Source organism: Streptomyces sp. Mut1 (assembly GCF_030719295.1).
Lineage (GTDB): Bacteria > Actinomycetota > Actinomycetes > Streptomycetales > Streptomycetaceae > Streptomyces > Streptomyces castrisilvae.
Genome location: NZ_CP120997.1, coordinates 402,991 through 518,333, shown reverse-complemented (window position 1 = coordinate 518,333; position 115,343 = coordinate 402,991). Strand labels below are relative to the sequence as shown.

Sequence of the window (115,343 nt, the reverse complement as noted above, 5' to 3'; positions counted from 1 at the left end):
CGACGGCGAAGTCCGTCCACCGTCCCGTGCCGTGGTGGAGCACCACGCGGTCCCCCGGCCGCACGCCGGCGGAGCGCAGCGCGGAGGCGTACGCCCCCGAACGGGCCTGCCAGGACGCGAAGTCGAGCCGGTCACGGCCGGTGACCAGGGCCGTGCGCTCCCCGTGCGCCGCGGCACGGTGGGCGAGGAGGGCGGGCAGCGTGGCGACCGCTGTCGGTGTCATGTCCGGATCTCCTTCGCGCGGCGGGCGGCGGCGATACGGGCACGCTCGCGCAGGCCGACCAGATCGTCCGGCTCCGCCTCGGGCACGTCCCGGTCGAAGCGCGCCAGTACCGGAAGGCGCAGGCCGAGCGCGACCAGGCCGAGCATGGCGCAGCCGAACAGCACGTACATCAGGGCGATGCCGCGCCCCGGCCCGGTGCCGATCAGGGGGCCGAAGACGGGGGCGAGCGCCCCGCCCGGCTCCATCAGGGGCCCCAGCACCGAGGAGCCCAGCGGGGCGATGACGCCGTGGCCCAACGGCAGGGTGGACCAGGCGACCAGGGTGTTCAGTGCGAAGACGCGGCCGTGGAAGCGCTGCGGCACCTTGACCTGGACGATCGTGGAGTAGACGCCGTTGACGAGGGAGAGCGCGAACGACATGCCGAACGCCCCGGCGGCGATCACCCAGAGACCCGCGTGCAGCCCGGTGACGGCTCCGGCCAGCGCGAGGAGCGCCGCGAGGCCGAGCATGCCCCGCAGCCGGTGGCGCCGGGGGCCGCCCCAGAACCCCATGACGATGCCGCCCAGGATCGCCCCCGCGCCGCCTGCCACCGCGACCCGCGCCGCGCCCTGGAGGTCGTCGAAGGCGAGGACCATCGGGGTGATGAGCAGGAAGAGCGGGGAGAGGAAGATGTTCAGCCCCGCGAACCACAGCAGCATCGCCCGGAAGCCCCGGTTGCGCCAGGAATGGGCGAAGCCGTGCCGGATCTCGGAGACCAGCGACTCGCGCCGGGTCCACGGCAGCGTCCGGGGGAACTTCACCGCCAGCAGGACACCGATGGCCAGGACGTAGCTGGCCACGTCGATGACGAGGATGCCGCGCAGACCGATCGCCGCCATCAGCGCGACGGCCACCAGAGGGACGACGAACTGGGCGGTGCCGAAGGCGAGCTGGACGATTCCGTTGGCGTGGCCGAGGTACTGCTTGGGTACGAGCTGCGGGACCGCGGAGGCGTAGGCGAGCCGTTGGAAGGTCAGGGCGAGGGAGAGCACGCCGAGCAGGACGTACACCTCCCAGGAGTGCAGGTTCCCGGTGAGGAGCAGGGCCAGGAGCCCGGCCTGCGTGGTGCAGGCGGTGATGTCCCCGGCCAGGAGCACGGTGCGCCGGTCCATCCGGTCGACGAGGGCCCCCGCGAGCGGGCCGACGAGGATGCCGGGGACCATGGCGACGACCGCGTAGAGCGCGTACCGGGTGAGGGAACCGGTGTTCAGCAGGATCCAGAGGGGCAGTGCGAACTCGGTCAGCGCCGAACCGGTGATGGAGACCAGCTGGCCGCTCGCGACCACGAGGAACCGGCGCATGCTGGGCTCGGGTCCGGCGTCGGATTCCGTGCCCCCCGAGGGCGTTTCGGCACCGGCCCCGTCGTCCGCGGCCGCGACCGGCCCGGTGTCCCCGTGGAACCACCACGAGTGCAGCGGATCGCGGGCGGGCAGCTCGCCGGTCGCCCCGTCGCGCACCGCGAGGTGCACGGAGGTGACCGCGTCGGCGACCTCGGTGGCCCGGTACTTGAGGAAGAAGTGTCCGCCCTGGTCGAGCACGGCCACGGCGGAGCGCTCGGCCAGCAGCAGCCACTCGCGGTAGCGCTCCTGGTAGAAGTCGGCCGCCGGGTCCTGGTCACCGATCAGGCAGATGAGCGGGGCGCGCAACCGAGGCGCGCCGGCCGCGACTTCGGCGATGGCCCGGGTGAAGTAGTCCTCGGCGGCCTGCGTGTCGCGGCGCATGTTGCCGATGATGAAGGCGGCCTGCTCCTTGTCGAGGTCGGAGGTGTTCACGCCGAGCCCGATCAGCCAGTTCGCGTAGACCCGGTCCCCGAGCAGCGGTTCGAGGGAGGCGACGCGGCTCAGCGCGTTGAGCACCCGGCTGCGCGGCCGGGCGAAGGGGAACTGGGCGCCGGCGTAGACGGCCTCCAGGGGGTGCCCGGCCGCTTCCAGCAGCCGGGAGACGGCGATCGCCAGGGCCGTACCGACCGCGCAGTGGCCGTAGACCACGACGGGACCCCCGGTCCGCTCCCGCACCTCGGCCGCGATGCGCCGGGCCAGTTCGTCGAACGGCACGGACTCCTCGGTGACGCCGACGTCGTGGCCCGGCACGGCGACCGCCCACAGCTCGACGTCCGAGGGCAGCGCGTCGGCGACGGGCTGGTAGACGACGGGGCTGCCGCCGCCGTAGGGCACGCAGACGAAGGTGCGGGCGCGGTGGGCGGCGGACACGGGCGGGGTGAGCCGGTGCAGCAGCGGCCTCGGGGCGTCGTCCCGCTCGTCCCGGGCGGCGACGGCCGCCAGGTCGCGGACGGTGCGGTGGGTGAAGAGGTCCATGACGCTGACGGGCCGCGCCCCCGCCTCGGTCAGCCGGGTACGGGCCCTGGCGACGACCTGGGTGGCGAGGAGCGAGTGGCCGCCGATGTCGAAGAAGTCCTCGTCCGCGCCGACCTCCGTCAGGCCGAGCACCTCGCCCCAGACGCCGGCCAGCAGGCGCTCGACCTCGGTGGCGGGGCGGGCGGCGCCGGAGGGGCGCCGCAGCTGGGGAGCGGGCAGGGCGCGGCGGTCGAGCTTCCCGTTGGGGGTGAGCGGCAGGGCGGGGACGACGGCCACCACCGAAGGCACCTGGTGATCGGGCAGCAGCCGCTTCAGGGCCGTACGCAGCCGGGCCGGCTCGGGATCGTCCGATCCGGCGGCGGCCACGACGTACCCGACGAGGCGCTTGTCGCCCGGCCGGTCCTCGCGCAGGACGACGGCCGCGTCGGCGACCCCGGGCTGGGCGCGCAGCGCGGCCTCGGTCTCGCCGGGTTCGATCCGCAGCCCGCGCAGCTTGATCTGCTGGTCGACGCGGCCCAGGTGCTGGAGGGTGCCGTCCGGGAGGCGGCGGGCCAGGTCCCCGGTGCGGTACAGCCGGGAGCCGGGCGGGCCGTACGGGTCGGGCACGAACCGGGCCGCGGTCAGCCCCGGCCTGCGGTGGTAGCCGAGGGCCACCGCGGTGCCCCCGATGTGCAGTTCGCCGGGGGCGCCGGGCGGCACCGGGCGCAGGGCGGCGTCCAGCACGTACAGCCGGGTGTTGTCGATGGGCCGCCCGATCGGCACCGTCTCCAGGGGGCCGGCGCACTCCCAGGAGGAGACGTCGACGGCGGCCTCCGTCGGCCCGTACAGGTTGGCGAGGGCGCAGTGCGGCAGCCGGCCGGTCAGCTCGCGGGCCGTGTCGGGCGGCAGGGCCTCCCCGCTGCTGATCACGCGGCGCAGTGCCGTGCACCGCTCGACGCCCTCCTCGGCGAGGAAGACCGTCAGCATGGCGGGGACGAAGTGCGCGACGGTGACACCGGCCGTGGCGATGAGGTCGAGCAGATAGCCGGCGTCCCTCTGGCCGCCGGGCCTGGCGAGGACGATGCGCGCTCCGGTCGCCAGGGGCCAGAAGAACTCCCAGACCGACACGTCGAAGCCGACGGGGGTCTTCTGCAGGACGGCGTCCTCCGGGCCCAGACGGTAGGCGTCCTGCATCCACTGGATGCGGTTGGCGATGGCCCGGTGGGTGTTGGGCACACCCTTCGGGCGGCCGGTGGAGCCCGAGGTGTAGATGAGGTAGGCGGGATCGTCGGGGCAGGGGCCGGCCGGCCGGCGGCGCGAACGGGGCGGCTCCACGGGATCGTCCAGCAGCATGATCTGCGCGGTGCAGCCGTGCGGCGTGGGCAGTCCGCGCTGTGTCAGCAGGACGGGTGCGTCGCTGTCGGCGAGGAGGAAGGCCAGGCGTTCGGCGGGGTAGCCCGGTTCCAGCGGGGCGTAGGCGGCGCCGGTGCGCAGGATGCCGAGGAGGCCGGCCACGAGGTCGGGGGAGCGTTCGGAGCAGATGGCGACGAGGCCGCCCGGCCCGATGCCCTCGGCGGCCAGCCGGGCGGCGATCCGGTCGGCCCGCTCGTCGAGCTGCCGGTAGGTGAGGGCGGGCCGGCCGTCGAAGGCCACGGCGACCGCGTCGGGCGTACGGGCGATCTGCTCGGCCACCAGGGCGGTGAGGGTGGTGGCGGGGCGGTCCACGGCGGTGTCGTTGAACCGGCGCGTCTCGCTGTCGCGTTCGTCCGGGGTGGGCCCGGCCAGGCCCGACAGCGGCGTCCCGGGGGCATCCGCCACGGAGCGCAGGAGTCTGCCGAGGTGGTCGGCGAGACGCGCGATGTCGGACGCGTCGAAGAGGTCGGTGTTGAAGTTGAACGAGCCGTGCAGCCCGTCGGGCCACTCCTGGAGGAAGAGTTCGAGATCGAAGCGGGTCCCGCTGGCCCGCACCCCGAACGGCTCGGCCGTCAGCGGGCCGTCCGATCCCGCGTCGCGCTGGGTGGCGTAGTTCTGTACGGCCAGGACGGCCTGGAAGACGGGCGGGCGCGACACGTCCCGCGCCACCTTCAGCTCGCTGACCAGCTGTGCGAACGGCAGCTCCTGGTGCGCGTAGGCGTCCAGGCAGGTTTCGCGGGTACGGCGCAGAAGCTCGGTGAACGACGGGTCGCCCTCCAGCCGGGCCGGCAGCGCGATCACGTTCACGAACATGCCGACCAGGGCTTCGAGTTCCGGTTCGGAGCGCCCTGCGACGGGGGAGCCGACCGCGAAGTCGCGCCGGCCGCTGAAGCGGGCGAGAAGGATCTGGACGGCGGCCAGGAGCACCATGTGGACGGTCGCGTCGTGGAGCCGGCCGAGCGCCGCCAGCCGGTCCAGGAGTGCGCGGTCGACGAAGAACGCGTGCCCGGCGCCGTCGAAGGTCTGACGGGGCGGCCTGGGACGGGAGAAGGCGAGCTCCAGCGGTTCGACCCCGGCCAGTTCACGGGACCAGTGGGCGACCTCGGCGGCCAGCCGCTCACCGCTCAGCTGCTCACGCTGCCACAGCGCGAAGTCCCCGTACCGCACGGCGAGTTCCGGCAGCGGGTCGGGTTCGCCCGCGACCCGGGCGGCGTAGCCGCGCAGCACCTCGCCGAGCAGGACCTCGCTGGACCAGCCGTCGCTGACGCTGTGATGGACCACCAGGAGCAGGACGTGGTCGTCGGGGGCGAGCCGGATCAGCAGGGCCCGCAGCAGCGGGCCCCGCTCCAGGTCGAAGGGCACCGCCGACGCCTCGTCCACCAGGCGTTCGGCCTCGTCGGGGGAGCCGGCCGCGGCCTCGGTGAGGGCGGCCGGGCCGGGCGGGTCGATGACCAGCAGCGGGCGCCCGTCGTCGGTGGCCGGGTAGCGCGAGCGCAGCGTCTCGTGCCGGGCGACGGCCGTGTCCAGAGCGGCGCGGAGCACGCCGGCGTCCAGCGGGCCGCGCAGCCGCCGGACCACCGGGATGTTGTACGCGGCGGTCCCCGGGGCGAACTGCTCCATGAACCACAGGCGTTCCTGCGCGAACGACAGCGGGACGGGCGTGCCCGGGTCCCGGCGGGGGATGGTGGCGCGGGCGGCGGGGCGCGCGGCCAGGCGGCGGCGCAGCAGTTCCTTCTTGGCGGCCGAGAGCCGGGCGGCGGCGGGATCTGCCGGGCGGGCGGCGGCGGGTTCTGCCGGGCGGGCGGTGTCGGCGCTCATGAGCGGGGCCGGCTTCCTTCCAGTGCGTCCTGCGCGGCCAGCAGTTCTTCGGCGGCCGTGTCCGACAGGGCGTCGATCTCGGCGGTCAGAGCGGCCTCCACGGCCTCGGCGAAGGCGGCACAGGTGCGGTGGGTGAACAGGGTGCGCAGGGGGACGGCGAGGTCGACGGAGGCACGGAGACGGGCGATGACCCGCGTCGCGAGGAGCGAGTGGCCGCCCAGGTCGAAGAAGTCGTCGTCCGCGCCGACCGGTCCCGTGCCGAGCACCTGGCGCCAGATGTCCGCCACCAGTTCCTCCGCCTCGGTCCCGGGCGGCACGAAGGCGGCCCGGCCGGGCGACGCGGCCCCGGGGTCCGGCAGGGCCGCCCGGTCCACCTTGCCGTTGGGGGTGAGCGGCAGACGGTCGAGCACGGCCCAGGCACTGGGCACCAGGTGCGGCGGCAGCGCGGCGGCCAGTTCGGCGCGCAGCCGGGCCGGGTCCGGCGGGGCCGTGTCCGGGGCCGGCACGACGTGGGCGACGAGCCGGTCCTCGCGGGCGGACACCACGGCCTCGGCCACCGAGGGCAGGGCGGTGAGCGCGGCCTCGACCTCGCCCGGCTCGACCCGGAAGCCGCGCACCTTCACCTGGCCGTCGAGCCGGCCCAGGAACTCCAGCTGCCCGTCGGCCCGGCGCCGGACCCGGTCGCCGGTCCGGTAGCGGCGGGCCCCCGGCGGCCCGTCCGGGTCGGGCACGAAGGCGCGGGCGGTGACCCCGGGGCGGCCCAGGTACCCGTCGCCGACCCCGGCCCCGCCGATGACCAGCTCGCCGGGTGTGCCGGGCGGCACCGGCGTGCCGTTGCGGTCCAGCACGGCCAGGGTGGTCGCGCCGATGGGGCGGCCGATGGGCGGCCTGCGCAGCCCGTCCGCCGCGCCCAGCTCCGCCGTGGTGGCGATGACCGCGGTCTCCGTCGGGCCGTAGGAGTTCACCAGCCGTACGGTGTCGCCGAACCGGGCCCGCCAGGCGGCGACCGCCTCGGCGCGCACCTGGTCGGCGCCCAGGACGACCAGGCGCAGGGTGTCCGGCCACGGGGTCTCACCGAGGTCGGCGACGAGATGGTGCCAGTACGGGGTCGGCAGGTCCAGGACGGTGATCCCGGCCGCGTACGGCTCGGCCAGCTGGTCGCCGAGAGCGGCCCCGGGCCGGGCGGTGACGAGGACCGCGCCCGATGCCAGGGCCGGGAAGATCTCCTCGGCGCTGGTGTCGAAGGAGAGCGAGGCGCTGTGCAGGACCCGGTCGCTCTCGCCGAGACCGTACCCCTGGCGCATCCAGGCGACCCTGGCGGCGAGCGCGCGGTGCGGCACGAGGACGCCCTTGGGCGTGCCGGTGGAGCCCGAGGTGTAGATGACGTACGCGGGATCGTCCGGGCCCGCCTCGGTGCCGGGACCGGGGAGCGGCCCGGCCGGAGTCCCGGGCCCGGGGGCGGCGGACAGGACGGGGACATCGGAGGTGAGGCCCGTGACGGGCTCGCCGTCGGCGGTCAGCAGGACCGCCGCCCCGCTGTCCCGCAGCATGAAGTCGAGCCGGGCGGCCGGGTATTCCTGGTCCAGCGCGAGGAAGCCCGCGCCGACGCGCCAGGCGGCGAGCATGGCCACGACCGGCCGCGGGCCGCGCGGCAGGCAGAACGCGACGAGGCCGCCGCGGCGGACACCGTGTGCCAGGAGCCGGGCGGCCAGCGCGCGGGAGGCGTCCGCGAGCTCCCCGCGGGTGAGGCTTTCCCCGGGCCCGACGAGGGCCGGGGCGCCGGCGGTCAGGGCCGCCCGGTCGATCGCGGCGAGGACCGTCGGCGGGTACGGCGCGAGAGCGGGTCCCGCCGCCTCGTCCCGCCGCAGCGCCGACTCCCGCTCGTCGAGCAGGGGCAGCAGGTGCACGGGCGTACCGGGCGCCTCCAGGGCGGCGCGCAGCAGGACCTCGAAGCGGGCGGCGAACCGGGCGGTCTGCTCCGCGTCCAGGAGATCGGTGCGGTAGCCGAAGACGGCGTGCAGATCGTCACCGTCCGGGCGGACGTCCAGGCTCAGTTCGGACTTGGCGGCGGTGTGGCCGCCGTCCCCCTCGGCGCAGACGAGATCCGCGAAGCGGTGCTCCCCGAGGGCGCCGCCGCTCTGGGTGTGCACGGTCAGCAGGGTCTGGAAGACGGGCGTGCGGCCGGTGTCCCGGTCCTGCCGCAGCTCCTCGGTGAGCCGTTCGAACGGGACGCGGCCGTGGGCCAGGGCGCGGAGCCAGTCGCCCCGGATCTGCCGCAGGACGGTGTCGAACGACCGGGTGCCGGAGAAGTCGGCGCGCAGGACGAGGGTGGAGGAGAAGTAGCCCACGGTCCGCTCGCTGTCGACCGTCGTCCGCGCGGCGGTGGGGACGCCCACACAGAAGTCGTCCTGGCCGGTGCAGCGGTGCAGAAGGGTCTGATAGGCGGCGGCGATCACCATGAAGGGGGTGAGCCGCCGCGCGCGGGCGAAGGCTTCGACCGCGCCGCCCAGGCCGCGCAGTACCCGGGTGTGGTAGGCGCCCCGGCTGCTCGGTACTTCGGGGCGAGGGCGTTCGAGGGGGAGCGCCAGGGGCTCGGCGCCGTCGATCAGTTGGCGCCAGTGGCCGAGTGCGGCGGTGGCCCCGGCGCCGTCCAGCCAGGCGCGTTCCGCGGCCGCGTGCGCCAGGTAGGACGGTGGCTCGCTCAGCTCCGCTCCGCCGCCCGAGCGGTACGCCGAGTAGAGCGCGGCGAGTTCGGAGCGCAGCAGGCCGAGCGACCAGCCGTCGGCGACGATGTGGTGCACGACGAGACAGAACGTGTACGCGCTCTCCCCGGTGCGCAGCAGCGCGGCGCGCAGCAACGGCCCCTGCGCCAGGTCGAACGCCCGGTTGGTGAACTCGCCGGTCAGCGCGGCGGCGTCGGCGTCCGTACACCCCCGCAGATCACGGCTGTCGAACGGCACCGGGGCCGGCGGGCCGACCACGACGTACGGGCGTCCGTCGGTGGCGGGGAACCGGCTGCGGAGCGCGTCGTGCCGGCCGGCCACCGCGTCCAGCGCCGCCCGGAGGGCCTCCGGTGAGAGGGGGCCGGTGAGCCGGAGCACGAGCGGAATGTTGTACGCCGGGTCCCCCGGCTCGAACTGGTCCAGGAACCAGAGGCGTTCCTGCCCGACGGAGAGAACAGCCGCCGCGTGGGTCCCGGCCGGCGGCCCGGACACTCCGGGCGCCGACGGGTGGGGCTGCTGGTCCGATGCGGGCATGACGCTCCTGGGGGCCGGGTCGTGGACGGTCCGGCCGAACTGGCTGAATCCGTATGCGTGCACGGCCTGAGGGTGACGCGTGAGGGGAGGGGGACAGCTGCCCCGGGAGGGTGCCGTGATGCCGCAGATGCTAGAGAGCGAGCGAACGGCGGGTCAATGGTCTGGACCAGAATATCGAGGGTCCCGCTCAAACGTTCCGCTGCCCCGGATCAGGGGAAAACGGCTGAAACCCGCTCCCGGACGCCCGCACTCCTCGGGGATCCGATCCTCCCCTCAGGCCGGACGGTCCGCGGGTTCCACGGCCTGAGGCGCCCCTTGCGGGCCGGTGGCCCCGGCGCGGGGCTGCGGCACTCCGGCCGGTGGCCGCGGCTGCCTGCCGTACGCCAGAGCGAGGAAGCCGCCCGCGATCAGACCGAACCCCTGGACCGTCAGCAGCGGGATGATGCCGAGCCGTTCGCCGCCGGTCGCGCCGATCGCGATGCCGGCGAGCATCGAAGCGGCCTCGGCCGCGCCCAGCACTCCGAAGACGCGACCCCGCGCGGCGTCGTCCGTCGCGTCCTGGATGACGGTCATCAGACCGGTGAACATCAGCGCGGCGGGCAGCCCGACCACGACCACGCAGACGATCGCGGGCCCCACGCCCGCGTCCCGCAGCGCCAGCGGGTAGCAGAAGATGACCAGGTCGATCAGTCCCGTGAGCAGCGCGCCGACGGTCCACAGCCGGGCCGGACGGAAGCGGTCGCCGATCACGGCCGTGGCCAGGCCGCCCGCGATGCCCCCCACCGCCTGGGCGGAGACGACCGTGCCGTAGGCGGCGCCGCTGCCGTGGAGCACATCGACGACGAAGGGGGCGAACAGCGTGCTCATGATCCCCTGCCCCACTCCCGTGAGCACGATGAAGCCGAGGACGACGCGCAGCGGCCGGTGCTGCCACGTCGGGCCGAGGGCGGCGGAGCACACCGACAGCAGACGGCGCACGGGGCCCGTGGCGGCACGCCGTTGAACGGGCCGCTCCCCGCGCGGGCGGCTCCGTTTCCCGCTCCGCTTCCCGTCCCGCGCGGCCACCCGGGTCAGCAGGAGCGCCGAGAGCGCGAAGGTGGACACATTGAGCAGGGTGAGCGCGCCGATCCCGCCCCGGGCCGCCGTCACGCCGCCGAGCGCCCCGCCGATCAGCCGGGCGATGTCCGCGTTCTGGGCGTTGAGGGCGTTGGCCGTGATCAGCTGACGGGGTTCCACCAGCAGGGGAACCAGGGCCTTCTCGGCGGGCTCGAAGAAGATCTGGACGGTGCCCTCCCAGAACATCACCGCGTACACGATCCAGATGCGGTCGGGGCCGTCCACGAGCAGCAGCGGCAGCAGACCGGCCGCCAGCAGCACGTTCGCCGTGATCATCGTGCGCAGCCGGTCCCACCGGTCGACCAGCGCGCCGGCCGTCGACCCGAGCAGGACCTGCGGCAGGAACGACGCCAGCAGCATGCCGCCGGAGGCGAGCGTGGAGCCGGTGATGTGGAAGATCTGGTACGCCAGCCCGGTGCGCAGGACCCAGTCCCCGGTGAGGGAGATCAGCCCGGCGGACAGGACCAGGCGGTAGTCGCGCTGCTGGAGCAGGAGTTGCCGTAAGGCACCCATGTCATCCCTCCGGAGGTTCGTCGGGGTCCGCCGCGCGGGCTTCCACGGAGACCAGGTACGTCAGGTCCACGAGCGCGCTGCCCTCCGGGTGCGTGGCCGGGTCGTCCATCGGGCGCGACTCCACGTACGGCTTGATCAGCGCGTCGATCGCCTCGACCAGGCCGCGCAGTTCGTCGCCGGTCAGATGCACGCTGTTGAAGCCGACCCCGGCGGTGTCGCGCCAGCCGGGCTCCGAGGCCCCGCGCTCCCCCTGCCAGGCCAGATAGCGGTTGACGGCCGCTTCGATGAAGACCTGTTCCAGCAGGTCGGCCGCCGCCGCGCCCTCCTCGGTCGAGCCGGCACCGCGCCAGCTCATCGAGTTCGACACGGCCCGCCAGGGGTGCTCGCGGTTGTCACGGCCGGGGGCGCGGGTGAGGAAGCCGTGGCGGGCCAGCTGCCGGATGTGGTGGGAGGCGAGCGCCTGGCTGACGCCGAGCCTGCGTCCGGCCTCGGCGGAGGTGAGCGGCCCCTCCCTGCCGATGAGCGCGTACAGGTCCACCCGCAAGGGGTGGGCCAGGGCGCGGATGGTCCGGGGATCGCTCAGGACATGCGTCCTCGGATCGGGCGGCGGCTTTTCAAAGGACATGCTTTGAAAGTGAGGGGTGGGGGTGCGAATGTCAAGCGATTGCTTTGAGTTCGCGGACACGGCCAACAGCCCCTGTCCCGGGGTCGATAGAGGCGGGAAGCCCGGCCGATAGCCGCCCGGAGCACGGTGACGCCACATCAACCGCGTACCGAGGGAGGTCCTGGTGGACGTGGGCCGTGAGACGACGGACGGGCCTCGAAGGCTTCGCACCGCACCCGGCGGACCGGGCGGCGTCGGTGCCCTGTTCGAGGCATGGGCGCGACGGACTCCGGACGCGGTGGCGCTCGTCCGGCGGCACCGGCCGCTCACCTACCGCGAACTCAACGCGCGGGCCAACCGGCTGGCGCACCTCCTCATCGACCGGGGCATCCGGGCCGGGGACCGGATCGGGCTCGCCGTGCCCAGGTCCGTGGAGTTCGTCGTGGCGATGCTCGCGGCGGCCAAGACCGGCGCGGGCTACGTACCGCTGGACCCGGGGCAGCCGGCGGACCGGCTGCGGATGATGGCCGCCGAGAACCGCGTCGCCCTCGTCCTCACCGGGCCGGCCGCCGACGGCGCCCTCGGCCCCGGGCTCTTCGGCGCTCCCGTACTCGACCCGGCCGCCGCCGGTCCGGGCACCTGGCCGGAGACGGACCCGGGCGTCGCCGTCGGCCCCGAGGACGTCCTGTACGTGCCCTACACCTCCGGGTCCACCGGCACGCCCAAGGGCACCGAGGTCCCGCACCGGGCGGTGACCGGCTTCTTCGACGGTGAGGACTACGCCTACTGGGGGCCGGGAGCCGTCGCGGTGCACCACTCGGCGCTCTCCTGGGACGGCCACATCCTGGACCTCTACCCCGCCCTGCTCAGCGGCGGCACGGTCGTCGTGTGCGAAGCGGACGCAGGGGACCCGAGGGCCGTCGCCCGGGAGGCCGCGGCCCACTCCGCCACCGTCCTGTGGCTGACGGCCGCCGCTTTCAACACGCTCGTGGACATCGACGCCGGCCTGCTCGGAGGGCTGAAGTACCTGCTGACCGGCGGCGAGGCGCTGTCGCCCGAACACGTCGCCCGCGCGCTGCGGGCCCTGCCCGGCACCCGGATCGTCAACGGCTACGGGCCCTCGGAGTGCACGGTCTTCAGCACGGTGCACACCATCGGGCCGGCCGACACCGCACGGCCGGCCGGCATCCCCGTCGGCCGCCCGGCCGGCGACCGCACGGTCCATCTGCTGGACGAGGAGGGCGCCCCCGTCCCGGACGGCACCCCCGGCGAGCTGTATGTCGGCGGACCCGGTGTGGGCCACGGCTACCTCGCCCGGCCCGCGCTCACCGCCGAGAAGTTCCTGCCGGACCCCTTCGGCACGGTGCCCGGTGCCCGCCTGTACCGGACCGGAGACCTGGTGACCAGGGGACCGGACGGCCTGCTCGGCTTCGTCGGACGCATCGACGACCAGGTCAAGATCCGCGGATTCCGCGTCGAACCCGGGGAGGTGGCGCAGCGGTTGCGCCGCCACCCCCGGGTGTCCGACGCGGTCGTCGTGCCGCGCGGCGACGAGCGGGCCCGGTGCGCCGGACTCACCGCGTACGCCGTGCCGGCCGGCCCCGACGAGCCCCCGGCACCGGCCGAACTGCGCGCGTTCCTGCGGCGCGGCCTGCCGCCCGCCATGGTCCCGGACACCGTCGTCCTGCTGGCGGCCCTGCCCCTGACGCCGAACGGCAAGGTGGACAGGAAGGCGCTGCCCACCCCCGAGAGCCCCGGCCGGTCCGAGGACCGCGCGTACACGCCGCCGGCCACCGCGACCGAGCGCCATCTCGCCTCCGTCTGGGAGGAACTCCTGAAGTCCGACGGCGTGGGCCGGGACCACGGCTTCTTCGACCTGGGCGGGCAGTCCCTCCTCGCCACCCGGATGACCGCCCGCATCCGGAGCGAGTGGAGCGTCGAACTGCCGCTGGCCTTCCTCTACCGGCGGACGTCCACACTGGCCGGCGTCGCCGCCGAGGTCGACCGGCTGCGGACCGAGGAGCCCGCGGCGGCGCCCGTGCGGGCCATCACCCGGGTCAGCCGCGTCGCCCGCACCACGCGCCGCACCGCTCCCGCCACGGCCCCCGACGGCGAGCCGGCCGCCGACGCCACCGTCCTCGGCCGCATCCGCGCGTACTACACGCACGTCGACGCCGGCGATGTCGAGGGCCTGCTCGCCCTGTTCGCGCCGGACGCCCGCTACCACCGCCCCGGCTACGAACCGCTGGTCGGCCACGACGACCTGCGGCGCTTCTACCGGGGCGAACGCATCATCGCCGAAGGCACCCACACCCTGACCGGGACCGTGGCCGAAGGGAACCGGGTCGCGGTGCACGGCGAATTCCACGGACTGCTGCGCAGCGGGGAGCGGGTGGGACTGCGGTTCGCCGACTTCTTCACCCTGACGCCCGAACTCACCTTCGCCACCCGGGACACCTACTTCTTCGCCCCGCTCGTGTAGCCCCCGCGGCCCAGCCGCCGAACCGAGGAGCCGCCATGACCGAGTCCGCCGTCGAGCCCGAGGCGGGCCACGCCCCGCCGCAGCCCGCCGCCCCCACCCGTTTCGCCTTCGGCGAGACCTTCACCGGCCACATGGTCACGGCGGCCTGGACCGTCGACGGGGGATGGGAACCGGACACACTCCGGCCGCGCGCCCCGCTGGCCATGGACCCCGCGATGGTGGGACTGCACTACGGGCAGGTGGTCTTCGAAGGGCTGAAGGCCCACCGCCAGGCCGACGGCACGCTGGGCGTCTTCCGCCCCGAGGACCACGCCCGGCGGTTCCAGCGCTCGGCCCGGCGCCTGGCCATGCCCGAACTGCCCGTCGGGACGTTTCTGCGCGCGGCGGACGACCTCGTGCGCGCCGACGCCGGCCTGCTGCCCGACGACCCCGCGCTCAGCCTGTACCTGAGGCCCGTGCTCTACGCGTCGGAACCCGTGCTGGCCCTGCGGCCGGCCCGGGAGTACCGGTTCCTCATGATCGCCTTCCTGACCGGGGGCTTCTTCGCCGACCGGCCCGACCCGGTCTCCGTCTGGGTCGCCCGGGACCAGAGCAGGGCCGCCCCGGGCGGAACCGGCGACATCAAATGCGCCGGCAACTACGCCCCCGGCTACCCGGCCCAGCAGCGCGCCGCGCTCGCGGGCTGCCACCAGGTCATCTGGCTCGACGCGGCGGAGCGGCACTGGGTGGAGGAGATGGGCGGCATGAACGTCTTCTTCGTACGGGGCACGGGCGCGCGAAGACGCCTCGTCACGCCGCCGCGCACCGGAACGATCCTGCCCGGCATCACCCGCGACAGCGTCTTCGCCCTCGGCCGGCGCCTGGGCCTGGACACCGCCGAGGAACGCCTGTCGGCCGACGAGTGGCGCCGGGCGTGCCGCAGCGGTGACCTCACCGAAGCCTTCGCCTGCGGCACGGGCGCGGGGGTCACCCCCATCGGCACGGTGCACGACGGAGACGACCGCTGGGACGTCGCGGACGGCGGACCCGGGCGGGTGACGCTGGCCGTGCGCGAGGCCCTCGCCGCCGCGCAGCAGGGCAGGACACCGCACCTCGCCCACTGGATACGGCGCGTGCCCGGTACGGCCCGGACCCACTGACCACCCACGCCCGACAGGAGACCCCTCACATGACCACCGCCAACGTCGCCGGGCCGGCACCCGCACCCGCACCGGACGGCGAGCAGGAGTTCGTCGCCGCGGCATCCTTCGCCCAGCAGCGCCTGTGGGTCATGGAGCAGATGGAGGACAGCGCCGCGACGTACAACATCCAGATGGGGCTGCGGCTGCACGGCTCCCTGGACACCGGGGTGCTGCGGCGCGTCCTCGGCGAGATCCTGCGGCGCCACGAGGTCCTGCGCACCCGGCTGGTCCTGGAGGACGGCGAACTCGTCCAGCTCATCTCGGCCGCGGCGGTGCTGCCGCTGCGCGAGGCGGACCTGACCCGCAGCGCCGACCCGGAGAGCGCCTGGCGGGTCGAGGGCGAACGCGAACTGCACGCCCCCTTCGACGTGTCCGCGCAACTGCCGCTGCGCGCCGTCCTCTTCAGGACGTCCGCCGACCGGCACGTGCTGCTCCTCACCCTCGACCACCTGGCCTGCGACGCCCGGTCGCTCCAGATCCTGCACACCGAACTGGTCGCGCTGTACCCGGCCCTCGCCTCCGGGGCCGCCTCGCCCCTGCCCGAACCGCCGGTCCAGTACGCGGACTACGCCGACTGGCAGCGCGAATGGCTCGCGGGCGAGGAACAGCGCGGGCAGCTCGCGTACTGGCGGGACCGGCTCGGGGGAGAGACACCACGCCTCACCTTCCACCGGCGCCAGGACACCCAGGGCGCCCCCACGAGCCTGTCCCGGTCGCACGGCCTCCCCGACGCCCTGGTCGGCGAGCTGGAGGCGCTGGCCGTCCGCGAGGGCGCGTCGCTGTTCTCCGTGCTCCTGTCGGCGTTCGGCGTACTGATCAGCCGGTACGGACGCCAGCACGACGTCGTGGTCGGCTCACTCCTGTCGGGGCGCACCCGGCCGGAGCTGGAGGACCTGATCGGATTCTTCGTCAACACCGTGGGGCTGCGCCTCGACCTCAGCGGCGGCCCGTCGTTCGGGGAGCTGCTCGCCCGGGTCCACGCGGTGACGCTGGGGGCGTACGCGCACCAGGACGTGCCGTTCGAGCAGGTCGTCCAGGCGCTCGCCCCGGACGACGAACAGGGGCGCGGCCGGCCGCTCTTCGACGTGATGTTCCAGCTCGCCGACCTGAACCGGCCCGGCGCGGCGACCGACGGCCTGTCGTTCGAGCCCCTGGTCATGGCCAGCGCGCCCGCGCCCGTCGGCCTCGTGGTCGCGGTGCTGCGCGAGGAGGACACGTACAACTGCGTCTGGGACTTCCGCACCGACCTCTTCGGCCCCGCCGGGATCGAGCGCATGCAGCGCCAGTACGTGGAACTGCTCCGTGCCGTCGTGGCCGACCCCGACCGGGCCGTGGCGGAACTCGCCAGGACGGTGCCGCGGGAACCCGATGGCGTGGGCGAGGCCGCCGGCGACGCCCGGTGGACCTTCGCCGGGCACTTCGACTCCGTGGCCCGCAGCCGTCCGGACGCCACGGCGCTGGTGGCCGGCGGCCGGCGGCTGACGTACCGCGAACTCGCCGGACGGGCCGACCGCCTGGCCCACGTCCTCGCCGCCCACGGGGTGGGGCCGCGCACCCTCGTCGGCATCCACCTCGAACGCGGCCTCGACCAGGTCGTCACCGTCCTCGCCACCCTCAAGACGGGCGCCGCCTACCTGCCCCTCGATCCGTCCTACCCGGCCGAACGCATCGGCTACATGACCGACGACGCCGCCCCCGGCCTCGTCATCACCGCCGGCCACCTCCCCGGCCCGGCCCGGCCGGCGACGACCGCGCTGATCGAGGACCTGACCGCCGAGGCGGCCAACGCCCCGGACACCCCGCCCGCCGCCCCGGACACAGGGGCCGACGACCTCGCCTACGTCATCTACACCTCCGGCTCGACCGGCCGCCCCAAGGGCACGGGGGTGCCGCACCGGGGCCTGCGCCTGGTGACCGACGCGATGGGCTCGGTGCTCGGACTCACCGGGGACGACCGGGTGCTGCACTTCGCGTCCGCGAGCTTCGACGCGTCCGTCTTCGAGATGCTGATGGCCTTCGGCGCCGGAGCGGCCCTGCACCTGGCCCCCATGGACCGGGGCGTGCCCGTCGATCTGACCGCGTTCCTCCGGGAACAGGAGATCACCGCCCTGGTACTGCCGCCGTCCGCGCTGGCCGCGCTCGTCGCGGAGGGCGGCCTCCCGGCGCTGCGGACGGTCGCGGTCGCCGGCGAGGCGTGCCCGCCCGCACTGGCCGCCCGCTGGGCCGGGGGCCGGCGCTTCTTCAACCTCTACGGGCCGACCGAGGCGACCATCTGGTCCACCTGGCACCGGGTCACCGCCGACGGGACGGCGGGCGTGCCCATCGGCCGCCCGGTGCCCGGCGCCGCGGTGCACGTCCTCGACGAGGAAATGCGCCCGGTCCCCGAAGGCGCGCCCGGCGAGCTGTGCGTCGCGGGGCCCACGGTCGCCCGCGGCTACCTGGGGCGGCCCGCCCTGACCGCCGAGCGCTTCGTGCCCGACCCCTTCGCCCGCGTACCGGGCCGGCGGCTCTACCGGACGGGCGACCTGGTCCGCCGTGACGAAGCGGGCGCACTCGAATTCCTCGGGCGCCTGGACGACCAGGTGAAAATACGCGGGTTCCGGATCGAACTCGGCGAGATCGAGCGGACGGTCGCCGCCCACCCGGGGATCCGGGAAGCGGCGGTCGTGGTCCGCGAGGACACCCCCGGCACGCGGACGGTCGTCGCCTACGCGGTCGCCGAGGCCGGCGCCGCGCCCGTCCCGGACGAACTGCGCGAGCTGTGCGGGCGGAGCCTGCCGCACTACATGGTGCCGTCCCACGTGGTGCTGCTCGACCGGCTGCCGGTGACCGGCGCGGGCAAGGTCGACCGCACGGCGCTCCCGGCGCCGGAGCGGGCGCACGGCGCCGACGCCGTGGCCGAGGCCCCGGACGGGCCGCTGGAGGAGGCGGTCGCGGAGATCTGGGCCGAGGTGCTCGGCACCGAATCCATCGCCAGGACCGACGACTTCTTCGCGCTCGGCGGCAACTCCCTGAGCGCGACCCAGGTCATCGTCCGGCTCCGGCAGGACTTCGACCTCGCGCTGCCCGTGCGCACCCTCTTCGACAGCACCCGCCTCGGCGACTTCACGGAGGCGGTACGCGTCGCGGCCACGGCAGAGGACTGAGCCCCGGGCCGCGGCGGACCTGCCCCCGCGGCCCGGCTCCGTCGGCTGCGGGGGCCGGGCGGAGCCTCTTAGCTACGCGCGTCGCATTTTTCCCCTGCGGATGGGTAAGTTGTCGCTGGTTCACCCTGATCTCAGGGGGAACCGGGCAATCACGTGCCGGGCTGAGATCCAGACCGGCCCGGACTTCTGCCGCCGGCCCATCGGCCGGGCAGGAGAGTGAGTCATGGTTCGGGGGGAATTGTGCCGGCCTTGGTCAACGAGGGTGACGCCGCTGAACCGTCGGTCCGGTTCCGGGTCCTGGGGCCCGTCGAGATCCTGATCCGGGACAAGCCGGTCCCTCTGCGGGCGGGACGTCAGCAGACCGTCCTGTCGATGCTGCTGCTGGAGGCCAACCACGTCGTCGGCACCGATCGCCTGATCGACGCGGTCTGGGGCGACGACCCTCCGACGACGGCCGGCAGCCAGATACAGATATGCGTCTCGGCGTTACGCCGCATCCTGGCCGAGGCCGGCGGCATCATCGAGACCCGCGCGCCGGGCTACCTGATCCGGCTCAGCCCGGACCAGCTCGACATGCAGGTGTTCCAGGACACGGTGACCGAGGCCGGCCGGGTGTCACGCGCCGGGGAGGTGGCCGAGGCCGCCGCCCTGCTGCGCGACGCACTCGCACTGTGGTCGGGCAACGCGCTGGCCAGCGTCACCAGCCGGCTCGTCCGTGCCAAGGCCGCCCGGCTCGACCAGACCAGGCTGAGCGTCTACGAGGAGTGCCTCGACCGGGAACTCCAGCTGGGCAGGCACCGCGAGCTGGTCACCGAACTGATGACCCTCGTCTCGCAGAACCCGCTGCGTGAACGTTTGTGCGGCCAGCTCATGCTGTCCCTCTACCGCTCCGGCAGACAGGCCGAGGCGCTGGAGGTCTACCGCACCGCCCGCACCGAACTCGTCGACCAGCTGGGCATCGAACCCGGTGAGGAACTGCGACGGCTCGAAAGAGCCATCCTGGCCCAGGAAGCCGCCCTCGACTGGACCGGGACCGCCGAACCCGCCGCGCACACCGCCGGGCCGCGTCAGCTCACCGCCGCCACCGCCGACTTCACCGGGCGGATGGAGCAGGTGGACGCACTGGAGCGCGCGCTGACGCAGTCCGGCACGGCGGCGAACCCCTGCGGGGTGGTTCCCCTGGTCGTCATCGCCGGCAAGACCGGTGTCGGCAAGACCGCCCTCGCCATCCACGTCGCACACCGGCTCGCGGCCACCCACTTCCCCGACACACAGCTCTACGCGGACCTGCGGGGGACCCGGTCCGACCCGCTCTCCAGCGAGGAACTGCTCATGTCCTTCCTGCGGGCCCTGAGCCCGCCCGGCACCAAATTCCCCGACACCCCGGAGGAACGCGCCCAGCTCTACCGCAGCCGCCTCGCGGCGCGGAAGGCGCTGATCGTGCTGGACGACGTCGCCGACGAGGCCCAGGTACGGATGCTGCTGCCCGGTAGCGCCGGCTGCGCGGTCATCATCACGAGCCGGGTGCGGCTGACCGGCTTCCCCGGCAGCCGCCTCATCAACCTCGGACAGTTCGACCACGGCGAGGCCATCGAACTGCTCGGCCGGGTCGTCGGCGAGGACCGGGTGAACGCCGAACCGGCCGCCGCCCGCACCCTCTCCGAACTGGTCGGCGGCCTGCCCCTGGCACTGCGCGTCGCGGGCGCCCGTCTCGCCGCCCGCCCGCACTGGACGCTGGAGACCATGGTGCGGCGGCTCGCCGACGAGCACCGCAGGCTCGACGAACTCGTCCACGGCGACCTCGCCGTACGGGCCAGCATCTCGCTGACCTACGGCGGCCTGCCGCCCCAGGTGCGGCTGCTCTTCAGGGAGCTGAGCGACCTGCCGTGGGACACCTTTCCGAGCTGGGTGGCCGCGGCGGTGCTCGACATCGGGGTACGCGAGGCGGAGGACCTGCTGGACGAACTGGTCGACGCCCATCTGCTCGACTACGTCGCCGCCGACAGCCGCGGCAGCATCTCCTACCGCTTCCACGTCCTGATCCGCATCTTCGCCCGGGAGCAGACCGGCGAGGAGCCCCGGCGCGAGGACGAGGGCCGCCGACGGCTTCTGGAACGGGTGTGCGGCGGCTGGCTCTTCCTCGCCGAGCACGCCCACGGCCTGCTCTACGGGGGCCAGTTCACCCTGCTGCACGGCTCGGCACCACGCTGGGAGCCGCGCGGCGGGTTCCACGAGACCCCGCTGGCCGACCCCCTGGCCTGGCTGGAGAGCGAGCGCCTGAACCTGACAGCCGCGGTACGGCACAGCGCGGGAGCCGGCCTGGACGAACTGTGCTGGGACCTCGCCAGCACCCTGGTCACCCTCTTCGAGGCGCGAGGCTACTTCGACGACTGGACGGACACGCACAAGTTCGCCCTGGACGCGGTCCGCGAGGCGGGCAACCGGCGGGGCACCGCCGCGATCCTGTCCTCCCTCGGCTCCCTGCACGTCACCCGCCGCCAGACCGCCACCGCACCCGAGCTGCTCGACGGGGCCATGGAGATATTCGAGGAGCTGGACGACCACCACGGCCGGGCCCTGGTCCTGCGCAGCCAGGCGTCGCTGGACTACCACATGGGCGAGACCCGCCTCTCGCTCGCACGGTACGACGCGGCCCTGCGGGAACTGCGGGAGGCCGGCGACCTGATCGGGGTCGCGCACGTCCTCGTCAACATCGCCCAGCACCAACTGGACGCGGGCGCCCCGGACGAGGCGGTCAAGCAACTGGACGAGGCCCTGGGCATCTGCCGTTCCGTGGGCAGCCGGCGCACCGAGGCGCAGGTCCTGTACCGGCTGGGCCTGGCCCACCTGGAGCAGGACAGGGTCGACGCGGCCGGCGAGGCACTCGGCAGCGTGCTGCTGCTGGTGCGCCGGAACGACGACCCGGTGGGGGAGAGCTACGCACGGCTCGGGATGAGCGCGGTGCACCGGAGACTGGGCAACCTCAAGACGGCCGAGGCCATGCTGCTGAGGACCCTGGAGATCAGCGAGGACCTGGCCGACACCGTCGCGCAGGGCAGAGCCCTGTTCGAGCTGGGCACCCTCCTCGCCGAGGGGGCCGACCCGGCTCGGGCCCGCGTGCATCTGGAGCGGGCCCGAGCCATCTTCCGGGACCAGCGTCTGCGGCTGTGGGAGAACCGGACGCTGGACGCGCTCGACGCCCTGGACGGGCCGGCGGGCTGAGCCGGACGGGCCGCCCTCACGTCCAGGGGGTGTCCCCGCCCTGGTGGCCGGTCGGCGGCGGGGTCGCGTCGCCCGGCGCCTCGGCCACCTGGTGCACGGCGGCGGTGTGCGAGACCACCGCCGCCACCGCGGGAACACCCGCCGTCAAGACGGTCGCGGCCAGCAGTACGGACAGAATGCGCGGGACGGCAGGCATCGTTCGATCCCCTCCAGGTCAGTCGTACGCGTCGATCGGACGGCGCCGACGCTAGGGGGCCGCCGTATCGCCGCCGTATTCATCACCTGTCGCCCGCCCATCGGCTCGCCCCTGCCCGGGGCGATCGGCCACCGATAGGGGAGCGATAGCCGCCCGCGAAGAATTCGGAGAGCCAATCACTGGGATTCACGACAGGGGACACCGTGGACACAGCTCTTCCGGATCATCCGACGCTCCCCGTGCGGACCGGGACCGAGGCGTTTCGCGCCCTGCGGACGGACGGCGCCCGGCTGCTGCGCCGGATCGACGAACTCGGCCGGATCGGCGCCGACCCGCTGGGCGGCGTCACCCGGCCGGCCTTCGGCGCCGACGACCGCCGCGCCCAGCGGTACCTGCGGGCCGAGGCCGCCGCCGCCGGACTGCGCACCGAGGTCGACCCCGCCGGCAACGTGGTCATCAGACAGGCACACGCCCAGGTCCCCGGCCCCGTGGTCCTCATGGGCTCGCACCTGGACACCGTCATCAACGGCGGGCGGCTGGACGGGGCATACGGGGTCCTGGCCGCGCTGGAGGTCATGCAGACGGTCGCCGACGCGGGCGTCGAACTCGCCCACACCCCCGTCGCGGTCGCCTTCGCCAACGAGGAGGGCGCCCTGTTCCCGCAGCCCTTCTGGGGGTCCATGGCACTGACCGGCCAGACCCGCCGGCTCCCCGACGACCCCCGCGACCGGCACGGCAATCCGCTGGCCGGCCCGCTGCGCCAGGCCGGCGGCGACCTCACACAGCTGTCCCGGGCCGCCTGGCCGCCCCACTCGGTGCGGGCCTACCTGGAACTCCACATCGAACAGGGCCCGGTCCTGGAGGAACTGAACCTGCCGATCGGCGTGGTCACGGACATCGTCGGCCGGGTGGTCCACGACATCCGGGTGCTCGGCCGGGCGGGCCACGCCGGAACCACGCCGATGGGCAGCCGCCGCGACGCCGCCGTCGCGATGAGCCACATCGTCATCGCGGCGGAACGGACCGCCGCCGCGGGCCGGTGCCGCGTCGCGACCGCCGGCTGCGTGACGGTGTCGCCCGGCGCCACCAACGTGATCCCCAACGAGGCGGTGCTCTCCGTGGAGTTCCGCGACGAATCCCCGGCCCGGCTCGCCGACGCGGCCGCCTCGTTCCTCGCCGACCTGCGGACGGTCTCCGAACTCACCGGCTGCGAGATCCTGGCCGAGGAGACCCTGCGCACCGTCCCGGTCCCCACCGACCCGGGTCTCCAGGACCTCATCGCCTCCTGCGCGGACGGCCTCGGGCACGGCCACACCCGGCTGCCGAGCGGCGCGGGCCACGACGCGCAGATCGTCGCGGCCGTCGCCCCCACCGGGATGATCTTCGTGCCGAGCCTGAAGGGGCTGAGCCACACCCCCGAGGAGGACACCGCCCCCGCCGACCTCGTGGCCGGCGCCGACGTCCTGCTGCGGGCCGCCCTGGCCCTCGGGTCGGGGCACCCGTGAGAGACGCCGCGACCCCCGCCGCCCTGTTCCACGTTCCCCGGCCGCTGCCGGACGCCCCCCTGCGCCTCGTCTGCGTCCCGTACGCCGGAGGCGGGGCGGGCGTCTTCAGGGGATGGCACACCGGGCTCCCCGGCATCGAAGTGGCCGCGGTCCGGCTGCCGGGCCGCGAATCCCGCTACACGGACCCGCCGTACCGGACCATGGGGCCGCTCGTGGCCGACCTCGCGGACGCCATCACCGCGACCGCCGACCGGCCGTACGCCCTGTTCGGGCACAGCATGGGCGCCCGCGTCGCCTTCGAGACCGCACGGCGGCTGCGCCGCGTCGGCGGCCCGCAGCCCCGCTGCCTCTTCGTCTCCGGCTGCCGGGCACCCCACCTGCCGCTGCGGCCGCCGACCGGACACCTGACCGACGCGCGGTTCGTACAGGAACTGCGCGCCCTGGGCGGCGCACCGCCGCAGTTCTTCGCCGACCCGGAGCTCGTCGCCCTGCTGCTGCCCATGCTGCGCGCCGACTTCGGCGTCCTGGAGTCCTACGAGCACGCCCCGGCCGCGCCCCTCGGCCTGCCGGTCCGGGCGTTCTGCGGCGACGCCGACCCGCATGTCTCGCCCGCCCAGGCCGCCGCCTGGCGCGCCCACACGACCTCCCGGTTCGGCCTGACCCGGGTGGCGGGCGGCCACTTCTACCTCGCCGAGCGGCGCGACACCCTCCTGCGCACGATCCGTGAAGAGCTCGCACGCTCCGATAGCCCGCCGAAGGAGGGGCGATAGACACCCCCGAGACGCTCCCGGCACATACAGGCCCCCGCCCCATCGCTGACTGGAGGGACATGCCCAGCTCCGCGGAAACCGCCGAAGAACGGCGAAGGTCCCTGGACGCGCGGCTGCTGCGCCGCAGGGCCGAACGGGTCTCCGGCGCCCGGACCGGCACGATCCCCCGCGCCCCGCGCACCGGCCCGCCGCCCCCGTCCTCCGGGCAGCGCCGCTTCCTGCTCCTCAACGACCTCGACACGGCCGGTGACTCCGCCGCCGGCACCGGGAACTTCGCCTTCTGGCTCCGGCTGCGCGGCGACCTGGACCGGGACGCGCTGGGCCGCGCCCTCGACGAGCTGTGCCGCCGGCACGAGGTGCTGCGCACGGTCTACGGCACCGAGGCCGGCGTCCCGGCGCAGATCGTCCGGGACCACACGCCCGCGCCCCTGCCCGTGCACGACCTCAGCGACGCGGCCGACCCGGCCGGCCGGGCGAGGTCCCTCGCCACCGCGCGGGCCCGGGAGGCGTTCCGGCTCGGCAGCGACACCCCCTTCCGCCGGGACCTGATGCGGCTCGGCGACCGGGACCACGTACTGCTGCTGAGAATCCACCACATCGCCGCCGACGGCTGGTCCGAGGGGATCCTGAACCGCGAACTGGCCGCGCTCTACGGGGCGTTCCGCCGGGGTGAGCCCTCCCCGCTGCCGCCGCTGCCCATCCAGTACGCCGACTTCGCGGCCTGGCAGCAGGAACAGCTGGCCCGCGGGGCGCTCGACGCGGAGACCGAGCACTGGGCCGCTCTGCTGGACGGCCCGCCCGCCGCCACCGAGCTGCCCTTCGACCGGCCGCCGACCGCCACCAGCGGCGCGGCCGGCACGGTGCTGCGCCTGCCCGTGGACCGCTCGGCGCACGACCGGATCACCGCACTGTGCACCGAGCACGGCGTCTCGCTCTTCCACGCGCTGCTCGGCGGCTACGCGGCCCTGCTCACCCGCCGCTCGGGCCAGACCGACCTGGTGATCGGCGCCCCCGTCGCGAACCGCCCGCACGCCGAGACGGCCGGTCTGATCGGCTTCTTCGTCAACACGGTCGCCCTGCGCGTCGACACCTCCGGCAACCCGACGTTCGGGGAACTGCTGCGCCGCGTCAAGGACGTCGCCCTGGACGCCGCCGACCACCAGACGGCCCCCTTCGAACAGGTCGTCCGCCGCGTCGCCCCGCCCCGCGAACCGGGCCGTCAGCCGCTGGTGCAGACGATGCTCCAAGTGCACAACACCCCGCAGGACCCGCTCGTGCTCGACGGCCTGGACGTCGAGCACGAGCAGCTGTTCACCGACAGCACCTCCGCGGACCTGTCCGTGAGCTTCGTCGAGACGGACGGGGAACTGGAAGCGCTGTGGGAGTACCGGACGGAGCTGTTCGATCCCGCGACCGTACGCCGGCTCCACCAGGACCTCGTCGCGCTGACCGGCTCCGCCGCCGCCGAACCCGGCGTGGGCATCGCCGAGCTGGACATCCTCCCGGCGGCCGAGCGGGAGTGGCTGCGGCACCGGTCGAGAGGGCCGCGCAGGCCCCCGCCGGACGGCGTGCCCGCCCTGTTCGCGGCGCAGGTGCGGCGCACCCCGAAGGCCCCGGCCGTGGTGTGCGGGGCCGACACCCTCACGTACACCGAACTGGCGGACCGGGCCGACACCCTCGCGCGGCACCTGGCCGGCCTCGGCGTCGGCGCCGGCGACCTCGTCGGGATCTGCCTGGAACGCGGCGCCGACCTGGTGGTCTCGGTCCTGGCCGTGCTCGGGGCCGGTGCCGCCTACCTGCCGCTCGACCCCGGATACCCGGCCGGCCGGCTGCGGTTCATGGTGCGCGACGCGAAGCCGGCCCTGGTCCTCACCCATGCCGCGACCGCCGGCGTGCCGGACGGTGTCCGCACCGAGCGGGTGGACCTCGTCCGGGAGCGGCCCGAGGGCCGGCCCGGCCGCGTCCCGCTGGAGTTCCCCGGCGCGCAGGACCTCGCCTACGTCATCTACACCTCCGGCTCGACCGGCACCCCCAAGGGTGTCGCGGTCCCGCACGGCGGCCTGGCCAACTACCTCGCCTGGGCCGGCGACCGCTACCGCACCACCCCGGGCGGGGGCTCCGTCCTGCACTCCTCGCTGAGCTTCGACCTCACGGTGACGTCCCTCTTCCTGCCGCTGCTGTCCGGGGAACCCGTCATCGCGGTCCCCGACGAACAGCCGCTGCCCCGACTCGCCGCACTCCTGACCGACGCTCGCCGGGAGCCGGCCATGGTCAAGCTGACGCCGTCCCACCTGCGTGCCCTGCGCGGCGAGGCCGCGGCGAGCGGCCCCGCCGACGCCGTCGCCGCCTTCGTCATCGGCGGCGAGGTGCTGCCCGCCGACCTGGTCGCCGTCTGGCGCCTCCTCGCCCCACGGGCCAGGTTCTTCAACGAGTACGGGCCGACGGAGGCCGTGGTCGGGTGCTGCGTGCACGAGGCGGCCGGCGGTCCCGGCGGGGGCGCGGCGGTACCCATCGGCACACCCGTCGACAACACCGAGCTGTATGTGCTGGACCGGGCCGGCAACCAGGTCCGGCCCGGCGCCATCGGCGAGCTGTACATCGGCGGCTCACAGGTGGTGCGCGGCTACCTCAACCGCCCCGCGCTCACCGCCGAGCGCTTCGTGCCCGACCCATTCGGAGGCGAGCCCGGCAGCCGCCTCTACCGCACCGGCGACCTGGTCAGATACCTGCCGGACGGGGCGCTGGAACTCATCGGGCGCACCGACGACCAGGTCAAGGTCCGGGGGCAGCGGGTGGAGACCGGCGAGGTCGAGTTCGCGCTGCGGCGCTGCCCCGGGGTGGCCGACGCGGTCGTGGTCGCCGGCGGCCCGCCCGGTGCCGCCGCCCTCGTCGGCTACTACGTCGCCGACGCCGGGGCGGCCCCGGCCCCGGACGGACTGCGCGACGCCCTCGCCCTGACCCTGCCCCGGCACATGGTCCCGGCGGTCCTGATGCCGCTCGGAGCCATGCCGCTGACGGAGAACGGAAAGGTGGACCGGGCCGCGCTGCCCGACCCCGCGGACGTCGCCCGGCGCTCTCCACGTACCGGAGGCGCCGCACCGGCCGACGCGGTGGAGGAACGGCTCGCGGGGATCTGGGCCCGGACCCTGGGCTGTGAACGCGTCGGCGTCCTGGACGACTTCTTCGAACTGGGCGGGCACTCCCTGCTCGCCGCCGAGGTGATCGAACACATCGGCCGGGCCTGGCCCGCGATCCCCGTCCGGGGGATGCTGCGGGAGATCTTCCTCCACCCGACCGTCCGCGCCCTCGCCGCGGCCGTCCGGACCGCACTCGCCACCGCCGGTCCGGGCCCGGCGGACACCGCCGCGGTACACGCGCGCCCGGCCCGGCCCGGTCCGCTGCCCCTCTCACCGGGCCAGGAGAGCCTGCTGGTCCAGGTCGAGCTGTCCGGCAGCCCGCACGAGTACCTGGTCCCGCAGGCGCTGCGCCTGGACGGCCCGCTCGACGTCACCGCGCTGCGGCGGGCCCTGACCGCGATCAGCGACCGGCACGAGGTGCTGCGGTCCCGGTTCCCCCGTGACGCCGGGGACCACTGCTACGCGCTGCCTTTGGGCCGGGAGCCCGCGTTCGCCGAGCACGACCTGCGCCATCTGCCGGCCGCCGAACGCCCCGACGCGGTCGCCGCGCTGCTGCGTGCCGAGGTGACCACACCCCTGGACCTCACCGCCGGCCCCCTGCTGCGGGCGCTGCTGATCCGCGACCGCGACGACAGCCGCCTGCTGTGCCTGACCACCCACCACCTGGTGTTCGACGGCCGGTCCCAGCAGATCCTGTTCTCCTCGCTCATCGACGGCTACACCCGTGCGCTGAGCGCAGGGACGCCCCCGCCGCCCGGCTCTTCGCCGCAGTACGCGGACCTCGTCGGCGCCCTGCGCGAGCAGGCCGAGAACCCGGCCGACGAGGACGTGGCGTACTGGCGCGAGGCCCTGGCCGGCACGCCGGTCCTCGCCCTGCCCACCGACCGTCCGCGCGACGCGGCACGCGCCGGCACCGGCCGGGCCGTCGTGTTCCGGGTCGGGCCCCGCACCGTGGCCGCGCTGCGCCGGCTGGCGAAGGACCGCTCGGCCACCCTCTTCATGACCCTGCTCGCCGGCCTCCAGTGCGTGCTGTCCCGGCACACCGGACAGGAGGACTTCGCGGTCGGCACCTCGGTCGCCGGGCGGGGCGTGCCCGGGAGCGGTGATCTGATCGGCCTGTTCATCAACCAGGTGGCCCTGCGCGCCGACCTCTCCGGCGACCCCGCCTTCGGCGACGTCGTGGGGCGCGTCCGGCAGCGCTGCGCGGATGCCTTCGCCCGCTCGGACGTCCCGTTCGACCGGGTCGTCCGCGAGGTGCGCCCCGAGCGCGTGGCCGGCGCCAACCCGCTGTTCCAGGTCGCCTTCGAACTGGCCGGGGCGCCGTGGAGCGGCGAGACGGAGACGGGGCTGCGGCTGCGGGAGCACCCCGTACCGGTGACCGTCTCCAAGTTCGACCTGACGGTGGCGTTCCGCCCCGACGGAGACCATCTCCTTGGCGAAGTGGAGTACGACATGGCGCTCTTCGACGAACAGCGGGTGCGCGGCCTGGCCGACGACCTGGTCCAGGTGCTGGACGCGGCGGCGGCCGACCCGGCGAAACCGGTCGGCGCGCTCCTGCCCGAAGCCGCGCCCACGCCGACCCCGTACGGCGGTGACGACCCGGCCGGCGAGCCGGCCCACGCCGAACCGCTGGTGGCCGACGCCTATCGCGCCGTGCTGCCGGAGACGGCGTTCGGACCGGACGACGACTTCTTCGCGCTCGGCGGCCACTCCGTGCTCGCCCTGCGCGTCGTCTCACGGCTCCGCAAGGCCCTCGACCTCGACATCCCGCTCGACCTGATCTTCCAGTACCCCACCGTACGGACGCTGGCCGGGCAGCTGGAGGCACTGCTGCTCGCCGAGATCGAGGCCCTGCCCGAGCACGAGGCGGCCGAGGCCCTGGCGGACGACGCCCCCTGAAGCCCGGCCGCACCCCCCCCGACCACTCAAGGAGAAGACCATGTCCGAGACCGGCCCTGTCGAGCACTACAAGGTGGTCGTCAACCACGAGGAGCAGTACTCGATCTGGTCCGCGAGCCGGCCCAACCCGGCGGGCTGGACCGACGAGGGCACCAGCGGGACCCGTCAGGCCTGCCTGGACCGGATCGAGGAGGTCTGGGTCGACATGCGCCCGCTGAGCATCCGCGACCGCGGCGGGCGATGAGATGACGACCCTGCGGGACACCGAGACCGTACGGGACCTGTCCGACCCGGAGCTGTACCGCAGCGGCGACCCCGAAGCCGTATGGGCGCTGCTGCGCGGCCGTACACCGGTCCGCTGGACCGAGCGGGAGCACGCACCCGGCTACTGGTCGGTGACCAGCCACGCGCTCGTGTCACAGGTCCTGAGGAACGCCGGCGCGTACAGCTCGGAGAAGGGCATGCGGCTCGACGCCGACCCGGCGGCCACGGCGGCCAGCGCGGGCAAGATGCTCATCGTCACCGACCCGCCCCGGCACGGGGCGATCCGGCGGATCATCAACTCCAGCTTCACCCCCGCCATGGTGCGGCGGCTGACCGACACCATGCGGGCCACCGCACGCGCCGTCGTCGCCGAGGCCGTCGAGGCGGGGGAGTGCGATCTCGTCGACGTGGCGTCCCGGCTGCCGCTGTCCGTCATCTGCGACATGCTCGGCGTGCCGAAGGCGGACTGGAACCACATGCTCACGCTGACCCGCACCGCCTTCGGCACCAGCGAGGCCGAGAGCGACCCCCTGCGGCGCAGCGAGGCCCACACCGAGATCCTGGTGTACTACTCCGAGCTGATCGGGCGGCGCCGCAGGGACCCGGGCGAGGACATCGTCTCCGCCCTGGTCAACGGCAGCATCGACGGCAGGCCGCTGACCGACAGCGAGGTCTACCTCAACTGCGACGGCCTCATCTCCGGCGGCAACGAGACCACCCGGCACGCCACGGTCGGCGGCATCCTCGCCCTGATGGCCCACCCCGCCGAGTTCGACCGGCTCCGCGCCCGTCCGGAACTCGTCGACAGCGCGGTGGAGGAGATCCTCCGCTTCACCAGCCCCGCCCTGCACGTCCTGCGCACCGCCACCCGTGACACCGAACTGGGCGGCCGGCACATCCGCGAGGGCGACCGGCTCGCCCTGTGGCTGCCCTCGGCCAACCGCGACGAGCAGGTCTTCCCCGACAGCGCCCGCTTCGACGCCGGCCGCACGCCCAACCGGCACCTGGCCTTCGCCGCCGGCACCCACTTCTGCCTCGGCGCGGCCCTCGCCGGACAGGAACTGCGGCTCCTGTTCGAGGAGATCGTCCGCGGCGTGCGCCACGTCGAGCCCGCCGGCCCGGTCCGCCGGCTGCGCTCCAACCTCGTCTGGGGATACGAGTCCGTACCCGTGCGCCTGGAAGGGAAGCAATGACCGACATCGCCCCGCCGGCAGCCCGCACCGACCGGCTGTCCGCGGCCAAGCGCGCGCTGCTCCAGCGCCGGCTGGCCGGCGGCCGCAGCCGGGCCGACGCGAACGTGCCCGCCATCGCCCCGGTGGACCCGGAGCTGCCCGTACCGCTCTCGCCCGCGCAGCGCGGTCTGTGGATCCAGGACCGCTACCTGGAGGGCAGCGCCCTCTACAGCGCCAACGAGGCCATGTGGCTGCGCGGCCCGCTCGATGTCCCGGCCCTGCGCCGCGCCCTGGACCGCCTCGTGGAACGGCACGCGGCGCTGCGGACCGTCTTCCCCGGCACCTCCGAGCCCTGCCAGGAGGTCCTCCCCGGACTGCCGGGCGTCCTGAAGCACCTCACCCCGGCCGGCACGGACCGCGCCGCGCGCCTGGAACACGCCCGGGAGCTGGCCCGCCGGGAGGTGGCTACCCCGTTCGACCTGGCCGCCGGGCCCCTGTTCAGGGTCCTGCTGGTCACCGTCGCCGCGGACGAGCACCTGCTCGTGCTCAACATGCACCACATCGTCACCGACGGCTGGTCCTTCGACATCCTGGCCCGCGACCTCGCCGCGTACTACCGCGCCGCACTCGAACACCGCGAAGCGGACCTGCCCGAACCGCGCGCCGACTACCGCGGTTTCAGCGCCTGGCAGCACACGAGGCAGGACCCGGCCCGGCTCGACGCGCAACTGGAGTACTGGCGCACCGCCCTCCAGGACGTCGCGCCCGTCCTCGAACTGCCCACCGACCGGCCCCGGCCACCGCGCCAGTCCTACCGGGGCGACGCGGTCACCGGGCACCTCGCACCGGAGACCGCCGACGCCGTCCGCGCCCTGGCGGCCGACCGGGGCACCACCGTCTTCGCCACCCTGCTGGCCGCCTTCCAGGTCCTGCTGCACCGCTACACCGGCCGGCCGAAGTTCGCGGTGGGGACGCTCCTGCACGGCCGCGGCCACGCCGCCCCCGGCGAACTGGACGATGTGGTCGGCCTGTTCGCCTCCACGGCCGCCCTGCCCGCCGACCTCGGCGACCGCCCGCGGTTCGACACACTCCTGGCCCGCACCCGCTGCACCGTCATCGAGGCCATCGCCCACCAGGACGTGCCCTTCGACCGGGTCGTCGAGGCGCTGGCACCCCCGCGCGACCTCAGCCGCAACCCCCTCTTCCAGACGCTCTACCAGCACCTGGAACCCGGCGAGAAGCCGTGGACCCTGACCGGTCTCACCGTGGAACCCGCCCCCCTGGGCACCGCCACGTCCAAGGTCGACCTCGGCCTGTTCACCACGGACCTGGGCGCCCCGGGCATGCGCGTCGACCTGGTCTTCGCGACGGACCTCTTCGACGCCGCCACCGTCCAGCGCGTCCTGGACCACTTCCTGCACCTGGTGGGCAGCGTCGTCGCCGACCCGCACGCCCCCGTCGACACACTGGACATCCTGCCCGCCGACGAGACCCACCGCATCCTGCGGGAGTGGAACGCGACGGACGCCCCCTACCCCACCGACCGGTGCCTGCACGAACTCTTCGAGGAGCGGGCCGCCCGCACCCCCGAAGCGACCGCCGTCGTCACTCCGGACGGCACAACCGTCAGCTACGCCCGGCTCGACGCGCGCGCCAACCAGGTCGCCCACCAACTGCGTGAACTGGGCGTGCGCCCGGACGTGTTCGTCGGACTCTGCGTCCGGCACAGCGTGGAGATGTTCGCCGGCATCCTGGGCATTCTCAAGGCGGGCGGGGCCTACGTCCCCCTCGACCCCGACCACCCCGCCGACCGCCTGGCCTACGTCCTTGAGGACACCGCGGCGCCCGTCGTCCTGACCCAGGAAGCCCTCCGCGACCGGGTGCCCGCGACGGCCGCCCGGGTCGTCCTCCTCGACGACGGCGGCCACACCCGCTACCCGGAGCACTCCCCGGGACGCACGGCCCTGCCCGGAGACCTCGTCTACGCCATCTACACCTCCGGCTCCACCGGCCGTCCCAAGGGCGTCCTCATCACCCACCGGGGGCTGAACAACTACCTGGTCTGGGCGGTGGACGGATACGGCCTCGACGGCGCGTCCGGGGCGCCGATGCTCGGCTCCATCGCCTTCGACCTGTCCGTGCCCAACTTCCTGCTGCCCTTCATCGGCGGACGCGACGTGACCCTCCTCCCGGAGGACCGCAGCCTCGAAGGGCTCTCCGAACTCCTACTGAGGCCCGGCGACTTCAGCCTGCTGAAGATCACCCCCGCCCACCTCGACGTGCTGCGCGCCCACCTCGACGGCGAGCACCGCGCCGAGGAACCCGTCACCTCGGTGCGGACCTTCGTCGTCGGCGCGGACGAGGTGAAACCGGAGACGGCGGCCGCCTGGCGGCGCATCGCCCCCGGCGCCCGGGTGATCAACGAGTACGGCCCCACCGAGACGGTCGTCGGCTGCTCGGTCTACGAGATCCCGGCCGACGGCGCCCCGCGAACGGTCGTTCCCATCGGCCGGCCGATCGCCAACACGCGCATGTACGTCCTGGACGGCCATCTGAACCCCGTACCGCCCGGCGTGATCGGCGAGCTGTACATCGGGGGCGACGGCGTCGCCCGCGGCTATCTGAACCGCCCCGCGCTCACCGCGGAGAAGTTCCTCCCCGACCCGTACAGCCCGGTTCCCGGCGCCCGCTTCTACCGGACCGGCGACCGGGCACGCTACCGGCCCGACGGCAACCTGGAGTTCCTCGGCCGCATCGACCACCAGGTCAAGATCCGTGGCTACCGGATCGAGCCGGGCGAGGTCGAGACGGCCCTGCTGCTGCACCCGTCGGTCGCCGAGGCCGTCGTCGCCGTCCGGGAGGACACCCCGGGCGACCGCCGCCTCGTCGGCTACGCGGTGCCGGCCGGGCGGGACCGGCCCGAACCGGCAGCCCTGCGGGACTTCCTGCGCCGGTCCCTGCCCGAATACCTGGTGCCGGCCGTCATCGTGATCCTCGGTGAACTGCCGCTGAGCACGGGCGGCAAGGTCGACCGCCGGCTCCTGCCCCCGCCCTCCGCCCTCCGCGACGAGGCCGGCCCGCCCGCCGTGGCGCCCAAGGAGGGCCCCGAACGCGTGCTCGCCGGCATCTGGGCCGAAGTGCTCGACCTGGACCGGGTCGGCGCGCACGACAACTTCTTCGACGCGGGCGGTGACTCGCTCCTGGCCCTGCGGGTGGTCGCACGGGCCAGGGAAGCCGGCCTCGCCCTGCGGCCCAGAACCGTCTTCGAGTGCCAGACCCTCTCCGAGCTCGCCGCTGCCGCCACCCCCTGCGACCCGGCCGGGCCCCTGTCCGGCATGGCGGAACAGACCGGGGACGTGGCCTTCACCCCGCTGCAACGCTGGTTCACCGAAGCACCCCTCGACCACGCCGCCCACGTGGCCACCGAACTCGTCGAACTCGACTGGACCCCGGGTGCGGCGGACCTGGAAGCCCTGCTGCACCGGCTCACCGACCACCACGAGGCCCTGCGGCTGCGGCTCGACCACGACCGGGCCGGCCGCCCCCGCCTGCGTACGGTGGCCCGCGAAGAGGCGGCACTCCTGCGCGAGTACGACCTCACCGGCACGGACGCCGCCCGGTGGCCCGAGGAGACGCGCCGCACCGCCGAGGAACTCGTCGCGGACATCGACACGGCCCGCGGCCCCCTGCTGCGGGCAGCGCTGCTGCGTACCGCAACCGGCACCGACCGGCTCCTCCTGGCCGTCCACCACCTGGCCACCGACGGGGTGTCCTGGCGCATCCTCATGGACGACCTGTCCCGGGGCTGGCAGCGCCTGCGCGACCACGCACCGGACGAGCCGCCCGCCCCCGCGGTCCCCGTCTCCGCCTGGAGCAGGGCCCTCGCCGGGCTCGCGGCCTCGGACACCGTCGCCGCGGAGGCGGAGTTCTGGGAACGGCAGAGTTCCGGCCGCGCCCTTCGGACCGATGTCTCCCTGGGCCCGAACAGTGCCGCGTCGGCCCGGACCGTCACCCATCGCCTCCCGCCCGAGCGGACCGGAACCCTGCTGGCGCGGGCGAGCCGGGGCGAGGGCACCGTGGCACGGCAACTCCTCGCCGCGCTCGCCCTGGCGGTGGCGGAGGAGGGGACGGGCGACGACGTCCTGGTCGAGGTCAGCGGACACGGCAGGGACGGCGGACCCACCGGCCTCGACCTCTCCCGCACGGTGGGCTGGCTCGCCGTACGCCACCCGCTGAGCCTCACCGTCCCGCCGCGAGCGCAGGACCCGGGCGCCCGGCGCGCGGCCCTGGTCGCCCAGGCGGCCCGGGTGCCCGGCGACGGACTCGGCTACGGGCTGCTGCGCCACCTCGGCCCCGACGCCGCCGTCCGCGAACGGCTGGCCCGCGCGCCCCGGCCGCAGATCGCCTTCAACCACCTGGGGCACTACCGCTCCGAGAGCGGATCGGCACCCGGCTGGCGCTGGCTGACGGACACCCCCGGGCTCACGGCGGCCGACGAGGAACGGGCCCACCTGCTGGAACTCGTCAGCGCCGTGGTGGACGGGGAACTGCGGCTGAACTGGACGTACTCGGCCAACCGGCACCGCGAGTCCACCGTCCGGCGAATCGCCCGCGCCCACCTGCGGCACCTCTTCGACTGACCGCACGGGACAAGGAAGCGTCATGGACACGGACACCGCCGGAGCACGGCACACGGTGCTCGCCATCGAATTCACCGGACTGCCCGAGGAGCAGAAGCTCGACCGCCTCACCAAGGACGTGGACTGCCTGCGCCTGGACCCCCTGACCGTGGACCGCACCGGCTCGCCGGGCCTCCCGGAGCTGGCGGCCCGGGTACGGGACGGGCTCACGAACGGGCCGCCCGCGTTCGTGCTGGCTTACTGCACGGCGGCCCCGCTGGCCCTGCACCTGGCCGAGGCGTGCCGGCAGCGGTTCGGGACGGTGCCCCACGCCGTCCTGTTCGACCCGGATCCCGGCTCGGCGTCCTATCTGCGCACGGAGTTCGCCGTGCTCTGCGGGAACCTCGGCGCCGATCCGGGCGCGGCGCTTGAGCGGGCGGCCGGTCTGGACGGCGCCGCCCTGACCGCGGCGCTCCAGGCGGAACTGCTCGCGCTCGAAGGCGGACTGGTCCGGACATACGGCGGCGACCAGGACGCCGAGGACCTCGTCGCGCACCTGCTCGCCCGCTACGCCGTCTGGCTGGCCTTCCTCGCCGCCGGGCCCGCCGCGGGCCCGGCGCCGGCCGAAGGCCCGGTCACGGTGATCACCGGCAGACCCGCCGTCGACCTTGCCGCGCTGGTGACCGACCCCTCCCGGGTGACCGTCCACCACTGCGACACGCGCGGCGGGCCGCTGCTGCACAGCGAGGCGGCGGACACCACCCTGCGCGCCCTCGAAGGGTTCCAGTGACGGGAAGAGGGGGCCGCCCGCCGGCGGCCCCCTCTTCGTCCGCGGTACGGCTCAGCGCGCGGCCGCCGTGCAGTGGGCGGCCAGACGGGCCACCGTGGGGCACTCGAAGACGGCCGAGGGGTCGACGCGCAGCCCCTGTGCCCGCAGCTTCTTGACGACCGTCATGGCCAGCAGCGACGTCCCGCCGAGGGTGAAGAAGTCCTCGTCGGCGCCGATGTGCGTGAGCCCCAGCACCGAGGCCCAGACGTCCGCGAGCTGTTTCTCCGCCGGAGAACGGGGCAGCCGGCCCACCGGAGTCCGGCCGCCGAGCCGCTCCTCGGCCAGAGCGGAAAGACCGGCCCGGTCGAGCTTGCCGTTGCGGGTCAGCGGGAAGCCGTCCACCCGGAGGAAGAGGTTGGGAACCTGGTGGGCGGGAAGCAGCCGGGCGGCATGCGCCCTGACCGCCTCCGGATCACCGTCCCCGTCCGCGACGTAGCAGCACAGCAGCTGGTCGGGCGGGGTGCCGCGTACGAGCACGGCGGCGTCGCGCACCTGCGGACAGCTCTTGGCGGCGCCCTCCACCTCCTCCAGCTCGATCCGGAAGCCGCGGATCTTCACCTGGCTGTCCACCCGCCCCTGGAACTCCAGCATCCGGCCCCCGGCCGGTACGCCGACGAGACGGGCCAGATCCCCGGACCGGTACACGCGCTCCACCCCACCGCCGGGCAGGGCCAGTTCGGTGAACGCGGCCCCGGTGGCGGCGGCCGACTGGTAGCGCTGCGCCAGACCGTCCCCGGCGATCAGCAGCTCGCCCGTCACGCCCGGCGCGCACAGGGCACCCTCGCCGTCGACCACGTACAGCCGGTAGTTGGGCAGGGGCACTCCGATCGGGATCTGCCCGGAGTCCGCCGCCGGGTCCACCACGACCTCCGTGGCGTTGATGGTGGCCTCCGTCGGCCCGTAGATGTTGTTGAGCAGCGCGGGGGTGCGCATGATCCGGTGCCAGTGGCGGGTGTGGTGGTAGTGCAGGGTCTCGCCGCCGATGATGATCCAGCGCAGGTCGGGCAGTTCGCGCAGACCGGGCTCCTGGTCCGCGGCCTCCCTCAGGTGGTGCCAGTGCGCGGTGACCACGTCCAGGTGGGTGATCCGCTCCCGGCGCAGCCATCCGAGCATCGTGAACGGGTCCTGCGCCCCGTCGGCCGGCAGCGGCAGCAGACAGGCGCCGGTCACCCAGGCGGGGAAGATCTGCTGGACCGAGGGGTCGAAGGTGAGCGGCGCGTTCTGGCAGAGCCGGTCCGCGGCCAGCACCTCGTGCCGGGAGACGAACCAGTGCACGAAGTTCAGCAGGCTGTGCTCACCGATGCGCACGCCCTTGGGCCGGCCGGTCGTGCCGGAGGTGTAGATGATGTAGCAGGTGCGGTCGGGGTCGTACGGGACGGCCGGGCGGTCGGGCGGGACGGTCCCCGGGCGCGGCACCCCCGCCCACCGCCCGTCGCCGGGGCCCCCGGCGTCCAGGACCACCCTGACCGCGACCTCGTCGGGCAGCCACTCCAGCAGACCCAGCTCGTCCGACACGGCGAGCACCGCGGCGGCCTCCGCGTCCCGGACGATGAACTCCAGCCGTGACACGGGGTCGTGGGCATCGACGGGCACGTAACCGCACCCGGCCTTCAGCGCGGCGAGCATGCCCACGTACGGGTGCACGGTCCGGCCGCCGGTGACCGCGACGATGGAGCCGGGCTCCACTCCCGACCGCCCGAGGAGACCGGCGACCCGCTCCGCGCGCTCGTCCAGTTCGCGGTAGGTCAGCTCCACGCCGGCGGCGCACACGGCCGGCCGGTCGGGGTGGGCTGCGGCGGCCGCGGCGATCCAGGCGACGAGACCGCCCTCGAAGGGGAACCTGCGGTCCGTGCGGTTGAACTCCGACCAGGCGGCCCAGGAAGCGGCGGGGTCGGTGGACAGGGCGGTGGTCATCGGGAGCGGCCTCCTCGGGACGGCACGGTGAGGGACGCGTCGCCGAGCACCCGGGCCACCCGGTCCAGGCCCTCGGTGAGTTCACCCGCGTCGCCGCCGAACCCGATCCGCATCCGGTCCGGCCGGCCGAAGCACCGGCCGGGGACGACCAGGACACCGTGCTCCCGCAGCAGAGACTCGCAGGCCTCCGTGACGTCGGGGACCGAGGGGAACCGGGGGAACGCGGAGACGCCGCCCACGGGGGGCGGGCAGCCGACCAGGCCGGGGTGGCGGGCCGCCCACTCCAGCAGCGTCGTACGGTTCCGCCGTGCGAGTTCCAGGCGGGGCAGCAGCACACGGTCGGCGTCCCGCAGCACCCGCAGGGCGAGCAGTTCGTTCAGCGGTGACGTGGAGATCGTCGTGTAGTCCCGGATGCGGACCATCTCGGCCAGCAGCCGGGGCTCGGCGACACACCAGCCGACCCGTATCCCCGGCAGGCCGTACGCCTTGGAGAGCGTGCCCGTCGAGACGACCCGGTCCGTCGGGAGCCCGTCGGCCTCGCCCGGCGCGGCGACCGGCGGGCCGTCGTCGTACACCAGCTCACCGAAGGCGGCGTCCCAGAAGAGGTGGCAGTCGTACCGGGCCAGCAGGCCGGCCAGCCGCCGCCTTCCCGCCGCGTCCAGGCACGCGCCGGTGGGATTGTGCGGGAAGTTGACCACCACGGCCCGGGTGCGGGGCGACAACTGCCGCTCCAGCAGATCGAGATCGGGACGGAAGTCGTCCTCCGCCCGCAGCTCCCACACCCGCAGCCGCGCACCACAGGCCCTGGCCACCGCGGACAGGGCGTGGTAGACGGGATCGAGGACGACGACCTCGTCGCCCGGACGCAACAGCGCCGCCAGGGCGAGGAAGATCCCCTCCGTCGACCCGTGCGTGACCATCGTCCGGTCGGCGCGGCCCGGGGCGAAGCGCGCGGCGACCGCCTCGCGCAGCGGCTCGCAGCCCGTCGACGGACTGTCGCGGAAGATGACGTCGTCCAGCTCGGCCACGTCCACGCCGAGGAGTGCGCGCAGTTCGCCGAGCGTGTAGTTCAGGACGCCCGAGCTGGAGATGTCGACCGAGGCCGCGAAGTACCTCTCGCGCAGCCAGTCCTCCAGGGGGGCGGCGGCAATCTCACCGAGGCTCATGACTCAGCCGACCACCCTGCTGCTCGACGAAGGCCGCCCGTCCCGGGTGCGCCGCAGGTCGGTGACGACGTTGACCCGCTTCAGCCAGCGGTCCTTCCCGTCGAAGCCCGCCCGGAAGGGACGGCGGCCGTGGACGACGTTGCGGTTGTCGATGAAGCACACATCGCCCGCGCCGAGCACCACCTCGTACATGTTGGCGTCCAGCTGCGCGATCAGTGCCTCCATGGCCCGGACCGCCTCGGGATCGTCCTCGTCGGCCACGGTGAAGTCCCGGTCGATCCGCAGGACCGGTGCCTCCCCCGGCCCGCTCAGCAGCGCCACCCTCTCCCGGTCCGGCCCGGTGCCGACGGCGGCGCTGTGCGACGGGTCGGGATGGATGACGAAACGCTTCTGCGCCAGGACGCGCACGATGTCCCGCGGCAGCGACGCCGGATCGGCGCACGAGAGGGTCGTCGGAATGTCGCCCCGGTCCCGCAGGCAGAACAGCCCGACGTGGTCGGCCCTGCTCTCCGAGAACGCGTCCTCCGTGTGCCACCCCAGCTCCCGTTCGCTGCTGGCGCTCACCAGGCTGTGCTCCAGCCCGCGCGCCGGCAGCACATCGGTGACGACCCTGCCGTCCTGCTGGGTGCCCCAGCCGATCGGATCGCCGAGCAGGGCCGCGTACAGCACGAGCAGGAAGCCGTACGGGCCGCTGGCCTCGGTGTCCGCCTCGTGCCAGAACGCCGGCGTGGGCTCCAGCCACGGTTCGATGGTGTTGCCGGACAGGATGAAGGCGTGCTTGCGGTCGTCGAGCCGCGCGGCGTTGGCCGCCCGGCGCACCGAGGACGGCAGGTCGTGCGCAAGCACCGGGGCGTCGGCGAGGAATCCCTCGTCGTGCGCGCTGCCGTAGGCGGCCGCGCAGCTCTTGGCCAGGGCGAATGCCTTGTCCGCCGCGGCGGCGGACAGCCGGTGGCGCACGAGGCGCCCCGGCCCGGACCAGGGCACGGGCGGCCCGCCCGATGGTGTCGAGTCCTCCGTGTCACGTTGATCAAAGACATCGACATGGCTCACCATCTGGCAACTCCTCGGCTCGGCGACACAGGCGGGCTCAGCGTGGCCAGGGCGACTATCGATGTCCCTTCCGGCGCATATCGAACCGCCACCACGCCCGGGGGACGGAGCCGCCCGCGAAGCCCCTGGCAGACACGAAGCCCCCGGCCGTGCGCCCCGTCCGGGCACCTCTTTGGGTCCGGGACCGCGCGGGCATTAGGTTGACCCCGGAAAGGTCTCGGCAGCGGACTCGCGATGGGGGCGAGCATGACCATGCAAAAGGGAACCAATGTCCCAGTGGCGGCCCAGTCCGTGCGCGTCGAACTGGGGTGGCACACCGCCCCGGGGACGCCGGACGTGGACGCCTCCGCGCTCCTTCTCCTCAGCTCGGGAAAGGTGCGCGACGACGCGGACTTCGTCTTCTACAACCAGCCCGCCCATGCCTCCGGCGCGGTGCGCCACGAGGGCAAGCGCACCGAGGGCGGTGCGGCGACCGACACCCTGGCCGTCGACCTGGCCCGGGTGGAGCCCGCCGTCGACCGCGTGGTGCTGGCCGCTTCGGCGGACGGCGGCACGTTCGGCCGGGTGAGCGGACTGTACGTACGGCTCATGGACGCGTCCAACGGCGCCGAACTGGCGCGCTTCGACAGCTCCGACGCCACGATGGAGACGGCCTTCATCCTCGGCGAGCTCTACCGCCGCCAGGGCGCCTGGAAGTTCCGGGCCGTCGGCCAGGGCTACGACTCCGGACTCGAAGGGCTCGCCACGGACTTCGGGATCTCCGTCGACGAACCCCAGCAGCCCCGGGCCCCCCAGCAGCCGCAGCCGCCGCAGCCGGCCACGCGGGTCGCCGCCGCGCCGCCGCCCCCGCCGGCCCCCCAGCAGCCGCAGCCGACCCTCGCCGCCCCGATGGCCCCGCCCGTCCCGCCCGCGCCCCCGGCACCGCCCGCCCCGCAGCCCGTCCGGCTCACCAAGGTGACGCTCACGAAGGAAGCGCCGTCCGTCTCGCTCGCCAAGCAGGGCGGCACCTCGGGGGCCATGCGGGTCAATCTCAACTGGGAGACCCGCAAGCAGTTCAAGGGCTGGGGCAGCAAGCTCGGCCGGGCCGTCGCGAACCACGCCGACCTCGACCTGGACCTCTGCGCGCTCTACGAGCTGGCCGACGGGCGCAAGGGCGTCGTGCAGGCGCTCGGAAACGCCTTCGGCTCCCTCCACCAGCCGCCCTTCATCCACCTCGACGGCGACGACCGCACCGGCGCCGTCGACACCGGCGAGAACCTGACGATCAACCTCGACCACAAGGCCGGCATCCGCCGGATCCTGATCTTCGTCACCATCTACGAGGGGGCCCGGAGCTTCGCCGACCTGCACGCGACCGTCACCCTCCAGCCCCAGAACGGCGCGCCGATCGACTTCTCGCTGGACGAGTGCACGGTCCCGTCCACGGTCTGCGCCCTCGCGCTCCTCACCAACACGGGGGGCGACCTCACCGTGCAGCGCGAGGCCCGCTACCTGGTGCCGCAGCGCGGTGTCAGCCCGCAGCGCACCATCGACCAGGCCTACGGCTGGGGCATGAACTGGACCCCCGGCCGCAAGTGAGCCCGCGCGGGCGCCGGGGGACTCACTGATCCGGTGCGGCCTCGGGACGGGCGTACGTACGCCCCTTCCAGGCCGCGCCGCGGCCCCGGTAGTGCTGCACCGCCGAATCGACCGTCATCAGCAGGTACAGCAGCGCCGTGACCGGCAGCAGCGGGGCCAGCCACAGCGACTGCCGGTAGTACCCCAGCATCGGCATGTACGTCCCGGCCATCACGGCCCACGCCAGGCCGCCGGCCACCGCCGCCACCGGACCCGCCCCCAGCACCCCGGCGACCAGCGTCACGGGCGGCGCGAGATAGACCAGCGCGAGCCCGAGCACCGTACCGAGCAGCACCAGCGGATGGTGCCGCAGCTGGGCGTACGCGCTGCGCGAGACCATCCGCCACAGGTCGGTCAGGCGCGGGTAGGGGCGCACACTGTCCACCCGCTCCGCGAGCCCCAGCCAGATCCGGCCTCCCGCACGCCGTACCGCGCGGGCCAGCGCCACGTCGTCGATCACCGCCTGCCGGATCACATCCGGCACCCCGGCCCGCACCGCCGTCCGCGTCCGCAGCAGCACACAGCCGCCCGCCGCGGCCGCCGTCCGCCCCGTGGCCCGGTTGACCCACCGGAACGGATAGAGCTGGGAGAAGAAGTAGACGAAGGCCGGCACCACGAGCCGCTCCCAGACGCTCGCCACCCGCAGCCGCGCCATCTGCGAGACCAGGTCGAAGCCACCCGTCCCCGCGGCGGCCACCAGCTCCCGCAGACTGTCCGGCTCGTGCGCGATGTCCGCGTCCGTCAGCAGCAGGTACTCCGGGTCCCGGGCGCGCGCCAGCGCCATCCCGTGCCGTACGGCCCAGAGCTTGCCCGTCCAGCCCGGATCGGGCTCCCCCGGAGAGACCACCGTCACCGGAAGCCCCCCGTACCGCACGGACAGCGCGCGGGCGACGTCCCCGGTGCCGTCCTTGCTGCAGTCGTCGACCAGGAAGATCTCCGCGGTCCCCGGATAGTCCTGCGCCAGCAGCGACGGCAGGCTCACCGGCAGCATGGCCGCCTCGTCGCGGGCGGGCACGACAATGGCGACCGACGGCCAGCGCTCCGGGTCCGCGCGTCCCGGCAGCCGCTGGTCGGTGCGCCAGAAGAACCCCTGGCACAGCAGCAGCCACACCCATGCGGCAAGCGAACCCACGGCGATCCAGGCAACGGCGCTCATTGGCCGAAGTCTGCACCACTGAGCGGGGACCGCAAGGGCGGTCGACTATGGTGACCGGGTGAAGATCGCGCTCATGGACTCCGGAATCGGCCTGCTCGCCGCCGCCGCCGCGGTACGCCGGCTGCGTCCGGACGCCGATCTGGTGCTCTCGTCCGACCCGGACGGCATGCCCTGGGGGCCCCGCACACCCGAAGACGTGACGGCCCACGCGCTCGCGGTGGCCAGGTCCGCCGCCGCCCACCGGCCCGACGCGCTGATCGTCGCCTGCAACACCGCCTCCGTGCACGCGCTGGCGACGCTGCGCGCCGAACTGGAACCCGGGCTGCCGGTCATCGGCACCGTCCCCGCGATCAAGCCGGCCGCGGCGGGGGGCGGCTCCGTCGCGATCTGGGCCACCCCGGCGACCACCGGCAGCCCGTACCAGCGCCGGCTGATCCGCGACTTCGCCGGGTCCGCCGCCGTCACCGAGGTGCCCTGTCCGGGCCTGGCCGACGCCGTGGAGCACGCCGACGAGGCGGGGATCGACAAGGCACTCGCCGCCGCCGCCGCGCTCACCCCGCCCGATGTGCGGGCCGTCGTCCTGGGCTGCACCCACTACGAGCTGGTCGCCGAACGCATCCGCGAGGCCGTTCGCGGGCCCGGCCGCCCCCCGGTCGCCCTGCACGGCTCCGCCGGGGCCGTCGCCGCCCAGGCACTGCGCCGGATCGGGGCCGAACCCGCTCCGTCGGCCGAACCCTCCACCGCCATCGCGGTACTCCTCAGCGGACGTGTCGCCGAGCTGCCGCAGGCCGCGCTGACCTACTCCGAGGGGCGCGGGCTGGCCGCTGTCGGCTCCGTCCGCTGACCTCCGGCGACCCGGCCGGGACCTTCGGACCCCTTCCCGCGCGCACATTCTTCAGTACGCTGCTCGGCATGAGGGAGCACGCCGGAGAACCGAAGCACGCCGGAACCGGAACCCACACCGCGGTCTGGGTCGGCCGGGCCACCAACCGCACTCAGTGGGTTCTTGCGGCCCTGGGCGCCGCCTGCCTGGCCCTGGGCATCCAGCTCGCCGTCAGCTCCACCTGGACCTCCGGCATCGCCCCGCTGCTGATGTCGGTGATCGGCTGCGTGGCCGCGGGACTGCTCATGCTCTTCGGCACCCTCGCCTTCGTGAACGTGGACGTCCGCATCGACGGCGACGCGCTGGAGGTGCGCTGCGGCCACATGGGGCTGCCGCGCCGCCGCATCCTGCTCACCCATGTGGTGGCCGCCGACTTCGCGCCCCAGGTGACCCCCCGGCAGTGGGGCGGCTGGGGCTACCGCTGGCGGCCCGAGAAGGGCACCGCGGTGGTCGTGCGCCGGGGCGAGGGCCTGGTGCTGCGGCTCGGCGACGGCCGCACGTTCACCATCACGGTGGACGACGCCGAGGCGGGCGTCCGCTTCATCCGCGACCGCCTGCACCTGCCGTCCTCGGGTTTCCCGGCCGGGGCCTGACCTCCGGCCCGGGGTCCGATTCCGGGCCCGGGTCCGCGTCCGGGCCGCACGGCTCGCCCGCCCCGATCGGCCGCCTGGCCGACGCCAGCCCCGCCAGCAGCCCCGCCCCCGCCGTGACCGGCGTGAAGCTCAGCGCGTTGCCCACGCTCGCCAGCGCGGCCAGAGCCGTGAGCGCGGCGCCCGCCGTCAGGGCCACCGACGTGGTGCGCGGCGAGCGCCACAGTACGTACAGCAGCCAGCCGAACGCGGCGCCCAGCAGCACCACCCCCACCACGCCCTGCTCGGCGGCCTGCTGCCACGGGGCCGAGTGCGGCTTCCCGTCCGAACCGAGGCTCTGCTGCGCGGTCGGACTCAGCTCGGCGAAGCGGCCCGGCCCGATGCCCAGCGCGGGGTGCTGCCCGGCCAGCCGTGCGGCGTCCTGCCAGAGATCGACCCGGTTGCGGGTGAGCTGGCCCTCCAGGGAAACCGTGAGGCCGTCGGGCAGCGCCCCCTCGGCCACGGCCCACGAGGTCGCGACGATCAGCCCGGTGGCCAGCGCCAGACCGGTGAGACCGAGCAGCCGGCGCCGCGTCCTGGCGGCGGCCAGCGAGCACAGCAGCACGCCGAGCCCCGCAGCGAACCCGGCCACCGAGCCCAGCCCGAGCGCGGCACCCGCCGTCCCCAGGGCCAGCAGCCGCAGAGCGGCGCGCAGCGGACCGCGCCGGGAGGCGGCGGCCGCGCAGCAGGCGGCCCCCGTGGCGAGGACCAGCAGCGCGGCGGCGGCCCCGGTCTGTCCCGGCGCGATGTCCGCGGTGGCCGTCGCACCCGGCATGCCGTGCCGCCAGGCGAGCGCCATGAGCAGAGCGGCCAGCGCCGCGCCCGCCGCGGTCGCCACCGGCAGCAGCGTGCCGCAGATGCGCCCGCAGGCGAAGCCCGCCGCGACCGCGAGCAGGGCGAGCAGCACGCCCTCGGGCCTGGTCTCGCGCCCCGCCGCGCTGATCAGCGACCAGATCGCGCAGGTGGCGAGGATCAGGGCCCCGACGGCATCGGAAGCGGTGCCGCCCTCGGGCCCCCGCCCCGCTGATTCAGTCATCACGTCCGTCCCCCGGCCTGTGACCGTCCCGTACGCGAGGGCCGGAACCGGACCGTCGGCGGGGGACTGGCGCACAGGCTAACGGCCACGGCGGGCATATGGGCGGAAGATGCGGAGACGCGATCCGGTAGTAGGGATTCCGCCATAGGGACGGGACTCCCCGGTGGCCCGTCCGTCACCGTAGACTCCGCCGGGTGAGCACCACCATCGCCCAGGTCGGCGAACCGCAGAAGCCCGCCGCCGCCCCCCGAACAGGCCGCCTGCTGTCACGCCTCGTACGGCCCGGGGCCGCCGTGCTCTCCGGGCTGATGCTCTACGCGAGCTTCCCGCCCCGGCCGCTGTGGTGGCTGGTTCTGCCCGGTTTCGCGCTCCTCGGCTGGGTTCTGTTCGAGCGCAGGGCACGCGCCGCGTTCGGGCTCGGGCTGCTCGCCGGGCTCGGGTTCATGCTGCCGCTGCTGCACTGGACCGGCGAGGAGGTCGGCCCGGTGCCGTGGCTGGCGCTCGCCGCGGCCGAGGCGCTGTTCATCGCGGCCGGCTGCCTCGGGATCTCCGCCGTCTCCCGGCTTCCCGGCGGCCCGCTGTGGGCGGCCGCCGTCTGGACACTGGACGAGGCGGTCCGCGCCCGGGTGCCGTTCGGCGGCTTCCCCTGGGGGAAGATCGCCTTCGGGCAGGCGGACAGCGTGTTCCTGCCGCTCGCCGCGCTCGGCGGCACCCCGCTGCTCTCCTTCGCCGTGGTGCTCTGCGGCTTCGGTCTGTTCGAGGCGGTACGCCGCTTCGCCCGCCACCGGGCCACCGGGGAGCTGCCCCGCCTCGCCGCCGCCGCGGCGGCGGCGACCGTCCTCGTACCGCTGGCCGGTGCCTTCGCGGCGCTGCCGCTGGTCGACGACGCGGCCGAGGACGGCACGGCCACCGTCGCCGCGATCCAGGGCAACGTGCCCCGGCTCGGCCTCGACTTCAACTCCCAGCGCCGCGCCGTGCTCGACAACCACGCCAACCGCACGGAGCAGCTCGCCCGGGACGTGAAGGCCGGCAAGGTCCCGCAGCCGGACTTCGTCCTGTGGCCGGAGAACTCCTCCGACCTCGACCCCTACCGCAACCCGGACGCGCGGATCGTCATCGACGACGCGGTGAGGGCGATCGGGGTGCCGACCGTGATCGGCGCGGTCGTCGAACCCGACACGGGCGGCCTGCGCAACACCCTCATCCAGTGGGACCCGGACAAGGGCCCGGTCGACACCTACGACAAGCGGCACATCCAGCCGTTCGGCGAGTACATGCCGATGCGCTCCTTCGTACGCCTGTTCAGCTCGGACGTCGACCGGGTGCAGCGCGACTTCGGACCGGGCGAGAAGGTGGGCGTCTTCGACCTGGCGGGCACCTACGCCGGGCTCGTCACCTGCTACGAGGCCGCGTTCGACGACGCCGTACGCGACACCGTCGAGCACGGCGCCCAGCTGATCGCCGTCCCCAGCAACAACGCCACCTTCGGCCGCAGCGAGATGACCTACCAGCAGCTGGCGATGTCCCGGGTGCGCGCCGTCGAGCACAGCCGGTCCGTCGTCGTCCCCGTCACCAGCGGGGTCAGCGCCGTGATCCGCCCGGACGGCACGGTCGTGCGGAAGACGAAGATGTTCACCCCGGACGCCCTGGTGGAGGAGGTGCCGCTGCGCTCCTCGCTGACCCCCGCGACCCGGATGGGCCCGCTGCCCGAGGGCGTGCTGGTGCTCCTCGCGCTCGGCGGACTCGGCTGGGCGGGGGCGCGGGTGGTGCGCGCCCGGCGCGTGCGCTGAGCGGACCGCGCGCCGCGTAGGGTCGGTATATGGCAATTCCTGACTTCATCCGCGAGATCCGTGCCACCGCCGGGCAGCAGCTGCTCCTGCTGCCCGGCGTCACCGCCGTCGTCTTCGACGACGAGGGAAGAGTGCTGCTGGGGCGGCGCGCCGACACCGGCAAGTGGTCCGTGATCGGCGGCATCTCGGAGCCCGGGGAGCAGCCCGCGCAGACGGCGGAGCGCGAGGTGCACGAGGAGACCGCCGTGCACTGTGTCGCGGAGCGGGTCGTCCTCACCCAGGCACTGCCGGCCCTTCAGTACGCGAACGGGGACCGCTGCCAGTTCCTGGACATCACCTTCCGCTGCCGCGCCACCGGCGGCACGGCCCGGGTCAACGACGACGAGTCGCTGGACGTCGGCTGGTTCCACGTGGACGCGCTGCCGGAGCTGGCCGAGTTCTCGCTGCTGCGGATCAAGCAGGCGCTGACCGACGGACCCACCTGGTTCGAGGCCACCGTCCCGCAGTGAACACGAGGAGCCGGGCGGGCCGCGTACGGTCCGCCCGGCTCCGGGTTTCCCACGGACGGCCGGACGGCCCGTGGAAGAACAGCCCGGCCGTGACGGCCGGCGGCAGGTGCCCGGAACCGCGCGTGCCGGTCAGCGCGATGCCTCGGACCACGGGAGACGTGTCGCGGTCCGGACGAGGTCGGCGACGGGCCTGGACCGGCTGTGCGGGGGCCAGGCGATGACGGTGGTGACCGCCGGGGCGTCCAGCACGGGCACGGCGGCGAGGTCGTCGGGCAGCTGGGCCCGGCACGACTCCGGTGAGACCGCGCAGGCCCGGCCGAGCGCGACGAGTTGCAGCAGCTGTGCGTGGTCGCGGACCTGCGGGCCTGGGCCGGGCGGGTACGTGCCGTCGGGGGCGGGCCAGCGCGGCAGCGGCAGGCCCGGCAGGCCCGTGATGTCGGCCAGGCGCACCTGGGCGCGGGCGGTGAGCGGATGCCCGGCCGGCAGGACAGCCACCTGGCCCTCCGTGCGGAGGTCCTCGGTGTGGAACCCGGCCGTCGAGTCGAACGGCCGGTGCAGCAGCGCCACATCGGCCCGGCCCTCGCGCAGGAACCGCTCCTGCTCGGCCGGACCGCACAGGATCACTTCGACGGGGACCGCGCCCTCCTCGGCGGCGTACGCGTCGAGCAGTCTCGCCAGCAGCTCGCGGGACGCGCTGGCCTTCGTCACCAGGACCAGACCGGCCCCGCCGGTCGCGGAAGGGGCGGCACGGCGGGTCCGGCGCTCGGCGGCGGCGATCGCGTCGAGGGCCGCCCGGCCCTCGGTCAGCAGCACCGAGCCGGCCTCGGTGAGCGTGACGGTCCGGCTGGTCCGGTCCAGCAGCGCCGCGCCGAGCCGCCGTTCGAGCTGCTGGACGGCCCGCGACAGGGGCGGCTGCGCGATCCCGAGCCGCTGTGCCGCGCGCCCGAAGTGCAACTCCTCGGCGACGGCCACGAAGTACCGCAGTTCCCGCGTCTCCATGCGGCCACGCTACCCCCGATCGATACTCTGCCGGTATCGATGGCCATCGGATCGGTCTTGGACCCGTGGCCGGGTCCGGAGGCAGCATGGTTTCCATGAGCGAACGAACGACTGCGCTGGTCACCGGCGCGAACAAGGGAATCGGCTACGAGATCGCCGCGGGCCTGGGCGCCCTCGGCTGGAGCGTCGGCGTCGGCGCCCGGGACGACGGGCGCCGGGAGGCTGCGGTGGAGCGGCTGCGCGCGGCCGGGGCGGACGCGTTCGGCGTACCCCTGGACGTGACGGACGACGCGAGCGTGACCGCCGCCGCGCAACTGATCGAGGAACGGGCCGGGCGCCTCGACGTGCTGGTCAACAACGCCGGCATCACCGGCGGGCTGCCGCAGGAGCCCACCCGGGTCGATCCCGCCGACATCCGGACCGTCGTGGAGACCAACGTGATCGGCATCGTCCGCGTCACCAACGCGATGCTGCCCCTGCTGCGCCGCTCCGCCTCGCCCCGGATCGTGAACATGTCCAGCAGCGTCGGCTCACTCACCCGGCAGTCGGGAACCGCCACGGAGACGACGACGGGCCCGGTGGCCGCCGCGTACGCGCCGTCGAAGACCTTCCTGAACGCGGTCACCGTGCAGTACGCCCGGGAGCTGAGGGACACGGACATCCTGATCAACCTGGGCTGCCCCGGCTTCGTCGCGACCGACCTCAACGGATTCCGCGGGGTGCGCACCCCCGAACAGGGCGCGGCGATCGCCATCGAGCTGGCGACCCTGCCCGACGACGGCCCGACCGGCGGGTTCTTCGAGGACGCGGGCGTCGTGCCCTGGTGAAGCGAGGCGCCCGGTGGTCCTCACCCGCCCGGACCACCGGCTGCTTGACCTTCCTTGTGCGGGGTAGCGAAGTGGCATGGTCACTGACAACGCATCCCCTGCCGAGAGCGGTTACGTACAGCCCGAGATCGACGTACGGGCCCTGACCGAGGTGCTCGACGGCGAGTACGCCGGGATCCGCGACCTCGTCCGGACCAATCTGACGGCGTACGCCTCCGTCCTGGAGGAGGCCGAGGAGCTCGGCATCGACGCGTATCGCGAACGGGTGCGCGACATCGTGGTCGAGATGGCCGCGACCGGGCAGACCGGGATGGGCTTCCCGGGCGAGTTCGGCGGGGGCGGCGACATCGGAGCCTCGGTCGCCGCGTTCGAGACGCTGGCCTTCGGGGACCTGTCCGTGCTGGTGAAGGTCGGTGTGCAGTTCGGGCTCTTCGGCGGCGCGATCCTCCACCTGGGCACCCGGCGCCATCACGACGCCTATCTGCCGGACCTGATCACCGGGCGTCTGATGGGCTGCTTCGCGATGACCGAGACCGGGCACGGCTCCAACGTGCAGGCGCTCGGCACCGTCGCGACGTACGACGCCGCCGCCCAGGAGTTCGTCATCACCACCCGGGGCGAGGGGGCGGGCAAGGACTACATCGGCAACGCGGCCCGCCACGCGGAGCTGGCCGTCGTCTTCGCCCAGCTGGAGGTGGGCGGGAAGGGCGAGGGGGTGCACGCGTTCGTCGTGCCGGTCCGGGACGGGGGCGAGGTGGTGCCCGGTGTCCGGATCGAGGACGACGGCCGCAAGATGGGCCTCAACGGAGTGGACAACGGCCGTATCCGGTTCGACGGTGTGCGGGTGCGGCGTGAGGCGCTGCTCAACCGGTTCGCCGACGTCACCCCCGACGGCGTCTACGAGAGTCCGATCGAGAACCCCGGCCGGCGCTTCTTCACCATGCTCGGCACGCTGGTGCAGGGCCGCGTCAGTGTCGCGGGGGCCGGGGTCGGCGCCGCCAAGGTGGCCCTGACCATCGCCACGAAGTACGCCGTGCGGCGCCGGCAGTTCGCCGCGGCCCCGTCTGCGGACGAGCAACTGCTCCTCGATTACGGGCTGCACCAGCGCCGGCTGCTGCCCCTCCTCGCGCGTACGTACGCGCTGCACTTCGCGCAGGACGTCGTGCGCACCCAGCTGCACGACGTCTTCTCCGGCACCGAGGACGACGCGCACGCCCGGCGCCTGCTGGAGTCACGGGCCGCCGGCACCAAGGCGCTCGCCACCTGGCACGCCACCCGGGCCGTCCAGGAGTGCCGCGAGGCGTGCGGCGGGGCCGGCTACCTCAGCGTCAACCGGTTCGCCGCCCTCAAGGCCGACAGCGACATCTTCACCACCTTCGAGGGGGACAACCACGTCCTGCTCCAGCTCGTGGCGAAGGGGCTGCTCACCCACTACGCGAGCGAGTTCGAGGACCTGGACCAGCTGGGTACGGTCCGTCATGTCGCCTCGCTCGCCGTCGAGACGGTGCTGGAGAAGACATCGGCCCACAAGCTGTTCGAGCGGGTACGCGACCTGCTGCCCGGCGGCGACGAGTGGGACCGCGAAGCCGGTCTGCTCGACCCGGAGTACCAGCTCGCGATGGTCCGCTTCCGCGAGGAGCACATGCTCGCCGGTGTCGCCCGCCGGCTCAAGCGCGGAATCGACGACCGGCGCGACCCGGGAGCCGTCTTCTCCCAGGTGCAGGACCATGTGATCGCACTCGCCCGCGCGCACGTCGAACGGCTGGTGCTGGAGGCGTTCACCGAGAAGGTGCGCGAACTCCCCGAGGGCGGCAACAGGACGGCGCTGGGCCTGCTGTGCGACCTGTTCGCCCTGTCCACGATCGAGGCGGACCGCGCGTGGTTCATGGAACACGGCCGCCTGACCGTCCAGCGCTCCAAGGCGATCAGCCGCGAGGTGAACGACCTCTGCCGCAAGGTCCGGCCCCTCGCCGTCGACCTGGTCGACGCCTGGGGCATTCCGTCCGAGATGCTGCGCGCACCGGACCTGGTGGGCTGAGCCGAAGCGGGCAGCGGCCCGCCGGCCGTTCACCAGCGCGGGGTGCGCACCGCCGGAGGGCCGTCGTCGCCCCGCAGCGGGCGCGGGGGCTGGTTGAGGATGTCGCGGGCCGTACTGCCGTCGCCGCCGGGCGGGGGCCGGCGGCGACGGGCCCGGCCGCCGAGAAGGAGGGCCACACGGCCGAGGAGCAGGGCGAGTGTCCCTTTGGTCCGTTCCACGGTGTTTCCTTCCAGGGGGTCTGGGAATATCCACCGCGCATCTGAACAATAGACATCTGTACGGGCCGGGCGGAGCCATCGGAAGCTGACGAGGGGGTCGGGTGGGCGGCATCGGTGAGGGCGACGGCCGGTCGGCGGGCCCGCGCGAGCAGACGGCGGGCACAGCGCCGAAGGCACAGCTGTCCGAGGACGCCGTCCGGGTGTTCCGCTGGGTGAGCGACCAGGGCTCGTGCGACGTGCGCACCGTGGGCGCGACGCTGGGCCTGCCGGAGAACTGCGCGGCATCGGCGGTGCGGACCCTGACCGACCTCCTGCTGCTGAGGCATGTGCCCGAGGACCCCGACCGGCTGGTGCCGGTGGCCCCGGACGCGGCCATCGCCGCGCTCATCGCACCGAAGGAGGCGGGGCTGCGCCGGCAGCTCGCCGAGATCGACCAGCTCCGCGGCGAGCTGGCGCTCCTGACCCCGCTCTACACGGAGGGCCGGCGAAGATGGCAGGGGCGGCCGGCGCTGACGGAGGTCACGGACCTGAAGACCGTCGTCGGCATGATCACCGAGGCGACCATGCGATGCCGGCGCGAAGTGCGCACCTGCCACCCCGGCGGGGGCCGCTCCCCGGCCCTCCTGGAGCAGGCCTTCGTCCGGGACCGGGACATGCTGCGCAGAGGAGTGCGGATGCGCACGCTGTACCAGCACACGGCCCGCTACCACCTGCCCACCCAGGAGTACGCGCGGCGGATGACCGCCGAGGGGGCCGAGATCCGGACGCTGAGCGAACTGTTCGGCAGGATGGTCGCCTTCGACGGGGAGACGGTGTTCATTCCGCACCAGGACGACCTGGACGCGGCCATCGTCATCCACGACCCGTCCACGGTGGCGTACCTGTGCACGACCTTCGACCACGCCTGGTCGCTGGCGGAGCCCTACCAGCCGGCGTGGACGGAGAGTTCGGCGCGCGACGAGGTGAAGCAGGCCATCGTGCGGCTGCTGGCCGAGGGCATGAAGGACGAGATGGTGGCCCGTCGGCTGGGGATGTCGCTGCGCACCTGCCGCAAGCACATAGCCGAGATCATGGAGCAACTGGGCGCGGCCAGCCGCTTCCAGGCCGGATACCTCGCCCGCGTGCAGTCCTCCGGCCCGGCCGCCACGGCCCCGGGAACCGCCTGAGCGCCCCGGCGGCGCCCCCGGCGCCGCGCCGGAGGGATCCCGCCCCGAGATCTTCCGGACACGGCCTGGGGCCTGTGCGGCGGATCTTCGTGGGCCCGCGAAGATCCGCCGGACAGGCCCTAGCACCGCGTGTCCCTCCCGCTCGCCTGCTCCCGGGCGAACAGCAGGGTCAGCCAGGGGAGTTCGTACCGTACGGACTCCTCGGCCGACGCGGCGTGCGCGGTCACCTCGGGGCAGGGCGGCGGGGGCAGGACGCCGACGTCGATCAGGTTCTCCAGGGCCCGTTGCGCGGCCCGTCCCTCCACGCCCAGGGCGCGGGCCGCGGTGGGGAGGGAGAAGGCCGGGCCCGGCAGCGCCGCCAGGGCGTCGAGGGTGTCGCGGGCGGGCAGGGGCAGCCGGGCCCAGGTGCCGGCGAGCCGGGTACGGACCCCGACACCGCCGGACGCCAGCTCGTCCAGGGCCTCCGCCGGGTGCTCCAGCCGGTCCGCGTACTGGCCGAGCGGCATGTGGCGCAGCACGCAGAGGCGGTTGCCGGCCGCGCGCAGGGCGAACGGAAGCAGCCCGGTGGCGGCGACGATACGTGCGGCGGCGGCCGGTTCGGCGGCCGCCCGGGTCCGGCCGATGATCCCGCCGAGCAGGCCCAGGGCCTCGTCGGGGGAGAGCGGCGGGAGCTCCGTCCGGTGCGCGGCCTCCAGACCGGGCAGCCGGCTCCGGGAGGTGACCAGCGCGGCGGTGGGCCCCGAGGGCGGCAGCAGCGGGCCGAGGGCCGCGGCGTCCGGAGCGTCGTCCAGGACCAGCAGGATCCGGCGTCCGGACAGCCAGGACCGCCAGGCGGTCGCGGCCTCCTCCCGGCCGGCCGGCAGGCGCTCCGTACAGCCCAGGGCGCGGGCCAGCTCCGCCAGCACCGAGGCCCACGGGCGTACGGAGCCGTCCTCGGCGCAGAGCCGGGTGGCGACCACGCCGTCCGGGTAGTGGGCGGCGAGGCGGTGCGCCACGTGCACCGCCAGAGCCGTCTTGCCGACGCCGGCCGGTCCGGTGAGCAGTACCGGCGGACCGCCCTCGCCGCCCAGCCGCGCGGCGACCGCCTCCGCCTCCCGCGCCCGCCCGGTGAAGTCGGCGAGGCCGGGCGGCAGCAGCCGGGGCCCGGTGGCACCGCCGCTCGGCCGGGGCGGGGCGGCGTCCGCGAGCACGGCGCGGTAGGCGCCCCGCACCGCCGTGCCGGGCTCCAGCCCCAGCTCGCGGGAGAGCTGCTGCCGGCAGTCGTCGTACGCGGCCAGCGACTCCGTGCGGCGGCCGACCCGGTGCAGCGCGGTGATCTGGGCGGCGCGCAGCCGCTCCCGCAGCGGGTGGCGGGCGACCATCTCGTCCACGGTGTCGGCGACCGCGGCCGCGTCACCCGTCTCCAACTGCGCCTCCGCCCACGCCTCGTACACCGCGAGCCGGCGCACATGGCGGCGTGCGACGGCGGCGCGCAGCACATCGGCGCGGCCCGCGAGATCGCTGAAGGGCTCATGCCGCCACAGGTCGAGTGCCTGGCGGTAGAACCGGGCGGCGCGGCTCGGGGCGCCCGCACGCACCTCGGCGTCACCGCACCTGGCCAGTTCCTCGAAGCGCAGGCTGTCGCACTCGTCGGCGCCCAGGTGCAGGACGTAACCGCCGGGGCCGTGGTGCAGCCGGCCCAGATCGTCGGGGTCCAGGACCCGCCGCAGGGTCGACACGTACACCTGGAGGTTCTTGCGGGCCGTGCGCGGCGGATCGTCCGGCCAGACGGCGTCGGTCAGTTCCTCCAGGGAGACCGGCGCGTTCGGCCGGGTCAGCAGGACCGCCAGGACCAGACGCTGCTTCAGCGGGCCGAGCGGCAGCGGAAGTCCGTCACGGGTGGCGCACAGCGGGCCGAGCAGGTCGACCCGCAGACGCGCGCCGGCGCGTTCTCCCGCCGCCCCGGACTCCGCCTCCCCGGGGCGAGTTTCCGTAAAGATATCCGTCATCTTTTCCTCAACCCCTTCCCCAGCCGGTGTCGTCGGAGTTCGGGGAGCAGAGAACAATGGCGTGCACGAAAGCCTCCGGGGAGCGGTCGGGGGGGTGAGCGAATCCGCGAGGAGCCGTGAATACGGCGGGAATTCGATGGAATTCCCGCCGTTCTTCACAGCATGGTCACAAGCCGGGGGCGCGGCCATGGGCTTGAGGATGGCTCAAGGTGCATGCAGCAACACACCCGCCGGGACGAAGGGTGGACAAGCCTCATAGCGGGGCGAAACAGCCGCCCGGCCGCGTGGGCGGACGGCCACGCTCCCGTACCGGCTCCGAACCGGACCCCAACCACTGCCGAACCGGCGCCGCGCACGCTGGCGCCGCATGTCCAGGTGACCGAGGAGGTGACGCGATGCGACTGGCGGAGATCATCGAACTGCGTCCGGTGCCCGCCGCCGGGCTGCTCGCCACCCTCACCAGACGCTGCCCGCTGAGCTGCGCCCACTGCTCCACCTCGTCCGGTCCCCGGGGCGAGGACACCCCCGCCGACGCGCTGCGCCGGTTCGTCGGCGGCTTCACCCCCGGCGACCGCCCGCAGGTCCTCATGCTCACGGGCGGTGAACCCCTGCTGCGGCCCCGGCTCGTGGACGGCATCGCCGGACTCGCCGCGACGGCCGGGACCCGGACGGCCGTCCTCAGCGGCATGTTCTTCGCGGCCGACGGACGGATACCGGCCCGCATCATGCGCGCGCTGCGCCACATCGACCATTTCTCCGCCAGCATCGACGTGTTCCACGAACGCGAGGTGCCGCGCGCGGCGGTATTCCGCGCGGTGCACCACATCATGGAAAAAGGAATCGACGCGAGCTTCCATGTCGTGGGCCTTTCACCCGACGACCCCTATCTCGCGGACGTCACCGCCGCCATCCGGGCCGAGTTCCGGGACCGCGCGGCCGTCCTCGTCAACCACGTACGCCCGGCCGGACGCGCCGCGCACTGGGCGGCCGCGCGCCCGCCGGGCGGAGCCGGGCAGCGCCCCGCCCCGTGCGCCATGGCGGCCTGGCCGACCGTGGCCTTCGACGGGACCGTCACCGCCTGCTGCAACCAGCGCGTGGTGGACGCCCGCCCCGCACCGCCGCACCTGCGGCTCGGGCACATCGCCGTCGACGACTGGGCGGACATACGGCGCCGCTGCCAGGAGTCGCCCGTGCTGCGCACCCTGCGGACCGCCGGCGCCGGCTCCTGCGCGGACTGCCGGTCCCTGGCACGGCGGCCCCGCGCGCTGGCGGCGGCACGGGCCGCCGGGTCCAGCCCCGCCGCCGGCGCGATGGACGTGCTCGGCGCCCGGCTCCAGCGCGACGCGGGGGCCGAGACGCTGCTGCGCCGGTACGGCACCGGGCGGTACGCACCGCTCGTGCTGCTCGGCGGCCGGGACGGCGAGGAGGCACCCGCGTGAGAAGCACCGGCGCCACCTCGTCGCCCGCCGCGCTGCTGCGGCTGGAACTCTCCCTGGTCCAGCCGGTGTTACGGTCGGCCGCCGCCCGCATGTGGCGCTCCGGCCCCGGGCTCCCCGCCCGCTACCGCCACTACCTGCACACCATGCACCAGGTCATCCGCGCCTCCGTCCCCCTCATGGAACGGGCCGCCGGACACTGCGAGGCGCTGCCGCACGACCCGGTGGCACCGCCGCTCGCCCGGTACTTGCGGGCGCACGCCGAGGAGGAACGCGGACACGACGACTGGCTGCTCACGGACGCCGCCGTCTGCGGGGCACCGCCCGGCGAGCTGACCGCCGCCGTCCCGCCCGCCCGGGTCGCCTCCCTCGTCGGGGCCCAGTACTACTGGATCGAGCACAGCCACCCGGTGGCCCTGCTCGGCTACATCGCCGTACTGGAGGGCAACGCACCGGCCCCCGGCCTGGCCGCCCGGCTCGCGAGGGAGACCGGGCTGCCGCCCGCCGCCTTCGAGACCGTACGCCTGCACGCCGACCTCGACGACGGGCACAGCGCGGACCTGGACCGGCTCATCGGCCGCCTGCCGCTGAGCCCGCGGCAGCGCTCCCTGATCGCCGTCAGCGCGCTGCACACCGTCACCGCACTCGCCGAGCTGTTCGACCGCATCGCCACGGGACCACACACATCGGGGAGCACCCATGACTGACCCTGCGGACGACCACGACCGCCTGCGCGCACTGGAGGACGCCGGGTTCCCGCTGCACAGCCTCCCGCCCGAGCAGCGGGACGTGCTGCGGGACCTCAGCGCGGAGGAACTGACCCTGCTGCTGGGCCTGAAGGAGCGGCTGGACGCGGCCGAGCCGGAGGTGCAGGCGCACAGCGAGATCGCCGGCGGAGCGCTCTTCTGATGGCCGCCGCCACACGGACGAAGTGCCCCGACTGCCCCGAACCGCCACCGGACGGCGCCGCCTTCTGCCCCCGGTGCGGGACCGCCTGCGTCCCGGCGGCCGGTTCCGGCGTGGCCGAGGAACGCCGGGTGGTCACCGTCGTCTTCTGCGACCTCGTCGGCTCCACGGCCCTGTCCGGACGGCTCGACCCGGAGACGCTGCGCACCGTGACCCTGCGGTACTTCGCGCTGATGCGGACCCGCATCGAGGAACACGGCGGCACGGTGGAGAAGTTCATCGGCGACGCCGTGATGGCGGTCTTCGGCGTCCCCGCCCGCCACGAGGACGACGCCCACCGGGCCCTGGCCGCCGCCCGCTCCATGGTCACCGGCCTCGACGGGCTCAACGCCGACCTGGACCGCAGGCACGGAGTGCGGCTCGCCGTCCGCATCGGCGTGAACACCGGCGAGGTCGTGGTGAACGCCGACCCGACGGCCCGGCAGGCCCTGGTCTCCGGCGAAGTCGTCAACATCGCCGCCCGCCTCGAACAGCACGCCGGCACGGGCGAGATCCTCATCGGCCCCGCCACCCTCCGCGCCGCCGGACCCTCGGCGGTCACCGAACCGGCCGGGGCGCTCGCCCTCAAGGGCGTCGCGGCCCCCGTACCCGCCCACCGTCTGATCGCACTCCACGAGGACGACCCGGAACGGGTCCGGCGCTTCGACACCCCCTTCATCGGCCGCGAACAGGAACTCGCCGAACTCCGGCTGCTGCTCCGCAAACTGGCCACCGACCCCCGCTCGCACCTGGTCACCGTCTACGGCGAGGCGGGCCTCGGCAAGACCCGGCTGCTGCGCGAATGGCTGCGGGACCGCCCGGCGTACGGAGAAGGCAGATGCCGCCCGTACGGCGAGACCGGGACCCTCGCACCGCTCGCCGAGGCGGTACGCCAGGTGCTCCTGGCCGTCGGGGAGGACGCCGGGCTCGCCCGGCTGCCGGCCCCGGAGCGGACCGAGGCGGACCAGGCGCTGCGCCTCCTGCGCGGCGGACTGCTCGCGGACGGCACCCCCAGCCCCTCCACCGACGACACGCTCATGGCGCTGGCCTGCCTGCTGGACGCGCTCTCGCGGGAACGGCCCGTGGTGCTCGTCCTGGACGACTGCCACTGGGCGTCCGCGCCGCTGCTCGACCTCGCGGACCGGCTGCTGGACGAACTCGACCGCTCCGCCGTCGCCCTGGTGTGCGCCGCACGCCCCGAACTCCTGGAGACCCATCCGGGGTGGGGCAGCGGCCGGATGCGCTCCGCCTCCCTCATGCTCACCCCGCTCACGCGCCAGGAGGCCGCGGCCCTGGCCGGCGAACTCGTCGAGGTCGCCGCCCACCGCCAGGGCGTGCTGGAGAGCGCGCTCGACCGCGCCGAGGGCAACCCGCTCTACCTGGAACACCTGACGGCCGTGGCCGCCGAATGCGACGACCTGCCGCTCACCGTGCACGCCCTGCTCGGCGCCCGCATCGACGCGCTGCCGCCCGAGGAGCGGACACTGCTGCAACTCGCCGCCGTCCTGGGCCGCGAGTTCCACCGCGCCGACCTGACCGGGCTGGCCGCCGCCGAGGAAGCCCGAACCGCCGACTCCGCCACCGGCCTGCTGCGCGGACTGCTGCGGCGGCGGCTCATCGAGACCGGCGACCGCAGCCGGGCCGCGAGCGCCGTGCTCCGGTTCGGCAGCGCCCTCGTCCAGGAGACCGCGTACCGGGGGATGGCCAAGAAGGTGCGCGCCCGGCGGCACGAGCACGCCGCCCGGGTCCTGACCGGGCGGGCGGCGGGGGACGCCGCCGTCGGCACCCACCTGGCGCGCGCCCACCGGCTCCTGACCGAACTCGGCACGTACGACGAGGACACCGACGTACTGCGGGCCCGCGCCGCGGGACTGCTCACCCGGGCCGGCGCGGCCGCCCTGGCCCGCTCCGACCTGGCCTGGGCCGACGACCTCCTGACCCAGGCCCTCGACCTGGCCGTCCCCGGCGAACCCGTCGCCGCCGAGGCCGCCCGCCGGCTCGGCGAGACGAAGGCGGCCCGCGGCGACGCGGTGCGCGGCCGGGAACTCCTCGCCGGGGCGCTCGGCACCGCCGAGCGGGCCGGTGACGTGCTGGGCGCCGCCCACGCCCGGCTCGCGCTGACCGCGCTCGACCCCCGGCACGGTTCGGCCGCCGACGTCGCCGAGGCCGCGCTCGGCCCGTTCACGGCGGCGGGCGACGACCAGGGCATCGCCCGCGCCTGCGTGCGCATGGCCCAGGACCGCCAGCGGCGCGGCCGGCACGCCCAGGCCGAGGCGCTGCTCAGCCGCGCCCTCGACCACGCGGACCGCGTCGACGCCGAGCCCGAACGGGCCCTCGCGCTCGGCGCGTTCGGGATCTCCCTGTGGCGGGGCCCGACCCCGGTCGCCCGCGCCGTCGAGCGCTGCGAACAGCTCCTCGCCGCCCACGGCGCCGGCCGGCCGACGGTGCGCGCCACCCTGGCCTGCCCGCTGGCCGTGCTCCTGGCCCTCCACGGCCGCCCCGACGAGGCCCGGGCCCTGCTGGCCGAGGCGGCGGGGATCGCCCACGGCCTCGGCTACGCGGAGAGCGCGTTGTTCGTCCCGCTGTTCGCCGCCGAGGTCGAGGCGCTGACGGGCACCCCCGAGCGCAGACTCGCCCTGCTGGACGAGGCGGCCCGCGCCGGCCGGGAACTCGACGCCACGGGTGCGCTGCCCGGCATCGCCCGCGAACGGGCCCGCCTGCTGCTGGAGCGCGGCGAGCCGGCCCAGGCGCTGGCCCTGCCCGACCCGCTGGAGGCCGGGCTGCCCCCGGCGGAGTCCGCCGACGCCCTCGGGCTGCGGGCCCGCGCTCTCGCACTCGCCGGGGAACCGGCCGCTGCCCGTACCCGCGCGCGGCGGGCGACCGCCGCCGCGGGTGACACCGACTCACCGGTCGTGCGCGGCACGGCCGCCCTCGACCTCGCGCACACCCTGCGCACCCTGGCGCTGCCCGGCGAGGCGGCCCGGGAGGCGCGCACGGCGCTGCGGCACTTCGCCGCCAAGGGACACCGGCTCGGCGCGGACCGCGCGGCCGCGTTCGCCGACGACAGCGCGGCCGCGGCCCGGGACACCGACCCGGCCGGGCGGGAAGGCAGGACCGTATGACCACCAAGACGGCGGAAGGGCTCACCTGGAGCCTGCGCGACCGCACGCCCGACGATCTCACGATGCTCGCCGACATGGTGCCGGCCCTCTCGGCCGACCCCTCGCAGTGGTCGGACGGGGCAGGCGTACGCGTCTGCGTCGTCGACACCGGGGTGGAGTGCGGGCACCCCGGGGTCGGCCCGGTCGACGGCTCGTACGAGGTGAGGGCCGGCGCGGACGGGACCCCGCGCGTCATCGACAGCGGCCCGCTGCCCGACGGAGCCGGAGACGGATGCGGGCACGGCACGGCGTGCGCCGGGATCGTGCGGCGGGTGGCCCCGGAATGCTCCCTGTACAGCGTGCGCGTGCTCGGCCAGGGCTTCACCGGTACCGGCGACGCCCTGCTCACCGGGTTGCGCTGGGCCGTCGACCAGGGCTTCGACGTGGTCAACCTGAGCCTGTCCACGACCCGCCCGCAGTTCCTGGAGACCCTGCGCTCCCTGGCCGACCAGGCGTTCTTCACCGGCACCACGCTGGTCGCATCGGCCCACAACACGCCCGTGGAGAGCTTCCCCTGGCGGTTCTCCTCGGTGATCTCGGTCGGCACGCACCGCGAGGACGACCCCGGGCTCTTCCTCTACAACCCCGCACCGCCCGTCGAGTTCTTCGCGCCCGGCCAGAACGTGCGGGTGGCCTGGACGGGCGGCAAGACCATCCGCACCACGGGCAACAGCTTCGCCACCCCGTTCATCAGCGGGCTGTGCGCGCGGCTGCTCGGCAGCCGCCCCAAGCTGACCCCGTTCCAGATCAAGCACGCGCTGTACCTCTCCGCCGCGAACGTACGCATCGGCGATCCAGGAACCCGAGGTGAATCATGAGCCAGTCCCACGGCCTCGTCCCCGCAACCGGCGCGGGCCCCGCGACACGGTCGGGCAGCGCCGAACACGATCTGCTGCAGTCCGTCGTCGAGACCGCGCGTGCCATCTTCGGCGCCGCGGCCAGCTCCGTCCTGCTGCACGACCGGGACGCCGACGAGCTGGTCTTCCAGGCGGTGGCCGGGGAGGGCGAGGAGGCCCTCGTGGGCTCCCGGTTCCCGGCCGGCCGGGGGCTCGCGGGCTGGGTGCTCGTCTCCGGCGAGCCGATGGTCGCGGACGACCTGAAGCAGCAGGGCATGTTCGCCCGCGATGTCGCCCGGTCGACCGGCTACGTCCCGGACGCGCTGATGGCCGCGCCGCTCGCCCACCACGACCGGGTGCTCGGCGTGCTCGAAGTCCTCGACCCGGTCGAGCAGTCCCGCTCCAGTCTCTCCGAACTCGACCTGCTCGCCCTCTTCGCCCGACAGGCGGCGGCGGCCCTCGCCGTCGTCACCGAGCGGCGCGAGGAGGAGACACCCACGGCGGTCCGGACGCGGAGCCTGGAACTGGTGACCGCCCTGCGCGACGTCCTGCTCGACGGCCTTCCGCCGCAGGCCCCGCACGGGGGCTGAGCCGGGAGCGTCAGCGTGCCGCCGACTCCACGGCGTCGGCGGCACGCGCCTCGCTCCTGCCGCCGGCCAGCAGACCGCCGATCTCCCGCACCCGCGCGCACAGCACCGGATCGCGGCCCGTGTCCTCGACGGCGCCGCGCAGCGCGGCCGCGTCCGCCCCGGCCTCCGGCAGCCCGCGGGCGACCCCGGCGCGCAGACAGGCGGCGGCGAGGACCTGCTGCTCCGAGCCGTTGGGGGCGACGAGCAGCGGCTTGCCGTGCAGGAGCGCCGCGAGCACGGGGGCGGACGTGGCATTGGTCAGGACGAGGTCCGCCCGCTCCACGAGCGGCCCCATCCAGGCGCGGCGCCCGATGGCCAGCCGGGCGCCCGGGGCGGCCTCGGGGGCACCGGACCGGCCCAGCTCGACGACGGCCCGGTACGTTCCGGAGGCGAACGCGGCGTTCAGGCGCGGCCAGAGACTGCTGCCGCCGAAGGTGCGGCCCAGATGCACGTACGCGACAGGCCCGGCGGCCGGCAACGGCTCCGGCACCGGGGGTGCCGGCTCCCACCAGCAGGGACCGACATGGCGTACGGCCGGGGGCAGTTCGGCGCCGGGGACCTCCATGACGGGGTGGCCGCGCAGCAGGAAGGCGGTGCCCAGGAGTGGGGTGTCCGGGAAGCGGTCGCGGCGCGGGGCGAGCCCGGCGCCCTCCCGGAGCGCCGTGTAGTGCTTCAGCGTCCGGGCCAGCCGCCAGGCACGGCCGCAGCCGTCGTCCGGGCCGGTGCGGTAGGGCCACAGATGCGCCGCGAGCCCCAGGACCACCACCGGCAGCCCGGCCGCCTCGGCGGCCACCAGCGCGCCGTGGTTGAGCACCGAGGTGACCAGCACATCGGGGCGCAGCGCGCGGACCGCCCCGGCCACGGCGGCGTACTGCTCGGGGCCCCGGACCGTCCAGTGGGTCACCGACAGCGCGGCGCGTCCGGCGACGGCCGCAGGATCAAGTCCCGCGGCGGTGACGGCGGGCGCGGCGTCCGGTCCGCCGAGGACCTGGACGGTGTGGCCGCGGCGGCGCAGCTCGCGGCCGGCCGCGAGGACCGGGTAGAGGTAGCCGGGATCGCTCAGCGGGCACAGCAGTACGTTCATCCGGAGGTGTCCTTCGTCAGGTCGAGGCCCAGATGGTGGGCGAGGAAGGCCATGACGTCCGCGTACAGGCCGGCGCTGCGCGAGACGCCGCGCGTGCCGTGCCCCACACCGCGCTCGGTGCGCAGCACCACCGGGCCGTCCCCCGAACCGGCCCACTGGAGCGCGGCGCACATCTTCCGCGCGTGCGCCGGGTCGACGCGGCTGTCGCCGTCGAACACGGCCAGCAGCACGGCCGGGTAGCGGACGCCCTCGCGCACCCGGTGGTACGGGGAGTACGCCAGCAGCCGCGCGAAGTCGGCGGGGTCCCCGGCGCTCCCGTACTCCTCGCGCCAGCTCGCACCCATCCCCGACAGCTCGTAGCGCACCATGTCCAGCAGCGGCGCCGCGCACACGACCGCCCCGTACAGCTCCGGCCCGCGCGTCAGCGCGGCGCCCGCCAGCAGGCCGCCGTTGGAGCTGCCGAGCACCCCGAGCCGGCCCGGCGCGGCCCAGCCCCCGGCGAGCAGGTGGCCGGCGGCGGCGTCGAAGTCCTCGAAGGTGCGGTGCTTGTGCTCGCGGCGTCCGGCCCGGTGCCACTCCTCGCCCTCCTCGCCGCCCCCGCGCACACAGGCCACCGCGTACACCCCGCCCGCCCGCACCCAGGGCACCGCCTGCGGGGTGAAGCCGGGCGTCATCGAGGCGCCGAAACCGCCGTATCCGGTGAGGACGGCGGGGCGGGGCCGGTCGGGAACGCCGGCGGGGGACATCACGAACATCCGCACCTCGGTGCCGTCACCGGAGCGGACGACCTCCTGGCTGACCCGCACCCCCTCGGCCGGCGGCGCGGCAGGCGGACCGCCCGCCCACGGACCGAGCCGGCCGGTCACCGCGTCGTAGTGCAGGACGGAGGTGGGGGTGATGTGGTCGGTGTACGCGAACCACACCTCGTGGCCGCCGTCCTGACGTGCTGTCAGGCGGGTGACCGTGCCCTGCCCCGGCAGCGGAACGGACCCCGTCCGTGCGCCGGTCCGGGCATCGTGCAGGGTCATCTCACCGACCGCGTGCCGGGTCCGTACGACCACCAGCAGCGGCCGCTCAAGCGCCGGCCCGTCCAGGACCGCGACGTCCCCGAGCACCGTGCCCGGTTCCTCGCCGACCAGGGTGCGCCACCGGCCGGGGTCCGTGGCGTCGGGGCGGGCCTCGGCGATCCTGCCGCGCGGCGCGTCCGCCGTCGTCCTGAGCAGCAGCGGCCCGCCGCCGGAACCGATGCGGACCGAGGTGCGGGCGTCGGTCCCCTGCTGGAAGGGGCGCAGGACCGGCCGGTCCGGGCCGGTCGCGCTCAGGTCGGCCGTCCACAGATCGGTGCGGGGCGCGGTGCCCTCGCTGGCCCCGACGACCAGGAGCAGTCCGTCGGGCGAGGTGGCCACGGTGTAGTACTGGGTCTCGGACCGCCCGGCGCCGAAGATCTCGGTATCCAGGTCCGCCGGGGTACCGACCCGGTGGAGATACACCCGGCGGTGACGTCCCCCGGTCCGCTCCGGCGGCAGCCGGCGTACGTAGTAGAAGGCCCGGCCGCCCGGCAGCCAGGCCACGGGGGAGCGGCGGACCCGGTCCACGGGCCCGTCCAGCACCGCCCCGGTCACCGCGTCGAGCACCCGCAGCACCGACTGCTCCGTACCGCCCGACGACAGCTGCACGGCCACCGAACCGCCCTCCCACGACGGCTCCCAGGCATCCAGCACCGTCGAACCGGACGGGTCGGCGTCCAGCGGGTCGAGCAGCACCCTGGTCCGGCCGCCCTCGCGGACGGCGAGCACCGCGAACTCCCGCCCGGGGTCCCTGCGCAGATGGAACTCCCGCCCGCCACGCACCACCGGGGGCGAGGCGCCGGCCCCGGAGAGCAGCGCCGCCATCCGGCCGCGCAACGCCTCCCGGCCGGGCCAGCGGGCCTGCTCCCCGGCGTAGAGCCGGTCCTGAGCGGCGCTCCAGACCGTGGTGGCGGGGTCGTCCGGGTCCTCCAGCCACCGGTACGGATCGGCCACCGGCCGGCCGTGGACGACCTCGACCGGACCGGTGCGGGGAGCGGCCGGGTAGACCGGCCCGGCGTCGCGGGGCGGTGACACGGTCATCGCGGCCCTCCAGGGAGAACGGTCGCATCGGACACGGCGGGAGGCGGGTGCGGTCAGGAGCCGCCGCTGCCGGGGCGCGGCCCGGGAGGCGCCGGGACCAGTCCGGCGGCCCCGGCGTCGTCCTCACCGGCGGGCGCGGGCAGCGGCTCGTCCGCGTCCTTCGGCGCACCACCCCGGTCGTCCTCGGTGGCGTCCAGACTGGTCTCGCGCAGCAGCGGCACCGAGGAGAGCAGGGTGACCACCGCCGCGGTGCCCGCCAGCACCAGCCAGGTGCGGCTCGCCCCGAGGGAGTCCACGAACGAGCCCGCCACGATCGGCCCGGCGGAGGCCAGCCCGGCCATCATCAGACCGGTCGCGGTGCTGACCCGGCCCAGCAGATCGCGGGGCGCGAGCACCAGCACCGCACGGCCCACCACGATGCCCGCGGGCGGGCTGAAGAAGACGACCACGATCAGGACCGGGCCGATCGCCCAGGGAAGCGTCGTCCGGGAGAAGATGGCCAGGCCCAGCGCCCAGACCATGCCGATGAGCAGGAACAGCCGCCCCGCCGGGTTCCGCTTGATCAGCCAGGGCGCGGCAGCGGCGCCCAGCAGCCCCCCGATGCCGGCACAGGCCATCACCGCACCGATCGCCGTCCCGCCCGCGCCGCTCTGGCGCAGCGAGACGACCATCGTCACCTGCGCCGCCGCCGAGACGATGTTGATGCCCGCGGCGAAGATCAGGGCGGCCAGCAGCGCCCGCTGGTGCGTCAGCCAGCGCAGCCCGGCCGTCAGCCGGTTGTCACGCTCGCTGTCCGCGACCCGTTCGGTCGGCCTGATCCCGATCCGCAGCAGCAGCACGGCCGACACCCCGTAGGAGGCGGCGTCGACGGCGAACGGCAGGATCGGGTCCAGGGTGAACAGCCAGCCGCCCAGGAACGGGCCGATCAGCGAACTCGACGCCATCGCCGTCTGGCTGCGGCTCAGCGCGTCGGTGAGATCCTTCTCCGGCACCACGTCGCGCACCGCGATCGTGGCCGCGGGCGAGAACATCGCGGTGGCCGCCCCCTCCACCACGGCCACGCCGAGCAGCTGCGCCTGTCCGAGCCCTCCGAGCCCCGACGCCAGCGGGATGCTGGCCAGCGCCACCAGACGCACCACATCGGTGCCCACCATGATCATCCGCCGGTCGAGCCGGTCGGCGAGATGGCCCGCGGGCAGCCTCAGCAGCGTCCGCGTCACCATCGAGCAGGTCGCGACCGTCCCCGCCTGGGCCGCGCTGCCGCCGATGGACAGCACGAGCAGCGGGAAGGCCAGCAGCGACAGCTGGGAGCCGAGGGTGGAGAGCGTCGAACTGAGCCAGTAGCGGCGGAAGTCGGCATTGGTGCGCAGAATGCCCGCGCTCTTCATACCGGCATTCACCCCAGCCGTCCGGCACCGTGCAGGCAGTCCAGCACCCCTGCGTCCACCCGGTCCTGGAAGACGGCGCGGACCGCCGCCTCCTCGTCGTAGCGGTAGTGGTCGTGGCAGCTGACCCAGCGGCCCTCCGTCTGCTCCGCGCTCAGATAGCCGTCGGCGACGGTGCCGACCTCCATGCCGGGCTTCCCCGCGGTCTCCCAGCAACTGGCCAGCACACCATCGGCGTTGATGACCGCCCCGTACCGGCCGTCGGCGAAGGAGCAGGCCTGGCAGGGGACATGGGCGCGCGGCCGGGACACCGTGAAGCCGAGCTCCAGCGCGCGGGCGTGCCAGCGGACGAAGTCCTCGACCAGGCCGTCCTCGTGGAGGAGGTTGTTGGCGTACCCGACGCCGACGTCGCCGACGCGGGCGAAGTGGATGCCGCAACGGGCCGGGTCGAGGCGTGAACCGAGGCGTTCGACCAGCTCGTCGACGCCGTGCCGGTTCAGGTGCGAGACGTTGACCCGCAGCATCCAGCGCAGGGAGGTGCGCTCGATGGCGCGCGCGATGTTGGAGACGATGACGTCGAAGGTGCCGCCCCCGGAGCGCTTGACCCGGATCGAGTCGTGGTCGGCGCGGTCGCCGTCGAAGGTCACCTGGACGGAGCCGAGACCCGCCGCGTTCAGCTCCTTCGCGATCAGCGGGGTGAGCAGCGTGCCGTTGGACGTCATCGACGCGGTGAGCGGGCCCAGTTCACCGGCCCGGGTGAGCAGGTCGCGGCAGCCGCGCGGGTTGAGCAGCGGCTCCCCGCCGAACAGCAGCAGGGACAGCCGGTCGAGCCCCGCCGCCTCCATGCGCGTCCGGGTGAAGTCCAGGACCTGCCCGACGGCCTCGGGCGTCAGACGGGCGTGGCGGATGCGCGGCGGCCTGCTGCCGCCCTTGGGGTCCTGCGAGGTGTTCTGGAAGCAGTAGCCGCAGCCGAGGTTGCAGTCGGTGCTGGTCAGCACGGTCAGGGAGTACGAGCTGTAGGGCTTCAGGTCGTACAGACCGGCGTCGCGCAGATAGCGTTCGGCCGAGGGCCGCAGGGTGCCGTCGGGCTCCACCTGCGCGGGGCGCATCAGCGCGTACCCGCCGGCGCCGAGGAACCACCACCCCCTGTCGGCGCGGATCAGACGGGCCCCGGCGGAGGGGACGGCGAGGGACTGCGTACCGGACACGGCGACCTCCGGGTCGGGGCGGGGGCGGGAGAGGGGTGGCCGGGATGGGCCCCCGGCCGCGGCGACGAGGCCGCCGCGGCCGAGGAGGACCGGCCTGAGGACCGGATCAGAGGTTCTGCTCCTGGTGGACGCCGCACCACGGGGTGTCCTCGCCCTCCTCGGAGTGGGCGATCACCTCGGGCTCCTCGGCCACCTCCTGGTGCACCCCGCACCAGCCGATGGGCGACTCGACGTGGGCGACGACCTCGGGCTCCTCGGCCACCTCCTGGTGCACACCGCACCAGCCGATGACGGCGTCGGAGTGGGCCTCCACCTCGGGGGCGTCCTGCTCGGGGGTCTCGTTGGGCTCGACGTTCTCGGCCATGATGGTCCTCCATACGACGGGCGATCGGGACGACGGACGGCGGCACTGCGCCGACGGCCAGGAAGCTAGGAGCACGCGGTTCGGCACCGGTTCGTCCCCGGTTGTGCGGCGGTGAATCCTCCTGGTCGGCGCCCCGGCACCGCCGGCGGGACCGGGAGCGGGCATACCGGAACCGCACCGGGGCCGAACCGGCGGGCAACCCGCCGTTCCTACGGTGTGCGCCGCACACTCCGCGACGTGAGAGGACGGCTCCGTATGGAAACCGAACCCGCTGTCACGGCCGGCGCGCCCGTGCCGGCCGGGCGGCCGCGACTTCCGGAGCCGCTCGGGGCCGGGTTCGTGGACCGGCCGGCCGAGGTGCTGGCCGAGATCCGGGAGACCTGCCCGGTGACCCGGGTCAGGACACCGGCCGGGCGCCCGGCGTGGCTGGTGACCCGGGCCGAGGACGTGCGGGCCGGATTCATGGACCCGCGCCTCTCCCTGAGCGGCGGCCGTACACCCGACCCCGCGGTGCGCCGCCGCGCGCTCGACCTGACCCTCGTCAACTACGACCCGCCGGACCACACCCGCATCCGCCGCCTGGCGACGCCCGCCCTGACCCCGGCGCGCATGGCCGCCCACCGCGAGCGGATCGAGCGGGCCGCCGCCGAACTCCTCGACGCGGCGGACGCGGCGCGCGGCCGGGGCCCGGTCGAGCTGATGGACGCCTTCGCCCGCCCCTTCGCCTTCCGCTCGCTGTGCGAGGTCTTCGACGTCCCCGAGAAGGAGCGGGCCGCCCTGTACGAGCCGGTGGCGCTCCTCGCGGACAAGACCGGCCGCACCGCCGCCGAGGTGGACGCGAGCGTCACCCGGATCGACGCCTTCGTCCGCGGTGAGATGGCCCGCAGGTCCGCCGCCCCGGGTGACGACCTCGTCTCCCGCGTCCTGGCCGCCTGGCGGGAACAGGGCGGCGCGAGCGAGGACGAAGTGGCGTCCCTGCTGGCGATGCTGCTGCTCGCCGGGTTCGACAGCACGGTGCAGGCGATGGGCATGAGCGTGGTGGCGCTGCTGGCCCACCCGGAGGTGTGGCAGCGCCTGAGCGAGGAGCCGGGACGCATCCCGCGCGCCGTGGACGAGCTGCTGCGCTGGGACACCCCGGGCTCCTTCGGCACCAAGCGGGTGGCGCTGGAGGACATCCGGTTCGGCGACACCGTCATCCCGGCGGGCAGCGGTGTCCTGCTGTCCGTGGCGGCGGCCAACCACGACCCCCGCTGCCACGCCGACCCCGGCACGCTGGACCCCGGCCGCTCCACCGCGAGCCGCCACCTGAGCTTCGGCCTGGGCCCGCACTACTGCCCCGGGTCAGGGCTCGCCCGGCTGGAGCTGACGGTGGCCCTGACCCAGCTGCTCGGCCGCTGGCGCCGGCCGGCCCCGGCGGTTCCGCTCTCCCAGCTGGCCTGGGGCGGCGGCTACCTGCACCGCCGCCTGGCCGCGCTGCCCGTCCTGCCGGACGGGCCCGTGCGGCGCCCGCTCCCGGTCAGCTGCCCCAGCGCAGGGCCACCGTGTCGCCCGCGTTGATCACCGTGCCCCGGGCCGCCCCGGCGAACGCCGATCCGTCGACTCCGGCCTTCCACGTGCCGGACCCGCTGTTGGCCTTGCCGTTGAGCGCCGTGAGGGTGCCGGTGCCCGACGCGGGCGTCACCGCGCTCACGCAGCCGGCGGGCGTGGCCGACGTCGTGGCCGCGTCCAGCACCGCGCCGAGCGTGGTCGTCGTCCCGGTCGGCGTGAACGCGACCGAGCACACCTTCAAGGCGCCCGTGCCGTCGTCCACGGTCAGGGCCAGCTTCGTAGCGGTGCCCGGGACGAACGCGGACTGCGCCACCCACTGGGGCGCGCCGACGGTGACCGGGGCCGGGGGAGCGGCGGTGAAGCCGCCGCCCGCGACCGCGCGCAGACCGTCCACGGACGCGTAGGCGGAGGGGGTGGTGTCGCTCGGCAGGTACTTGAAGCCGCCGCCCGGGTTGAACTGCTGGGCGATGAGGAAGTCCACCGGGGTCTTGCCGGCGGAGGTGAGGAAGTCGCCCGTCTGCGGGTTGATCCCGCACGCGTTGAGGCCGGAGACGGCCCAGCCGTTGGAGTCGGTGTTGACCCCGAACATCGCGTTGAACGCGCCGCTGGACGGCACCAGTTTGCCCTTGAGGAACGCCTTCGCCCGCGAGACGTCCGCATCGGTGTTCGGGACGCCCGAGACGCACAGCGCGGCCATCGCCGCGCCCGTCATGTCGACGTCGCTCGTGGTGGCGAGCTCGCCCGCGTCGCCTTCGGCCTTGCCGTAGTTCCAGCCGCCGTCGTCGTGCTGGTTGGCGCGGATACGGGTGATCAGGGCGTCCCGCAGCGACTGGGGTATGCGCTGGGCACCGGCCTGGGTCTTCGCGCCGCCCAGGGCGAGCGCCGCGAAAACGGTTCCGTTGAAGTTCCCCGACGGGCCGAAGTAGCCCGGCTCGGCCGTCTGCCAGTAGCTGTAGACGTCCCCGATCAGATTGCGGGAGGCGGAGACGCGGGAGGGGTCGATCCCGGCCGCGTACGCGTTGAGGGCGGCGCGTTCGTAGTCGGTGACCACCGGGGTCGCCGACGGCCAGGCCGCCGTGGCGAGCAGGTCGCGGTAGACCGATCTCGCGTTCTTCGTGGCGTCGCCGCCCGGGGTGACGTCGACGGCCGCGGTGCCGGCGGCGGCGAGCGCGCTGAACGCCCACTCGTTGGACAGCCCCGGCCCGGCGTACGAACCGTCCGACGCCTGGAGGGACTTGAGATACGCCACACCATTGGTCTTCGAGGTGGCGATCTGGGCGGGGGTGGCCGTGGCGGCGGCCGGCAGAACGGTCAGACAGAACGCCCCGAGCGAGGCGGACGCGGTGAACGCGATACGGCGCGTGAACGAAAGGCGGGACATGGCCTGCTCCTGGGATGAGGGGCGCCGGCCGGCCCCGCGGCCTCGCCGAACCGGGCGGGAGACAGCAGCGGGCAGGGCCGCCGCCCGAACGCGTGGACCGGCTTCCTGTGGTGCTTCGCCGCGTGGGCATTCGGGCTCGGAACGGCCCCCGCCGTCCCACACCGCTGCGCGTCAGCCCCGGAGTCTCACCGGGTTCCCCCATGTGGCAGGGCGGGACGCTACCGGACACCGGGCGGCCCCGCCAGACGCCCTCCGGCCGCCGGCCGACGGCGGACGACGGCGTCTTGACGATCCGGGAGCCACCGTGCTGCAATCCGCTCGACAAGCACTGAGTTCCAGGGGAAGCCGGTCGAAATCCGGCGCTGACCCGCAACCGTAGGCCCGGCAACCGCCGGGCGAGCCGGATTACCTGGGGCTGATTCTGCAGCGAGAAGCGCCGTCGCGGACTACGGCGTGGTCGACCAGCCCTGCCCCGCGCCGGACCGCGCGCGGCTGTGGCCGCCTCCGCCACGTTCACGTCCCGACGGGGAACGGAACGAGGGGGCCGCGGTGGGGACCGCACAGCGAAGAGACCGGCACAAGGGCGCCAGCGCGCTTCTGGCCCTGATATCCGCGGCGTTCCTGCTGCTTGCCATGTGCGTGACACTCGTCACGGTCGGCCCGGCTGCCGCCGCAGGCCCGGTCGGCGACTGCACGGCCACCGAAGGGGCCGTCGTAGCCGTCGACTTCGGCCCCTTCGGCGGCAAGGTCGAGCGGGGCTGCGACACGACGCCGACGACCGGCTACGAACTCCTGCACGACGCCGGGTTCACCACCGAGGGCACCCAGCACGACGGCCCCGCCTTCATCTGCCGCATCGGCCTCGGCTCGGGCACCCAGTACCCGACCACCGAGCGGGAAGCCTGCGTCCTCACACCGCCGGCCACCGCCTACTGGTCGTACTGGACCGCGTCGCCGGGCACCAACACCTGGACGTACAGCCAGTACGGCGCCATGTCCCGCAAGCTGAAGGACGGTGACGTCGACGCCTGGGTGTTCGGAGGCACCGACGTCGGCGGCTCCACCGGCAAGCCGGCGTTCACCCCCGACGACGTACGCGCGGGCGGCTCCACCGGGACCCCCGGCCCCGGCAGCACTCCCACGGCCCCGGCGGGCGAGGTCGATCTCGCGGCGGCGGCGGCCTGGGTGTCGGGCGTCCTCGAAGACGGCGAACGCGTCGTGGACGAAGGCGCCGGCACCCCCGACTACCTCCTGACCACCGAGGCCGCCTACGCCCTCGTGGCGGCGGACCCCGAGCACGCGGACATCGCGAAGGTCACCGCCTTCCTCGCCGCCCACACCGACGACTACGCCTACCCCTCGGGCAAGGACGGGGCCCCGGACCCGGCCGCAGCCGCCCGGCTCGCCCTGCTGGCCGAGGCGACGGACACCGATCCGGAGGACTTCGGCGGACACGATCTGACCGCCGCCCTCACCGGCAGCGTCTGCGCCGCGGGCCCCGAGGCCGGCAGCCCCGCGCCCGGCTGCACCGCCAAGGGCGACTTCCGTAACGCCGGTTACGCGGACGGCCAGGCGCTCGCCGTGCTCGCCCTCGTCCGTGCCGGTGCCACACCCCCGGCCGACGCGGTCGCCAGGCTCGCCCAACTCCAGTGCGAGGACGGCGGGATCACGAGCATCCTGATCCGCCCCGGCGAGTACTGCGACGGCGACCCCGCCACCACCGGCCTCGCCGCCCTCGCCCTGCACGAGGCGGGCGGCCAGGACGCGGCGGTCACCCGGGCGGTGGCGTACCTCAAGAAGACACAGCGCGAGGACGGGGCGTTCCCCGGCTACACCGGGTCCACCACCGGCAGCCTCCACGCCACCGGGTTCGCCGCACAGGCGCTGCGCGCGCTCGACGCCCCCGCGTACGCCGACGCCGCGGTCTCCTGGCTCTCCCGGGAGCAACTGGACGGCGGCGGCTTCGGGTTCGAGGAGGACGCCACCGCCCCGGCCCTCTATCCGACGGGCCCCGCGGTCCTGGCCGGGGCGGGCACCGATCTCGCCCGCCTCACGACGAAGCGGCCCGGCCCGACCGACCCGCCGGCCACCGAGCCCCCCACCACCCGGCCGCCCACGACCGGACCGCCCACCACGGAGCCGACCCGCCCCGCGGGCGAAGGCCCCGATCTGAAGAAGGGCGTCGCCTACCTCACCAGCGCCGCCAACCTGAGGCAGGGCCAGTACTACCCGGCCGGCCCGGAATCCCCGCGCGCGGACTTCGGCCTCACCATCGACGGCGCCTACGCGCTCGCCGCCACCGGCCTGGACAACGACAAGCTGCGCGGCATCGTCGACTTCCTCGACAAGGGCGGCAAGGACGGCGACGGCAAGACCCTGGAGGACTGGACCGGGACCGGCACCACGTACGCGCTCGGCGGCTCCATGGGCAAGGCAGCCCTCCTCGCCGAGGCCGTGGGCCGCGACCCCCGCGCATTCGGCGGACAGGACCTCATCGCCGGACTGAACGCCGCCGTGTGCGAGAAGGCCACCCCGGCCCCGGACCGCAGCTGCGCCGCCAAGGGCGCCTACACCTACGCCCCCTCCGTCTTCTCCCAGGCACTGGCGGTCATGGCCCAGGTGCGGGCCGGCGAGGAGACGGCGGCCCGGGAACCGATCACGTACCTGGAAAGCCTCCAGCACGACAGCGGGGCATGGCCCAGCCTGATCCCCGCCACCGGGGACTCGGACGTCGACTCGACCGCCATCGCCGCCATGGCCCTGGACCTCGTCGGCGGCGAGAAGGCCGAGAAGGCCGTCGCCAAGGCGCTGGCCTGGCTCGCGGACCAGCAGCTGTCCGACGGCGGCTTCCCCGGCGCGGCCGGCAACTCGGTCAACTCGGCCGCCCTCGCCATCCAGGGGCTCTCGCTGGACGAGGAGCGCTACGCCTCCCGGATCACCAGGGCCCAGAAGTTCCTGGCGGGCCAGCAGAACAGCGACGGCGGCTTCAACGTCGCCAAGGAAGGCCGGCGCGAATCAAACCTGCGGGCCTCCGCCCAGGCCGTCGGCGGGGCGACCGGCATCTCCTTCGGCACGCTGGAACGCAGCCTGGACGGCACCACACCCCAGCCCACCCCCAGCCCCTCCACCCCGCAGATCGTCACCCCCGACGACTCGACCGGGGGCACCGGCGGCATCGTCGACACCGACGGGGGTGGCTCCGGCGGGGGCGCACTGGCCTCGACCGGGGTGCGCGCCGGCGCCCTCGCCGGCATGGCGGCCCTGCTCGTCGCCGCCGGATGGCGGGTCGTCGTGATCGCCCGCCGCAGGGCAGCGGTGGGGGACGGGATATGACGACCACCCCAGGGCGCAGGGCCGTACGGGCGGTGACCGCACTCCTGCTCGGGACCGCCGCGCTGACGGCCAACGCGCCGTCGGCGGCGGCGGACCCGCAGCCCATGGGCCGGTGCACCACCACGTCCGGGGCCGTGCTCGCGGTCGACTTCAGCCACTGGGGCGGGCCCGTCTACCGCTCCTGCGGAACCACCCCGACGACCGGGTACGAACTGCTCAACCAGGGCGGCTGGCGCACCACCGGCACCGGACACGACGGCCCGGCCTTCATCTGCCGGATCGGCTACAGCGGCCACCAGGGCGGCAAGCAGTACCCCACGCCCCAGCAGGACGACTGCGTCCTGACCCCGCCCGCCTCCGCCTACTGGTCGTACTGGCACGCCGACCCGGGGGCGAGCACCTGGGAGTACAGCCAGCTCGGCGCGATGCTCTACCGGCCGAAGCCGGGCAGTGTCGACCTGTGGATCTTCGGCGGCACGGACATCGGCGGCACCGAGGGCCGCCCCACCATCACCCCGGACCAGCTGCGCGCCCACAACACCGAGGCGCGGGGTGACGCGGGCAAGCCCGAGTCGACCGAGCAGGCCCCGGAGCTGCCCCCCGGCACCCACACCGGTCCGAAGGCGACCGCGACCCGGAAGTCCCCGCCCTCCACGACCGCGTCCGCCTCCCCGGAGATCTCGCCCGCCCCGTCGCGGTCCGCGTCACCGAGCCCCTCGGCGACCGGGACGCCCAGCCCGTCGCCGAGCGCGTCGGAGACCGGGACCCGGGTGGTCGACGCGGCACCCGCGAGCGACGCCAGGACGGACGCCGGCTCCGTCCTGCCGGTGGTGGCCGGCGGCGCGCTGATCCTGCTCGTCGGCGGGGCGGCCGTGTACGCGGCCAGGCGCCGCCGCCGCACGGAGTGACCCGGGTGACCCACACGGCCCGCGAGGCGGCCACACCGGTCTCCGGCAACCTGCCGGACACCGGCGGCCGGCGCCTGCCCAGGACCCTGCATCCGGTCGCCTGGTGGATCTGGGCGCTCGCCCTGGCCACGGCGGTCAGCCGCACCAACAACCCGCTGCTGCTCCTCCTCGTCCTCGCGGTCCTCGGCTACGTCGTCACCGCGCGCCGCACCGAGGCCCCCTGGGCGCGCGGCTTCACGTACTACCTCTGTCTCGCCGGCACCGTCGTCGCGATCCGGGTCCTGTTCCGGGCCGTGTTCGCCACCGGCATCACCCCGCACGACCACTTCCTCTTCGCGCTCCCGCACATCCCGACCCCCGACTGGTACGCCGGCATCCGGCTCGGCGGCCCGGTCTCGCTCGAAGCGCTGCTGTCGGCCGCCACCGACGGGCTGCGGCTCGCCTGCATGCTGTGCTGCATCGGCGCCGCCAACACCCTCGCCAACCCCAAACGGGCCCTGCGCGTCCTGCCCGGAGCCCTGCACGAACTCGGCGTCGCCGTCACCGTCGCCATCAGCGTCGCCCCCCAACTCGTCCAGAGCGTCCAGCGCGTCGCCCGCGCCCGCCGGCTCCGCGCCGGCCGCAACAAGGGGCTGAAGGCCCTGCGCGGCATCGTCGTCCCCGTCCTGGAGGACGCCCTCGAACGCTCCCTGCGCCTGGCCGCCGGCATGGACTCCCGGGGATACGGCCGCGCCGGCACCGCGACCCGCCGCTCCCGGCGCGTCACCGCCACCCTCATGCTCCTCGGCATGTGCGGGCTGTGCGCCGGGGCCTACGGGCTCCTCGACGCGACCGCGCCCCGCTTCCTCGGCCTTCCGGCCATGGCGGCGGGGGCCGTGCTGTGCGTGGCCGGTCTGCGCATCGGCGGGCGCCGGGTCTCGCGCACCACCTACCGGCCCGACCCCTGGCGGCTGCCCGAGTGGGCCGTCGCCGGGGCCGGGACGCTCGCCGCCGTGCTGCTGTTCAGCAACATGGGCTACGACGCCGCCGAGCTCAACCCCTCCATCTACCCCCTCAGCTGGCCCACCCTGCCGCTGGTGCCGGCCTGCGCGATCCTGCTCGCCGGGACGGCCGGGGTCCTCGCACCACCACCGGCCGGGCCCCGCCCGGCCGTTCCCCGGCCGCGCGCCGAGAAAGCCGGAACCACGTGATCACCTTCGACCAGGTCACCGTCAGATACGAGGACACGGCCGAACCCGCCCTGCGCGAGGTCGACCTCACCATCGAGGAGGGCGAGCTCTGCCTCGTCGTCGGCCACACCGGAGTCGGCAAGTCCACACTCCTGGGAGCCGTCAACGGACTGGTGCCCCACTTCACCGGCGGCACCCTGCACGGCCGCGTCACCGTCGACGGCCGGGACACCGCCCACCACCCTCCCCGGGAACTCGCCGATGTGGTCGGTGTGGTCGGACAGGACCCGCTCGACGGATTCGTCACCGACACCGTCGAGGAAGAACTCGCCTACGCGATGGAGCAGTTGGCGACCCCGCCCGCCGTCATGCGCAAACGTGTGGAGGAGACCCTCGACCTGCTGGGCCTCGCCGACCTGCGCCACCGAGCCCTGCACGAACTGTCCGGCGGCCAGCAGCAGCGGGTGGCGATCGGCTCCGTCCTCACCGCGCACCCCCGCGTCCTCGTCCTGGACGAACCCACCTCCGCCCTGGACCCCACCGCCGCCGACGAGGTCCTCGCCGCCGTCACCCGCCTCGTCCACGACCTCGGCGTCACCGTCCTCATGGCCGAGCACCGCCTCGAACGCGTCGTCCAGTACGCCGACCGGGTCATCCACCTGCCCGGCGACGGCCGCGCCGTCCACGGCGCCCCCGGCGACATCCTGCGCACGTCGTCCATCGCCCCGCCCATCGTGGACCTGGCCCGCACCGCCGGCTGGGACCCGCTGCCGCTGTCCGTGCGCGACGCCCGCCGCGCCGCCACCCCGCTGCGCACCCGGCTCGGCGCGGCCGAGCCCGCCCCCGTCCGCCCGGCCCCGCCCGCCGGCGCCCCCGCCCTGCTGACCGCACGTGGGGTCACCGTCGCCTACCACGGCGTCCCCGCCGTCCGCGAGGCCGGCCTCGACCTGCGCGCCGGTGAGATCACGGCACTGATGGGCCGCAACGGCTCCGGGAAGTCCTCCCTGCTGTGGGCCCTCCAGGGCTCGGGACCGCGGAAGGCCGGCAGCGTACGCGTCACCTCGGACGGGACGGCACGCGACCCGCACACCCTGCCGGCGGCCGAGGCGCGGCGCCTCGTCGGACTCGTCCCGCAGACCCCCGCCGACCTGCTCTACCTGGAGAGCGTCGGGCAGGAACTCGGCCAGGCCGACAGCGAGTCGGCCGACGGGGACACGAGCCCCCGCGCACGGAGGATCCTCGACCGGCTGGTCCCGGGCATCGCCGGCACCACCCACCCCAGGGACCTGTCCGAGGGGCAGAAGCTGGCGCTCGTCCTCGCCATCCAGCTCGCCGCCACCCCGCGTGTCCTGCTGCTCGACGAGCCGACGCGCGGTCTGGACTACCGGGCCAAGGCGGAGCTCACCCGGATCGTCGCCGCCCTCGCGGCCGAGGGCCGCTCGGTCGTCATCTCCACCCATGACGTGGAGTTCGTCGCCCGCACCGCCGACCGGGTGGTCGTCATGGCCGAGGGCGACATCGTCGCGGACGGCCCCACCCGCGAAGTCATCGTCGCCTCCCCGGTGTTCGCACCGCAGACCGCCAAGATCCTCGCCCCGCTGCCCTTCCTCACCGTCGACCAGGTGACAGCGGCCCTGGACGCGTCCGAGGACGGGGACCGGACATGAGCAGCGCCACCACCGCGGCCATCCGGCTCACCCCCAGGGTCTCGCTGGTCATCGCCCTGGCCGCCTTCCTCGGCGTGGTGGCCTTCTTCTGGCCCTTCGTCGTCGCGCCCGGAAAGTTCGGATCGAACTACGCCCCGCCCCTCATCTTCGGCGTGCTGCTCGTCCTCGTCCTGTGCGTGGTGCTCTCCGAGATCGCCGAGGGCGGGATCAGCTCCAAGGTGCTGGCCATGCTCGGCGTCCTGTCCGCCGTCAACGCCGCCCTGCGCCCCCTCGGCGCCGGGACGGCCGGAATCGAAACGGTCTTCTTCGTCCTGGTCCTCGCCGGGCGCGTCTACGGCCCCGGCTTCGGCTTCACCCTCGGCTGCACCTCGCTGTTCACCTCCGCGCTGATCACGGGCGGTGTCGGACCGTGGATGCCCTACCAGATGTTCGGCTGCGCCTTCGTGGGCATGCTCGCCGGATTCCTGCCCCGCGCCACCGGCCGCCGCGAGGTGCTGCTGCTCGCCGGGTACGGATCGCTCTCCGGCTACCTCTTCGGCTTCCTGCTCAACCTGTCCTTCTGGCCGTTCTCCCTCGACCCGGACAGCTCCATCGCGTACCTGCCCGGACTGCCGTTCACTGAGCAGTGGCACCGCTACCTCGCGTTCGACCTCGCCACCTCGCTGGGCTGGGACACCGGGCGGGCCGTCACCAACTTCGTCTGCGTCATGCTGGCGGGCCCGGCCGTGCTCACCACCTTCCGGCGCGCCGCCCGCCGGGCCCGCTTCCGGGCCCCGGTCCGCTTCACCCCCGCCGGTCCCGGCTCCGCCGACGGCCGGGACACCTGAGCCGGGCTCGTACCCAGGTGCCCCGGCCGTCCGCTCAACCGGGCGTCAGGAGGCGGCCAGTTCGCCGCGGACGGTACGGGCCGCCGCCACCAGGTTCTCCAGCGACGCACGGGTCTCGGGCCAGGCGCGGGTCTTCAGGCCGCAGTCGGGATTGACCCACAGCCGCTCGGCGGGGATGGCCTTCAGGCCGGTACGCAGGAGCTGTGCGGCCTCCTCGGCGCTCGGCACGCGCGGGGAGTGGATGTCGTAGACGCCGGGCCCCGCCTCGCGCGGGTAGCCGTGTGCGGCGAGTTCGTGGGCGACCTGCATGTGGGAGCGGGCGGCCTCCAGGCTGATGACGTCGGCGTCGAGGTCGTCGATGGCCTGAACGATGTCGCCGAATTCGGCGTAGCACATGTGGGTGTGGATCTGGGTGTCCGGCCTCACCCCGCTCGTGGTGAGGCGGAACGACTCGGTGGCCCAGGCCAGATAGTCCGCGCGGCCGGCGGCCCGCAGCGGCAGGGTCTCGCGCAGGGCGGGCTCGTCCACCTGGATGACCGAGGTGCCGCCCGCCTCCAGGTCGTTGACCTCGTCGCGCAGGGCGAGGGCGACCTGGCGGGCGGTGTCGCCGAGCGGCTGGTCGTCGCGGACGAAGGACCAGGCGAGCATGGTGACCGGGCCGGTGAGCATGCCCTTGACCGGGCGGTCGGTGAGCGACTGGGCGTAGAAGGTCCAGCGCACCGTCATGGGCGCGGGGCGCGAGATGTCGCCCGCGAGGACGGGCGGGCGGACGTAGCGGGTGCCGTAGGACTGGACCCAGCCGTGCTGGGTGGCCAGGTAGCCGGTCAGCTGCTCGGCGAAGTACTGCACCATGTCGTTGCGTTCGGGCTCGCCGTGCACCAGGACGTCGATGCCGGTCTTCTCCTGGAAGGCGATGACCTCGCCGATCTCGGCCCGGATGCGTTCCTCGTAACCGGCGGTGCCGATGCGTCCGGCGCGCAGGTCGGCACGGGCGGTGCGCAGTTCGCCGGTCTGCGGGAAGGAGCCGATGGTCGTCGTCGGCAGCAGCGGCAGCCCGAGGTGGGCGCGCTGGGCGGCGGCGCGTTCGCCGTACGGCTGGGAGCGGCGGCCGTCCGCCTCGGTGACGGCGGCGGCCCTGGCCCGCACCGCCGGGTCCCGGGTGAGGGGGGAGCCGGCGCGGGAGGCGTGGGCGGCGCGATTGGCGGCGATCTCGGAGGCCACCGCCTCGGTGCCCAGGGCCAGCCCCTTCGCCAGGGTCACCACCTCGTCGGTCTTCTGCCGGGCGAAGGCGAGCCAGCGGAGGATCTCCGGGTCGATGTCCTTCTCCGGCGCGGTGTCCAGCGGGACGTGCAGCAGGGAGCAGGACGCGGCGACGTCGACCCGGCCGGCGAGACCGAGGAGCGTGGCGAGGGTCGCGAGGGACTTCTCGTAGTCGTTGATCCAGATGTTGCGGCCGTTGACGACGCCCGCGACGAGCCGCTTGCCGGGGAGCCCGCCGACGGCTGCGAGGTCCTCCAGGTTGGCCGCGGCGGCGCCGGTGAAGTCGAGCGCCAGACCCTCGACGGGGGCCTTCGCCAGGACCGGGAGCGCCTCGCCGAGCCGGTCGAAGTAGGAGGCGACGAGCAGCTGGGGCCGGTCGGTGAGGGCGCCGAGGCCGCGGTAGGCGCGGGCGGCGGCGTTCAGCTCGGCCGGGGTGCGGTCCTGGACGAGGGCGGGCTCGTCCAGCTGCACCCACCGCGCTCCGGCGGCGCGCAGGTCGGCGAGCACCTCCGCGTACACCGGGAGCAGCCGGTCGAGCAGGGTGAGCGGTTCGAAGCCGGCGGCCACCCCGGGGGCGGGCTTGGCCAGCAGGAGATAGGTGACGGGACCGACGAGCACGGGCCGGGCGGTGTGCCCGAGCGCGAGGGCCTCGGTCAGCTCGGTGACCTGCTTGGTGGAGTCGGCGCTGAAGACGGTGTCGGGGCCGAGCTCGGGGACCAGGTAGTGGTAGTTCGTGTCGAACCACTTGGTCATCTCCAGCGGGGCCACGTCCTGGGTCCCGCGCGCCATGGCGAAGTACCCGTCGAGCGCGTCGGACGCGACGGCCTCGCGGTGCCGGTCCGGGACGGCCCCGACCATGACGCTGGTGTCCAGGACGTGGTCGTAGTACGAGAAGTCACCGGTCGGCACCTCGTGGACGCCGGCGCCGGCCAGCTGCCGCCAGTTGGACCGGCGCAGCTCTGCCGCCGTCTCCCGGAGGGCGTCGGCGGTGACCCGGCCCTTCCAGTAACCCTCGATCGCCTTCTTCAGCTCCCGGTCCGGGCCCTGCCGGGGGTAGCCGTACACGGTGGCCTGCGCTGCCGCGGCTGCGGGCTTGGATGTCACGGAAATCTCCTTCGCGAGATGACTCCTGAACATCCCGGGACGGGACACGGACGCGAAGGGATGACGAACCGGACGGGCCCCTGGCACACACGGTGCGGGTTCTTCGTCAGGTACGCACGCCGACCCGCCCACGAGGTCACCGGGATTTCCGCGTACGAGGGGTCGTACGCGGGCAACGGGCAGGTCTTCGGACTCGCGGGCGCATCCGCCAGGGACGGATTCCTACTGGCCGTCGCTTCCCGGATCGGACGGATCCAGTGCGTATGACGGCGGTCGTTCCCACTCACCGCTGCGGGGCAGTCCCGGATTCCCACCGGGTTCCCTCTTACGACGCGCCTGTCTGGCGGACAGGGCGAACCAGCTGCGCCGCCAGCCTACGGGGTCGCGGACCGTGCGTGGCGCCCCGGCTCACATACCGGGACGGAAACCGCGCGGGAGGGGTGGGGCCGGGGTGTGGCCCTTCACGCGGCCCGGCCTCCTGCGCTAGGTTAAGTGAGGGTAGCCTAAGTTCCCAGTGCCCGACTGCCTGAACTCCGGGCGAAGGATGTCCGGTTGGCGGAAGAGGTGTCTGTGCCGCGCAAGTCGATGTTAGGTTAGCCTTGCCTGGGCTTTAGGGGGGACTTCGTGTGGGCGTGGAAGGTGAGGGGCGGTGGCCCGGCGGTCGAGGCCGTCCGCACGGCTGATCGTGACGCCGGCAGCCTCTGAACCCTGTGGGTCCCGAAGCGTGTGCCCCGAAGTCGCCGTCCGCCCGCCGTGAGCCGCTCCGCGCTCCCGGCGGGACGGGCCGCGCCCACCGCCACCGGCGAAAACCCTCTCCCCGCCCGGCCGTTCGCGTTGCCCGCCGCCGGGCCCGTACCCACCGCACCACCGCTCCGACCCACCCGTCGGTGCCCACCCCCCGAAGGAGTCGTCCGATGAGCCAGACCTTGTCGCCCGAGCGTGTCCGGGCCGACATCGCGGAACTGCTGGGCTGTGAGCCCGCCGAGATCGCACCCGAGGAGAATCTCGTCGACCTCGGGCTCGACTCGATGCGCATCATGGTCCTGGTCGAGCGCTGGCGGGCGGCAGGGGCGACCACGCTGGAGTTCCCCGACCTCTTCGAGCTGCCCGAACTCGGCCACTGGCAGGCGCTGCTGGCGGGTGAGGCAGCGTGAGCCGCACCGACCAGCGGGACCGGTACCTGGAGCGGATCGCCGAGGTGCGGGCCGGCCTGCACGCCGAGAAGGTCGGCTACCCGATCGGCATCCGGGAGGCCGAGGTCGTGCGTACGTCCACGGTCGGCACGGGGCTGCTGCGGGTGACCCTGGGCGGGGCGGGCACCGAGGGGTTCGAGGCCCACGCGCCCGACGAGCACGTCAAGCTGATCTTCCCGGAGGCGGACGGCACCCTGCGCCTGCCCGAGCGCAACGGGGCGATGCTGCGCTGGCCGAGGCCGGTGCCCACCTCGCGCGAGTACACCGTGCGCCGCTACGACCCCGCCACGGGCGAGCTCGACATCGACATCGCCGCACATGAGGGCGGTCTCGCCTCCGACTGGGCCCGCAAGGTGCAGCCCGGCGACACCATGCACATCGCGGGGCCGCCCGGCGGGCTGATCGTCCCGCACAGCTACGGCCGCTACCTGCTCGTCGGCGATCTCACCGCGCTGCCCGCCATCGCGCGGTGGCTGGAGGAACTGCCCCGGGCCGCCAGGGGCTGGGCGTTCATCGAAGTCGCGGACGCCGGCGAGGAGATCGGACTGACCGCGCCCGAGGGCGTCGAGGTGCAGTGGCTGCACCGCGACGGCCGCCCGGCCGGCTCCGGTGACGCGCTCTCGCGTGCCGCCATGGCGGTCACCGTGCCCGAGGGGGAGCGGGCGTATGTCTGGGTCGCGGGGGAGGCGGGGCAGATCAAGCCGCTGCGCCGCTGGGTCCGTGACGAACTGCGCCTGGAGAAGGCCGACTACGACATCACCGGCTACTGGAAGCGCGGCGTCGCGGACTTCGACGAGGACGACCACGACCACAGTCACAGTCACGACCACGACCACAGTCACGACCACTGAAAGAAACCGGCCGGACCGGGTGGTGGGCCACCCGCGAGTTGTCCTGCCGAAAGGCCATCAACTAAGGTGAGCCTTACCTAAGTAGCAAGGAGTTCGGAATGTCCATACGCAGATCGTCCGGTCTGGTCGGCGCCCTCGCGCTGGCCCTCGTTCTGGCCGGATGCGGGTCATCCTCCGACGGCGGGTCCGACTCCGCCTCGGAGAAGAGCAGGACCCGGGTGTTCACCGCGGACAACGGCAAGATCACCATCCCGGTGAACCCGAAGCGTGTGGTGGCCACCGGGTACGCCGTACCCGCCCTCATCGAGGCCGACGCACCGCTGGTCGGCATCTCCTCGTGGAAGCGCGGCGAGCCGATGATGACCAAGGAGGACCTCGCCACCTACAACAAGCTCACGAAGATCGCGGGTGAGCAGGCGGCCGAGACCAACTACGAGGCCGTCGCCGAGGCCGAGCCCGACCTGATCGTCATCGGTGTGCCGGCGCCCGTCCTCGGTGACATCGACATCAAGCGGCTGGAGTCCATCGCCCCCGTCGTCGCGATCGGCCCGAGCCTGCCGTCCGCCTGGCGCGACCTCTCGCGCAAGCAGGCCGACGCCGCGGGCGCCATCAAGCAGTTCGACGCCCAGAAGAAGACCTACGACACCAAGGCCGCCGAACTGGCCGCCAAGTACAAGGACGTGCTGCCGAAGCTCAACCTCGGCCACGTCGGCGCGTACGGTGACGCCGCCAAGGGCACCTTCCAGCGCGAGTTCGGCGGTTCGTGGGGCACCAACATCGCCCAGGACCTCGGCGCGAAGTACTACGGCAAGGTCAAGAAGGCCGGCTCCGGTTCGAGCGCGGTCAGCGAATACCCCTCCATCGAGGAGCTTCCCGACGCCTTCCGCGAGGCCGACGCCCTGACCTACTCTGTCGACGCCGACGGCAGCGTCCCGAAGTCCGTCCAGTACGTCCTGGACTCCAAGCTCTGGAAGAACCTGCCCGCCGTCAAGGCCGGCAAGACCTACCCGCTCCGTTACACCGAGGCCGCCACCTACGGCGAGGCCCTGATGACCCTGGACGCGATCGACAAGTCGCTCGCTCCGCTGCTGAACCGGTGACCGTCGCGGGCCGCGCGTCCAAGACGGCGGGAAACCGGCGGGCCGTCCCGCAGACCGCCCTGCTCGTCGGCGGACTGGTACTGCTGGCAGCTCTCGCCGTAATCAGCATGGGCGTCGGGGCCCGCCACGTCGCCCCCGGCGAAGTGGTACGCGCACTCTTCGACTACCGGGGCACCGACGACCACGTCATCGTCCGCGACGTGCGGGCACCGCGTGCGATGCTCGCCGTCGCCGTCGGTGCCGCGCTCGCCGTAGCGGGCGCGCTCATCCAGACGCTCGCCCGCAACCCGCTGGCCGAGCCCGGCATCCTCGGGGTCACCGCGGGCGCCGGGTTCGCCGTCACCATCGGCTCCGCGCTCGGCATGGCCGGCGGCCAGGCGGGCGAACTGGGCTTCGCGATCACCGGTTCCGTGATCGCGGCGCTCATGGTCGCCGCGGTCGGCCGCCGCTCGCCCCTGCGCCTCGTACTCACGGGGGTGGCGCTGACCGCGGTGCTGAACGGCGTCGCCCTCGGCATGCGGCTGATGCTCCCCGACGTCTTCGACGTCTACCGGTTCTGGTCGGTGGGAACACTCGCCGGACGCGAACAGGCCTCCCTGGCCCTTCCGCTGACCGCGATAGCCGTCTCGCTGGCCGGTGCGCTGCTGCTGAGCCGGGCACTGAACGCCCTGACGCTCGGCGAGAACGTGGCACACACCCTCGGGGCCAACGTCGGCCGGGTACGCGTCGCCACCCTCGTCCTCATCACCGTGCTCAGCGGTGCGGCGACGGCGGTGGCGGGGCCGATCCTCTTCGTCGGGCTCATCGTGCCGCACCTGGTACGCAGACCCGCCGCCGGATCGGTGCCCTGGCTGATCGCCTACACCATGGTGCTCGGCCCGGTCCTGCTGCTCATCGCCGACATGGCCTCCCGCGTGCTGCTGCCCACCGGCGAGGTGCCGGTGGCCATCGTGACCGCGTTCCTCGGCGGCCCCATGCTGATCTGGGCGGTCCGTCGCTACGGGGCGGGGTCACTGTGAACGTGCTGAAATTCCACGTGGAACGCCGCACGGCGGTGCTCGTCGTCGTGCTCGTCGCCCTGATGCTCGGCCTCGGCCTGCTCGGACTGTGCTACGGGGCGTCATGGTCCTCGCCCAGCCGGGTGTTCGCCGTCCTCACCGGCTCCGAGCACTCCGTGGTGATCCGGGACTGGCGGCTGCCGCGGGTGCTGGCCGGCCTGGTCTTCGGCGCCGCGCTCGGCGTCGCGGGCGCCATCTTCCAGAACCTCACCCGCAACCCCATGGGCAGCCCCGACGTCATCGGCCTGGACGCCGGCGCCTACACGGGCGCCCTGGTCGCCATCACCGTACTGTCGGGCACCTCCGCACAGCTCGCCGTCGGCTCCGTGCTCGGCGGCCTGATCGTCGCTGCCGCCATCTACCTGCTGTCGCTCGAACACGGCTTCTCGGGACTGCGGCTGGTCGTCATCGGTATCGCCATCAACGCGATGGTGACCGCGATCAACTCGTGGATCGTGCTGCGCGCCGAGCTGGAGGTGGCGATCGCCGCCGTCGGCTGGAGCGCGGGCTCGCTCAACGGCGTGGGCTGGGACGACCTCGGCATCCCGTTCACCGTGATCGCCGTCCTGCTGATGCTCATGACCACCCGGGCCCACGCCATGCACCAGGCGGCGCTCGGGGACCCGATCGCCGTCACGACCGGCGTCGGACTCGACCGGCTGCGGCTGCTGATGGTCCTGGTCGGCGTCGGCTGCACCGCCACGGTGACCGCCGTGGCCGGACCCATCGCCTTCATCGCGCTGGCCGCCCCGCAGATCGGCCGCCGGCTCGCGGGCGCCGCCGGAGTACCCCTGCTCCCCGCCGCACTGACCGGGGCGGTGCTCCTCCAGGGCGCCGACCTGCTGGCCCAGATGCTGCTGGCACCCGTCGCACTGCCCGTGGGCGTCGTGAGCACCGCGATCGGCGGTTGCTACCTGATCTGGCTGCTGACCAAGGAGGTGAGGCGCGCGTGACCGCACGCCTGACAGCGCGGGACATCACCCTGCGCTACGGAGACCGGGTCGTGTCCACCCGGCTGAACCTGGACATCCCCGACGGCGCGTTCACCGCCATCGTCGGCCCGAACGCCTGCGGGAAGTCCACCCTCCTGAGCGCGCTGGTACGGCTGCTGCGCCCGCACGCCGGCCAGGTGGAGTTCGACGGCCGCGAGGTCGGCGGCTTCGCCACCAAGGCGCTGGCCAAACACCTCGGCTTCCTGCCGCAGGACCCGATGGCCCCCGAGGACATCAAGGTCCGCCAGCTCGTCGGCCGGGGACGCTTCCCCCACCAGTCGATGCTGGCCCTGTGGTCGCCCGAGGACCAGAAGGCCGTCGACGGCGCGATGGCCGCCGCCGGCGTCGCCGACCTGGGCGAGCGACCGGTGCAGGAACTGTCCGGCGGACAGCGCCAACGGGTCTGGATGGCCATGGTGCTCGCCCAGGAGACGCCCTACCTGCTCCTGGACGAACCCACCTCGTTCCTCGACATCACCCACCAGTACCAACTGCTCGGCCTGCTCGCCAGGCTGCGCAACGAGGGCCGCACCGTCGTCGCGGTCCTGCACGACATCAACCAGGCATGCCGGTTCGCCGACCACCTGGTCGCCATGAAGGCCGGAACCGTGGTCGCCGAGGGCGACCCCGGGGACATCGTGGACGCCACGCTGATCAAGGACGTGTTCGACCTGCCCAGCGTCGTCGTCCCGGACCCGGTGACCGGCACTCCCATGGTCGTCCCCACACTTCAAGGAGAGTAAGTTGAGCACCGCGAGCGTGTCCTCGGACGGCCTCCTGCCTCTGACCGGCGCCCAGTCGGGCATCTGGAACGCCCAGCGCATCGAACCCGACTCGCCGTACTACGTCGTCGGCGACGTGGTGGAGATATCCGGCGGCGAACCGGTCGACGTGGACGCCCTCGCACAAGCGGTCCGGGCCACCACCGAGGAGGCCGAGAGCCTGCGGCTCAGGGTGTACGACACCCCGGACGGGCCGCGCCAGACGGTCAGCGGTGACCCCGTCCCGCTGCCGCCCCTGGCCGACGTCAGCGCCGAGGCCGACCCCGCCGCTGCCGCCCAGGCACTCGTCGACGCCGAACGGGCCCGGCTCGCCGAGGCCTGCCGGGGCATGACGGACCGCCCGCTCTGCTCACGTACCGTCATCAAACTCTCCGACCGCGAGGTCTGGTACACCCAGCTCGGCCACCACCTCGTCTTCGACGGCTACACCGCCGCCCTGCTCGCCCGCCGCACCGCCGCCCACTACACCGCCCTGGTACGCGGCACCGAGCCGCCGCCCTCCACCTTCGGCGCGTTCGCCCGGCTGGTCGCCGACGACCTGGCCTACCGTGAGAGCGAGGGGGCCGCCGAGGACCGCGCGTACTGGGTCGAGCGGTTCACCCCGCTGCCCGACGTCGGCGACCACGAAGGCCCCGGCACCGCCGGCGCGCCGGACCGCACCCTCACCGCCCGCGCCGTCCTCACCCCCGAGGAGACCGCCCGGCTGCGCGCCTTCGCCGACGGCGAGGGCGTCACCTGGGGCGAGGCACTGATCGCCGGCTACGCGGCGTTCCTGCACCGCATGCTGGGCCGCACCGACGTGGTGTTCGCCCTGCCCCTGATGTGCCGGGCCGGATCGGCCGCGCTGCGCACCCCCTCCATGGCGGTCAACGTGCTGCCGCTGCGGGTGGGCGTGCGCGGCGGCGACGGGCTCGGCGAGCTGAGCCGGCGGGTCGCCACCGCCATGCGCGAGATGCGCGACCACCAGCGCTACCGGGGCGAGGACCTGCCCCGTGACCTCGGCGTGCCCGGCGCGGGCGCGCTGCTGCACGGACGCGGCATCAACCTCAAGGCGTTCGACCTGGCGCTCGACTTCGCCGGGTCGGCCGGCGTGATGCGCAACGTCGCGGGCGGGCCGCCCGAGGACATGGGCCTGAGCGTCCTGCCGACCCGGGACGGCGGGCTGCTCCTCGGCTTCGAGGTCGACGCCCGCGCCAAGGACCAGGCCGCTGTCGACAGCCTGATGAGCGGACTGCGCGCCCTGCTGACCGGGCTGACCGACGGCCTGCCCGTTGGCCGCATCGCACTGGCCGACGACATCGACGGGCTGCTCGCGCAGTGGAGCCCGCCCGCCCTGCCCGGCACACCGGCCGACGTGCCGTCCGCGTTCGACGCGATGGTCGCGGCGGGCCCCGGAAACACCGCTCTGGTCTGCGGCGACGAACGCCTGACCGCCGCCGCGCTGGCCGACCGGGTGCACCGGCTGGCCCGCGCCCTGCGCGCCCGGGGCATCGGCGCCGAGGACATCGTGGCGCTCGCCCTGCCGCGCTCGGCCGACGCCGTGGTCGCCCTGCTCGCGGTGCTGGACGCGGGCGCCGCGTTCCTCCCGCTGGACGCCGCACACCCGCCCGAGCGGCTGCGCGAACTCATCGAGGACACCCGCCCCGCACTCGTCCTCACCGACGGAATGGTCGACGGACTGCCCTGGAAGACCTTCCTGGACGAGGCCGCCGGCCTGTCCGGCGCACCCCTGACGGCCGCCGAACTCGCCCGGCCCCGCCACCCCGAACACCTCGCCTACGTCATCCACACCTCCGGCTCGACCGGGCGCCCCAAGGGCGTCCTGGGACGCACCGGAGGACTCGCCGCCCTGCTGCACCACCAGCGGGCCACGGTCGTCGCGGAGGCCGAGCGGGCCACGGGCCGCAGGCTGCGCGCCGCCCACACCTACTCCTTCGCCTTCGACTCCGCCTTCGAGCACCTCGTCTGGCTGCTGTGCGGGCACGAACTGCACGTCTACGACACCGAGACCGCCCGCGACGCCGACGCCCTGCTCGCCGCGTACGCCCGCGACGGCATCGACATCGTGGACACCACCCCCTCCATGGCCACCCCGCTCATCGACGCCGGCCTGCTCGACCTGCCGCCCGCGATGCTGCTCCTGGGCGGCGAGGCCACCCCGCCCGCGCTGTGGCGCCGCGTCGCCGCGTCGGGGATCACCGCGCGCAACATGTACGGGCCCACCGAGGCGACCGTCGACAGCACCACCGCGCTCATCGACGCCGGCGAACCGACCATCGGCCACCCGCTGGCCGGCACCCGGATCTACGTCCTGGACAACGCGCTGCGGCCGGTGCCCCAGGGCACGGCCGGCGAACTGTACCTGGCGGGACCCCACCTGGCGCGCGGCTACCTCGGCCGGCCGGACGCGAGCGCCGAACGCTTCGTCGCCGACCCCTTCGGCGCCCCCGGCGAGCGGATGTACCGCACCGGGGACCTGGCCCGCTGGGTGCCCGGCCGCGGCCTGGAGTACGGCGGCCGCGGCGACGGACAGGTCAAGATCCGCGGCCACCGGGTGGAGACCGGAGAGGTCGAGGAGGCGCTCGCCGCCCTGCCCGGCGTCACCGCGGCCGCCGCCCGGGTCCTCTCGTCCCGGCTCATCGGCTACATCGTGTCCGCCTCCGTCACCGCGGACGAGGCACGCGACCGGCTGGCCGAGCGGCTGCCCGAACACATGGTGCCCGCCGCCGTGGTGGTGCTGGAGCGCCTGCCCGTCACCCCCAACGGCAAGCTCGACCGCGCCGCCCTGCCCGCACCCGCCCTGCCCGGCGGCGGCCGGGAGCCGAGCACCGGGCGCGAACGGCTGCTGTGCACCGTCCTCGCCGAAGCGCTCGACGTCGAACGCGTCGGCGTGGACGACGACTTCTTCGCCCTCGGCGGCGACAGCATCACCGCGATCACCGTCAGCAGCAGGCTGCGCGCGCTCGGCCTCGGGCTGCGGCCCAGGGACCTGCTGGCCCGCCGCACCTTCGCCGCGCTCGCCGCCTCCGCCGAACTGCTGGACGAGACCGCCGCACCGGCCGACGAGCCCGTCGGTCCGGTCCCCGCACCGCCCATCGTGCGCGGCCTCCTCGACCCGCACCCGGACATCGACACGGTCGCCGGATACGCCCAGTGGACCGCCCTGCACATCGGCACGCTCACCCGGGACGACCTGGCCAGGGGCGTGCGGACCCTCCTCGACCACCACGACGCCCTGCGGCTGCGGGTGGCCGAAGGACTGGAGGTGCTGCCCCGGGGCACGGTCCGGGCCGCCGTGGAAGAGGTGACAGGCGAAGAGGTGTCCGCCCTGGCACAGCGGCTCGCCGGGCAGCTCGACCCGCGCACCGGAGACCTGGTGCGCGCCGCCCTGCTGCGCACCGGGGACGACGCGGCGGACCGGCTGGTCGTCGTCGTGCACCACCTCGCCATGGACGGCGTGTCCTGGCGCGTCCTGCTGCCCGACCTGTACACCGCCTGCGCGGGCGGCACCCCCGAACCCGTCGGCACGTCTTGGCGGCGGCACGCCACGGTCCTCGCCCAGCAGGGCGAGTCCGGTGCCCGGCGCGGCGAACTCGGCCACTGGCGCACCGCGCTGGAGTCCGCGACCCGGCTGGGCGCCCGCCCCCTGGACCCGGCACGCGACACCGTCGCCACCGCCCACCGGTCGGTCACGACCGCGTCGCCCGAGGCCACCGAGGCCCTGCTGACCACCCTGCCCGCCGCCTACCGCGCCGGCGTGGACGAGGTCCTGCTCGCCGCGCTCGTCCTCGCCCTGCGCGGCTGGGGCCTGCGCGGCGACGCGCTCACCGTGTCGATGGAGGGCCACGGCCGCGAACACCTCGACCTGTCGCGCACGGTCGGCTGGTTCACCAGCGAGTACCCGGTACGCGTGCCCGCCTGCGACGACGTACGCGAGACGCTGCGCGCGGCCAAGGAGGCCCGGCGCGCCGTCCCCGACGCCGGAGTCGGCTACGGCGTGCTGCGCCACCTCGACCCGGAGGCCGGCTCCCTCCTCGCGGCGACCCCGCCGCCGGACGTCCTGCTCAACTACCTGGGCCGGTTCGCCGCGCTGCCCGCAGGCGAGTGGCGGCTGCCCGAGCACGACGCCTTCTCGGTGACCGAACCGGATGCCAAGTCCCTGGAACAGGTGCTGGCCCTCAACTGCTTCGTCCACGAGGGCGAGGTGCCCCGGCTCGCCGTCGAGTGGACCGCCGCGACCGGGGTCATCGGACCCGACGCCGTGGCCGCCCTCCAGGACGCCTGGGCCGCCGCGCTCGACGCGCTGGCCGCGCACGCCCTGCACACCACGGGCGGGCTCACCCCCTCCGACCTGCCGCTGGTCGGCCTCGGGCAGGACGCCATCGACGCGCTGGAGCGCGACGGCCGGGTCAGCGACGTACTGCCCGCCACCCCGCTCCAGGTCGGACTGTCCTTCCACACCCTGGTCCGCGACGACGAGGACGCCGACGTCTACGTCGTCCAGGCCGTGACCACCCTCTCCGGCGAGCTGGACCCGGACCGGATGGCCCGCGCCGCCCGTGAACTGCTGCGCCGCCACCCCGCCCTCCGCGTCCACCTCGCCACCGCCGGGGACGACGTGGTCCAGGTGATCCCCGCCGAAGTCACCCTGGACTGGCGGCAGGACGACAACTTCGCCGAAGCTGCCCGCGCCGATCTGGAGCGCCCCTTCGACCCGGCCCGGCCGCCGCTGATCCGCTTCCTGCTCTCCCGCGTCGGGCCCGCCGAGCACAGGCTCGTCATCACCAATCACCACGCCCTCCTCGACGGCTGGTCGATGCCGATCGTCGGCCGTACCCTGCTCGCCCTCTACGCCGAGCTCGGCGGCGGGCCCGCCGCCCCCGTCTCCCCGCCGCTGTCGGAGTACTTCCGCTGGCTGGCCGGCCGGGACGAGGAGGCGTCGCTGACCGCCTGGCGCCGGGCGCTCGCCGGAGTGGACGACGCGACCCGGCTGGCACCCGCGAGCACCGGAACCGGTGTGGAGCGGCCCGGCCGCGAGACCGTCGCGCTGGACCGCGAGTTCAGCGACCGGCTGCGCTCCTTCGCCCGCGAACAGGGCGTCACCCTGACCACGGTCCTCCAGACGGCATGGGGCCTGCTGCTCGGCAGGCTCACCGGACGCCGCGACGTCGTCTTCGGCTGCCCCGTCTCCGGCCGGCCCGCCGAGGTCGACGGCGTCGAGTCGATGATCGGCCAGCTCGGCACCACCGTCCCGGTCCGCGTCAGGTACACCCGGGACCGCACGGTGCGCGACCTGCTGGCCGAGGTGCACGCCGAGAGCGTCGTCCTGGGCGAGCACCACCACGTCGGGCTGCCCGGCATCCAGCGGGCGGCCGGCATCGGCGAACTCTTCGACACGATGCTCGTCATGGAGAACTTCCCGCTCTCCAGCCGCACCCGCACCCCCCTCGCCCCCGGGCTCGACCTCACCGGTGTCGACATCACCGACGCCACGCACTACGCGCTGACCGTCATCGTGATCCCGGGCGACGAGATCACCATCGGCCTCGGCTACCAGCCGCGCGCCTTCGAACGGGAGACCGTACGCGACTACGGCCGCTGGCTGCGCAACCTGCTGCGCGAGATCACCCAGGACCCGGCCCGGCCCGCACTCGCGCTGCCCGCACTCGACGCCGACGAGCGCGCCCGGATGCTGCGTACCGGCACCGAGACCGTCGCCGCCCGGGAACGCGGCCACTGGCTGGAGGAGTTCGCCGCCTGGGTGCGGCGCAAGCCCGACGCCGAGGCCCTGGTCTGCCGCGACCGCAGCCTCTCCTACGCCGAACTGGACCGGCGGGCCAACCGGCTCGCCCACGCCCTCATCGCGCACGGCGTACGCCCGCAGGACCCCGTCGCGGTCCTCATCGGCCGGGACGTCGAGATGACCGTGGCCCTGTTCGGCGTGGCCAAGGCGGGCGCGGTGTACGTCCCGATGGACGCGAGCTACCCGCGCGAGCGGCTGGCGTACATGTTCGACGACATCGCCCCGGCGGCGGCCGTCACGACCGGCGCCGAACTCCCCGTCGACCGCGACATCCCCGTCCTGCACCTCGACGACCCCGCCACCCTCGCCGCCGTGCCCGACACCGACCCGTCCGGCGCCAGGGCCCGGCTCACCGACGACGCGCTCGCCTACGTCATCTACACCTCGGGAACCACCGGCCGGCCCAAGGGGGTCGGCGTCACCCACCGGGGCGTGCCCGACCTGATCGCCCTCCAGGAGGAGGTCGTCGGCATCACCGAGCACGACCGCTACCTGCACTTCGCCTCGACCGGCTTCGACGTCGCGTTCTGGCAGACCATGGTGCCGCTGCTGTCCGGCGGTACGTCGGTCATCGCGCCCGAGGAGGTGCGCGTACCCGGCGACGAACTCCTCGACTACATCGTGGAGCACCGGGTGACCGGGGTGAACCTGCTCCCGTCGTTCCTGGCCGCGATGCCCGACGACCGCACCGTCGACCCCGACGTCTTCTTCGTCGTCGGAGCCGAACGGCTCGACCCGGAACTCGCCCACCGCTGGGGCCGGGGCCGCAGGGCGCTGTTCAACGCCTACGGGCCCACCGAGGTCACCATCAACTCCACGACCTGGCACTACGACCAGGACGACGAGGGACCGCTGCCCATCGGCCGCCCCGACCCCAACGTCCGCGCCTATGTGCTCGACGCCGGACTCCAGCCCGTCGGTGTCGGCGTCACCGGCGAGCTGTACCTCGGCGGGCGGAGCCTGGCCCGCGGCTACCTCGGCCGCCCCGGCCTGACCGCCGGCGCGTTCGTCGCCGACCCGTACGGCCCGCCCGGCACCCGCATGTACCGCACGGGCGACCTCGTGCGGTGGCGGCAGGACGGACAGCTGGTGTTCCTCGGCCGCGCCGACCACCAGATCAAGGTGCGCGGCTTCCGCGTGGAGCTGGGCGAGATCGAGACCGCCCTCACCGGCCACCCCGACGTCCGGGCCAGTGCCGTCGTCATGCGCGAGGGCCGGCTCGTCGGCTACGTCATCCCCACCGACGACGCCGACCTGGACACCGCGGCGGTCCGCGCCCACCTCGCCGCACAGCTGCCGGACCACATGGTCCCGACGGCGCTCGTCCCGCTCGACCGGCTGCCGCTGAGCCCCAGCGGCAAGCTCGACGCCTCGGCCCTGCCCGCCCCGGCCGTCGCGTCCACCACCCGGCGCGAACCGGCCACCGAGGCCGAGGCGCTGCTGCTCGCCGTGTTCCAGGACGTCCTCGGGCGCGACGACATCGGCCCCGACGACAACTTCTTCGACATCGGCGGCGACAGCATCGTCTCCCTCCAGCTGGTCTCCCGCGTCCGCCGCCAGGGGCTCGGACTGACCCCGAAGGACGTGTTCGACGGCGAGACGGTCGCGGGCATCGCAGCGCGCGCCCGCACCCTGGCCGGCGAGGCCGCCCCGGCCGTCGGGGACGCCCCGCTGACCCCGGTCATGCGGGACCTGCTGCGCCGCTCCGGGCAGGCCGCCGACGGCTTCTGCCAGTGGGTGGAGATCTGCGTACCCCCCGGCGGGGACGAGACGTCCTGGCGGACCGTCCTCGACGCCCTGCTCGCCCGGCACGACGTGCTGCGCGCCCGCCTCGGCGACGACACGCTGCACATCCCGCCGGCCGGCGAGGTGACCGGCGCCGACGTCCTGACCCGCGTCCCGGCCGGCGGCGACCCGCGCGCAGCCGCCGACGCCGCGATCGACGCGGCCCGCCTGGCGATGGACCCGCGCACCGGACCGCTGCTGCGCGCCCTGTGGGTGGACGCGGGCCCCGGCCGGCCGGGCCGCCTCGTCCTGGTCGCCCACCACCTGGCCGTCGACGGGGTGTCCTGGCGCATCATCCTGGACGACCTGGAGCACGCCCACGGCGGCGGCGAACTGACCCGGCACGGCCAGTCGTTCCTCGGCTGGGCCCGGACCCTGCGCGACGCCGACCGGCGGGACGAACTCCCGCACTGGCGGCGGATGACGGCCACCGCGCCGCTCACCCGCCCGCTCGACCCCGCCCGGGACACCGTGGACACCGCCGCGCACCACGAGATCCGGCTCGACGCCGACGCCACCCGCGCCCTGATCACGACCCTGCCGGCCGCCCACCGCACCACCCCGGACGCCGTGCTCCTGACCGCGCTCGCCCAGGCGGTACGGGACTGGCGCGGCACACCGCAACTCCTGGTCGCCCTGGAGAGCCACGGCCGGCCGCGCGAGGTCGACCTCTCCCAGACCGTCGGCTGGTTCACCGCGATCCACCCCGTACGCCTCGACGCGGACGACGACGTGCCGGCGGTCCGGGAGCGGCTGCGCGCCCAGGGCGACGGCCTCGGACACGGCATCCTCACCGCGGCCGGACTGCTCGGCCCGGTCCGGCCGGAGATCGCCTGGAACTACCTCGGCCAGTACCCCGGCGCCCCGGACAGCGAGATGCCCTGGCAGCCGGCCCCGGACGCCGACCCGCTCGGCTCCAACGGCTCCGGAGCGATGCCCCTGCCGTACAGCCTGATGGTCAACGCCCTGGTGCGCGACGACGCGCTCGGGGTGCGGATCACCTGGCCGGCCGCGCTGTTCACCGGGGCGGAGATCGAGGACCTGGCCCAGCGGCTGCGGACCGCGCTGCTGCGGGTCGCCGACGCCCCCGAGATCAGTGCGCTCGGGGACCGGCCGGTCGCCGCCGTCCAGCCGCTCAGCCCCTTGCAGGAGGTGATGCTGCGGCACTCGCGCACCGAGCGCCCCGACCCGTACACCGTGCAGTCGGTGTTCTCGCTCGCGGGCCGGCTCGACACGGAAGCGCTGCGGGCGGCGGGCGACGACCTGCTGGCCCGGCACCCGAACCTGGGCGCGGTGTTCCCCGCCTCGCTCGCGGTGATCCCGCGAGCGCCCCGGCCGGAGTTCCGGGTCACCGGCGCACCGGCCGACGAGGTGCTGGCCGCCGACCTCGCCGAACCGTTCGACCTGGCGCAGGGCCCGCTCTACCGGATCACCGTGATCCGGCTGGGCCCCGAGCGCGCCGACCTCGTCCTGACCAGCCATCACGCGCTCTCCGACGGCTGGTCGGCACCGCGCATCCTCGGTGAACTCTTCGCCCTGTACACGGCGAGGACGCGGAACGCGGCACCGGAGCTGCCGGCCCCCGTCCCCTTCGCCGACTACCTGAGCTGGTCGGCCGGGCACGAGCCGGACCTCGACGCCTGGGCGGCCGAACTCGAAGGCCTGCCCGAGGGCGACTACCTGGGCGGCGGCGAGAGCGGCCCCGCCTGGCAGGAGCCCGAGGTCATCACCTTCGACGCGGCACTCGTGGACCGGCTCACCCGGCTCGCCGCCGGGCGCGGACTGACCCCGAACACCCTGGTGCAGGGCGCGTGGTCGGTGCTGCTCGCCCGGCGGTCCGGCCACCGGGACGTGTGCTTCGGCGCCATGGTCTCCAGCCGTCCCCCGGAGCTGGAGGGCGTCGAGGAGATCGTCGGGCTGCTGGCCAACACCGTGCCGGTGCGGGCGAGGCTGGAGGGCACGCTCGCCGAGGTGCTCGCCGGCCTCCAGAGCCGCCAGCGGGCGCTGGTCGAGCACCACCACGTGGCCCTCTCCGACCTGGAGCGGATCACCGGACGGCGCAGGCTGTTCGACAGCATGGTGGTGTTCGAGAACTACCCCGTCGACCCGGACCGCCTGCGCGAACCGGCCCCCGGCCTGACCGTGACCGCCACCCGATTCCGCGAGTCCACCCACCACCCCGCCACCCTGACCGTCATGCCGGACGGCGACGGCTGGACCGGCGTGCTCGCCCACCGGGCCGGCACGGACGTCGACGGACTCGCCGGGCAACTGCTCGACCTGCTCCGCTCCCTGGACGAGCACCTCGACGCCGACGTGCGCGGCCTGCTGGAGAACCGATGAGCGAGCAGAGCGCCCCGCCCGCCGACCGCGTCGACAAGGACCTGCTGCGGATCGCGTTCATCCTGGTCCTCGGCACGTTCATGGCCTCGCTGGACGCCACCATCGTCAGCGTCGGACTCGACCGCCTGACCGAGGAGTTCGACGCGTCCGTCGCCGAGATCCAGTGGGTCTCCACCGCCTACCTGCTGGCGATCGTCGCCGCCGTACCCGCGTCCGGCTGGCTGGCCGACCGGTTCGGCGGCCGGCGGACCTGGCTCGTGGCGGTGGGCGTGTTCCTGCTCGGCTCGGTGCTGTGCGCCTCGGCCTGGTCGGTGACCAGCCTCATCGTGTTCCGCGTGGTCCAGGGCCTGGGCGGGGGACTGCTGCCCGCGACCGGCCAGGCGCTGCTGGCCCGCGTCGCGGGCCCGGGGCGCACCGGGCGGGTGATCAGCGTCGTCGCCGTCGTCCCGCTGCTGTCACCGGTGTTCGGGCCACTGGCCGGCGGCTCCGTCCTCGCCGTGGCGCCGTGGCCCTGGCTGTTCCTGATCAACCTGCCGATCGGTGGCGCGGCGGCACTGCTCGCGCGCCGCTACGTGCCGGTGGTGGCGCCGGCCGCCCGCCGGACGGCGTTCGACCTGCGCGGCGCCCTGCTGCTCTCACCCGGTCTCGCGGTGCTGGTGTACGGGCTGACCGAGGTCGCCCACAGCCGCCCGCTGCCGGCCACCATCGGTGTGGCGGCCGGCCTGGTGATGCTCGCCGCGTTCACCGTCCACGGGCTGCGGACCCGGGGCACCCCGCTGGTCGACCCCCGGCTGTTCACCCGGCCGCCCTTCGGCGCCGCCGCCCTCGCGCTGGTGGTGCTCGGGGCCTCGGTGTTCGGCACGATGTTCCTGCTGCCGCTGTACTTCCAGTCGGGCCGGGGCATGTCGGCGTGGGAGGCCGGGCTGCTGCTCGCCCCCCAGGGGCTGGGCGCGGCGGCCGGTTCGGTGCTCGTCAACCGGACGATCAGCAAGGTCGCGCCGAGGAGCCTGGTGGTGTCCGGCATCGTCCTGATCCTCCTCGGGACGGCTCCGTTCACCTGGCTCGGCCATGGGGTCCCGGACGCGGTGATCGCCGCGGCTCTGGTGGTCCGGGGCTTCGGGATGTCGATGGTCGGCGCGCCCGTGATGAACATCGTCTACAGCCGCATCGAGCCCGAACACCTGCCGCGGGCGGCCGGGGCGCTCAACCTGCTGAACACCGTGGGCGGTTCGCTCGGGACGGCGGCCCTGGCGGTGATCCTCCAGAACCGGCTGGCCGCCCACGGCACGGACGTGTCCTCGGCCTTCGGCGCCACCTTCTGGTGGGTGCTCGGCTTCTGCCTGTTCGCCGCCGTGGCGGCGACGAGACTGCCCCGAACCCAGCCCAGGAAGGCGTAACGCCTCTTGCGGTCGTCGAGTTGAGCGGGAGTGGCCGTGCGGCCGCCCCCGCTCAGCCGGTTGTGCCTCCCGCCGCCGGCACGGCACGGGCGAGCAGCCCGTCCACGAGGATGCGCAGCCCCTCGGGGTAGGCGTCCCGGGCGGCCAGCTCCGCCCAGCGGCCGCCGATGGCGGCCAGACGAGGGACGCGGGAGGCGTCGAAGGACTCCCGGAAGACCACGCGCCCCGCCGCCGCCTCCGCCCGGCGGTGCGCGGAGCGTGCCCGGACCAGGACCTCGCCGACGGTGAAGTACCAGACGGCCCGGAAGAGATCGACGGTCTGCTCCGGTGTGCATCCGTGGTCGTCGGCCCCCGCCACGATGGCCTCGACCATCCACAGTGCTCCCTCGTCGAGGAGTCCGACGAAGCCGTCCTCGGTCAGGACCTCGGCCGCCCACGGCCAGGCGCTGAGCGCCTCGTGCATCGCGAGGGCCGCCGTGAGGATCCGCTCGCGCGGGCCGGCGGGCAGCTCTGGGCGCTCGATGCGGTCGATGTGGTCGTTGAGCAGCAGGATCAGCAGGTCGTCCTTGTTGCGGATGTGGTGGTAGAGGGTGGTCGCCCCGACGCCGAGTTCGGCGGCCAGCCTGCGGATGGTCAGCTTCTCCCACCCGTCCTGGTCGATGAGCGTGCGGGTGGCGGCCAGGATCTGCGCGCGCGAGGTCACGGGGGGCCGGCCGGTGCGGCCGTTGGCTGAGGTCGTTCGGGGCATCGCCCCATCATGCCGCCCCGTCCCCGCCCCTCTCGCGACGGGCACGTTTCCAGCCACTCCCGTTTCCCCCCGGCCGTGCGGTGCTACTTTAGGAACGCGTTCGGAAAGTCGTTCCGGGGCAGGCGCGAGCGTGCGCGGAAACATCGGGGAACGGAGTACGTGATGACGCAACAACCCACTGTCCGGCCGGGGATGACCCTCGCGGCGGTGGCCGTCGTGCAGTTCATGGTGTCGCTGGACCTGTCCGTCGTGAACGTCGGACTCCCGCAGATCGCCACCGGGCTCGGCTTCGGCGAGGCCGGTCTGACCTGGGTGATCCACGCCTACGCGCTCACCTTCGGCGGGCTGCTCCTGCTGGGCGGCAAGGCGGCCGACCGGTACGGCCGCAAGCGGGTCCTGCTGCTCGGCCTCGCCCTCTTCGGCCTCGCCTCGCTCGCCGGCGGCTTCGCCCAGGAGCCGGGCCAGCTTGTCGCCGCCCGCGCCGCCCAGGGCGTCGGGGCCGCGGCCCTGGCGCCGGCCGCACTGGCCCTGCTCACCCGTACCTTTCCCTCGGGGCGGGGCCGGATACGGGCGTTCGGGGTGTGGAGCGCGGCGAACGCGGCGGGCGGCGCCCTCGGCGTCCTGATCGGCGGCCTGCTCACCGAGTACGCCGACTGGCGCTGGGTGATGTTCGTGAACGTGCCGATGGCCGCGTGCGCCCTGGCGCTGGCGTGGCGCGGCGTCGCCGCGGGTGCGCCCGCCGCTCGCGGAGGCCGGCCGGACGTGCTCGGCGGCCTCCTGGTCACGGCGGGCATGACGCTGCTGGTGTTCGGCGTGGTCCGCACCGACCGGTACGCGTGGACCTCGGCGGCCACCCTGACCACGCTGGCGGCGGCCGTCGCCCTGCTGGCCGCCTTCGTGCAGGTCGAGCGCACCACCTCGCGCGAACCGCTGGTCCGGCTCGGCCTGTTCGCCAACCGCTCGGTCGCCGGCGCGAACCTCTACAACCTGCTGGCGGGCGCGGCCATGACCTCGGCCTTCTACTTCGCCTCGCTCTACCTCCAGCGGGTCCTCGGCAAGGGTCCTGCCGCGACCGGCGTCATGTTCCTGCCGTTCGCCCTCGCGATCGTCGCCGGCTCGGTGCTCGCCGTGAGACTGGGCTACCGGTTCGCCGGCCGCACCCTCCTGGTCGCCGGGGGGCTCCTCACCGCCACCGGGCTCGCCTGGTTCGGGCTGATCAGCGTCGACGGGGCCTTCGCCACCGACATCCTCGGTCCGTCGCTCGTCACCGGGACCGGCTTCGGGCTCTGCCTCGGCCCGGTCGTCTCCCTCGCCACCGCGGGCGTCGCGCCGCACGAGGCGGGAACGGCGTCCGGCCTGCTCAGCAGCTCACGCCAGATCGGCGCCTCGCTCGGGCTCGCCGCGCTCGGAGCCGCCGCCGGCCACCGCACCGGCCAGGACGTCACGCCGCGGAGCCTCAACGACGGGTTCGGGCTGGGCCTGACGCTCGGTGCCGGGCTCCTGCTCGCCGCGGTCGTCATCGCCCTCACCGTCCTGCGGCGCTCCGCCCCGCCGGCCGGGGAGGGGCGGGCGGAAGACCGCGAGCTGGTCCCCGCGGCGGACTGAGGGCCCACGCGCGAACCTGCCGGGGCGGCCGCACGCGGGGCCGCCCCGGCAGGCGTGGTGACCGCTGCCGGGTCAGGGACGGCTGGTCAGATAGCCGCCCATGGACGTGAAGTACTCCGTCGCGGGCAGCTCCCGGCCGTCCTCGGTCCGCACCCGCGTGATGGCCAGACCGCGGTTGCGGCCGGTGCGGGCGTCGGCGCCGGCCACGATCACCACGCCCTCGCCCTCGCGGTAGAAGATCCGGCCGGGCGTCCCGCCGTAGCGGCCCTCGGACACGACCGCGGTGACGACCTCGATCCGCTTGCCCCGGTGGAAGGCGAAGGCACTGGGGTACGGCGCCGACTGGGCGCGCACCAGACGCTCCAGGTCCTCGGCGGGCCAGGTCCAGTCGATCCGGATGTCCTCCTCGGACCGCTTGTGGAAGAAGGTCGCCTGCGAGCGGTCCTGCGGGGTGAACTCCGTCTGCCCGTCGGCGATCCTGGCGAGCGCCTTGGTGGTGACCGGGGCGATCAGGTCGACGGTCTTGTGGAAGAGGTCCGTCGCGGTGTCCGCGGGCCCGACCGGGACGGACTCCTGGCGGACGATGTCGCCCGCGTCCAGCTCGTCGTTCATCATGTGCGCGGTGACGCCCACCTCGGTCTCGCCGTTGATGAGCGCCCAGATCAGCGGCGAGAAGCCGGCGTACTTCGGCAGCAGCGAGTCGTGGACGTTCAGGGTGCCCCGGCGGGGCAGCGCGAAGATGCGCGGCGGAATCCAGGTACGCCAGTTGTTGGCCACGATGACGTCCGGGTCGGCCTCCTTGAGCCGCTCGTACAGCTCGTCGTCGTCGGGCCGGTTGCGGATGAGCACCGGAACGCCGTGCTCCTCGGCGAGGTCCGCGACGGAGTCGCTCCAGATCTTCTCGTAGGCGTGCTCACTCCTGGGATGAGTGACGACCAGCGCCACGTCGTGCTCGGAGTCCAGGAGGGCTTGCAGGGTGCGGTGCCCCCAGGTCTGGTAACCGAACATGACGACCCGCATGGGGGTTCCTCCTCAAGGTAGAAACAGAGCGGGCCCAGTAAAGCAAGGCTTACCTTATCTCGCAACAGGCGCATAAGGTGCCCCAGTTGGGGCGATTCAGTGACGGGGCTGTCCGAATCCGGCCTGTCGACAGCGTTGACGGATTAGCTTAGGCTCACCTAAGTTCATCGGGTCGCTCCGTCGGCGTGCCCGTATCTACGCCCGTTCCCCACATCCGACAGGCGGCTTCCCCGCACGATGGGAGTGACATGTCACAGGCTCGTCCTGGCGACGCACCAGCGGTCCACGACCTCATTGGTATCGGCTTCGGCCCGTCCAATGTGGCCATGGCGATCGCGATCAGTGAGCACAACGCGCGCTCCGGGACGCAGAGGGCGGTGACCGCCCAATTCTTCGAGCAGCAGCCCCGCTTCGGCTGGCACCGCGGCATGCTCATCGACGACGCCACCATGCAGGTCTCCTTCCTCAAGGACCTGGTGACGCTCCGCAACCCCTCCAGTGAGTTCAGCTTCCTCTGCTACCTGAAGAGCAAGGGACGCCTGATCGACTTCATCAACCACAAGAACCTCTTCCCGCTGCGGGTCGAGTTCCACGAGTACTTCGAGTGGGCCGCCGCGCAGGTCGCCGGCATGGTCTCCTACGACCACGAGGTCGTCGGCGTCACCCAGGTCGTCCGGGACGGAGCAGTGGAGTTCCTGGATGTCACGGTCCGCTCGGGGGAGGGGCTCACCGTCCACCGCGCCCGCAACCTCGTCATCGGAACCGGGCTGCGCCCCCGCGTCCCGGAGGGCGTGGAGCGCGGCGACCGGGTCTGGCACAACTCCGAACTCCTCGCCCGGGTCGGAGAACTGGACGGCACCTCGCCCTCCCGCTTCGTCGTCGTGGGCGCCGGGCAGAGCGCCGCCGAGAACGTCGCCTATCTGCACCGCCGTTTCCCCAGCGCCGAGATATGCGCGGTCTTCTCCCGCTACGGCTACAGCCCCGCCGACGACAGCAGCTTCGCCAACAAGATCTTCGACCCGGACGCGGTGGACGAGTTCTACGCGGCGCCGGAGCCCGTCAAGCGCAAGCTGATGGACTACCACGGCAACACCAACTACTCGGTGGTCGACATCGACCTGATCGACGACCTGTACCGGCAGATGTACCAGGAGAAGGTGCTCGGCACCGAGCGGCTGCGCTTCCTCAACGTGTCCCGCCTCACCGAGGTCAAGGAGACGCCGGACAAGGTCCGCGCCACGGTGAAGTCCCTCGTCACGGACGAGGAGACCCTGCTGGACGCCGACGTCGTGGTGTTCGCCACCGGCTACAGCCCCGCCGACCCCCTCGGCCTCCTGGGGCAGGTCGGGGAGCACTGCCTGCGCGACGAGGAGGGCCGGGTCCGCGTCGAACGGGACTACCGCATCGCCACCGGCGCCGGGCTGGACTGCGGGATCTACCTCCAGGGCGGCACGGAGCACACCCACGGCATCACCTCCGCCCTGCTGTCCAACACCGCGATCAGGGTCGGCGAGATCCTCGACTCGGTGCTGGACCGGAGCGTCAAGTCCGCGCCCGACGAGGCCCGGCCGGTCACCGACCGAACCAGCAGCAGACCGTAGGGCCGGACAGGGCTTGGGCACCCCCTGCGGGGAGCGGTGCCCGGCCGCCGTCCCGGTGGATCAGAGGGATAACGTACGTCGACATGAGCACGACTGCAGTGGAGCGCCCCGTGCCCGGGGGCATGACTCGGGCCCGTCACCGGCGGGTCGTGGGTCTGGGCGCGCTTGCCGCGGCCGTCCTGCTGGTGGGGGCGCTGTCCCTGGTGGTCGGGGCGCGTTCGCTCACCCCCGCCGAGGTGTGGCACGGCCTGTTCGCGGCCCCGGAATCCGATCAGCGGCTCTCCGAGATCCGGCTGATCGTGCGGACCGTACGGGTGCCCCGCACGGTGCTCGGCATCGTGGCCGGCATCGCGCTCGGCGTCGGCGGTGCGCTGATCCAGGGATACACGCGCAACCCGATCGCCGACACCGGGCTGGTGGGGGTCAACGCCGGCGCCTCGTTCGCCGTGGTGTCGGTGATCGCCGTGTTCGGCTTCACCGACCCGCTCCTGTACCTGTGGTTCGGTTTCCTCGGGGCGGCGGTCGCCGGGGTCGTCGTGTTCGGTCTTTCGAGCATCGGCAGGGGTGCCGGCAACCCGCTGACGCTCGCTCTGGCGGGGCAGGGCGTCACCGTCTTCCTCGCGGCGATGACCACGGCCGTGGCGCTCACCGACACGAAGTCCCTGAACGCGCTGAGGTTCTGGAACGCGGGCTCGGTGACCGGGGTCGGCTACGACGTCATCTGGCCCGTCACCGCGTTCGTCGTGGTCGGGCTGGTGTTGGCCCTGGTCATGCTGCCCTCGCTGAACCTCCTCAACCTCGGTGACGACGTGGCGCGCGGGCTCGGTGTCAACATCGCGCTGAGCCGGACGATCGGCATCGTTTCCATCACCCTGCTGGCGGGCGCGGCCACGGCGGCCTGCGGGCCCATCGCGTTCCTCGGGCTCATGGTGGCCCATGTCGCCCGGTATCTGGCCGGGCCCGACTACCGCTGGCTGGTGCCGTACGCGGGCCTGCTCGGAGCGGTCGTCCTGCTGGTGTGCGACATCGTCGGGCGCCTGGTGGTGCGGCCGGGCGAGCTGGACGCGGGCGTCGTCGTCTCCCTGCTCGGCGCCCCGTTCTTCGCGGCGCTGGTCTGGCGCGGAAAGTTCAGGAGCGCATGAACGGCACGGAGTTGAAGCCATCGATGGCGGCGGGCGTCCGCGTCGGCCGGGTCTCGTTCGTCTGGCGGCCCTGGCTCGTCCTGGTCACCCTGCTGCTGGCGGCGGCGGCCTTTCTGGTGTTCTGCCTGTCCATCGGCGTCGGAGACTTCCCGATCGGCCTGTCCCGGGTGATCGCCACGATCCTCGGCCGGGGCGAGCCGGTCGACGAGTTCGTCATCATGGACCTGCGGATGCCGCGCGCCCTGGCCGGGCTCGTCGTCGGCGTCGCACTGGGCGTCTCCGGCGCGATCACCCAGTCCGTCGCGCGCAATCCGCTGGCCAGCCCCGACATCCTCGGCATCACCGGCGGCGCGAGCGCGGTCGCCGTCTTCCTGGTCACCGTCTCCGGCGGGGCCGCGGCGGCGGTCACCGAGGCGGTGGGCCTGTCGGCGGCCGCGCTCCTGGGCGGTCTCGGCACGGGACTCCTGGTGTACTTCCTGGCCTGGCGGCGCGGGATCGACGGCTTCCGGCTCATCCTCATCGGCATCTCGGTGAGCGCCGCGATGCAGGCGATCACCACCTGGCTGCTCGTGTCGGCCGACATCCGCGATGTCGCGCGGGCCCAGGCCTGGCTGGTCGGTTCCCTGGACAACCGGTCCTGGGGAGAGGTCCGGGTGGCGCTCTGGTGCACCCTCGCCCTGCTGGCCGTGGTGATCTGCCTGGCCTTCCAGTTCAAGCCGCTGCACCTCGGTGACGAGGTCGCCGCGGGGCTCGGCGTCCGGATCACCCGGGTGCGGGCCGTCATGCTGCTGTGCGCGGTCCTGCTGGCCGCCGCCGCGGTGAGCGCGGCGGGACCCGTCCCCTTCGTCGCGCTCGTCGCCCCGCAGGTGGCGATGCGCCTGGCGAGGCACCCGACACCACCGATGGCGGCCTCCGGCCTGGTGGGCGGGCTGCTGCTGACCGGGTCCGACCTGATCGCCCGTACGGCCCTGCCCATCGCCCTGCCGGTCGGCGTGGTCACCGCCGCGATCGGCGGACCCTTCCTGGTGTACCTGCTGGTACGGGCGAACCTCAGGTAATGACAGACGAGTCGGACAACCCGAGCAGAGGGGGGCCAGTGGCCGCACACCGCACCATCACCCGGACCGAGGCGGTGGGCGGCGACGTCCCACGGCTGGCGGCCAGAGGCATCACGGTCGGCTACGGCGGCCGGACCGTCATCGACGGCCTCGACGTCGAGATCCCCTCCGGGGTGGTCACCACCGTCATCGGGCCCAACGGCTGCGGGAAATCGACGCTGCTGCGCACCCTGACCCGGCTGCTGAAGCCGGCCGGCGGCGCCGTCGTGCTGGACGGCGAGGACATCGCCGGCCTCCGCACCAGGGACGTGGCGAAGAAGCTCGGCCTGCTGCCCCAGGCACCCGTCGCGCCCGAGGGGCTGACGGTGTCGGACCTGGTCGCCCGGGGGCGCCATCCGCACCAGAGCTGGCTGCGGCAGTGGTCCTCGGACGACGCGGACATCGTGCGGCGGGCGCTCGCCATGACCGGGGTGGCCGACCTCGCCGACCGGCCCGTCGACTCGCTGTCCGGGGGTCAGCGCCAGCGGGTGTGGATATCCATGACCCTGGCTCAGGGCACCGACCTCCTGATGCTGGACGAGCCCACCACCTACCTGGACCTGGCGCACGCGATCGATGTACTCGATCTGGTGGACGACCTCCACGAGTCGGGGTGCACCGTGGTGATGGTGCTGCACGACCTCAACCTCGCCACGCGCTACAGCGACAACCTCGTGGTGATGCGCGAGGGCTCGATCCTGGCTCAGGGCCACCCCCGTGACGTGATCACGGCCGGGCTGCTGGAGGAGGCGTTCGGGCTGCGCGCCATGGTGATCGACGACCCGGTCGGCGACCGTCCGCTCATCGTGCCCATCGGGCGCACGCACGTACAGGTCAACTGGGCTTCCAAGCAAGGAAGCTGATCAGTAAGGCTAGGCTTGCCTCACTTGATCGGGGTAAGGTTTGCCTGCCCTTGTGAAGGGCCTCAGCGACAGCGTGAAAGCAAGGGATTCGGATGCTCCTCGACAGAACGACGCCCACCAGGTCATGGCGGCGGGTGGCGGCGGTAGTGACCGCGGCGGCCCTCGGCGTCGGCCTCCTCGCGGGCTGCGGCTCCGACTCGCAGGGCAAGGCGGACGACAAGGCCCCGGCGGCCTCGGCCGGCGGAGCGTTCCCCGTCACCGTGGAGCACGCGTTCGGATCCACGAAGATCACCAAGGCCCCTGAGCGGGTCGTCTCCGTCGGCTACACCGACGACCAGGACATCCTGGCGTTCGGCATCAAGCCGGTCGGCATGGTCGACCAGTACCCCAACCCCGAGGGCAAGACCCCCGACATCAACACCCAGTGGCCCTGGGTGAAGGACCAGTGGGGCGACGCCCGCCCCGAGGTCATCATGAAGAACGGGGACGCCGGCCCCAACTACGAGAAGATCGCGGCCCTGCGGCCGGACCTGATCATCGCCGTCTACTCCGAGATCGACCGGGCCGCCTACGACAAGCTGTCGAAGATCGCCCCGACGGTGGGCCGCACCAAGGCCGAGAAGGAACCCTTCAGCGCGCCGTGGCAGGACAACGCGGAGCACATCGCCAAGGCGCTCGGCAAGGAGAAGGAGGGCAAGGCGATGGTGGCCGGCATCCAGGAGAAGCTGGACGCCGCCGCGAAGGCGCACCCCGAGTTCGCGAAGCAGACCGCCGTCCCGCTGTCCTGGTACGACAACTCGGTGGCCCCCTTCACCACCACCGACGTACGCGGCCGCCTGCTGACGGGCATCGGCTACCAGGGCGACACGGAGATCGACAAGATCGCCGGCGGCAAGTTCTACACCAAGCTGTCCCCGGAGCGCATGGACCTCGTCGACGTCGACCGAATCTTCGTCATCAACGACAAGGCCGACCAGGAGGCCCTGAAGAAGTCGAAGCTCTTCAGCAACCTCAAGGCGTTCAAGGAGGGGCGGGTGTCCTACCTGCTGGACAGCGAGGGCCCGGCCGTCGGCGCCGCCATCTCCCAGGGCACGCTGCTGTCCATGCCGTACGCGGTCGACGAGCTCGTGAAGGCGGCGGCCGCTAAGTGACCGAAGCCGCCCCCACCCCCCACCGGCCCCTCCGGGCGTCCGGGTGAGCACCACCGGCACCCGCACCGAGTCCCCGTCGGCCCTGCGTACGGCGACGGGCGGTGAGGCGACCCGCTGGCTCGCCGCGCACTGCCGCGCGGTGCCGTGGCTGACGGCCGCGACCCTCCTCACCACCGTGGCCGGGGCGGCGCTCCAGGTGCTCCCGGTGCTGCTGCTCGGCCAGGTGGTCGACGGGGTCGTGGACGGCGAGTCGCGTGCGGTGCTGGTGAGGGTCGGGGCGCTGATGGTGGCCGCCGCGCTGCTCGGCGCGGCGGCCACCGCCGCTTCGACCTATCTGATCGGACGACTGGGCGCCGGCCTGCTGGCCACCCTGCGGGAAGGCGCCGTCCGGGCGGTGCTGGGCATGCCGAGCGCGCGGCTGGAGCAGGTCGGCCGCGGCGATGTCCTCTCCCGGGTGGGCGACGACGTCGCCGTGCTCTCCCGGGGCATCCGGAGCGCGATCCCCACCGTGTTCTCGGCGGGTGTGCTCGTCGCCATCGCCACCGTCGGCATGTTCGGCCTGGACTGGCGGCTCGGCCTGGCGGGCGCCGGGGCGCTGCCGGCGTACGCGCTGGCGCTGCGCTGGTACCTGCCCCGCTCCGCCCCGCTCTACCGCAAGCAGCGCACGGCCCAGGCCGACCGCGCCCAGGCGCTGATCAGCGGCCTGAACGGAATCGACACCGTCCGGGCCTACCGCCTGGAGGACGCGTTCCGCGAGAAGGTCGACGCCGAGTCGTGGCGGGTGCGGGATCTGGGTATCGAGGTGTTCCGGTTCTTCGGCCGGTTCGTCGGCCGGGAGAACCGCGCCGAGTTCATCGGCCTGGTCCTGATCCTGCTGGTGGGGTACGCCCTGCTGGAGGGCGACGCGGCCACTCTGGGCGAGGTGTCGGCGGCACCGCTGATGTTCCACCGGCTGTTCACCCCGCTCGGCGCGATCATGTTCACCTTCGACGAGGCGCAGAAGTCGGGCGCGAGCCTGACCCGCCTGGTCGGGGTGCTGGGGGAGGACGCGGAGGACCGGCTGGTGGGCGACGCCTCCGTGACGGCGGCCCAGGATGTCCCGTATCCCGTGACGGTGCGGGGGCTGACGTTCGGTTACCCCGACACCGATGAGCCCGTCCTGTACGACGTGAGCCTGACGATTCCGGCGGGCGGCTCCCTGGCGCTGGTGGGGGCGACGGGCGCCGGCAAGTCGACGCTGGCCGCGCTGATCGCGGGGATCGGCACCCCGCAGTCGGGTTCGGTGCGCATCGGGCCGACCGATCTCGCGGACCTGGACGAGGCGGGCGCGCGGGCCCTGGTGAGCATTCTGACGCAGGAGACCCATGTGTTCTCCGGCCCGCTCGCCGACGATCTGCGGCTGGCCGCGCCGGAGGCGAGCGACGCCGAACTGCTGGCCGCCCTGCGGACGGCCGGCGCCGGGGAATGGGTCCAGGGGCTGCCGGAGGGGCTGCGCACCGCGGTCGGCGAGGGCGGTGAGCGGCTGGACGTGACCAAGGTGGCCCAGATCGCTCTGGCCCGTCTGGTGCTGGCCCGTTCGCCGGTGGTGGTGCTCGACGAGTCCACGGCCGAGGCCGGCAGCGAGGGCGCCGCGGAGCTGGAACGCGCCGTTCTGGCGGCATGCGCGGGGCGCACGACGCTGTTCGTGGCGCACCGGCTGACCCAGGCGATGGCGGCGGACCGGATCGCCGTCCTGGACGCGGGCCGCGTCGTGGAGCAGGGCTCCCACCAGGAGTTGGTCGCTCTGGGTGGCCGGTACGCGCGCTTGTGGCGGGCTTGGCGAGAAGGCAGTTAGGGCACGCTTAGTTAGGTTAGGCTCGGCTAAATACCTCGGAAGAGAAGCGGAGTCCTCGATGTCGGAACCGAGCGATCACCTCGTGCGGCTCTCCCCCCAGGGTCTGGCAGCCCTGCGGCGGCGGACCGGGGACCGCGACGACCGGACCCTCGCCGAAGCCTGCGCCATCGGGCTGGCGTACTGGGCGACCGGCCGGAGCCCGGAGGGGATCGGGCTGACCCCCGCCACGCTCTTCGCCGATGTGCTGGCCCGGGCCGACAACGGCGGCTCGGCACCCGCCGGCTGGGAGGCCTGCGCGGACGGCCGGAGCATCACGCTCCCCGAGGGCGTGGACCGGGCCGCCGCGCAGCTCGCCCTGGACGACCTCGCCGACTTCCCCGACCGGCCGCTGGGCACCATCGCCCCGTCCGGCGCCGCCGCCCGGATCGCGGACCTGGCCCGCTGGAACGACACCGAAGCGGACCGGGACCGCCCCACGGTCATGGAACTCTTCCGCGAGCAGGCGCGGACCCGACCGGACGCCGTAGCGATCGTGGACCGGCACCGGACCCTGACCTACCGTCAAGCCGATGAGCTGTCGGGCCAGCTGGCCCACGACCTCGTCGCGCGCGGGCTCACCGCCGAACAGGTCGTCGGCATCTCGCTCGGCCGGTCAGCCGACATGGTCATCGCCCTGCTCGGAGTGCTCCGGGCGGGCTGCGCGTTCGTACCGCTCGACCCGCTGTGGCCCGCGGAGAGGCGGGCCGCCGTCGCCGAGGACGCCCGGATCGTCCTCCAGCTCAACAGCTCGGGCGAGCGCGCCCCGGACGAGCCGGAAGCCGTGGCCGTCGACCTCGGCGCCTGGGCCTTCGCCGCTCACCCCGCCGAGGCGCCGGACGTCGCCGTCCCCGGAGCCGCCCTCGCCTACGTGATCTTCACCTCCGGCTCGACCGGGCGTCCCAAGGGCGCGATGATCCGTCACGAGTCCATCAGCGAAAGGCTGTTGTGGCAGGCCCACGAGATCCTCGGCTTCGGCCACGACGACGCGTCCCTGTTCAAGGCGCCGCTGTCCTTCGACATCTCCGTCAACGAGATCTTCCTGCCGCTGGTGACCGGCGCCCGGCTGGTGGTCCTGCGGCCGGGCGGCGAGCGCGACCCGCACCACCTGCTGAGCGTCATCGCCGAACACCGGGTCACCTTCACCTACCTGGTCTCCTCCATGCTCGACGTACTGCTGGAGATGACCGGCGAATCGGGACGGCTGGACAGCCTGCGGCACGTCTGGTGCGGCGGCGAGGTACTGACCCCCGAGCTGTACGAGCGCTTCCGCACCCGCCTCGACATCCCCCTGTACCACGGCTACGGCCCCGCCGAGACGACGATCGGGGTCTCCCACATCGTCTACCGGGGCGAGGCGGAGCGCCTGTCGACCTCCATCGGCAGGGCCAACCCCAACACCCGGCTCTACGTACTGGACGGTGAACTGCGTCCGGTGCCCACCGGGGTCGGCGGCGAACTGTACGCGGGCGGACTGCTCCTGGGCCGCGGCTACGTCAACGCCCCCGGGCTGACCGCGTCCCGGTTCGTGGCCGACCCCTTCGCCCGGGACGGCTCCCGGCTCTACCGGACCGGCGACCTCGCCCGTTTCACCCCGGACGGCTCACTGGACTTCCTCGGCCGCGCCGACAACCAGGTCAAGATCCGCGGCATGCGGCTGGAGATCGAGGACGTGGAGGCATCGCTCGCCGAGCACCCACGGGTCCGGAACACCTGCGTCGTCGCCCGGAAGAACACGGCGGGAGGCACCTACCTGGTGGCGTACGTGATCCCCGCCGCCGGCAGCGAGGCGCTGACGCCGGACGAGGTCAGGACGTGGGCCGAGGCGCACATGGTGGAGTACATGGTGCCCGCCCACACCGTCGTGCTGGACGCCTTCCCGCTCACCGCGAACGGCAAGACCGACCGGGCCGCGCTGCCCGAACCGGTGCTCACCACCGGGCCGGTCACCGCGCCCGTCACCGACGAGGAACGCGCCGTGTGCGCGGCGGTGGCGGAGGTGCTGCGGCTGGACACGGTCGGCGTCGACCAGGACTTCTTCCGGCTCGGCGGCGACAGCATTCTGGCGATATCCCTGCTGAGCGCCCTGCGCAAGGCCGGTCTCCATGTCACGGCACGCCAGATCTTCACCCACAGCGTCCTCGGTGAACTGGCGGCGGCCGCGAGCCGCGAGGACGTCTCCACCGCCCGGGACGACGACGAGGCGACCGGACCCGTCCCCGGAACACCCATCGTGCGGTGGCTCGGCGAGGCCACGGACGCGATCGACGGATTCGTGCAGTCCGTGGTGCTGAACACCCCGGCGGAGCTGACCGACGACGCACTGGACGAGGTCCTCACCGCGGTGCTCCGCCGGCACGAGATGCTGCGCGCCCGACTGGTGCGGGGCGAGCACTGGGGCTTCCACATACCCGAGGCGGACGGTGCCGTCGCCGCCTGGCAGGCGAGCGAGGAACCGCTCGACGCCTGTATCGCCCTCGCCACCGCCGGGCTCGACCCGGACAACGGTGTGATGCTGCGCGCCGTTTGGCGCCGCGAGGCACGGCAACTGGCCGTCGTCGCCCACCACCTCGTCGTCGACGGCGTCTCCTGGCGCGTCCTGATGGACGACCTCGCCACCGCCTGGCAGCAGTTCACCTCGGGCACACCGGTCCACCTGACCCGCGAGGGAACATCGCTGCGCCGATGGGCCGAACTGCTCGGCCGCGACACCTTCGACGCCGACCGGGACCACTACCTGAGGCCCCTGCCGGGCCCCGACCTGCCCCTGGGCCGCCGCCCCCTGACCGGGGACGACACCGTCGCCCGGGAACGCGCGCGGACCTTCACGGCCGGCCCCGGCACCACCGCCGCCCTGCTCGGCGAGATCCCCGCGAAGTTCCACGCGGGCGTCAACGACGTCCTGCTCACCGCGCTCGCGGTCGCCCTCGCCCGGTGGCGGCGCGACCTCGGGCAGGACCAGACGTACGCCCACATCGAACTCGAAGGACACGGCCGCGAGGGGCAGGCGGTCGCGGACGCCGCGGGATTCGAGCCCGACCTGTCGCGGACCGTGGGCTGGTTCACCACCCTCTTCCCGGTCACCGTCGACCCCGGCCCGGCAGCGGACCTCACCACCCCCGCGGGCCTGGCCGCCGCGCTCAAGGCGGTGAAGGAGGACCTCGCCCGGGTCCCGGGCAACGGCCTGTCCTACGGCGTCCTGCGCCACCTGCACGGCACCCTGCGACCCGCGCCCGCACCCCAGGTGCTGTTCAACTACCTGGGCCGGTTCGACGCGGGCACCGGCGGCCACTGGCAGCTCGCCGGCACCACCGGCCGGCTGGGCGAGAAGCGCGACCCGGGTATGCGGCTGCCCCGGGCCCTGGAGTTCAACGCGATCGCCGAACCCGGCACGGACGGCCCGCACCACCTCGTCACCACCGTCTCCTGGCCCGACGGCATGTTCACCGACGAGGACATCGACACCCTCGGCGGCTACTTCCAGGACGCCCTGACCGCTCTCGCCGCGCTCGACGGGGGCGGGCACTCGCCCAGCGACTTCGCCCCCGTCCCGCTCACCCAGGCCGACGTGGACGCCCTGGACGGACCCGGGCTGCGGGACATCCTGCCGCTGACCCCGTTGCAGGAGGGCCTGTACTTCCACTCGGTCTTCGACGACGACTCGGCGGGCAGCTACGTCGAGCAGCAACTCCTCACCCTGGACGGCGAGGTGGACACCGGGCGGCTGAAGGCGGCCGCCACCCGGCTGCTCACGCTGTACCCCAATCTGTCCGCCCGGTTCGTGGCCCTCGCCGACGGCCGGGTCGTCTCCGTCCTGCGGAACGGCGCCGAGGCGCCCTTCACCGTCCTGGACCGGCCCGGCATCACCGACGACGAACTGCGCGACCTCGCCGAACGGGACCGCCGCGCCGGATTCGACCTGGCCGCCGGACCGCTCATGCGGTACACGCTCGTGCGCGGCGGCCCCGGCCGTACCGTGCTGGTGCAGACCGTGCACCACATCCTCGCCGACGGCTGGTCCGTGCCGCCGATGCTCCGCGCCCTGCTGGCCGAGTACCACCGGCCCGGGGCCGCGTACCGGGCGGGCGGCTTCCCCGACTACGTACGCCTGCTCGCCGCACGCGACGACGCGGAGAGCGACCGGGTCTGGGGCGAGCAGCTCGCCGGTCTGCCAGGACCCTCACTGGTCGCCGAGGGGCACACCCCGTCCGACCGCTTCGCCGACATCGCCGTCGAGCCCGCGTACGACATCGACGCGGCCGCGCGTCGGGCCGGTGTGCCGCTCAGCGCGGCCGTGCACAGCGCCTGGGCGGTGACGCTGGGCGGGCTGCTGCACGGCAGGGACGTCGTGTTCGGCTCCACCGTGTCCGGCCGCGACGCCGATGTGCCCGGCATCGCCGACATGGTGGGCCTGTTCATCAACACCATTCCGGTACGCGCCCGTTGGGGAGCCACCAGCACAGCCGGTGAGCTGCTCGCCTCCGTCCGGGAACACCAGAGCGCGGTGCTGGCGCACCAGCACGTCTCACTGGCGAGGATCGGCAAGCAGGCGGGCCCCGGCGCCCGCTTCGACACCCTGGTGGTCTTCGACGTCGCGACGGATGTGGCGGGCCTGCGCAAGCCCGGCGACGAGCTGGTCATCACCGGCATCGTCAACGAGGGAGCCCCGCACTACCCGCTGACGCTGGTCGTGGAGCGCACACCGGACGGCCGGCCCCGCTTCAACCTGATCCACGACGGGGCGCTCCTTCGGGAGACGAGCGCCCGGCGGATCCTGGACACGTTCACCCGCGCCCTCACCGGCCTCCTCACCCGGCCCGGCACCCCGGCCGATGAGCTGACCGCCGAGGACACCGCGCACCCCGCGCCGTTCGGACAGGCCACCCTGGGCGCCCTGTTCGACGCCGCCGCCCACCGCGACCCGGCGGCCGTCGCCGTCACCCGCTGCGCCCTGGACGGCGCCGCCGCCTCCCTGACGTACGGCGAACTGGCCACCGCGAAGGACCGGCTGGCCGCGGCCCTGCGGGCGGCCGGCATCGGTCCCGGCCGCCGTGTCGCCGTCGCCGTCCCGCGTTCCCTGGAGCAGGTCACCGCCCTCGTCGCCGTCGTCTCGGCCGGCGGGGCCTACGTACCGCTGGACCTCGCCCACCCGGACGAACGGCTGGAGTACATCCTCACCGACGCCGCCCCGCAGGCCCTCCTGGTCCTGCCCGGCGAGCGGGAACGCTTCACCGCCCTGCTGGACCGGGCAGGCATACCGGCCCGGGTCCTCGTGCTCGGCGACGAGCCGGCACCGACGGGCGAGCCGCCCGCCAAACCTGCGGGGCCCGACCCGCACGATCCCGCGTACGTCATCTACACCTCCGGATCGACCGGCCGGCCCAAGGGTGTCGTCGTCCCGCACTCGGGTGTGGTGGCGCTGCTGGCCAACACCCGGCCCGCCATGGGGTTCGGACCCGACGACGTGTGGGTGCAGTTCCACTCGTACTCCTTCGACTTCGCCGTCTGGGAGCTGTGGGGCGCACTGGTGCACGGCGGCGAGCTGCTGGTGCCGGACTACGGGCTGACCCGCTCCCCGGTGGACTTCCACCGGCTGGTGCGCGAGCGCGGGGTGACCGTGCTCAACCAGACCCCTTCGGCCTTCTACCAGTTCATCGAGGCCGACCGGCACGCCGGGCAGCGCGCCACCGCGCTGCGCCGGATCATCTTCGGCGGCGAGGCCCTCGACCCCGCGCGGCTGCGCGGCTGGGTGGAGCGGTACGGCACCGGGTCGCCCGAACTGGTCAACATGTACGGCATCACCGAGACCACCGTCCACGTCACCCACCGGGTGCTCACCGACGAGGACCTCACCGCCGACGTCAGCCCGATCGGCGGCCCGGTCCCCGGCCTGACCACCTACCT

70 protein-coding genes and 2 riboswitches (2 of these 72 only partly in view) are annotated in these 115,343 nt (G+C 74.1%); of the genes, 47 read left to right on the top strand and 23 right to left on the bottom strand.

From position 1 onward, the window contains the following. From P8A18_RS01940 to P8A18_RS01920, 5 genes are all read right to left on the bottom strand, one after another. A protein-coding gene (locus P8A18_RS01940; RefSeq protein WP_306051162.1) for a class I adenylate-forming enzyme family protein crosses the window boundary here: on the bottom strand, positions 1-223 show its beginning. The gene continues 1,283 nt to the left of window position 1, outside the view; 223 of the gene's 1,506 nt are visible here — the first part of the coding sequence; the start codon lies at positions 221-223; its stop codon lies off the left edge, out of view. Then, positions 220-5,787 carry a non-ribosomal peptide synthetase/MFS transporter gene (locus P8A18_RS01935; RefSeq protein ID WP_306051160.1) on the bottom strand — a complete coding sequence of 1,856 codons (5,568 nt, stop codon included), beginning with the start codon at positions 5,785-5,787 and terminating at the stop codon, positions 220-222. Before P8A18_RS01935 ends, P8A18_RS01940 begins: the two co-directional genes overlap by 4 nt. Further along, the gene (locus tag P8A18_RS01930) at positions 5,784-9,044 is read right to left on the bottom strand and encodes a non-ribosomal peptide synthetase (protein WP_306060619.1); all 3,261 of its coding nucleotides are present in this window, start codon (positions 9,042-9,044) and stop codon (positions 5,784-5,786) included. The genes P8A18_RS01935 and P8A18_RS01930 overlap by 4 nt, the downstream gene beginning before the upstream one ends. A 273-nt stretch (positions 9,045-9,317) precedes the next feature. Next, positions 9,318-10,673 carry an MFS transporter gene (locus tag P8A18_RS01925; protein ID WP_306051158.1) on the bottom strand — a complete coding sequence of 452 codons (1,356 nt, stop codon included), beginning with the start codon at positions 10,671-10,673 and terminating at the stop codon, positions 9,318-9,320. Between the two features lies 1 nt (position 10,674). Continuing rightward, positions 10,675-11,298 (bottom strand): helix-turn-helix domain-containing protein, encoded by a 624-nt coding sequence (locus tag P8A18_RS01920; protein WP_306051155.1) that lies wholly within the window; start codon positions 11,296-11,298, stop codon positions 10,675-10,677. Between the two features lie 163 nt (positions 11,299-11,461). Here P8A18_RS01920 and P8A18_RS01915 point away from each other — a divergent pair, with 163 nt between their 5' ends. The 4 genes from P8A18_RS01915 to P8A18_RS01900 all read left to right on the top strand — a co-directional run bounded on the left by P8A18_RS01915 (position 11,462) and on the right by P8A18_RS01900 (position 21,308). Next, positions 11,462-13,759, top strand: coding sequence for an amino acid adenylation domain-containing protein (locus P8A18_RS01915; protein WP_306051152.1), 2,298 nt, complete (start codon positions 11,462-11,464; stop codon positions 13,757-13,759). A 35-nt stretch (positions 13,760-13,794) separates the two neighbouring features. Continuing rightward, positions 13,795-14,898 (top strand): branched-chain amino acid aminotransferase, encoded by a 1,104-nt coding sequence (locus P8A18_RS01910; RefSeq protein WP_306051150.1) that lies wholly within the window; start codon positions 13,795-13,797, stop codon positions 14,896-14,898. A gap of 29 nt (positions 14,899-14,927) precedes the next feature. After that, entirely contained in the window at positions 14,928-18,086 is a 3,159-nt protein-coding gene (locus P8A18_RS01905) for a non-ribosomal peptide synthetase (RefSeq protein ID WP_306051147.1), read from the top strand. Between the two features lie 249 nt (positions 18,087-18,335). Beyond that, a complete protein-coding gene (locus P8A18_RS01900) occupies positions 18,336-21,308 on the top strand; it encodes an AfsR/SARP family transcriptional regulator (protein ID WP_306051144.1) in 2,973 nt (990 codons plus the stop codon). 16 nt (positions 21,309-21,324) lie between these two features. Here P8A18_RS01900 and P8A18_RS01895 read toward each other — a convergent pair whose 3' ends face one another. Then, a complete protein-coding gene (locus tag P8A18_RS01895) occupies positions 21,325-21,504 on the bottom strand; it encodes a hypothetical protein (protein ID WP_306051142.1) in 180 nt (59 codons plus the stop codon). A 203-nt stretch (positions 21,505-21,707) separates the two neighbouring features. On the opposite strand from P8A18_RS01895, the gene P8A18_RS01890 reads away from it, so the two are divergent. From P8A18_RS01890 to P8A18_RS01860, 7 genes are read left to right on the top strand one after another with little or no spacing between them, the layout of a single operon-like run. Further along, complete coding sequence (locus tag P8A18_RS01890) at positions 21,708-23,009, top strand: Zn-dependent hydrolase (RefSeq protein WP_306051140.1); 1,302 nt, start codon at positions 21,708-21,710, stop codon at positions 23,007-23,009. Beyond that, positions 23,006-23,779: a thioesterase II family protein gene (locus P8A18_RS01885; RefSeq protein ID WP_306051137.1), complete on the top strand. Its 774-nt coding sequence runs from the start codon at positions 23,006-23,008 to the stop codon at positions 23,777-23,779. The genes P8A18_RS01890 and P8A18_RS01885 overlap by 4 nt, the downstream gene beginning before the upstream one ends. A gap of 59 nt (positions 23,780-23,838) precedes the next feature. Continuing rightward, the gene (locus P8A18_RS01880; RefSeq protein ID WP_306051135.1) at positions 23,839-28,815 is read left to right on the top strand and encodes a non-ribosomal peptide synthetase; all 4,977 of its coding nucleotides are present in this window, start codon (positions 23,839-23,841) and stop codon (positions 28,813-28,815) included. Positions 28,816-28,855: 40 nt separating this feature from the next. Beyond that, the gene (locus P8A18_RS01875) at positions 28,856-29,059 is read left to right on the top strand and encodes an MbtH family protein (RefSeq protein ID WP_306051132.1); all 204 of its coding nucleotides are present in this window, start codon (positions 28,856-28,858) and stop codon (positions 29,057-29,059) included. A 1-nt stretch (position 29,060) separates the two neighbouring features. After that, complete coding sequence (locus P8A18_RS01870; RefSeq protein WP_306051130.1) at positions 29,061-30,272, top strand: cytochrome P450; 1,212 nt, start codon at positions 29,061-29,063, stop codon at positions 30,270-30,272. Continuing rightward, the gene (locus P8A18_RS01865) at positions 30,269-34,891 is read left to right on the top strand and encodes a non-ribosomal peptide synthetase (protein WP_306051128.1); all 4,623 of its coding nucleotides are present in this window, start codon (positions 30,269-30,271) and stop codon (positions 34,889-34,891) included. Before P8A18_RS01870 ends, P8A18_RS01865 begins: the two co-directional genes overlap by 4 nt. A 22-nt stretch (positions 34,892-34,913) precedes the next feature. Next, positions 34,914-35,660, top strand: a complete 747-nt coding sequence (locus tag P8A18_RS01860) for a hypothetical protein (RefSeq protein ID WP_306051126.1) — start codon at positions 34,914-34,916, stop codon at positions 35,658-35,660. A gap of 51 nt (positions 35,661-35,711) precedes the next feature. On the opposite strand, the gene P8A18_RS01855 is transcribed toward P8A18_RS01860, so the two are convergent. Genes P8A18_RS01855 through P8A18_RS01845 form a run of 3 tightly spaced genes read right to left on the bottom strand, consistent with a single transcriptional unit; the run spans position 35,712 to position 39,832 of the window. Continuing rightward, positions 35,712-37,613, bottom strand: coding sequence for a non-ribosomal peptide synthetase (locus P8A18_RS01855; RefSeq protein ID WP_306051123.1), 1,902 nt, complete (start codon positions 37,611-37,613; stop codon positions 35,712-35,714). Then, entirely contained in the window at positions 37,610-38,779 is a 1,170-nt protein-coding gene (gene vioD, locus P8A18_RS01850) for a capreomycidine synthase (RefSeq protein ID WP_306051121.1), read from the bottom strand. The genes P8A18_RS01855 and vioD overlap by 4 nt, the downstream gene beginning before the upstream one ends. A gap of 3 nt (positions 38,780-38,782) precedes the next feature. Next, positions 38,783-39,832 carry a TauD/TfdA family dioxygenase gene (locus P8A18_RS01845; RefSeq protein WP_306051120.1) on the bottom strand — a complete coding sequence of 350 codons (1,050 nt, stop codon included), beginning with the start codon at positions 39,830-39,832 and terminating at the stop codon, positions 38,783-38,785. A 231-nt stretch (positions 39,833-40,063) separates the two neighbouring features. On the opposite strand from P8A18_RS01845, the gene P8A18_RS01840 reads away from it, so the two are divergent. After that, entirely contained in the window at positions 40,064-41,407 is a 1,344-nt protein-coding gene (locus tag P8A18_RS01840) for a TerD family protein (protein ID WP_306051117.1), read from the top strand. 22 nt (positions 41,408-41,429) lie between these two features. On the opposite strand, the gene P8A18_RS01835 is transcribed toward P8A18_RS01840, so the two are convergent. Next, positions 41,430-42,602, bottom strand: a complete 1,173-nt coding sequence (locus P8A18_RS01835) for a glycosyltransferase (protein WP_306051116.1) — start codon at positions 42,600-42,602, stop codon at positions 41,430-41,432. 58 nt (positions 42,603-42,660) lie between these two features. On the opposite strand from P8A18_RS01835, the gene P8A18_RS01830 reads away from it, so the two are divergent. Continuing rightward, the gene (locus P8A18_RS01830; protein ID WP_306051115.1) at positions 42,661-43,446 is read left to right on the top strand and encodes a glutamate racemase; all 786 of its coding nucleotides are present in this window, start codon (positions 42,661-42,663) and stop codon (positions 43,444-43,446) included. Between the two features lie 68 nt (positions 43,447-43,514). Then, positions 43,515-44,078 carry a hypothetical protein gene (locus P8A18_RS01825; RefSeq protein WP_306051114.1) on the top strand — a complete coding sequence of 188 codons (564 nt, stop codon included), beginning with the start codon at positions 43,515-43,517 and terminating at the stop codon, positions 44,076-44,078. On the opposite strand, the gene P8A18_RS01820 is transcribed toward P8A18_RS01825, so the two are convergent. Beyond that, on the bottom strand, positions 44,026-45,150 hold the full coding sequence (locus tag P8A18_RS01820; RefSeq protein WP_306051110.1) for an O-antigen ligase family protein: 1,125 nt from the start codon (positions 45,148-45,150) through the stop codon (positions 44,026-44,028). The genes P8A18_RS01825 and P8A18_RS01820 overlap by 53 nt on opposite strands. Positions 45,151-45,344: 194 nt before the next feature. On the opposite strand from P8A18_RS01820, the gene lnt reads away from it, so the two are divergent. Further along, positions 45,345-46,940, top strand: a complete 1,596-nt coding sequence (gene lnt, locus P8A18_RS01815) for an apolipoprotein N-acyltransferase (RefSeq protein ID WP_306051107.1) — start codon at positions 45,345-45,347, stop codon at positions 46,938-46,940. Positions 46,941-46,969: 29 nt separating this feature from the next. Next, entirely contained in the window at positions 46,970-47,449 is a 480-nt protein-coding gene (locus tag P8A18_RS01810) for an NUDIX hydrolase (protein ID WP_306051105.1), read from the top strand. Between the two features lie 129 nt (positions 47,450-47,578). Here the strand turns inward: P8A18_RS01810 and P8A18_RS01805 are convergent, their stop codons facing one another. After that, complete coding sequence (locus tag P8A18_RS01805) at positions 47,579-48,448, bottom strand: LysR family transcriptional regulator (RefSeq protein WP_306051103.1); 870 nt, start codon at positions 48,446-48,448, stop codon at positions 47,579-47,581. A 95-nt stretch (positions 48,449-48,543) separates the two neighbouring features. Between P8A18_RS01805 and P8A18_RS01800 the strand changes: the two genes are divergently transcribed. Both P8A18_RS01800 and P8A18_RS01795 read left to right on the top strand, forming a co-directional pair. Beyond that, positions 48,544-49,275, top strand: a complete 732-nt coding sequence (locus P8A18_RS01800) for an SDR family oxidoreductase (protein ID WP_306051102.1) — start codon at positions 48,544-48,546, stop codon at positions 49,273-49,275. 76 nt (positions 49,276-49,351) lie between these two features. Continuing rightward, on the top strand, positions 49,352-51,313 hold the full coding sequence (locus P8A18_RS01795) for an acyl-CoA dehydrogenase family protein (RefSeq protein WP_306051100.1): 1,962 nt from the start codon (positions 49,352-49,354) through the stop codon (positions 51,311-51,313). Positions 51,314-51,342: 29 nt separating this feature from the next. Here the strand turns inward: P8A18_RS01795 and P8A18_RS01790 are convergent, their stop codons facing one another. Then, complete coding sequence (locus P8A18_RS01790) at positions 51,343-51,531, bottom strand: hypothetical protein (protein ID WP_306051098.1); 189 nt, start codon at positions 51,529-51,531, stop codon at positions 51,343-51,345. A 101-nt stretch (positions 51,532-51,632) separates the two neighbouring features. Here P8A18_RS01790 and P8A18_RS01785 point away from each other — a divergent pair, with 101 nt between their 5' ends. Then, positions 51,633-52,697: a LuxR C-terminal-related transcriptional regulator gene (locus P8A18_RS01785; protein WP_306051096.1), complete on the top strand. Its 1,065-nt coding sequence runs from the start codon at positions 51,633-51,635 to the stop codon at positions 52,695-52,697. 119 nt (positions 52,698-52,816) lie between these two features. Here the strand turns inward: P8A18_RS01785 and P8A18_RS01780 are convergent, their stop codons facing one another. Further along, a complete protein-coding gene (locus tag P8A18_RS01780; protein WP_306051094.1) occupies positions 52,817-54,685 on the bottom strand; it encodes an AfsR/SARP family transcriptional regulator in 1,869 nt (622 codons plus the stop codon). Between the two features lie 395 nt (positions 54,686-55,080). Between P8A18_RS01780 and P8A18_RS01775 the strand changes: the two genes are divergently transcribed. The 6 genes from P8A18_RS01775 to P8A18_RS01750 are packed head-to-tail and all read left to right on the top strand — an operon-like array spanning position 55,081 to position 61,653. Beyond that, on the top strand, positions 55,081-56,124 hold the full coding sequence (locus P8A18_RS01775; protein ID WP_306051092.1) for a radical SAM/SPASM domain-containing protein: 1,044 nt from the start codon (positions 55,081-55,083) through the stop codon (positions 56,122-56,124). Then, positions 56,121-56,828, top strand: a complete 708-nt coding sequence (locus P8A18_RS01770; RefSeq protein ID WP_306051090.1) for an iron-containing redox enzyme family protein — start codon at positions 56,121-56,123, stop codon at positions 56,826-56,828. The genes P8A18_RS01775 and P8A18_RS01770 overlap by 4 nt, the downstream gene beginning before the upstream one ends. Beyond that, positions 56,821-57,030: an aroma-sacti cluster domain-containing protein gene (locus tag P8A18_RS01765; protein ID WP_306051088.1), complete on the top strand. Its 210-nt coding sequence runs from the start codon at positions 56,821-56,823 to the stop codon at positions 57,028-57,030. The genes P8A18_RS01770 and P8A18_RS01765 overlap by 8 nt, the downstream gene beginning before the upstream one ends. Further along, the gene (locus P8A18_RS01760) at positions 57,030-60,188 is read left to right on the top strand and encodes an AAA family ATPase (RefSeq protein ID WP_306051086.1); all 3,159 of its coding nucleotides are present in this window, start codon (positions 57,030-57,032) and stop codon (positions 60,186-60,188) included. The genes P8A18_RS01765 and P8A18_RS01760 overlap by 1 nt, the downstream gene beginning before the upstream one ends. Next, on the top strand, positions 60,185-61,045 hold the full coding sequence (locus P8A18_RS01755; RefSeq protein WP_306051084.1) for a S8 family peptidase: 861 nt from the start codon (positions 60,185-60,187) through the stop codon (positions 61,043-61,045). The genes P8A18_RS01760 and P8A18_RS01755 overlap by 4 nt, the downstream gene beginning before the upstream one ends. Continuing rightward, positions 61,042-61,653 carry a GAF domain-containing protein gene (locus tag P8A18_RS01750; protein ID WP_306051082.1) on the top strand — a complete coding sequence of 204 codons (612 nt, stop codon included), beginning with the start codon at positions 61,042-61,044 and terminating at the stop codon, positions 61,651-61,653. The genes P8A18_RS01755 and P8A18_RS01750 overlap by 4 nt, the downstream gene beginning before the upstream one ends. Before the next feature lie 10 nt (positions 61,654-61,663). On the opposite strand, the gene P8A18_RS01745 is transcribed toward P8A18_RS01750, so the two are convergent. From P8A18_RS01745 to P8A18_RS01725, 5 genes are all read right to left on the bottom strand, one after another. Next, positions 61,664-62,776 carry a glycosyltransferase gene (locus P8A18_RS01745; protein WP_306051080.1) on the bottom strand — a complete coding sequence of 371 codons (1,113 nt, stop codon included), beginning with the start codon at positions 62,774-62,776 and terminating at the stop codon, positions 61,664-61,666. Then, a complete protein-coding gene (locus tag P8A18_RS01740; RefSeq protein WP_306051079.1) occupies positions 62,773-64,884 on the bottom strand; it encodes a prolyl oligopeptidase family serine peptidase in 2,112 nt (703 codons plus the stop codon). The genes P8A18_RS01745 and P8A18_RS01740 overlap by 4 nt, the downstream gene beginning before the upstream one ends. Before the next feature lie 53 nt (positions 64,885-64,937). Further along, positions 64,938-66,272, bottom strand: a complete 1,335-nt coding sequence (locus tag P8A18_RS01735) for an MFS transporter (protein WP_306051077.1) — start codon at positions 66,270-66,272, stop codon at positions 64,938-64,940. A gap of 8 nt (positions 66,273-66,280) precedes the next feature. After that, positions 66,281-67,477, bottom strand: a complete 1,197-nt coding sequence (locus P8A18_RS01730; protein ID WP_018550953.1) for a radical SAM protein — start codon at positions 67,475-67,477, stop codon at positions 66,281-66,283. 106 nt (positions 67,478-67,583) lie between these two features. Beyond that, positions 67,584-67,841, bottom strand: coding sequence for a hypothetical protein (locus tag P8A18_RS01725; RefSeq protein ID WP_306051074.1), 258 nt, complete (start codon positions 67,839-67,841; stop codon positions 67,584-67,586). Positions 67,842-68,096: 255 nt separating this feature from the next. Between P8A18_RS01725 and P8A18_RS01720 the strand changes: the two genes are divergently transcribed. After that, the gene (locus P8A18_RS01720) at positions 68,097-69,398 is read left to right on the top strand and encodes a cytochrome P450 (RefSeq protein WP_306051072.1); all 1,302 of its coding nucleotides are present in this window, start codon (positions 68,097-68,099) and stop codon (positions 69,396-69,398) included. Here the strand turns inward: P8A18_RS01720 and P8A18_RS01715 are convergent. Further along, positions 69,358-70,770 (bottom strand): prenyltransferase/squalene oxidase repeat-containing protein, encoded by a 1,413-nt coding sequence (locus tag P8A18_RS01715; protein WP_306051070.1) that lies wholly within the window; start codon positions 70,768-70,770, stop codon positions 69,358-69,360. The genes P8A18_RS01720 and P8A18_RS01715 overlap by 41 nt on opposite strands. 124 nt (positions 70,771-70,894) lie before the next feature. Then, a riboswitch (cobalamin riboswitch) is annotated at positions 70,895-70,969 on the bottom strand. A 350-nt stretch (positions 70,970-71,319) separates the two neighbouring features. Here P8A18_RS01715 and P8A18_RS01710 point away from each other — a divergent pair. The 5 genes from P8A18_RS01710 to P8A18_RS01690 are packed head-to-tail and all read left to right on the top strand — an operon-like array spanning position 71,320 to position 78,674. Further along, a complete protein-coding gene (locus P8A18_RS01710) occupies positions 71,320-74,103 on the top strand; it encodes a prenyltransferase/squalene oxidase repeat-containing protein (RefSeq protein ID WP_306051068.1) in 2,784 nt (927 codons plus the stop codon). Next, on the top strand, positions 74,100-75,011 hold the full coding sequence (locus tag P8A18_RS01705) for a hypothetical protein (protein ID WP_306051066.1): 912 nt from the start codon (positions 74,100-74,102) through the stop codon (positions 75,009-75,011). Before P8A18_RS01710 ends, P8A18_RS01705 begins: the two co-directional genes overlap by 4 nt. A 5-nt stretch (positions 75,012-75,016) precedes the next feature. Next, the gene (locus P8A18_RS01700) at positions 75,017-76,201 is read left to right on the top strand and encodes a CbiQ family ECF transporter T component (RefSeq protein WP_306051064.1); all 1,185 of its coding nucleotides are present in this window, start codon (positions 75,017-75,019) and stop codon (positions 76,199-76,201) included. Continuing rightward, positions 76,198-77,847 (top strand): ABC transporter ATP-binding protein, encoded by a 1,650-nt coding sequence (locus tag P8A18_RS01695; protein ID WP_306051062.1) that lies wholly within the window; start codon positions 76,198-76,200, stop codon positions 77,845-77,847. The genes P8A18_RS01700 and P8A18_RS01695 overlap by 4 nt, the downstream gene beginning before the upstream one ends. Next, positions 77,844-78,674 (top strand): ECF transporter S component family protein, encoded by an 831-nt coding sequence (locus P8A18_RS01690; RefSeq protein ID WP_306051060.1) that lies wholly within the window; start codon positions 77,844-77,846, stop codon positions 78,672-78,674. The genes P8A18_RS01695 and P8A18_RS01690 overlap by 4 nt, the downstream gene beginning before the upstream one ends. A gap of 45 nt (positions 78,675-78,719) precedes the next feature. Here P8A18_RS01690 and metE read toward each other — a convergent pair whose 3' ends face one another. Then, positions 78,720-81,038, bottom strand: a complete 2,319-nt coding sequence (metE, locus tag P8A18_RS01685; protein ID WP_306051058.1) for a 5-methyltetrahydropteroyltriglutamate--homocysteine S-methyltransferase — start codon at positions 81,036-81,038, stop codon at positions 78,720-78,722. A gap of 161 nt (positions 81,039-81,199) precedes the next feature. Further along, a riboswitch (cobalamin riboswitch) is annotated at positions 81,200-81,415 on the bottom strand. Positions 81,416-81,952: 537 nt separating this feature from the next. Here metE and P8A18_RS01680 point away from each other — a divergent pair. From P8A18_RS01680 to P8A18_RS01645, 8 genes are all read left to right on the top strand, one after another. Continuing rightward, positions 81,953-82,192, top strand: coding sequence for a phosphopantetheine-binding protein (locus P8A18_RS01680; protein WP_306051056.1), 240 nt, complete (start codon positions 81,953-81,955; stop codon positions 82,190-82,192). Beyond that, positions 82,189-83,082 carry a siderophore-interacting protein gene (locus tag P8A18_RS01675; protein ID WP_306051055.1) on the top strand — a complete coding sequence of 298 codons (894 nt, stop codon included), beginning with the start codon at positions 82,189-82,191 and terminating at the stop codon, positions 83,080-83,082. Before P8A18_RS01680 ends, P8A18_RS01675 begins: the two co-directional genes overlap by 4 nt. A gap of 98 nt (positions 83,083-83,180) precedes the next feature. Continuing rightward, positions 83,181-84,182 (top strand): ABC transporter substrate-binding protein, encoded by a 1,002-nt coding sequence (locus P8A18_RS01670; protein WP_306051053.1) that lies wholly within the window; start codon positions 83,181-83,183, stop codon positions 84,180-84,182. Further along, positions 84,179-85,201, top strand: a complete 1,023-nt coding sequence (locus P8A18_RS01665; protein WP_306051051.1) for a FecCD family ABC transporter permease — start codon at positions 84,179-84,181, stop codon at positions 85,199-85,201. The genes P8A18_RS01670 and P8A18_RS01665 overlap by 4 nt, the downstream gene beginning before the upstream one ends. Further along, positions 85,198-86,193, top strand: coding sequence for a FecCD family ABC transporter permease (locus P8A18_RS01660; RefSeq protein ID WP_306051049.1), 996 nt, complete (start codon positions 85,198-85,200; stop codon positions 86,191-86,193). The genes P8A18_RS01665 and P8A18_RS01660 overlap by 4 nt, the downstream gene beginning before the upstream one ends. After that, a complete protein-coding gene (locus P8A18_RS01655) occupies positions 86,190-86,975 on the top strand; it encodes an ABC transporter ATP-binding protein (protein WP_018550969.1) in 786 nt (261 codons plus the stop codon). Before P8A18_RS01660 ends, P8A18_RS01655 begins: the two co-directional genes overlap by 4 nt. Position 86,976: 1 nt before the next feature. Beyond that, on the top strand, positions 86,977-96,945 hold the full coding sequence (locus P8A18_RS01650; RefSeq protein WP_306051046.1) for a non-ribosomal peptide synthetase: 9,969 nt from the start codon (positions 86,977-86,979) through the stop codon (positions 96,943-96,945). Further along, complete coding sequence (locus P8A18_RS01645) at positions 96,942-98,342, top strand: MDR family MFS transporter (RefSeq protein WP_306051044.1); 1,401 nt, start codon at positions 96,942-96,944, stop codon at positions 98,340-98,342. Before P8A18_RS01650 ends, P8A18_RS01645 begins: the two co-directional genes overlap by 4 nt. 52 nt (positions 98,343-98,394) lie before the next feature. Here P8A18_RS01645 and P8A18_RS01640 read toward each other — a convergent pair whose 3' ends face one another. Further along, entirely contained in the window at positions 98,395-99,090 is a 696-nt protein-coding gene (locus P8A18_RS01640; protein WP_306051041.1) for a TetR/AcrR family transcriptional regulator, read from the bottom strand. 162 nt (positions 99,091-99,252) lie between these two features. Between P8A18_RS01640 and P8A18_RS01635 the strand changes: the two genes are divergently transcribed. Beyond that, entirely contained in the window at positions 99,253-100,695 is a 1,443-nt protein-coding gene (locus tag P8A18_RS01635) for an MFS transporter (RefSeq protein WP_306051039.1), read from the top strand. Between the two features lie 72 nt (positions 100,696-100,767). Here the strand turns inward: P8A18_RS01635 and P8A18_RS01630 are convergent, their stop codons facing one another. After that, positions 100,768-101,715: a methionyl-tRNA formyltransferase gene (locus P8A18_RS01630; protein WP_306051037.1), complete on the bottom strand. Its 948-nt coding sequence runs from the start codon at positions 101,713-101,715 to the stop codon at positions 100,768-100,770. Between the two features lie 248 nt (positions 101,716-101,963). Here P8A18_RS01630 and P8A18_RS01625 point away from each other — a divergent pair, with 248 nt between their 5' ends. The 7 genes from P8A18_RS01625 to P8A18_RS01595 all read left to right on the top strand — a co-directional run. Further along, entirely contained in the window at positions 101,964-103,316 is a 1,353-nt protein-coding gene (locus P8A18_RS01625) for a lysine N(6)-hydroxylase/L-ornithine N(5)-oxygenase family protein (protein WP_306051035.1), read from the top strand. Positions 103,317-103,399: 83 nt separating this feature from the next. Then, on the top strand, positions 103,400-104,458 hold the full coding sequence (locus P8A18_RS01620; protein WP_306051033.1) for a FecCD family ABC transporter permease: 1,059 nt from the start codon (positions 103,400-103,402) through the stop codon (positions 104,456-104,458). Beyond that, positions 104,455-105,516 (top strand): FecCD family ABC transporter permease, encoded by a 1,062-nt coding sequence (locus P8A18_RS01615; RefSeq protein WP_306051031.1) that lies wholly within the window; start codon positions 104,455-104,457, stop codon positions 105,514-105,516. The genes P8A18_RS01620 and P8A18_RS01615 overlap by 4 nt, the downstream gene beginning before the upstream one ends. Before the next feature lie 38 nt (positions 105,517-105,554). Continuing rightward, on the top strand, positions 105,555-106,418 hold the full coding sequence (locus tag P8A18_RS01610; RefSeq protein WP_306051029.1) for an ABC transporter ATP-binding protein: 864 nt from the start codon (positions 105,555-105,557) through the stop codon (positions 106,416-106,418). 92 nt (positions 106,419-106,510) lie between these two features. Continuing rightward, the gene (locus tag P8A18_RS01605; RefSeq protein WP_306051027.1) at positions 106,511-107,569 is read left to right on the top strand and encodes an iron-siderophore ABC transporter substrate-binding protein; all 1,059 of its coding nucleotides are present in this window, start codon (positions 106,511-106,513) and stop codon (positions 107,567-107,569) included. A gap of 43 nt (positions 107,570-107,612) precedes the next feature. Further along, complete coding sequence (locus P8A18_RS01600; protein WP_306051025.1) at positions 107,613-109,403, top strand: ABC transporter ATP-binding protein; 1,791 nt, start codon at positions 107,613-107,615, stop codon at positions 109,401-109,403. Positions 109,404-109,461: 58 nt separating this feature from the next. Then, positions 109,462-115,343, top strand: the 5' portion of a protein-coding gene (locus P8A18_RS01595; RefSeq protein ID WP_306051023.1) for a non-ribosomal peptide synthetase. The gene runs 5,020 nt beyond the window's last position; the window shows 5,882 of its 10,902 coding nt (coding positions 1-5,882); it begins with the start codon at positions 109,462-109,464; its stop codon lies off the right edge, out of view.

Excerpts from the sequence above, each read along its gene's own strand:
- P8A18_RS01935 (WP_306051160.1), bottom strand. The coding sequence starts at position 5,787 with ATGAGCGCCGACACCGCCCGCCCGGCAGAACCCGCCGCCGCCCGCCCG.
- P8A18_RS01930 (WP_306060619.1), bottom strand. The coding sequence starts at position 9,044 with ATGCCCGCATCGGACCAGCAGCCCCACCCGTCGGCGCCCGGAGTGTCC.
- P8A18_RS01925 (WP_306051158.1), bottom strand. The coding sequence starts at position 10,673 with ATGGGTGCCTTACGGCAACTCCTGCTCCAGCAGCGCGACTACCGCCTG.
- P8A18_RS01920 (WP_306051155.1), bottom strand. The coding sequence starts at position 11,298 with ATGTCCTTTGAAAAGCCGCCGCCCGATCCGAGGACGCATGTCCTGAGC.
- P8A18_RS01910 (WP_306051150.1), top strand. The coding sequence starts at position 13,795 with ATGACCGAGTCCGCCGTCGAGCCCGAGGCGGGCCACGCCCCGCCGCAG.
- P8A18_RS01905 (WP_306051147.1), top strand. The coding sequence starts at position 14,928 with ATGACCACCGCCAACGTCGCCGGGCCGGCACCCGCACCCGCACCGGAC.
- P8A18_RS01895 (WP_306051142.1), bottom strand. The coding sequence starts at position 21,504 with ATGCCTGCCGTCCCGCGCATTCTGTCCGTACTGCTGGCCGCGACCGTC.
- P8A18_RS01880 (WP_306051135.1), top strand. The coding sequence starts at position 23,839 with ATGCCCAGCTCCGCGGAAACCGCCGAAGAACGGCGAAGGTCCCTGGAC.
- P8A18_RS01875 (WP_306051132.1), top strand. The coding sequence starts at position 28,856 with ATGTCCGAGACCGGCCCTGTCGAGCACTACAAGGTGGTCGTCAACCAC.
- P8A18_RS01870 (WP_306051130.1), top strand. The coding sequence starts at position 29,061 with ATGACGACCCTGCGGGACACCGAGACCGTACGGGACCTGTCCGACCCG.
- P8A18_RS01865 (WP_306051128.1), top strand. The coding sequence starts at position 30,269 with ATGACCGACATCGCCCCGCCGGCAGCCCGCACCGACCGGCTGTCCGCG.
- P8A18_RS01860 (WP_306051126.1), top strand. The coding sequence starts at position 34,914 with ATGGACACGGACACCGCCGGAGCACGGCACACGGTGCTCGCCATCGAA.
- P8A18_RS01855 (WP_306051123.1), bottom strand. The coding sequence starts at position 37,613 with ATGACCACCGCCCTGTCCACCGACCCCGCCGCTTCCTGGGCCGCCTGG.
- vioD (WP_306051121.1), bottom strand. The coding sequence starts at position 38,779 with ATGAGCCTCGGTGAGATTGCCGCCGCCCCCCTGGAGGACTGGCTGCGC.
- P8A18_RS01845 (WP_306051120.1), bottom strand. The coding sequence starts at position 39,832 with ATGGTGAGCCATGTCGATGTCTTTGATCAACGTGACACGGAGGACTCG.
- P8A18_RS01840 (WP_306051117.1), top strand. The coding sequence starts at position 40,064 with ATGGGGGCGAGCATGACCATGCAAAAGGGAACCAATGTCCCAGTGGCG.
- P8A18_RS01835 (WP_306051116.1), bottom strand. The coding sequence starts at position 42,602 with ATGAGCGCCGTTGCCTGGATCGCCGTGGGTTCGCTTGCCGCATGGGTG.
- P8A18_RS01825 (WP_306051114.1), top strand. The coding sequence starts at position 43,515 with ATGAGGGAGCACGCCGGAGAACCGAAGCACGCCGGAACCGGAACCCAC.
- P8A18_RS01820 (WP_306051110.1), bottom strand. The coding sequence starts at position 45,150 with ATGACTGAATCAGCGGGGCGGGGGCCCGAGGGCGGCACCGCTTCCGAT.
- P8A18_RS01810 (WP_306051105.1), top strand. The coding sequence starts at position 46,970 with ATGGCAATTCCTGACTTCATCCGCGAGATCCGTGCCACCGCCGGGCAG.
- P8A18_RS01805 (WP_306051103.1), bottom strand. The coding sequence starts at position 48,448 with ATGGAGACGCGGGAACTGCGGTACTTCGTGGCCGTCGCCGAGGAGTTG.
- P8A18_RS01800 (WP_306051102.1), top strand. The coding sequence starts at position 48,544 with ATGAGCGAACGAACGACTGCGCTGGTCACCGGCGCGAACAAGGGAATC.
- P8A18_RS01795 (WP_306051100.1), top strand. The coding sequence starts at position 49,352 with ATGGTCACTGACAACGCATCCCCTGCCGAGAGCGGTTACGTACAGCCC.
- P8A18_RS01780 (WP_306051094.1), bottom strand. The coding sequence starts at position 54,685 with ATGACGGATATCTTTACGGAAACTCGCCCCGGGGAGGCGGAGTCCGGG.
- P8A18_RS01775 (WP_306051092.1), top strand. The coding sequence starts at position 55,081 with ATGCGACTGGCGGAGATCATCGAACTGCGTCCGGTGCCCGCCGCCGGG.
- P8A18_RS01765 (WP_306051088.1), top strand. The coding sequence starts at position 56,821 with ATGACTGACCCTGCGGACGACCACGACCGCCTGCGCGCACTGGAGGAC.
- P8A18_RS01760 (WP_306051086.1), top strand. The coding sequence starts at position 57,030 with ATGGCCGCCGCCACACGGACGAAGTGCCCCGACTGCCCCGAACCGCCA.
- P8A18_RS01755 (WP_306051084.1), top strand. The coding sequence starts at position 60,185 with ATGACCACCAAGACGGCGGAAGGGCTCACCTGGAGCCTGCGCGACCGC.
- P8A18_RS01750 (WP_306051082.1), top strand. The coding sequence starts at position 61,042 with ATGAGCCAGTCCCACGGCCTCGTCCCCGCAACCGGCGCGGGCCCCGCG.
- P8A18_RS01745 (WP_306051080.1), bottom strand. The coding sequence starts at position 62,776 with ATGAACGTACTGCTGTGCCCGCTGAGCGATCCCGGCTACCTCTACCCG.
- P8A18_RS01740 (WP_306051079.1), bottom strand. The coding sequence starts at position 64,884 with ATGACCGTGTCACCGCCCCGCGACGCCGGGCCGGTCTACCCGGCCGCT.
- P8A18_RS01735 (WP_306051077.1), bottom strand. The coding sequence starts at position 66,272 with ATGAAGAGCGCGGGCATTCTGCGCACCAATGCCGACTTCCGCCGCTAC.
- P8A18_RS01725 (WP_306051074.1), bottom strand. The coding sequence starts at position 67,841 with ATGGCCGAGAACGTCGAGCCCAACGAGACCCCCGAGCAGGACGCCCCC.
- P8A18_RS01720 (WP_306051072.1), top strand. The coding sequence starts at position 68,097 with ATGGAAACCGAACCCGCTGTCACGGCCGGCGCGCCCGTGCCGGCCGGG.
- P8A18_RS01715 (WP_306051070.1), bottom strand. The coding sequence starts at position 70,770 with ATGTCCCGCCTTTCGTTCACGCGCCGTATCGCGTTCACCGCGTCCGCC.
- P8A18_RS01705 (WP_306051066.1), top strand. The coding sequence starts at position 74,100 with ATGACGACCACCCCAGGGCGCAGGGCCGTACGGGCGGTGACCGCACTC.
- P8A18_RS01690 (WP_306051060.1), top strand. The coding sequence starts at position 77,844 with ATGAGCAGCGCCACCACCGCGGCCATCCGGCTCACCCCCAGGGTCTCG.
- P8A18_RS01680 (WP_306051056.1), top strand. The coding sequence starts at position 81,953 with ATGAGCCAGACCTTGTCGCCCGAGCGTGTCCGGGCCGACATCGCGGAA.
- P8A18_RS01670 (WP_306051053.1), top strand. The coding sequence starts at position 83,181 with ATGTCCATACGCAGATCGTCCGGTCTGGTCGGCGCCCTCGCGCTGGCC.
- P8A18_RS01645 (WP_306051044.1), top strand. The coding sequence starts at position 96,942 with ATGAGCGAGCAGAGCGCCCCGCCCGCCGACCGCGTCGACAAGGACCTG.
- P8A18_RS01640 (WP_306051041.1), bottom strand. The coding sequence starts at position 99,090 with ATGCCCCGAACGACCTCAGCCAACGGCCGCACCGGCCGGCCCCCCGTG.
- P8A18_RS01635 (WP_306051039.1), top strand. The coding sequence starts at position 99,253 with ATGACGCAACAACCCACTGTCCGGCCGGGGATGACCCTCGCGGCGGTG.
- P8A18_RS01630 (WP_306051037.1), bottom strand. The coding sequence starts at position 101,715 with ATGCGGGTCGTCATGTTCGGTTACCAGACCTGGGGGCACCGCACCCTG.
- P8A18_RS01625 (WP_306051035.1), top strand. The coding sequence starts at position 101,964 with ATGTCACAGGCTCGTCCTGGCGACGCACCAGCGGTCCACGACCTCATT.
- P8A18_RS01620 (WP_306051033.1), top strand. The coding sequence starts at position 103,400 with ATGAGCACGACTGCAGTGGAGCGCCCCGTGCCCGGGGGCATGACTCGG.
- P8A18_RS01615 (WP_306051031.1), top strand. The coding sequence starts at position 104,455 with ATGAACGGCACGGAGTTGAAGCCATCGATGGCGGCGGGCGTCCGCGTC.
- P8A18_RS01605 (WP_306051027.1), top strand. The coding sequence starts at position 106,511 with ATGCTCCTCGACAGAACGACGCCCACCAGGTCATGGCGGCGGGTGGCG.